Source organism: Butyrivibrio sp. INlla14 (assembly GCF_900102515.1).
Classification (GTDB): Bacteria; Bacillota; Clostridia; order Lachnospirales; family Lachnospiraceae; genus Butyrivibrio.
In genome coordinates, this window is record NZ_FMVS01000011.1 from 1 (window position 1) to 115,343 (window position 115,343).

General features: G+C 40.0%; 89 protein-coding genes, 1 tRNA gene, 1 other RNA gene and 1 pseudogene (1 of these 92 running past the window's edge). 6 read left to right on the forward strand and 86 right to left on the reverse strand.

Translation table 11 applies throughout. The features are described from left to right. Window positions 1–59: 59 nt before the first annotated feature. The 22 genes from topA to BLO53_RS08730 form a co-directional block, all read right to left on the reverse strand. On the reverse strand, window positions 60–2,168 hold the full coding sequence (gene topA / locus BLO53_RS08625) for a type I DNA topoisomerase (protein ID WP_092060594.1): 2,109 nt from the start codon (window positions 2,166–2,168) through the stop codon (window positions 60–62). Between the two features lie 137 nt (window positions 2,169–2,305). Beyond that, window positions 2,306–5,059, reverse strand: coding sequence for an FAD-dependent oxidoreductase (locus BLO53_RS08630; protein ID WP_092060789.1), 2,754 nt, complete (start codon window positions 5,057–5,059; stop codon window positions 2,306–2,308). 134 nt (window positions 5,060–5,193) lie between these two features. Beyond that, window positions 5,194–5,538 carry a hydrogenase maturation nickel metallochaperone HypA gene (locus BLO53_RS08635; protein ID WP_026487705.1) on the reverse strand — a complete coding sequence of 115 codons (345 nt, stop codon included), beginning with the start codon at window positions 5,536–5,538 and terminating at the stop codon, window positions 5,194–5,196. A gap of 80 nt (window positions 5,539–5,618) precedes the next feature. Next, window positions 5,619–6,287: a hydrogenase nickel incorporation protein HypB gene (gene hypB, locus BLO53_RS08640; protein WP_026487704.1), complete on the reverse strand. Its 669-nt coding sequence runs from the start codon at window positions 6,285–6,287 to the stop codon at window positions 5,619–5,621. Between the two features lie 2 nt (window positions 6,288–6,289). Further along, a complete protein-coding gene (locus tag BLO53_RS08645) occupies window positions 6,290–7,408 on the reverse strand; it encodes a DUF5692 family protein (RefSeq protein WP_092060596.1) in 1,119 nt (372 codons plus the stop codon). A 256-nt stretch (window positions 7,409–7,664) separates the two neighbouring features. Next, entirely contained in the window at window positions 7,665–9,227 is a 1,563-nt protein-coding gene (gene hemZ / locus BLO53_RS08650; protein WP_092060598.1) for a coproporphyrinogen dehydrogenase HemZ, read from the reverse strand. Between the two features lie 139 nt (window positions 9,228–9,366). After that, complete coding sequence (locus tag BLO53_RS08655) at window positions 9,367–10,029, reverse strand: MBL fold metallo-hydrolase (protein ID WP_092060600.1); 663 nt, start codon at window positions 10,027–10,029, stop codon at window positions 9,367–9,369. A gap of 16 nt (window positions 10,030–10,045) precedes the next feature. Then, a complete protein-coding gene (locus tag BLO53_RS08660; RefSeq protein ID WP_092060602.1) occupies window positions 10,046–12,328 on the reverse strand; it encodes a RelA/SpoT family protein in 2,283 nt (760 codons plus the stop codon). 4 nt (window positions 12,329–12,332) lie between these two features. Further along, a complete protein-coding gene (locus BLO53_RS08665) occupies window positions 12,333–12,857 on the reverse strand; it encodes an adenine phosphoribosyltransferase (protein ID WP_026487699.1) in 525 nt (174 codons plus the stop codon). A 100-nt stretch (window positions 12,858–12,957) separates the two neighbouring features. Further along, window positions 12,958–13,030, reverse strand: a tRNA-Thr gene (locus BLO53_RS08670). Window positions 13,031–13,136: 106 nt separating this feature from the next. Next, window positions 13,137–15,659, reverse strand: a complete 2,523-nt coding sequence (glgB, locus tag BLO53_RS08675; RefSeq protein WP_092060604.1) for a 1,4-alpha-glucan branching protein GlgB — start codon at window positions 15,657–15,659, stop codon at window positions 13,137–13,139. A 37-nt stretch (window positions 15,660–15,696) separates the two neighbouring features. Next, complete coding sequence (locus tag BLO53_RS08680) at window positions 15,697–16,947, reverse strand: DUF1015 domain-containing protein (protein WP_092060606.1); 1,251 nt, start codon at window positions 16,945–16,947, stop codon at window positions 15,697–15,699. A 101-nt stretch (window positions 16,948–17,048) separates the two neighbouring features. Next, the gene (locus tag BLO53_RS08685) at window positions 17,049–18,218 is read right to left on the reverse strand and encodes a phosphoglycerate dehydrogenase (RefSeq protein ID WP_092060608.1); all 1,170 of its coding nucleotides are present in this window, start codon (window positions 18,216–18,218) and stop codon (window positions 17,049–17,051) included. A 42-nt stretch (window positions 18,219–18,260) separates the two neighbouring features. Beyond that, window positions 18,261–19,340, reverse strand: a complete 1,080-nt coding sequence (gene serC / locus BLO53_RS08690) for a 3-phosphoserine/phosphohydroxythreonine transaminase (RefSeq protein ID WP_026487696.1) — start codon at window positions 19,338–19,340, stop codon at window positions 18,261–18,263. Window positions 19,341–19,551: 211 nt separating this feature from the next. Beyond that, on the reverse strand, window positions 19,552–21,075 hold the full coding sequence (locus tag BLO53_RS08695; protein WP_176757219.1) for a L,D-transpeptidase: 1,524 nt from the start codon (window positions 21,073–21,075) through the stop codon (window positions 19,552–19,554). A gap of 83 nt (window positions 21,076–21,158) precedes the next feature. After that, a complete protein-coding gene (ilvB, locus tag BLO53_RS08700) occupies window positions 21,159–22,838 on the reverse strand; it encodes a biosynthetic-type acetolactate synthase large subunit (protein ID WP_092060791.1) in 1,680 nt (559 codons plus the stop codon). 48 nt (window positions 22,839–22,886) lie between these two features. Continuing rightward, a complete protein-coding gene (gene ilvD, locus BLO53_RS08705; RefSeq protein ID WP_092060612.1) occupies window positions 22,887–24,566 on the reverse strand; it encodes a dihydroxy-acid dehydratase in 1,680 nt (559 codons plus the stop codon). A gap of 16 nt (window positions 24,567–24,582) precedes the next feature. Further along, complete coding sequence (locus BLO53_RS08710; protein WP_092060614.1) at window positions 24,583–26,286, reverse strand: glycosyltransferase family 39 protein; 1,704 nt, start codon at window positions 26,284–26,286, stop codon at window positions 24,583–24,585. Next, window positions 26,261–27,364: a 3-isopropylmalate dehydrogenase gene (gene leuB, locus BLO53_RS08715; RefSeq protein WP_092060616.1), complete on the reverse strand. Its 1,104-nt coding sequence runs from the start codon at window positions 27,362–27,364 to the stop codon at window positions 26,261–26,263. Before leuB ends, BLO53_RS08710 begins: the two co-directional genes overlap by 26 nt. Before the next feature lie 117 nt (window positions 27,365–27,481). Then, window positions 27,482–27,802: a preprotein translocase subunit YajC gene (gene yajC / locus BLO53_RS08720; RefSeq protein ID WP_442855797.1), complete on the reverse strand. Its 321-nt coding sequence runs from the start codon at window positions 27,800–27,802 to the stop codon at window positions 27,482–27,484. 122 nt (window positions 27,803–27,924) lie between these two features. Further along, window positions 27,925–29,106 (reverse strand): tRNA guanosine(34) transglycosylase Tgt, encoded by a 1,182-nt coding sequence (gene tgt / locus BLO53_RS08725; protein WP_176757220.1) that lies wholly within the window; start codon window positions 29,104–29,106, stop codon window positions 27,925–27,927. Window positions 29,107–29,179: 73 nt separating this feature from the next. Further along, window positions 29,180–30,079, reverse strand: coding sequence for a M15 family metallopeptidase (locus BLO53_RS08730; protein ID WP_176757221.1), 900 nt, complete (start codon window positions 30,077–30,079; stop codon window positions 29,180–29,182). 497 nt (window positions 30,080–30,576) lie between these two features. On the opposite strand from BLO53_RS08730, the gene aroC reads away from it, so the two are divergent. After that, on the forward strand, window positions 30,577–31,680 hold the full coding sequence (aroC, locus tag BLO53_RS08735; RefSeq protein ID WP_092060622.1) for a chorismate synthase: 1,104 nt from the start codon (window positions 30,577–30,579) through the stop codon (window positions 31,678–31,680). Window positions 31,681–31,782: 102 nt separating this feature from the next. Here the strand turns inward: aroC and BLO53_RS08740 are convergent, their stop codons facing one another. Then, a complete protein-coding gene (locus BLO53_RS08740; protein WP_092060624.1) occupies window positions 31,783–32,847 on the reverse strand; it encodes a lactonase family protein in 1,065 nt (354 codons plus the stop codon). A gap of 253 nt (window positions 32,848–33,100) precedes the next feature. Here BLO53_RS08740 and BLO53_RS08745 point away from each other — a divergent pair, with 253 nt between their 5' ends. The 4 genes from BLO53_RS08745 to BLO53_RS08760 are packed head-to-tail and all read left to right on the forward strand — an operon-like array spanning window position 33,101 to window position 36,833. Then, entirely contained in the window at window positions 33,101–34,174 is a 1,074-nt protein-coding gene (locus BLO53_RS08745) for an ABC transporter ATP-binding protein (protein WP_026487686.1), read from the forward strand. A gap of 22 nt (window positions 34,175–34,196) precedes the next feature. After that, window positions 34,197–34,985: an ABC transporter permease gene (locus BLO53_RS08750; RefSeq protein ID WP_092060794.1), complete on the forward strand. Its 789-nt coding sequence runs from the start codon at window positions 34,197–34,199 to the stop codon at window positions 34,983–34,985. After that, on the forward strand, window positions 34,982–35,758 hold the full coding sequence (locus tag BLO53_RS08755; protein WP_026487684.1) for an ABC transporter permease: 777 nt from the start codon (window positions 34,982–34,984) through the stop codon (window positions 35,756–35,758). Before BLO53_RS08750 ends, BLO53_RS08755 begins: the two co-directional genes overlap by 4 nt. 4 nt (window positions 35,759–35,762) lie before the next feature. Continuing rightward, the gene (locus tag BLO53_RS08760) at window positions 35,763–36,833 is read left to right on the forward strand and encodes an ABC transporter substrate-binding protein (protein ID WP_092060625.1); all 1,071 of its coding nucleotides are present in this window, start codon (window positions 35,763–35,765) and stop codon (window positions 36,831–36,833) included. 18 nt (window positions 36,834–36,851) lie between these two features. Here BLO53_RS08760 and BLO53_RS08765 read toward each other — a convergent pair whose 3' ends face one another. The 27 genes from BLO53_RS08765 to BLO53_RS08895 form a co-directional block, all read right to left on the reverse strand. Continuing rightward, the gene (locus BLO53_RS08765; protein WP_092060628.1) at window positions 36,852–38,996 is read right to left on the reverse strand and encodes an alpha-L-rhamnosidase-related protein; all 2,145 of its coding nucleotides are present in this window, start codon (window positions 38,994–38,996) and stop codon (window positions 36,852–36,854) included. A 38-nt stretch (window positions 38,997–39,034) separates the two neighbouring features. Next, window positions 39,035–40,471, reverse strand: a complete 1,437-nt coding sequence (locus tag BLO53_RS08770; RefSeq protein WP_092060630.1) for a glycoside hydrolase family 25 protein — start codon at window positions 40,469–40,471, stop codon at window positions 39,035–39,037. A gap of 5 nt (window positions 40,472–40,476) precedes the next feature. Continuing rightward, complete coding sequence (locus BLO53_RS08775) at window positions 40,477–41,580, reverse strand: class II aldolase/adducin family protein (RefSeq protein WP_092060632.1); 1,104 nt, start codon at window positions 41,578–41,580, stop codon at window positions 40,477–40,479. 56 nt (window positions 41,581–41,636) lie between these two features. Next, a complete protein-coding gene (locus BLO53_RS08780; RefSeq protein WP_092060634.1) occupies window positions 41,637–42,881 on the reverse strand; it encodes a glutamate-5-semialdehyde dehydrogenase in 1,245 nt (414 codons plus the stop codon). 91 nt (window positions 42,882–42,972) lie between these two features. Then, entirely contained in the window at window positions 42,973–43,848 is an 876-nt protein-coding gene (locus BLO53_RS08785; protein WP_092060636.1) for a ParB/RepB/Spo0J family partition protein, read from the reverse strand. A 30-nt stretch (window positions 43,849–43,878) separates the two neighbouring features. Next, window positions 43,879–45,450, reverse strand: a complete 1,572-nt coding sequence (locus tag BLO53_RS08790; protein WP_092060638.1) for a response regulator transcription factor — start codon at window positions 45,448–45,450, stop codon at window positions 43,879–43,881. A 24-nt stretch (window positions 45,451–45,474) separates the two neighbouring features. Further along, on the reverse strand, window positions 45,475–47,349 hold the full coding sequence (locus tag BLO53_RS08795) for a cache domain-containing sensor histidine kinase (protein ID WP_176757222.1): 1,875 nt from the start codon (window positions 47,347–47,349) through the stop codon (window positions 45,475–45,477). A gap of 91 nt (window positions 47,350–47,440) precedes the next feature. After that, window positions 47,441–48,286: a carbohydrate ABC transporter permease gene (locus BLO53_RS08800; protein ID WP_026487679.1), complete on the reverse strand. Its 846-nt coding sequence runs from the start codon at window positions 48,284–48,286 to the stop codon at window positions 47,441–47,443. Further along, entirely contained in the window at window positions 48,279–49,190 is a 912-nt protein-coding gene (locus BLO53_RS08805) for a carbohydrate ABC transporter permease (protein ID WP_092060642.1), read from the reverse strand. Before BLO53_RS08805 ends, BLO53_RS08800 begins: the two co-directional genes overlap by 8 nt. A gap of 126 nt (window positions 49,191–49,316) precedes the next feature. Next, window positions 49,317–50,696 (reverse strand): ABC transporter substrate-binding protein, encoded by a 1,380-nt coding sequence (locus BLO53_RS08810; protein ID WP_092060644.1) that lies wholly within the window; start codon window positions 50,694–50,696, stop codon window positions 49,317–49,319. 144 nt (window positions 50,697–50,840) lie between these two features. Continuing rightward, the gene (locus BLO53_RS08815) at window positions 50,841–51,446 is read right to left on the reverse strand and encodes a 5-formyltetrahydrofolate cyclo-ligase (protein ID WP_092060646.1); all 606 of its coding nucleotides are present in this window, start codon (window positions 51,444–51,446) and stop codon (window positions 50,841–50,843) included. Continuing rightward, window positions 51,427–52,662, reverse strand: a complete 1,236-nt coding sequence (locus BLO53_RS08820) for a DUF4026 domain-containing protein (protein ID WP_092060648.1) — start codon at window positions 52,660–52,662, stop codon at window positions 51,427–51,429. Before BLO53_RS08820 ends, BLO53_RS08815 begins: the two co-directional genes overlap by 20 nt. Before the next feature lie 15 nt (window positions 52,663–52,677). Continuing rightward, entirely contained in the window at window positions 52,678–53,502 is an 825-nt protein-coding gene (locus tag BLO53_RS08825) for a lipase family alpha/beta hydrolase (RefSeq protein ID WP_092060650.1), read from the reverse strand. A 155-nt stretch (window positions 53,503–53,657) separates the two neighbouring features. Further along, a complete protein-coding gene (locus tag BLO53_RS08830) occupies window positions 53,658–55,448 on the reverse strand; it encodes an NAD(P)/FAD-dependent oxidoreductase (RefSeq protein ID WP_092060652.1) in 1,791 nt (596 codons plus the stop codon). Window positions 55,449–55,481: 33 nt separating this feature from the next. Continuing rightward, on the reverse strand, window positions 55,482–56,708 hold the full coding sequence (locus BLO53_RS08835; RefSeq protein WP_304528432.1) for an aminoacetone oxidase family FAD-binding enzyme: 1,227 nt from the start codon (window positions 56,706–56,708) through the stop codon (window positions 55,482–55,484). Between the two features lie 2 nt (window positions 56,709–56,710). Continuing rightward, a complete protein-coding gene (locus BLO53_RS08840) occupies window positions 56,711–58,351 on the reverse strand; it encodes a polysaccharide biosynthesis C-terminal domain-containing protein (RefSeq protein WP_092060656.1) in 1,641 nt (546 codons plus the stop codon). 22 nt (window positions 58,352–58,373) lie between these two features. Further along, a complete protein-coding gene (gene ybeY / locus BLO53_RS08845; RefSeq protein WP_092060658.1) occupies window positions 58,374–58,877 on the reverse strand; it encodes an rRNA maturation RNase YbeY in 504 nt (167 codons plus the stop codon). Beyond that, entirely contained in the window at window positions 58,861–60,072 is a 1,212-nt protein-coding gene (locus BLO53_RS08850; protein ID WP_092060660.1) for a hypothetical protein, read from the reverse strand. The genes ybeY and BLO53_RS08850 overlap by 17 nt, the downstream gene beginning before the upstream one ends. Next, the gene (locus BLO53_RS08855) at window positions 60,062–61,105 is read right to left on the reverse strand and encodes a PhoH family protein (RefSeq protein ID WP_026489834.1); all 1,044 of its coding nucleotides are present in this window, start codon (window positions 61,103–61,105) and stop codon (window positions 60,062–60,064) included. The genes BLO53_RS08850 and BLO53_RS08855 overlap by 11 nt, the downstream gene beginning before the upstream one ends. A 14-nt stretch (window positions 61,106–61,119) precedes the next feature. Then, window positions 61,120–61,602, reverse strand: coding sequence for a 23S rRNA (pseudouridine(1915)-N(3))-methyltransferase RlmH (gene rlmH, locus BLO53_RS08860; RefSeq protein ID WP_092060662.1), 483 nt, complete (start codon window positions 61,600–61,602; stop codon window positions 61,120–61,122). Next, window positions 61,599–62,621, reverse strand: a complete 1,023-nt coding sequence (locus tag BLO53_RS08865) for a hypothetical protein (protein ID WP_092060664.1) — start codon at window positions 62,619–62,621, stop codon at window positions 61,599–61,601. Before BLO53_RS08865 ends, rlmH begins: the two co-directional genes overlap by 4 nt. A 217-nt stretch (window positions 62,622–62,838) precedes the next feature. Continuing rightward, window positions 62,839–64,224, reverse strand: coding sequence for an NADPH-dependent glutamate synthase (gene gltA / locus BLO53_RS08870; protein WP_092060667.1), 1,386 nt, complete (start codon window positions 64,222–64,224; stop codon window positions 62,839–62,841). Window positions 64,225–64,235: 11 nt separating this feature from the next. Then, window positions 64,236–65,111 (reverse strand): sulfide/dihydroorotate dehydrogenase-like FAD/NAD-binding protein, encoded by an 876-nt coding sequence (locus BLO53_RS08875; protein ID WP_026489830.1) that lies wholly within the window; start codon window positions 65,109–65,111, stop codon window positions 64,236–64,238. A gap of 119 nt (window positions 65,112–65,230) precedes the next feature. Beyond that, on the reverse strand, window positions 65,231–66,682 hold the full coding sequence (locus BLO53_RS08880) for a chitobiase/beta-hexosaminidase C-terminal domain-containing protein (protein ID WP_092060669.1): 1,452 nt from the start codon (window positions 66,680–66,682) through the stop codon (window positions 65,231–65,233). Between the two features lie 6 nt (window positions 66,683–66,688). Beyond that, window positions 66,689–67,555 carry a bifunctional methylenetetrahydrofolate dehydrogenase/methenyltetrahydrofolate cyclohydrolase FolD gene (gene folD, locus BLO53_RS08885; protein ID WP_092060671.1) on the reverse strand — a complete coding sequence of 289 codons (867 nt, stop codon included), beginning with the start codon at window positions 67,553–67,555 and terminating at the stop codon, window positions 66,689–66,691. 79 nt (window positions 67,556–67,634) lie between these two features. Then, window positions 67,635–69,311, reverse strand: a complete 1,677-nt coding sequence (locus BLO53_RS08890; protein WP_092060673.1) for a formate--tetrahydrofolate ligase — start codon at window positions 69,309–69,311, stop codon at window positions 67,635–67,637. Window positions 69,312–69,417: 106 nt separating this feature from the next. Then, window positions 69,418–72,297: a DNA translocase FtsK gene (locus tag BLO53_RS08895; RefSeq protein WP_092060675.1), complete on the reverse strand. Its 2,880-nt coding sequence runs from the start codon at window positions 72,295–72,297 to the stop codon at window positions 69,418–69,420. A 124-nt stretch (window positions 72,298–72,421) separates the two neighbouring features. Here BLO53_RS08895 and BLO53_RS08900 point away from each other — a divergent pair, with 124 nt between their 5' ends. Beyond that, window positions 72,422–72,991, forward strand: coding sequence for a hypothetical protein (locus tag BLO53_RS08900; protein ID WP_092060677.1), 570 nt, complete (start codon window positions 72,422–72,424; stop codon window positions 72,989–72,991). Between the two features lie 95 nt (window positions 72,992–73,086). Here BLO53_RS08900 and proB read toward each other — a convergent pair whose 3' ends face one another. The 36 genes and pseudogenes from proB to fabK form a co-directional block, all read right to left on the reverse strand. After that, window positions 73,087–73,884: a glutamate 5-kinase gene (gene proB, locus BLO53_RS08905; RefSeq protein ID WP_092060679.1), complete on the reverse strand. Its 798-nt coding sequence runs from the start codon at window positions 73,882–73,884 to the stop codon at window positions 73,087–73,089. 313 nt (window positions 73,885–74,197) lie between these two features. Then, window positions 74,198–74,553, reverse strand: a transfer-messenger RNA (tmRNA) gene (gene ssrA / locus BLO53_RS08910). A gap of 157 nt (window positions 74,554–74,710) precedes the next feature. After that, window positions 74,711–76,732 carry a methyl-accepting chemotaxis protein gene (locus BLO53_RS08915; protein ID WP_092060681.1) on the reverse strand — a complete coding sequence of 674 codons (2,022 nt, stop codon included), beginning with the start codon at window positions 76,730–76,732 and terminating at the stop codon, window positions 74,711–74,713. Between the two features lie 113 nt (window positions 76,733–76,845). Continuing rightward, on the reverse strand, window positions 76,846–77,313 hold the full coding sequence (gene smpB, locus BLO53_RS08920) for an SsrA-binding protein SmpB (protein ID WP_026489822.1): 468 nt from the start codon (window positions 77,311–77,313) through the stop codon (window positions 76,846–76,848). A 564-nt stretch (window positions 77,314–77,877) separates the two neighbouring features. After that, window positions 77,878–79,881 (reverse strand): annotated as a pseudogene (gene rnr, locus BLO53_RS08925) (ribonuclease R); the annotation flags it as partial. A gap of 81 nt (window positions 79,882–79,962) precedes the next feature. Continuing rightward, window positions 79,963–80,205, reverse strand: a complete 243-nt coding sequence (gene secG, locus BLO53_RS08930; protein WP_026489821.1) for a preprotein translocase subunit SecG — start codon at window positions 80,203–80,205, stop codon at window positions 79,963–79,965. 146 nt (window positions 80,206–80,351) lie between these two features. Next, window positions 80,352–81,899: a 2,3-bisphosphoglycerate-independent phosphoglycerate mutase gene (gpmI, locus tag BLO53_RS08935; protein ID WP_092060685.1), complete on the reverse strand. Its 1,548-nt coding sequence runs from the start codon at window positions 81,897–81,899 to the stop codon at window positions 80,352–80,354. A 133-nt stretch (window positions 81,900–82,032) separates the two neighbouring features. Continuing rightward, window positions 82,033–83,763 (reverse strand): DUF4153 domain-containing protein, encoded by a 1,731-nt coding sequence (locus tag BLO53_RS08940; protein ID WP_176757224.1) that lies wholly within the window; start codon window positions 83,761–83,763, stop codon window positions 82,033–82,035. A 25-nt stretch (window positions 83,764–83,788) separates the two neighbouring features. After that, window positions 83,789–84,700, reverse strand: a complete 912-nt coding sequence (locus tag BLO53_RS08945) for a cation diffusion facilitator family transporter (protein ID WP_092060690.1) — start codon at window positions 84,698–84,700, stop codon at window positions 83,789–83,791. 52 nt (window positions 84,701–84,752) lie between these two features. Then, the gene (locus BLO53_RS08950) at window positions 84,753–85,415 is read right to left on the reverse strand and encodes a thiamine diphosphokinase (RefSeq protein ID WP_092060692.1); all 663 of its coding nucleotides are present in this window, start codon (window positions 85,413–85,415) and stop codon (window positions 84,753–84,755) included. Between the two features lie 67 nt (window positions 85,416–85,482). Further along, window positions 85,483–86,850 carry a tetratricopeptide repeat protein gene (locus BLO53_RS08955; RefSeq protein ID WP_092060694.1) on the reverse strand — a complete coding sequence of 456 codons (1,368 nt, stop codon included), beginning with the start codon at window positions 86,848–86,850 and terminating at the stop codon, window positions 85,483–85,485. Between the two features lie 199 nt (window positions 86,851–87,049). Further along, window positions 87,050–87,691 (reverse strand): RpiB/LacA/LacB family sugar-phosphate isomerase, encoded by a 642-nt coding sequence (locus BLO53_RS08960; protein WP_092060696.1) that lies wholly within the window; start codon window positions 87,689–87,691, stop codon window positions 87,050–87,052. Between the two features lie 165 nt (window positions 87,692–87,856). Next, on the reverse strand, window positions 87,857–88,711 hold the full coding sequence (locus BLO53_RS08965) for an HAD-IIA family hydrolase (protein ID WP_092060698.1): 855 nt from the start codon (window positions 88,709–88,711) through the stop codon (window positions 87,857–87,859). A 9-nt stretch (window positions 88,712–88,720) separates the two neighbouring features. Then, window positions 88,721–89,923: an ion transporter gene (locus BLO53_RS19950; protein WP_092060700.1), complete on the reverse strand. Its 1,203-nt coding sequence runs from the start codon at window positions 89,921–89,923 to the stop codon at window positions 88,721–88,723. Then, window positions 89,924–92,008, reverse strand: coding sequence for a DEAD/DEAH box helicase (locus tag BLO53_RS08975; protein ID WP_092060702.1), 2,085 nt, complete (start codon window positions 92,006–92,008; stop codon window positions 89,924–89,926). Between the two features lie 112 nt (window positions 92,009–92,120). Then, entirely contained in the window at window positions 92,121–92,669 is a 549-nt protein-coding gene (pgsA, locus tag BLO53_RS08980; protein ID WP_026489814.1) for a CDP-diacylglycerol--glycerol-3-phosphate 3-phosphatidyltransferase, read from the reverse strand. Continuing rightward, a complete protein-coding gene (gene rimO / locus BLO53_RS08985) occupies window positions 92,666–94,021 on the reverse strand; it encodes a 30S ribosomal protein S12 methylthiotransferase RimO (protein WP_092060704.1) in 1,356 nt (451 codons plus the stop codon). The genes pgsA and rimO overlap by 4 nt, the downstream gene beginning before the upstream one ends. Window positions 94,022–94,024: 3 nt before the next feature. Continuing rightward, on the reverse strand, window positions 94,025–94,315 hold the full coding sequence (gene rpoZ, locus BLO53_RS08990; protein WP_035789815.1) for a DNA-directed RNA polymerase subunit omega: 291 nt from the start codon (window positions 94,313–94,315) through the stop codon (window positions 94,025–94,027). A gap of 129 nt (window positions 94,316–94,444) precedes the next feature. Next, window positions 94,445–95,065, reverse strand: a complete 621-nt coding sequence (gmk, locus tag BLO53_RS08995) for a guanylate kinase (protein WP_092060706.1) — start codon at window positions 95,063–95,065, stop codon at window positions 94,445–94,447. A gap of 61 nt (window positions 95,066–95,126) precedes the next feature. After that, entirely contained in the window at window positions 95,127–96,014 is an 888-nt protein-coding gene (locus BLO53_RS09000) for a YicC/YloC family endoribonuclease (RefSeq protein WP_092060708.1), read from the reverse strand. A 166-nt stretch (window positions 96,015–96,180) separates the two neighbouring features. Next, window positions 96,181–97,473, reverse strand: a complete 1,293-nt coding sequence (locus BLO53_RS09005; RefSeq protein WP_092060711.1) for an ATP-binding cassette domain-containing protein — start codon at window positions 97,471–97,473, stop codon at window positions 96,181–96,183. Then, window positions 97,466–99,232, reverse strand: a complete 1,767-nt coding sequence (locus tag BLO53_RS09010; protein ID WP_092060714.1) for an oligopeptide/dipeptide ABC transporter ATP-binding protein — start codon at window positions 99,230–99,232, stop codon at window positions 97,466–97,468. The genes BLO53_RS09005 and BLO53_RS09010 overlap by 8 nt, the downstream gene beginning before the upstream one ends. Window positions 99,233–99,245: 13 nt before the next feature. Then, entirely contained in the window at window positions 99,246–100,223 is a 978-nt protein-coding gene (locus BLO53_RS09015; protein ID WP_176757225.1) for an ABC transporter permease, read from the reverse strand. Between the two features lie 28 nt (window positions 100,224–100,251). Next, entirely contained in the window at window positions 100,252–101,829 is a 1,578-nt protein-coding gene (locus BLO53_RS09020; RefSeq protein ID WP_092060716.1) for an ABC transporter permease, read from the reverse strand. A gap of 182 nt (window positions 101,830–102,011) precedes the next feature. Continuing rightward, entirely contained in the window at window positions 102,012–104,288 is a 2,277-nt protein-coding gene (locus BLO53_RS09025) for an ABC transporter substrate-binding protein (protein WP_092060718.1), read from the reverse strand. A gap of 563 nt (window positions 104,289–104,851) precedes the next feature. Then, the gene (locus tag BLO53_RS09030; RefSeq protein ID WP_092060798.1) at window positions 104,852–106,351 is read right to left on the reverse strand and encodes a tagaturonate reductase; all 1,500 of its coding nucleotides are present in this window, start codon (window positions 106,349–106,351) and stop codon (window positions 104,852–104,854) included. Window positions 106,352–106,462: 111 nt separating this feature from the next. Further along, a complete protein-coding gene (locus BLO53_RS09035; RefSeq protein ID WP_092060720.1) occupies window positions 106,463–108,139 on the reverse strand; it encodes an AMP-binding protein in 1,677 nt (558 codons plus the stop codon). Between the two features lie 46 nt (window positions 108,140–108,185). Beyond that, window positions 108,186–108,941 carry a carboxyltransferase subunit alpha gene (gene accA / locus BLO53_RS19630; protein ID WP_092060722.1) on the reverse strand — a complete coding sequence of 252 codons (756 nt, stop codon included), beginning with the start codon at window positions 108,939–108,941 and terminating at the stop codon, window positions 108,186–108,188. 39 nt (window positions 108,942–108,980) lie between these two features. After that, window positions 108,981–109,817 (reverse strand): acetyl-CoA carboxylase carboxyltransferase subunit beta, encoded by an 837-nt coding sequence (locus tag BLO53_RS19635; RefSeq protein WP_092060724.1) that lies wholly within the window; start codon window positions 109,815–109,817, stop codon window positions 108,981–108,983. Window position 109,818: 1 nt separating this feature from the next. Next, entirely contained in the window at window positions 109,819–111,147 is a 1,329-nt protein-coding gene (locus tag BLO53_RS09050; RefSeq protein WP_092060726.1) for an acetyl-CoA carboxylase biotin carboxylase subunit, read from the reverse strand. A gap of 1 nt (window position 111,148) precedes the next feature. After that, the gene (fabZ, locus tag BLO53_RS09055; RefSeq protein ID WP_092060728.1) at window positions 111,149–111,574 is read right to left on the reverse strand and encodes a 3-hydroxyacyl-ACP dehydratase FabZ; all 426 of its coding nucleotides are present in this window, start codon (window positions 111,572–111,574) and stop codon (window positions 111,149–111,151) included. Further along, window positions 111,571–112,005 (reverse strand): acetyl-CoA carboxylase biotin carboxyl carrier protein, encoded by a 435-nt coding sequence (locus BLO53_RS09060; RefSeq protein WP_092060730.1) that lies wholly within the window; start codon window positions 112,003–112,005, stop codon window positions 111,571–111,573. Before BLO53_RS09060 ends, fabZ begins: the two co-directional genes overlap by 4 nt. Before the next feature lie 17 nt (window positions 112,006–112,022). After that, the gene (gene fabF, locus BLO53_RS09065) at window positions 112,023–113,261 is read right to left on the reverse strand and encodes a beta-ketoacyl-ACP synthase II (protein WP_092060732.1); all 1,239 of its coding nucleotides are present in this window, start codon (window positions 113,259–113,261) and stop codon (window positions 112,023–112,025) included. Continuing rightward, window positions 113,254–113,994: a 3-oxoacyl-[acyl-carrier-protein] reductase gene (fabG, locus tag BLO53_RS09070; RefSeq protein ID WP_092060734.1), complete on the reverse strand. Its 741-nt coding sequence runs from the start codon at window positions 113,992–113,994 to the stop codon at window positions 113,254–113,256. Before fabG ends, fabF begins: the two co-directional genes overlap by 8 nt. Beyond that, on the reverse strand, window positions 113,987–114,919 hold the full coding sequence (locus BLO53_RS09075; RefSeq protein WP_092060736.1) for an ACP S-malonyltransferase: 933 nt from the start codon (window positions 114,917–114,919) through the stop codon (window positions 113,987–113,989). Before BLO53_RS09075 ends, fabG begins: the two co-directional genes overlap by 8 nt. A gap of 38 nt (window positions 114,920–114,957) precedes the next feature. Next, on the reverse strand, window positions 114,958–115,343 hold the 3' portion of the coding sequence (fabK, locus tag BLO53_RS09080; RefSeq protein WP_092060738.1) for an enoyl-[acyl-carrier-protein] reductase FabK. The gene runs 550 nt beyond the window's last position; the window shows 386 of its 936 coding nt (coding positions 551–936); the start codon falls outside the window, past its right edge; its stop codon occupies window positions 114,958–114,960.

Consider the following 115,343-nt stretch of genomic DNA (forward strand, 5'->3'; position numbering starts at 1 on the left):
CCTACAATTATGAAAATTAGGTTAAATTTTCAGAAATCTCTATTTTATGAAAATTACATTTACTTTTCTTCTTTTTGTGGTTTATCCATTACAAAGCCGCATTCCTGATTGCTGCAAGCGAGTTTATTACTCTTAGCTACCATAAAGTTACCACATTTAGGACATTTCTCTTTAACTGGTCGAGCCCAGGACATAAAGTCGCATTCTGGAGCATCAATGCAACCATAGTAAATTCTGCCTTTTCTAGTACGTTTAAGTACCAGATCCTTGCCACATTTAGGACACTCAACACCAATCTTTTCAAAATAAGGCATAGTGTTCTTGCACTCAGGGAATCCAGGGCAAGCAAGGAATTTACCATGAGGGCCATATTTGATAACCATATTTCTGCCGCAATTAGGGCATATCTCGTCAGTTACTTCATCCTGTACCTGAATCTTCTCCATCTCTTTTTCTGCAGCAGCTACTGCCTCATTAAGATCAGGATAGAAGTTCTCAATAACTGTCTTCCACTTAACGCTTCCCTCTGCTATTCCATCAAGAAGTGCCTCCATATTGGAAGTAAAGTTAACATCAACGATCTGTGGGAAGGCATCGTTCATCATCTTGTTAACTGCCTGACCAAGCTCTGTTATAAAGATAGCTTTATTTTCCTTGGTAATATAGTGTCTAGCAAGTATTGTAGAGATAGTTGGCGCATATGTACTAGGTCTTCCAATTCCAAGAGCCTCAAGGTCATGAACAAGTGAAGCTTCTGTATAATGTGGCGCAGGCTGAGTAAAGTGCTGTGCACTATCAAAACTGCCAAAAGAAATCTTGGTATTAGTGTCAAGATTCTTCATAAGGACATTCTTCTCAATCTGATCCTCATCATCTGTATAAACATTTAAGAAGCCATCAAATACAGTCTTAGAAGCTGCAACAGTAAATCTGTGCTCTCCCGCGTCAATCTTGACCGATGTTGTCTCATATTTAGCTGGAGCCATGCGACTTGCCATAAATCTTCTCCAGATCAACTGATAAAGTCTGAACTGATCTCTTGAAAGAAAATCCTTGACCGCAACTGGAGTATTCTCGATATATGTTGGTCTTATGGCCTCGTGCGCATCCTGGATCTTTGCATCGCTCTTTTTGGCTGTTGCACCCTCAGAAAGGTACTTGTCGCCAAAATTATTCTTGATATATTCATTAGCAGCAGCTACAGCCTCATCTGATACACGTGTCGAATCTGTACGAAGATATGTGATAAGACCTACTGTTCCCTGCTTGCCAAGTTCTATTCCTTCATAAAGCTGCTGAGCAACTCTCATGGTCTTCTGGGTTGAGAAGTTAAGTGCCTTGGAAGCCTCCTGCTGAAGTGTTGATGTAGTAAATGGAAGTGGTGCCTTCTTGGTTCTCTCACCTTTTTTAACATCACTTACAACATACTTTTTACCCTTAAGCTCAGCGCAGATCTTATCAAGCTCTTCCTTGGACTTGATTTCTTTCTTCTCATTGCCAATACCATAGTAGTGAGCTACAAGGGGCTTCTTTTCCCCTTCTGCATTAAGATTAACATCTAATGTCCAGTACTCACTAGGGATAAATGAATCAATTTCTTCTTCTCTATCAGCAATAATTCTAAGAGCTACAGACTGAACACGGCCTGCTGAAAGGCCTCTTTTAATCTTGGACCAGAGAAGTGGAGAAATACTATATCCAACCATTCTGTCCAATACTCGACGAGCCTGCTGAGCATCTACAAGATTCATATCTATATCCCTTGGATGCTTCATAGCCTCTTTAACAGCGTTCTTGGTGATCTCATTAAAGGTAACTCTCTGTACCTTAGCCTCTGCTTCATCAAGCTTAAGTGCCGCGATAAGATGCCAGGAAATAGCCTCACCCTCGCGGTCCGGGTCAGTTGCAAGATAAACGTGATCTGCCTTCTTGACTTTCTTGCGAAGATCAGCAAGAACATCACCCTTACCTCTTATTGTTATATATTTAGGCTCAAAATCATGCTCAACATCAACGCCCATCTGTGACTTTGGAAGATCTCTTACATGACCATTACTGGCTGCTACATCGTAGCCAGTGCCCAAAAACTTCTTGATAGCCTTCACCTTGGTAGGTGACTCAACTATAAGAAGTGAGTTTTTCTTGTTGCTAGTTGTCTTTGTTGCCATACTAATCGGAAAGTCCCCTTCATAATAATTTGCGTAAACATCAATTCTTATTAATATACAACTTTAAAGATTAAGTCAAGTGTCCAATTATGAACGCTTGACTTAAGTCTATCTTATAAACAAAATTTTATCGAATATTAGTTGTTTTTAGGAAGCCAAGCAGTTTCCTTAGGTGTCTTCTTGACAAATGGTCTTGCAACAGCCTGTTTTAAGCCATTTGGAAGAATGTATTTAAGCTTATCTTCGGCTTTTCTCATTGTTGTGCAATCTGGGTTATCTCTTGTAAGCTTGATAGCATCAAATTCGCAACGTGTTGTGCAAAGTCCACATCCTACGCACTTGTTAGGATCAACTATTGATGCACCACATGAAAGACAACGTGATGTTTCTTTCTTGACCTGCTCTTCTGTAAAGACAAGCTTATTGTCGCGGAATGAAAGCTTACCATCAGTATTCTTGACACCAGGCTGCTGGCGTCCAACGTGATCATAATCCTTAACCAAAATATCATCCTTATTAAGTTCGATAAAGAAGTTAGGATCACGGCCAATTGTAAGTGAAGAATGAGGCTGAACAAATCTATGGATGGATTCAGCACCCTCTCTACCACATGCTATAGCATCAATAGCAAATCTTGGTCCATAGAACATATCTCCACCTACGAAGATATCTGGAACTGTAGTCTGGAATGTTACGCTGTCTGCAACTGGAGCAGGGCCTCTAAATTCAACCTTCTCATCCTTAAGAAGATCTCCCCATACAGTTGCCTGACCAACTGAAAGGATAACATTAGAGCATGCAATCTCCATAGTCTCGTTCTCATCATACTTAGGATCAAAACGACCTTCTGCATTCTTGACCTGAGTACACTTCTTAAATACGATGCCCTTTACCTTGCCGTTCTCTGTAAGGATTTCCTTAGGACCCCATCCGCCTCTAAGCTCGATGCCTTCAGATTCAGCAACTTCGATTTCTTCTGGAAGAGCTGGCATAATATCACGAGTCTCAAGAGAAACCTGTGTTACCTTAGGTGATCCGCAGCGGATTGCTGTACGGCTAACGTCGATAGCAACGTTACCACCACCGATAACAACTGTGTCTCCATTTAACTTGTAGCTCTCATCATCAATTACAGCATGAAGAATATCTACACCCTTGATAACGCCCTCAGCGTCCTCTCCAGGAACATTTACACCACGACCGCCCTGACAGCCGATTGCAATGTAAAATGCCTTATATCCATCTGCACGAAGCTGAGAAAGAGTAATATCCTTACCAACCTCTACACCAAGACGAATATCAACACCAAGCTCTCTAAGTACATCAACCTCAGCCTCGATAACATCTTTTTCCATAACGAAGGAAGGAATACCATAGGTAACCATTCCGCCTGGCTTTTTGTTCTTATCAAACAATGTAGGCTTATATCCCTTAAGTGCAAGATAGTAAGCACAGGAAATACCTGCAGGACCTGCACCAATAATAGCTACCTTCTCATCAAAGCCACCGCCAATCTTAGGAATTACCTTTTCTGGAATATAACGTGTAGCGGACTGAAGATCACGCATAGCTACAAATTTCTTAACTTCATCGATAGCAATTGCCTTATCGATAGTACCTCTTGTACATGCATCCTCGCAGCGTCTGTTACATACATGTCCGCAGACAGCAGGAAGTGGGTTGTACTTCTTGATAAGAGCAAGAGCTTCTTCATATCTGCCCTGTGCTGCCATCTTGAGGTATCCCTGTACAGGAATATGAGCTGGACAAGCTGTCTTACATGGAGCTGTACCAGTCTTGTGAGTATTGATACGGTTAATATCACGATAGTCCTCAGTCCACATCTCTGGAGACCACTTCTTCTCTGTAGGAAGAGGCATCTTAGGATAAACAACCTCAGAACCATCCTTCTTGCAGAGCTTCTGACCAAGAGTTGCTGCTCCGGCAGGACAAACCTCAACGCATCGTCCGCAAGCTACGCAGTTCTCTTTGTCAACATGTGCCACATAAGCTGAACGTGACATATTAGGAGTATTAAAGAGCTGTGAAGTACGAAGAGCGTAACAAACATTTACATTACAGTTACAAATAGCAAATATCTTGTGCTCACCATCAATATTTGTAATCTGGTGAACAAATCCGTTATCCTCTGCCTGTTTGAAAATTTCAAGGGCTTCTTCCTTGGTAATATAACGACCATCCTTCTGTGTCTCAACAACATAGTCAGCCATATCACCAACTGCGATGCACCAGCCTTCAGGATCATCAGCGCATCCCTGCTCGAAAGTCTTTCTTGATCTTCTGCAGGAACAAGGAGATGCTGCATACTTGCCTTCGTAATAGTCAAGCCAGTAAGAAATCTTTTCAAGGTTGATAGCTTCTCCCTGCATGTTTATAGCCTTTTCAACTGGGATAACATGCATACCTACACCAGCGCCGCCCATTGGCACCATATGTGTAAGTCCTTCAAGAGGAATACGGCTCATTCTCTCGAAGAAAGCACCTGCTTCCGGGTGAGCCTCAAGAACCTGGTGGTTCATGTTTCCAAACTCCGCAGAACCAGGAACATACATAGGAAGCACATACTGCTTCTCATGCTTGTCGTTCTCATAGTTCCACTCTATAACGCCATTAAAAGACATCTCGTCGAGCTGCTTCTGAAGTTCTTCCCTTGTATATTCAGGGCAAAGAGCAGCAATCTCTTCAAATGTCTTAGGTTTACGCTTTTCAAGCTTCAGTGCGATCTCACACTGAGCATCTGTAATAAGGTTATAAAGGCCCCAATATTCAGGGCTTTCCTTGGTAATCTTTTCAATGCCAAGTTTAATATTCTTTCTGTCCGTAACTACCTTGGAAAATCTTGCAAGTGGTTCACGGAAAGGAGCATTCATATCCACAGAGTCAGGAATAACGCCTGCTCTTGGATCCTTCCTGTTACGATTAGGATCCAGGGAATATGGAGTCATCAGATCATTCATATCAAAATTATTCTTATCCATCTCTCTACCATCTTTCTTAAAAAAGTTTACGTTGCCGCTATCTCTTTAATCATAAATTCATTGCCCCTTAAGAGATAGGTATGTTCACTGCCACAATTGGGGCATATCTTGCCATGTGCCACGGTTTCATATTCAGATTTACAATCCTCACAATAAGTTACAGCAGGAAGTGTCTCAATGATAAGTTCAGCTCCATTCATAAGCTCAGTCTTGGCTGCCGCCCATTTCCAAGCATCTGTCAAAAGAGATGGCACAACTCCTGAAACTTCTCCAAGCTGAAGTGTAACTGAATGTATCTTGGATATCTCATTCTCTTTGCCTACCTCTGTGAGGTCATCTATTATTCGGAAAACAACACCTAATTCATGCATATCAATATCTTTTCCCTTAGTAAGAAAACGCCAAGCGATAGCTTTTTTATGTTTATCGCCTGGCATCTTCTAGTCGCCTGTTATTTTATTATCTCATCAATCTGCTGTGAGAGCCAATCTGTCCACTCAGATATTCCCTCCCCAGTTTTAGCACAAATAGGGATTATCTTAGCGTTTGGATTACGCATAAGGATATATTCCTTACATTTCTCAAGATCAAAATCAAAATAAGGCATAACATCAATTTTATTTATTAGTACAACATCGCAAATAGAAAACATAAGCGGGTACTTAAGAGGTTTATCATGTCCCTCAGGAACTGATAAGATCATCGCATTCTTGATGCTACCTGTATCAAACTCTGCAGGACAAACCAGATTACCAACATTTTCAAGGATAGCGAAATCAACATCCTCTACTCCGAGTTCGTGAATTCCCTGTCTTGTCATATCTGCATCCAAGTGGCACATACCACCTGTGTGAAGCTGTATAGCCTTAACCCCTGTAGAAGCAATTGTCTTGGCATCTACATCTGAGTCAATATCAGCTTCCATAACACCTATTCTGTACTTGTCCTTAAGGGCCTCAATTGTACGTGTAAGTGTTGTTGTCTTGCCTGATCCAGGTGAAGACATAAGGTTCAAAAGAAATGTCTTGGAATCTCTAAGCTCTTGTCTGAGCTTATCAGCATCCTTGTCATTACTTTCAAATATACTTCTTTTTACTTCGATGATCCTAACATTATCCATTTTTATTCAGCACGCTCCATTGCAAGTTTAAAGTCCTTGGTATCAGCAAATACTTCATTAGCATAAGGATTCTTGCCAAGCTTAACTGATCTCTTGATGATCTCAGCTATGCAGATAACATTGATTGCAATTGCAAGAATTGCAACAAATCCCTGCATTCTAGGATCTGCTGTGATACCCATTGCTGCAATTGCCTCATTAGCAGCTGCAGTCTTACCCTGACCATTATTATAAAGCTCGATAGCCTTAGCGTAAAGGTCCATAGTTGTGATTCCATTAGCTGTAGCTCCGCCATAAACTGAAGGAAGAGCTGCTGCAAATCTAGAGCTAAGCTGGAAAACAGGAACAACCTGTGCCCACATGCACCAGATAGCAAGAGTATTTGCACGGTTCTGGATCCATGCACCCTTGTTCCAGAAAGCATTTGCAAATGTAGGAGCAAGCAAAAGTGCAACACCACAGTACCATGAATGTGTAGGAAGGTTGAGGTATGTGTACTCAAAGTTCCATACATCATAAGCAATGATGAACCAAACAGTCATATCAGGCCAAAGCATATCTGCGTGGTTCTTGTCCTTTGAAGTGTAAAGGTGAACACATCCTGTCATACAGAAGATGTTGATCATACCAGCGATAGCATTAACAACATTCCACCATCCACCATAGATGAATACACCCTCGTTAGATGCCCACCAAGCACCTGTAAGATTACCAGTGATTGAATAAGCTGCAAGAGCTGACTCCATATCAGATACATTAGCAATCATGATATTTGCTGCAACGATGAGCCATGGGAACCAAGCAAACCATTTTTCTTTGCCAATGCCCCATTTGTACTTGATCATCATGAAGCCAACGCAACCTATATCAGCAGCGTAGAGTTTGAAGTAGTGGAACCAACCGTCCATAAATGCGACAGTAGGGTTCTGAGCACCACCAAACATACCAAGATGTGCCAGAATGAAATAAACAGTAAGAATACATGGAATTACTACGAATACGAGCATTCCACCAGCCTTTGTTCTACGACCGATCTCGTTCATAAGAATAAGGCCACAGAAAACCAACACCCAGCCAAGTAACTGCATAGCAGCATGATCGCTATAAAGTTGGAATAGCATAAAAACCTCCTTGCGATATTGCATTATTATAGTTTGGAGCAACATCGTCATATTTTTGACATTAGTATAGCATGTTGCACAATCAATTACAACAATTCAAAGCCTCAAATATGCAAAGTGGGGCACTGACTATTTAAGAATTAGTTTCCAGTTTTTTAATTCTTTTTTAAATATTGAACAATTGTCGAGCAATTATCAATCATTTGATAATATTTGAGAATTATCTATTATCAACAGTTCAACATCCTTAGAATATTCACATAAATAGCATTTTCTTTCTGTCAATCATTTCCATAATATTATCCATGTACATTTTTATATCTTTGACATTATCGCATCTTTCGATTCTGCCGTTGCCATAAACCCTCTTGGTTACTGTGCCTGCGCCAAGAGCTACTATGGATTGGACTTCTTCATTGATTAAAATATTATAAATTCCGGCTTTTGCTCGTCTCGCATAGCCAGTATTTTCGAAATTGCCGCTAATGTTCTTTTGTCTATATAGATAATAAGGCTCAAGTCCAAGATCGCTGGCTCCCTTTTGAGCTATCTTCATCATTTCCTCTGTATTGTTGATGGATTCCATTATCGGGACCTTGAGTTCACCCTTTAGCTCTTTTTCATGGATAACTTCTGCAAGTCTTGAGCCTCTCTTTATTGCCAGAGAATGAACTGTAAGGTCATCAGGATCAAGCTTTTTGATTTCATCTATTGTGTATCTGACATCCTCTGCAGTTTCCCCGGGAAGTCCCAGGATGATGTCCATATTGATGTTATCAAAGCCCTCTTCTCTTGCCATGTTAAAAGAGTCAATAAGCTGCGCAACAGTATGCCTTCGGCCAATAAGCTTTAATGTCTCATCTCTCATAGTCTGGGGATTGACTGAAATCCTTGTTACTCCCATCTTTTTCATGGCTTTTAGCTTATCTCTGGTAATAGAATCAGGCCTTCCAGATTCCACGGTAAATTCCTTTACGTGAGAACAATCAAGTTTTTCTCTCACATAACCAATAAGTCTCTCTATCTGATGAGGTTCAAGTGTAGTTGGAGTGCCACCACCAATATAAATTGTATCAAGAGTTTTTTCCTTGAAGTTTTCTGAAACATAGTCAATCTCTTTTTCCAGACAGGAAATATAGTCGTCCACTACCTTGCTATAAGCTCCAATTGGGTACGAAGTAAATGAACAATATAGGCATGTGGTTGGGCAGAAAGGAATTCCAATATAAAGGCTATAGCCATTTTCATAGTCTATCTCCTTCAGAATATCTTTTTCTCTTCTGGCTATGCTGATACTAAGCGCAATCTTCTCATCACTAACAAAATATGTGTTTTTCATGTAGTCATAGATTTCACTGTCAGACTTGCCCTTATCTATCAGATTCATGGCAATCCTAGTGGGTCTAATGCCGGTAAGATTGCCCCAGGGAAGTTCTGTTCCGGTAGCCTTTACCAAAGCCCTATAGATTGCCTTCTTTAGGGCATTTTTGCTGGTATCAAAAGTACTACTATCACCACTTGTAGAAATATTTTCGTTCTTGGAAGTGCTAAGATAGTCAATAAATTCAGCACTCTCTACAGCCTTAGGATCAATCAGGATTTTGACCTGAACTAACCCTTTGATGTACTCAGTTGTCTCTTCCTTTATAACGATATTAACTGTGGCATAAGCGTCTTCAAAACCACTCTCTTTTTCAGAAGTCTCAGTTGTCACATTTTCGCTTATTATGACTTTGACGTCTTCATTACCATGAAAAGCTTTAAAAAGCGAATGGATATCATATTGGTACTTATCAACGTTTAAAAAAATCTTTTTCATAAAATGTTCCTCGTAAATATATGATTGAATCAAAAAGCAGTAAGTCTCTTACACAATAAAAAGTATAGGGACAATGATACACAATCATTGTCCCCTCACTATATATCAGTCATCTCATAAGCTAAAACTAAAAAACTAACTACCAGCCCAGTACAAATGGGTTGAATTCCTTCTCATGCTCGATTGTTGTGATTTCCCCATGTCCGGGATAAACACAAGTAGCATCTGGGAGAGTAAATAACTTGTCATTTATAGAGCGCAAAAGTTCGCTTGTGGAGCTTGTAGGGAAATCTGTTCTGCCAACAGATTCTTCAAAAAGAGTATCTCCCGCAATAACAAAGCCTCCCTCTTCACAATAATAGCAGCACCCCCCAGAGGTATGGCCTGGTGTGAATAATACCTTAAATGAGAGACCTGCAGCCTCCACAATATCTCCATCTCTATAGGTTATATCAGGATCTATCTTAAGATGCATTCCGTAATCGTTGGAAAGGTTAAGATATGGGTCCTTGCACATGGCAATTTCTTTTTCAAGGCAGCCTATCTTGGCTCCTGAAAGCTTTCTGAGTGCTTCTGCTCCGCCAATATGATCAAAGTGGCCATGAGTAAGAAGAATAAGGTCTATAGCAAAACCTTTTTCTGTAAGAGTGTTAAAAATATAATCGCCCTTATCTGCTGGATCAAATAGTACCCCATGCTTCTTGCCGTCATCAAAAGAAGCTCCCTCATCAAAGACAAAGAAGCAATTTGTTGCTACCATGCCCAAAGTCATACAAGCTATCTGAATGTTACGTTTTCCCATTAGTCTATATGTCCTTTTAACCAGTTGTTCTCTCAATGTCGATGACACTATCGATCTGTCTTATCTTATCAACAATCTCACGAAGCTGATTTCTTGAAGATACCTGGAATGATGTTTCCATTGTAGCAAGTCCCTGCTTGCTAGTTCTGGTATTCATCGAAATGATATCAATATCCTTTTCAGAAAGAGTTCTGGAAATATCGGCAAGAAGTCCACTTCTGTTATTAGCAAAAATCTTGATAGTAGCCGCATATTTGCCGCCAGATCCAGGAGTATCTGACTGCCACTTAGCCTCTATAAGTCTTGTTCTGTCTTCTTCCTGCATCTTGATAACGTTGACGCAGTCCTTTCTATGAATAGAGACTCCACGACCTCTTGTGACAAATCCGCAAATATCATCACCTGGTACTGGATTACAGCACTTAGAGAATCTTACAGCCACGTCATGTACGCCCTTAACAATGATTGCATTGTCAGAACTTGAGATCTGCGGTGTCACATTGGACTCAGCAACAGCTGCAAGAACTTCTTCATCAGTGATATTTCGCTTATGTTCCTTATCACCAAGTTCCAGCATCTTATTAATGATCTGTCCCTCGCGAAGTCCTCCATGTCCTACAGCAGCTAAAATAGCGCTCCATTCACGGAAACCGTATTTTCTTGTAATTATATCCTGATACTCAGGCTTGGTTATAGCAAAAAGATCTATTCCCTTACTCTTACAATATTCTATAAGAAGTTCACGTCCTCTTGCTATATTCTCTTCCTTGAGTTCATTTCTAAACCACTGATTGATCTTGTTCTTGGTGGAAGTAGCCTTGGCAATTGCAAGCCAGTCACGGCTAGGTCCCCTCGAATTCTGACTGGTAACAATCTCTATTCTGTCACCATTTTGGATCTTGTAATCAATAGGAACAAGTTTGCCATTGACCTTGGCTCCTATCATCTTATTACCAACAGCAGAATGAACACTATAAGCAAAATCGATAGGTGTTGAACCTGCAGGAAGGTTCTTGACTTCTCCTGTAGGTGTAAAGCAGTAAACATCATCAGAAAACAGGTTCAGATCGCTCTTAAGCAGGTTCATGAATTCCTGGTTATCAGACATGTCTTGCTGCCACTCAAGGATCTGGCGAAGCCATATGAGCTTCTCTTCCTCGCTAGTTTCAGCCTTCTTTCCATCAGATGCTTCTTTGTACTTCCAGTGAGCAGCAATACCGTATTCAGCAGCCTTATGCATGTCATAAGTTCTGATCTGAATCTCAAAAGGCTGCCCGGTCTGACCAATAAGCGTCGTATGCAGAGACTGATACATATTAGGCTTTGGCATCGCTATGTAATCCTTGAATCTTCCTGGGATAGGCTTGTACATTTCATGGATCACGCCAAGAGCAGCATAGCAATCCTTGACAGTTGATACAATTATCCTGATAGCAAAAAGATCATAGATCTGATCCAGAGTCTTATTCTGATTGCGCATCTTCTTGTAAATACTGAAGAAATGCTTGACTCTGCCATTTACTTCGCCATCAATACCAGCGGCAAAAATAGCCTTACGAACATTCTCGCAAATGTCCTCAACATATTTTTCTCTTTCACTTTTTCTGATGGAAACTTTATCAACCAGATCATAGTAAACATCTGGCTTGAGATACTTCAAAGATAGGTCATCAAGTTCAACCTTGATCCTGCTGATACCAAGTCTACCAGCAATTGGAGAATAAATATCCAGAGTTTCCTGGGCAATCCTCTGTTGTTTCTCAGGAGGCATATGTCCAAGAGTTCTCATATTGTGCAATCTATCGGCCAACTTGATCAGGATGACCCTGATATCCTTGGCCATAGCCAGAAACATCTTGCGCAGGTTCTGAGCCTGCATATCTATCTGTTCCTGTGTCTTATTGGTATTATCTGTAGAAAGCTGCAATGCAGTCAGTTTTGTAACACCATCTACCAATAGAGCTACATCAGCACCAAAGTCAGCTTCTATCTCTTCCTTGGTACAGATAGTGTCTTCAACGACATCATGAAGAAGCCCTGCTGCTATGGTCTCTTTATCCATTTCCAGATCAGCAAGAATAATAGCCACGCATAGTGGGTGAATGATGTAAGGCTCACCTGATTTGCGTAGCTGGTCTTTATGGGCCTCAGCAGCCTGATTATAAGCCTTCTCAATAAGGGAAATATCATCAGATGGATGATATTTCCTAACTCTTAAGATCAGGCCCTCATATAGGGAATCAGGTGACTGAAACTCTTCAATGGCTTCAATTTTTCCATCGTCGAAATTCTGAGGCATCTAATTACTTCCCTTCATAGCTGATAGCAGCATCTAGTCTGTAATTCTTAATTCTCTCTCTTCCGTTAAGTCCCTTAAGCTCCATGAGAACTGCAACTCCAGCAACCTCACCGCCAAGTTTCTCAACAAGTTTGATCATAGCTTCAATTGTGCCACCTGTAGCCATAAGGTCATCTACAAGAAGTACCTTCTGTCCTGGCTTGATTGCATCCTTGTGAAGCTCAAGAACTGCCTTGCCGTACTCAAGGTCATACTCAACCTCGATTGTCTCGCAAGGAAGCTTACCCTTCTTACGTACAGGAACGAGTGCCTTTCCTCTGTTATAGGCAATAGGAGCACTGAAGATAAATCCTCTTGATTCAGCTCCTAAAACAACATCAAAGTCAAGGTCCTTGACCATGTTCTCCATTGTTTCAATTGCCAGGTGGAATCCATCTGGGTCCTGAAGAACAGATGTGATGTCTCTGAACATGATGCCTTTCTCTGGGAAATCAGGTATTGTTCTTACGTAATCTTTAAGTTCTTTCATTTTAATATTTCCTCTCTTATATGAAAAAATCATATTAACATTCTAATTATGAAATATAGTGAAATAATGATTCACTCTATAGTATAACACAAAAAGAAAAAGCTGGAAAAGGGACTTGAACCCTCGACCTACTGATTACGAATCAGTTGCGCTACCAACTGCGCCATTCCAGCTTGTGTCAAAACACGAATTTAATTATACATTCGCTGAAAACAATTTACAATGCAAAATTTTAGTGGCCACAAAAAATTATGGCCACTAAATATAGAATTTATAGAATTATTTATCTTTTTTCTTGGTCTGAGCTTTCTTGGTCTGAGCCTTTTTGGTTGCAGCTTTTTTTACAGGAGCCTTGGCTGTAGTAGCTTTTCTTGTAGTAACTGTACTCTTCTTTGATGCCTTTTTGCCATTCTCAAGGCCTTTAACAGCTTCATCAGTAACTATACTAAAGATTCTCTCTTCTTCGATTTTTTCATATTTTTCTTCGATAGCCTTTTCCTGCTGAGCAAGTTCTTTTTCATATTTGAGCTTAAGCTCCTCAAGAAGTCTTTGCTCTTCCTGAGACTGTCTTTCTTTTAATGCTGCAAGCGCCTCTTCTCTTTCCTTTTCTTTCTTTAATTCTTCTTCCTCCTTGATAGCGCGGATTTTCTTCTCCTGCTCTGTGTAAGGAGTATAGCTGAATATTGAAAGAGAAACCGGAGCAATCCTGACCTGTATGCAATAGCTTCTACCATCAATATCTTTTCTTCTGGCCTCTATTCTGCCAGAATTAAGAATGCCACTTCCGCCATAGGATATATCATCGCTATTAAAGATTTCACTATATCTTCCATCCTCAGGCACACCTATCTCAAAATCTCTTTCTACGCCTGCCATATTGGCAACTACCAAAAGAGTTTCCTTGTCATTACTGCTCTTTCTTGCAAAAGAAACCATACACTGGTCAGAAGCCATATCATTTATCCACTCAAAACCGCTATCTGAGCTATCAAGCTGATGAAGCGCATCATGACTATAATATAACTTATTAAGTTTGCTCAATAGATTCTCTACAAATACAGACTGGTCAACAGTCAGAGCATCCGGCTCCATATATAGATGCTTGCGGCCAGGATGAACCATCATATAGGAAAGTGCAAGCCTTAAATTAGCCATCTTTTGTGAGGAATCACCCGGCATCAGATAATACAGGCCTTCCATTCCCTTCTCAACATCTTCATGGGTGATTGCCAGCACAAATCTCTCAGTATAGCTATAGATTATGCTAAAGGTAAGTTCATCATGATGTCCGCCTCTAAAGAGTGGATCATTCTCCATATAAGAAAGAAAATCCCTTGTCCAGCCATTGTTCCATTTAAAATCAAAGCCAAGGCCACCTTCGTCCACGTCCTCAGTAAGCTGAGGCCAGCAGGCTGTCTCTTTGGTAATAGTTATAACGCCAGGATTATTTTTGTGAATTATCTGATTGAGCTGTTTTAAAAACTCGAGAGCCTCTAAGTTCTCATTACCGCCATAAATATTCGGGAGCCACTCTCCAGGTTTTCTGTCATAATCAAGATAAAGGATCCTTGAAATATCAGAAGTCCTGATGCCATCTACATGGAAATTCTCAATCCAGTAAAGGGCATTTGAAATAAGGAAATTGGTAACTTCTTTTCTTCCATAGTCAAATACAAGGTCCCCAGCCTTTGGAGATACACCAATCCTTGGATCTTCATACTCAAACAAAGCTCTTCCATCAAAATCGCTCAGTCCACAGGAAGACTTAGGGAAGAAGGTTGGAACCCAGTCAAGAACAACTCTGATTCCTGCATTATGACAGGCATTAACAAAGTTCATAAAATCATTAACATTGCCACTGTTGTCATCAAGAGCAAAGAAATTCATGACGTGGTAGAAATGTCCCGGAATATGCTTCATTATAGGCATAAGCTCAATTGTATTAAAGCCATGGTTCTGAACATATTCAAGAATATCCGCAGTGACAACCTCCATCGAATTCTTGTCACCATGTCTGCCGACAAAAGCTTCCAGAGATATTTCACAGATTGAAAGAGCGTCCTCATCAAGATCAAACTTCGTCCTCTCAGCAAGCCATTTCTCATCTGTCCAGCTGATCTGCTTAAGGTTCCTTATCACAGAAACCATACCATTTTCGCCCTTTGATTCAAAAGCAAAGGGATCTGGACGCTTATAGACAAGTCCACTTCTAGTCTTTATCTCGAACTGGTAACCATCAAGCTCTTTAGCCCCAGGAACAAATATTTCAAAAATGCCTATAGGATCAAGCCTGTGCATCTGACATACTCTTCCATCCCAGTTGTTAAAATCTCCAATTACACTTACTCTTGCTGCTGATGGTGCCCAAACTGCGAACTCAGTGCCATCTACGCCCCCTCTGGTCATAGGATGTGCTCCAAGCTTTTCATATATATGATAGTGAATGCCGCTGGCAAACTTGATAAAATCTTCTCTATCCATAAGTGGTCCAAAGGCATAAGGATCAACTTTTTCAGTCTCTATGCCTTCAGAATCCTTTATGATAAAGCGATACTTTATTTTTTCTACGTAAGGAATTATCACTGCAAAAAAGCCTGCTTCATCAGCAAGTTCCATCTCATATTCCTTTTTTGTATTTTCTACCCTGACCTTTATAGAATCAGCATCAGGATAAAAAGCCTGAATCAGGTAACTGTTTCCCACCTTATGAGCCCCTAGTATTCTGTGAGGGTTATCACCATCTGAGTAAATAATCTCCTCTATTTCGGGCCAGTTCATCATTTTATACAGTTTGTTGTTCACTGCATTCCCCTCCAAAATGAAAATTTTCAAACTTCTCTTATATGATACCACGTATTGTATGAATAAATAACCCACTAAGTAGCTTAGGTTCAAACCAGGTGGACTTAGGTGGCATCAACATTTTTTCATCTGCAACAGCAAATAATTCGCTTATAGACGTAGGATAAAGAGAAAAGGCAAGCTTCATATCCTCCCTGCACCTGTGCTCAAGCTCTTCTAGTCCTCTTATACCGCCCACAAAATCAATTCTCTTATCAGTTCTGGGATCTCCTATCCCAAGAATCGGAGAAAGGACCTCATTCTGCAAGACAGAAACGTCAAGTCCCTGGACAGGATCATTGTTTTTAATAATGTCTTTTGCATTTAACCTGTACCACTTTTCATCAATAAAAAGTCCAAATTCCCCTTTCTTTTTGGGTTTGACTTTATCCTCAGCCTCCTCAATATCAAACTTTTCTGATAATCTGCCCAAAAATTCATCTATAGAAAGACCGTTTAGATCCTTGATCACACGGTTATAATCCATGATCATAAGCTCATCATCAGGAAAAAGAACTGATAAAAAGTAATCTGACTGAAGCCTTCCCTTGACTTTTCCTTCAAGTTTTTTTCTTTTCATAAGGCCCACCTTAACTGCTGATGCGCAGCGGTGGTGACCATCTGCAATATAGATAGAATCTATATTCGTAAACACTCTACAGATTGTCTCTGTCTCCTCAAGGTCATCAATGATAAATATACGATTTCTGACCCCATCCTCAGATACGAAGTCGTATACTGGCTCATCTACCTCTTTTACCTTCTCTACAAGATCTGAAATAAGGCGATTTTTCCTATAGCACAAAAAGATTGGGCCTGTCTGTGCCTCGCAGGTATAAACATGGTTTATCCTGTCCTTTTCCTTGTCCTGCCTCGTGTTTTCATGCTTTTTTATTACATTATTCATATAATCATCGATAGAAGCGCAGGCAACAATTCCTGTCTGTGTCCTTCCATTCATGGTTTGTTCGTATATATAGTAGCAAGGCTTCTCATCCTGGATAAAAACCCCTTCCTGAATCTTTTCATCAAGCATCTGCCTTGCCTTGTCATATACTTCCTGAGCATACATATCCTGTTCTATTGGTAATTGTGTCTCCGGTCTATCGATAGCAAGAAAAGAATCTGGTTCTCTCTGCACCTTCTCATATGCTTCGCTCCTACTAAATACATCATAGGGAAGCGACGCCACTATTTGTGCCATCTCCTTACTTGGTCTGTATGCTTTAAAAGGTTTTATATCTGCCATATTTCCTCCAACAACTTTTACACTACAAATCTTACGTCTCTTACGAAATAAACGGGCGGGAAAAGTTTCCCACCCGCCTATTATAGCATAAACAGTATGTTTCAGACGTCTTTTCGAACGATTCTGACTCTGATGACGTCATCAATTTTTTCAATCTTACTTACTATTGCATCCTCTATCTCATCCTCAAGGTCTATAAGAGTATATGCATAGTCTCCTCTTGACTTGTTGGACATATCCTTGATGTTATATCCTGCATTTCCAAGGAAAGTAGTAAACTGACTGATCATATTTGCCACGTTTTTGTGGAATATAGCAAGACGAGGTCCCATGCATACTCCCATATCGCAGTTTGGAAGATTCACAGAATTATTGATATTTCCATTTTCAAGATAATCTTTGAGTTCCAATACAGCCTTAACTGCGCAATTATCCTCAGATTCCTCTGTACTTGCTCCAAGATGTGGAATTACAATACAGCCATCATGCCCTGCAGTAACAGGGTTTGGGAAATCCGTTACATATTTACGAATCTTACCTGAATTGATGCCTGCAAGAATATCAACCTCATTGCACAGTATGTCTCTCGCAAGATTTATGATGATAACGCCCTTTTTCATCTTGGCAATTGCATTTGCATCAATCATTCCTTTGGTGGAATCAAGCGCAGGCACGTGGATTGTGATGATATCGCATTTTGAATAGATGTCATCTACATTTGTTACGTGCTTGACATCAGAAGAAAGTCTCCATGCAGCATCGATTGAAAGGTATGGATCATAACCGTAAACTTCCATACCAAGCTGTCTAGCAGCGTTTGCAACTCTAACTCCTATAGCGCCAAGTCCAATGATACCAAGCTTCTTGCCAAAAATTTCTGTTCCGGCAAACTTCTTTTTGCTCTTCTCTGTAAGCTTGGCAATATCTGGGTCTCCGGCATTAGCCTTGACCCACTCAGTTCCACCGATGATGTCACGGCTTGCAATGAGCATTGCTGCAAGCACCATCTCTTTTACCCCGTTTGCATTTGCTCCAGGAGTGTTAAAAACTACAATTCCTCTCTTGGCACAGGCGTCCAGCGGAATATTGTTAACTCCAGCTCCTGCCCTTGCTATTGCAAGAAGCTTATCAGAAAAGTCCATCTCAAGCATATTTGCGCTTCTAACAAGGATTCCTTCAGCATCATCAACGTTGTCAACTGCTTCATACTGATCAGTGAAATTATTAAGACCAATCTTGGCGATTGGATTCATACATTTATATTTGTACATTTCTTTAACCCCCTTCTATCTTATCAATTTATCATTTTATTATTAGTTTTCTCTTTCAAACTTATCCATGAACTGAACAAGCTTCTCTACGCCTTCCTGCGGCATTGCATTGTAGATACTTGCTCTCATTCCGCCAACAGTTCTGTGACCCTTAAGACTAACAAAACCTGCCTTTGTAGCCTCTGCAATAAACTTAGCATTTAGTTCTTCAGAATCTGTAATGAATGGAACATTCATAAGTGATCTGTCCTCTTTTCTTACAGTTCCTTTGAACATCTTGCTCTGATCAAGATAATCATAGAGAATTTTGGCCTTAGCTTCATTTCTCTTCTTCATCTCTGACAGGCCACCTTGCTGTTTAAGCCACTTAAATACAAGTCCGCACATGTAAATACTCCAGCAGTTAGGAGTGTTGTACAAAGATCCGTTGTCAGCCTGAGTCTTCCACTTCAGCATTGTTGGTGTATAAGATGGAACATCATCTGTAATAAGGTCTTCTCTGATAATACTGATAACAAGGCCCGCAGGTCCAACGTTTTTCTGAACTCCGCCATATATAACGCCGTACTTAGTTACATCTACCGGTTCAGACAAAAAACATGATGATACATCAGAAACAAGGATATGTCCCTTTGTGTTTGGAAGGGTCTTGAATTTAGTTCCGTAAATTGTGTTATTCTCGCAGATATAGACATAATCTGCATCTTCTGGGATATCCAAATCAGAACAATCTGGAATATATGAAAAGGTCTTGTCTGCACTGGATGCAACCTCAATTGCCTCGCCGTACTTCTGAGCCTCCTGATATGCCTTCTTGGCCCACTGACCAGTGATTATATAAGCTGCCTTTTTATTCTTCATAAGATTCAGAGGAATAGCTGCAAACTGCTGACTTGCACCGCCTTGTAAAAAGAGAACCTTGTAATTATCAGGAATATTCATAAGTTCTCTAATGTCAGCTTCTGCTGTCTGAATTACGTTATCAAAAGTCTTAGATCTGTGGCTCATCTCGTTAATAGACATGCCGCATCCGTTGTAATCAAGCATTTCTGCTGCGGCCTGTTTCAATACTTCTTCTGGTAAAACTGCTGGTCCTGCTGAAAAATTGTAAACTCTAGACATTTCTAACTCCTCCTGTTATTACGTTTTATCGAATAAATACTTTTCTCGTTTAAATCGATAAATTTTCCTTTGAAACTACTTTAAAGTGCGAAAGTAAAAATGTCAAGAACGTTATTCAATAATTAATGTTATTAAATTTTTTATTCCAAAAAAATACCGAAATGGAAAGATTTTAAATCTTAACATTTCGGTATTTTTAAGCCTCTAAATATTAGTAATGAAGCATAACTGGAGTTCCTACTTCACAGACTTCCCACAGCTTTTCAACGCTTTCCAGCGGGCAATTTATACATCCGTGAGATCCATCTTTTTTGTATATTTCTTCTCCAAATTTTTTGCGCCAGGTTGCATCATGAATGCCAACTCCTTTATTAACTCCCAGCCAATAATTTACATAGGAAACATAATCTACCCCAACAAGATTTGTATGATAGCGTTTATTATAAACTTCAAAAAATCCTGTAGGTGTTCCTCTTCCCCTGTTAATATTTCCTGTAACAACAGGCATATCCATGGAAAGTTCTCCATTTACGTAATAATACAGATGCTGCTGTCCCATGTCTACTTCAATAAAGGTCTTTCCAAGCTTATCAGAAGCAAAGTCCCACTTAAGATTCTCTACTTTTGATAAATCTTTGTGGCTTTCCTTATCGTAAGAAGAGTCTGTAAATAGAGCTTTTAAATTCTCGAACTCTGCTTCGGCATCAATTAAAACGCCACCGCTTTTCTTGTTTTCGTTATATAAGATAACATCAGAGCCGCCATTTAGATAATTTTGTATTAAGAAAGAAGTATCATATTTATCCGAAAGACCCTCCGCATAGGATAAAAGCCTGTCAACAACAATGATAGGATCCCCATTATCATCCACCATAAAACCGTTATATTCAAAGATTCTTCCAGCAAGATAATCTCTACCACATAGCTCTCCATTAACAATATATATATCATCCGTTACATCATCAAATTCCTCTGCATCAAACTCTGCTGCTGTTAAAATAAAGCTACTGATATCCTTTTTTGATAGTTCAACCTTACTACCCTGAAAATCACGAGTATAAGACTTATTCTGAAGTTCTTTGATTTTTTCAAAAAACTGACCAGTCTGCTTCTCTTGTTCTGTTTCTGTGTATTTTACATAACAGCCTCCACCTACATAAGTCTTGGCTGTAGATAAATCTACCACCTTTGAAAGATTTAAAAGGCCATTGTAGGTAACGCCTTTTATTTCATCCATATTGGGCTTAATACAGCCCTTGGGTTCAAATTCATAACCATTTTCCCCAAGTGTAATCTTAGCACCACCATCATCTGTATCTTTTAATACATCCCAGTCATCAATGGCCTTATCTACTTTTGTCTCATCATACTTGCAAAAAGAAAGCTCTTTTACATGGGTTGGTCTAAATAGAAATTTCCCCCAATAGATTCCTCCCCTAGTTTTCTGAAGTCTCACTAAATTCTGCAAATACGAGTGCTCATAATCAATGTCTTCAGCCCTGATATATAGGCTCTCTCCAGATATATCCATCAGGATAATACCAGAATATTCATCCTGAGCTATGAGAATGTCATTGACTTCTTCCGGAGTTTTGCCTGTACAATAGACTCCATTTACCCATAAAAATGCAGGGAACACATCTTTATAGGCATAAGCCAGAAAAATGTACACCGCACAGGCAATTCCAATTATGAAAGGAACTATCAGCGCCCCAATCAGTCTTCTTTTTTTCATATCTCCCTTTTCCCCACTAAATAACTGCAGCATATTCTGGATAACGAATAATTCTGCTGCAGTTATTAGTATACTTCTTATAATTACTTTTTGCCAGTAAGGTCCTTTTCATCAAAAGCTTCGCTGATAGATGCTCCTGCTGGAACCATAGGAAATACCTTGTCATCCTCTTCAATGATGCAGTCAATAAGAACTGGCACTTTTGATTTTAACGCCTTTTTAAGTGCAGGCACAACCTCAGACTTCTTGGTTACACGGATTGCCAAACATCCAAGGCCTTCTGCCACTTTACAGTAGTCAACCTTATCTTTAAACACTGTCTGAGAATAATGCTGCTCGTAAAAAAGTGTCTGCCACTGTCTTACCATACCAAGAACACTGTTGTTGATCACAATCTCTATGATAGGAAGGTTATATCTTGAGGCTGTTGCAAGCTCGTTCATATTCATTCTAAAGCAGCCATCTCCGGCAATATTGATAACCTGTTTGTCCGGGTTACCAACCTTGGCCCCAATACAGGCACCAAGTCCGTATCCCATTGTACCAAGGCCGCCAGAAGTAAGAAATGTTCTAGGGTTCCTAAATTTGTAGTACTGTGCAGCCCACATCTGATGCTGTCCTACATCTGTAGTTATTATCGCATCATCCTCGGTCAGTTTATCAAGTTCCTCCACGATATATGGACATGTAAGCTTACCATCATCGTAGGAGAGAGGGAATTTCTTTTTATAATCAGAAATCTTTTTTAGCCAATCCTCGTGTTCTTGTTTCTCGAGTTTAGCATTTATGGCGCTTAGTACCAGTTTTAAATCTCCAACAATTGCGTAGTTAACACGTATATTTTTGTTAATCTCAGCCGCATCAACATCAATCTGAAGGATCTTGGCCTTAGAAGCAAAGGTCTTGGCGTTTCCTGTAACTCTGTCTGAGAATCTTGCTCCAAGGGTTAGAAGAAGGTCGCACTCGCTAACGCCAAAGTTAGATGCCTTTGTTCCATGCATACCAATCATGCCTGTATAAAGCTTATTAGTACCGTCAAAAGCACCCTTTCCCATAAGTGTGTCACAAACAGGCGCCTCTACTAGTTCAGCAAATTTCCTAAGTTCATCTGAAGCTCCAGATATAACGGCTCCTCCGCCAACATAGATAAATGGCCTCTTAGAGGCTTTGATCATCTTTATAGCAGTATTTATGTCATCGCTCTTAAAGGTCTTTACAGGCTCTTCCTCTGCGATCACAACTGGTCTGAAGTCGCAGCTCTTTGCTGTGACATCCTTGGTTATGTCAACGATAACAGGTCCTGGCCTTCCGGATTTAGCAATCTTAAAGGCCTTGCGAATAGTATCTGCCAGCTCCTTGATATCTTTAACAATATAGCCATGCTTGGTTATAGGCATTGTAATTCCAGCAATATCTACCTCCTGGAAAGAGTCCTTGCCAAGAAGGGGAAGATTAACATTGCAGGTAATTGCAACAATAGGAACTGAATCCATATAAGCTGTGGCTATTCCTGTCACAAGGTTGGTTGAGCCCGGTCCACTTGTAGCAAAGCATACTCCAACCTTGCCTGTAGATCTGGCATAGCCGTCTGCCGCATGAGCAGCTCCCTGTTCATGACTCGTCAGAATATGGAGAAAATCATCTCCCTGCTTATAAAGCTCATCATAAATATTTAAAATAGTTCCTCCAGGGTAACCAAAAATTGTATCTACACCCTGTTCTTTCAAACATTCAAGAACTATCTGAGATCCTGTCAACTGCATTTTCATATACTCCTCTTATAAAAAATTCACATCTAGCTTGCCAGTTTATTACTTCCTTCCAGGTATTTCAAGAATAGCTCCGCGATTACCACTTGTAACAAGTTCGCGGTATCTTGCAAGATAACCATCCTTAACCTTAGGCTCACGTGGCTGCCATTTTTCTTTCCTCTTTAAAAGTTCTTCATCAGAAACCTTAACGTTAAGAGAATTGTTAGGAATATCAATGCTTATGATATCTCCTTCCTCAATAAGAGCAATTGGTCCGCCAACAGCAGCTTCTGGAGATACATGTCCTATAGAAGCGCCTCTGCTTGCTCCCGAGAAACGGCCATCTGTAATAAGGGCAACAGTTGAACCAAGTCCCATACCTGCTATAGCAGATGTAGGATTGAGCATTTCTCTCATTCCAGGGCCACCCTTAGGTCCCTCATATCTGATAACTACAACATCCCCAGCATTTATCTTGCCGCCAAGTATAGCTGCAATAGCATCCTCTTCGCAATCGAATACTCTTGCAGGTCCTTCATGTGTCATCATTTCAGGTGCAACGGCACTCTTTTTAACTATTCCTGTATCTGGAGCAATATTTCCCTTGAGCACGGCAATTCCGCCTGTCTGCATATATGGGTTTTCAATAGGCCTGATAACCTCAGGATTAAGGTTATGTACACCTTCAAGATTTTCCTTGATAGTCTTACCTGTTACAGTTAAAAGATCTGTATTGAGCAGGTTCTTTTTAACAAGCTCAGACATAACAGCCAGTACGCCACCAGCCTCGTTGAGGTCTTCCATGTAGGTTGGACCTGCAGGAGCAAGGTGACAAAGGTTCGGAGTCTTAGCAGATACTTCGTTAGCAATTTCCATATTAAGCTCAACGCCTGCCTCATGTGCAATAGCGGGAAGATGAAGCATAGTATTTGTTGAGCATCCAAGAGCCATATCCATTGCAAGAGCATTCATAAATGCCTCTTTAGTCATGATATCTCTTGGCCTTATATTCTTTTCTACAAGATTCATTACGGCATAACCTGCCTTCTTGGCAAGTCTGATACGGGCTGAATATACAGCAGGGATAGTTCCATTTCCAGGAAGTCCCATGCCTATTGTCTCTGTAAGGCAGTTCATGGAATTTGCTGTATACATACCTGAACATGAACCGCAGGTAGGGCAAGCCTTTTCCTCATATTCACAGAGTTTCTCAGATGTAATCTTGCCGGCAGTAGCACTTCCAACAGCCTCAAATACAGATGAAAGAGATGTCTTATGTCCGTCAACTCTTCCAGCCATCATAGGGCCACCTGATACAAAAACTGTAGGGATGTTAACTCTGGCAGCTGCCATCAAAAGTCCAGGAACGTTCTTGTCACAGTTTGGAATGCAGACCATGCCATCAAAAGCATGCGCCTTGGCAAGACATTCAGTACTATCCGCAATAAGATCTCTGGTAACAAGGGAATACTTCATTCCAACGTGTCCCATAGCAATTCCGTCGCATACTGCTATGGCAGGAACAACCACAGGCATTCCGCCAGTTTCCGCTACTGCAAGCTTAACAGCATCTGTGATCTTATCAAGATTCATATGTCCTGGAATAATCTCATTATATGAACTCACAATACCAATAAGTGGTTTTCTTCTCTCTTCTTCAGTAAATCCAAGAGCGTTAAATAAGCTCCTGTGAGGTGCCTGTTGAATGCCTTCAAAAACTCGTTCACTGTTCCTTCCCATAACTCAAATCTCCTTTTTACTTAGTATATAAAATAATAGAATCATTTTCATATTGAATGTGCATAGTACTAAGATATTCCCAGTCTATAGTCTCATAGGTCTGATAAAATCTTGAAAGGTACTGGCCGCTATAGCCCTCTTCCATCATGTTCCTGTCAAGAATCACAACATCAGCCCCTGTCACATCTCTTTTATCACATTCCAGATCAAAGCCAAATTTAAGAAGATACTCCTGGTCTTCGTCAAGAACGCAAGGCGTCTTTTTAGCTGAAATGTTTGCAATATACATAGTGTTAAAAATATCATTTTCCCTAATGCCAACTTGAGAATTAAAGGTACTTCCAAAAAGTCTCGCAATAAAAAGCAGCATTATGACGACAACAGGAGTATATACTCCAAGCCCATCATACCACTTGCCTGTCCTGGTGACATTTTCTGTCTCATTGTGTTTCTCAGAGTGTTTGACAAATAGGCCTTTTCCACTTACGGCTCTGTTATAAAATCTTATTGTGACATTAATCAGTTTCTCAAAGCAGGATATAACACAAAGCGTCATAAAAAAAGAGCCATATCCAAAGCCACGTAGTGATGGCAAATTGTGAGTCGCTATTAGCACAAGGACCACGAAAAAGATATTGATAATGGCCATAAGATTAACTACAGTCCTGCTATATTCAAAATGCCTTATGCACTCAGCGATCATTATAGCTACGCCACTTACCAAAAATATCAATAAGACTACCCAGAATCCAGGCAACATATAGTTTAAAAGATCAACTATCCAGGATAGAAACTGTTCTTTAAAAAGATCTACCCTGCCGTAGTCCTGTTGTCTTTGCATATACATAAAACTCATACCAGTTCCGAGCGCCTTAATGGGATTTCTAAGAAGCACCAGACCATCTGATGTTTCATAAAAAGCTGACCTGCTGTCCCCTACAAGCCTCTTAGCGCCAACCATAAACCATATGATCGTATATAGGATAAGAGTTCCAAAAAAGCTTACACCAATAGCTGTAATAACACTGTTTAACTTTTTAAAATAAATGTTCTCAGCATCACTTTCAAAAAACTTCCTGCTTCTGAAACCATTAATAAAAAGAAATACTACAGTAGTCAGACAAACAGGAACCGCCCAATAAATGCTGCTTGGGGTCGTGTAAACTCCGTATATGATGCAAATGATAAAAGTAATATACCTGTAATTTCTAGCCTCAACAGCTCTGCACATATCAGTTGCAGCATACACAGCAAGCAAAAAGCAAAACGTAGCAAGGGTATATCCTCTCCCCTGAATGCTATATTCATTTACTACCTGCATAGAGGCATAAAGAACAACTGCCGCAAAGGGAAGGGCATGGGCAAAGAATTTCTTGCATATCCTGTACACCAGTATAAGATTGCTGACAGCGCATATATAGGATATTCCTCTAAGACCTATGTAGTTGTTACCAAAATAATTCATGACAGAGGCAAGAACCGAATAGCCAATATGATTATTGGGTGATGGCCAGTTCAGGGCAGAATATAAAGGCCCATTACTAATGAAATGATAAAAAGTCACAAGTTCCTCATGCTGAGGTGTTATGACAAACATCCTCCACATGTAGTAGGCAGCCATACCAATAACAAATAGTGTTGTGGCCATTGTCTCTGGTTCATGAGGCAAAACATCATATATTTTCTTTTCAGTTTTAGCAATTAGTAATTCTCTCTGCAATTAAATCTCCCATCTCAGTACAGGAAGTTTTTGTAAATCTATCTTCCTGCCCCTTAGGCATGATGTCAACTGTTCTGAAACCATCCTCTAAAACTTTTTTAACAGCTTTTTCAATAGAATCTGCTTCTTTATCAAGATTAAATGTATACCGAAGCATCATAGCTGCAGAAAGGATTGTAGCTATCGGATTAGCAATATTCATTCCTGCAATATCAGGAGCACTTCCATGGCTCGGCTCATAAAGGCCAAAACTCGTGTCGTTCAAAGAAGCGCTGGACAACATACCAATTGACCCTGTTATCATACTAGCTTCATCTGATAAAATATCACCAAACATATTTTCAGTAAGGACCACATCAAACTGGGAAGGATCCTTAACAAGCTGCATAGCGCAGTTATCAACCAGCATATGTTCAAGTCTTACATCAGGATAATCCTGCGCAACTTCCTCTACAACTTTTCTCCAAAGTCTTGAAGAATCAAGAACATTGGCTTTATCAACACTAGTTACGCTTTTTCTGCGCTTTCTGGCAACATCAAAGGCTCTTATAGCAATACGTCTTATCTCAGATTCCCTGTAAACAAGAGTATCAGTCGCAACCAGCTCTCCATCTACTTCTTTTGTATTTCTCTCGCCAAAATATAGACCACCAGTAAGCTCTCTCATGATCAGCATGTCAAAGCCCTTTTCACCTGTAGCCTCTTTTAATGGGCAGGCATCCTTGAGCTCTGGATAAAGATAAGCTGGTCTGAGATTAGCAAAAAGATTAAGGGATTTACGAAGCTTTAAAAGTCCTGCCTCTGGTCTAAGCGAGGGATCAAGCTTATACCAGGGAGAAGTAGATGTATTTCCTCCAATAGAGCCCATAAGTACAGCATCTGCTGCTCTGCAGATCTCAATCGTCTCATCTGTAAGCGGAACGCCCACAGCATCTATGGAGCATCCCCCCATAAGTACATCAGTGAATTCTATTTCATGTTCAAAAACCATTGAAACCTTTTTAAGAACCTTCTTGGCCTCTGTAACGATTTCAGGTCCGATTCCATCCCCCGGAATACAAGTCACTTTCATTTTCATGTCTTACTCCTCCTGATATTTTTACACGTCATTATTTTAACGCGTGACAGTGCTATGTTAAATAAAAACCTGATTGGCCGTAGCGCGTGCCAATCAGGCTAAAATTAAGCATAACAATTATTTCTTCTTGGATTCCTTCTTAGAATCCTTGTCAGAAGACTCTGTTGCTATAGCATCCTCAGGCTTCTCAACCTCAACAATGGCTTCCTTGTACATAGGAATACGGCAGTTCTTGTTGTTGCCAAACTCAACAATTACCATGTCATCAGTGATATCAAGAATAACACCAACGAAACCACCAGTTGTTCTAACACTATCACCTACTGCAAGTGAAGCAAGTGTCTGTGCCTTCTGTTTCTGTTCCTTCCTCTGTGGACGGATCATAACAAAATATAAAAATCCGAATAAAACAGCATAAATTGCAACGATTACAAGCATGTTACCCTGTGCAGCAGAATCTGCAGTCAATAATAATCCCATAAAAATCCTCCAAAAAAACTTTATAAAATAAAATACTAGTCAATATTACTAAAATCTAAATGGAAATTCAAGTATAAGCTTTAACCCTTTCTCCAGTTCTTGTCAATATTGGCATATTCCTTGTTCTGCAAGCTGTCAAACTCCTGCATTCCGGCAAGCTTATTTCTCTTGTACTCCTGGAATCTGCCATTATCTATAGCATCACGGATTTCTTCCATCATGTGATTATAGAAATAGAGATTATGAAGTACGCATAAGCGAAGCCCCAGCATTTCTCCAGATTTAAGAAGATGACGGATATAGGCCTTACTATAGCGCCTGCAGGCAGGACACTGGCATCCCTCTTCGATAGGTGTTTCATCAAGCTCGTACCTGGCATTCAAAAGATTGATGTGCCCTCTGTTAGTATAAAGATGGCCATGTCTTCCGTTTCTGCTAGGATACACGCAATCAAAGAAATCAACGCCTCTTTCAACAGCCTCCAAAATGTTTGCCGGAGTTCCTACACCCATAAGATATGTGGGTTTCTCAATAGGCAGGTAAGGAACTACTGTCTCAAGGACATGATACATTTCTTCATGAGTCTCACCTACAGCAAGACCACCAACAGCATACCCATCAAGATCCATATCACTGATCCTCTTGGCATGTTCTATTCTGATATCATCAAATATAGCCCCCTGATTGATTCCAAAAAGAAGCTGATTCCTGTTAACTGTATATTCCAGGCCATTAAGCCTATCCATTTCTCTCTTACATCTCTCAAGCCATCTTGTTGTTCTGTCTACTGACATCTGAACATACTCATGCTCTGCCTTGGCAGATGGGCACTCATCAAATGCCATTGCAATTGTCGAGCCAAGGTGTGACTGAATACGCATACTCTCTTCAGGTCCCATAAACAGCTTGTGACCATCGATATGTGAATGGAAATAAACGCCTTCCTCTTTTATTCGTCTGGTCTTGGCAAGAGAAAAGACCTGGAATCCGCCGGAATCTGTAAGAATAGGCTTATTGCATGACATGAACTTGTGCAGTCCACCCATTCGATAGACAACGTCGTCTCCTGGTCTTAAATGCAAATGATAAGTATTAGAAAGAACGACCTGAGTTCCGATTCTCTCCAGGTCTTCTGTAGATACACCACCCTTAATTGCTGCAACAGTTGCCACGTTCATAAAAACCGGTGTCTGAATTGTTCCATGAACTGTCTGAAACTCAGCTCTTTTGGCACTGCCATCTCTTTTTAAAACTTTGTACATAAATATATATAACCTCTGGTCAAAAGAATTGCCCCCAAAGACCTTTCATACTCATTTCAAATGATCAAAAAGATCACTCCACATAAGTGTTCCAGAACTCCTCAAGGCACATATCATTTTGAGCCATAATCGTCGCTGCGTCAACACCCACATATCTAAAGTGCCATGGTTCAAACTCAATGCTGGTGATTTCCTCTTTTCCAGCTGGATATCTTAAAATAAAGCCATATTTGTAGCTGTTTTCTTTGAGCCATTTTCCAGCTGCTGTATTTCCAAAGCCCTCATCAAGGCTGGAATATCCATCTGTGATAATATCAATTGCAAGCCCTACCTGATGTTCAGATGAACCTGGAACTGTTACTGCCTGAGAAGCAAGATTATAGGCATCCATATATGACATACCGGCTTCCATATACCTATCAATCTTATTATTAAAGAGCATAGTCTGCCTGTCTCTGTCACGATAAGGTGAGCAGATTATGAGTGAAACACCATCCTGCCTTGCAGCCTTCATCATATCAAGAAGAGGCTGGATGATTCTCTCATCGCATCTCATACTGCCGCTTATTGTGCCCAACGGAAAACTGTAGTCTTCAGGAAATGGATGCTGTTTATTTACAAGCATTATCTTCCAGTCATCTCTTGAAAAGGTGACCTTAGCTTCATCTGCAAGTGGTACATTACTGTTTTCTATCTCCAGAGTTTTTTCATTTTCAGTTGTGTTTTCGTTCTCGGCAACAGCTTCAAGCATATCATCCAGTGATACCTGATTATCAGTGTTTAGATGATCCGCTTCTGAAACATCAGGATTAATAGCATCTAATGCTTCATCCAAAACCTGGGTATCCAGATCGCGCTGCTGTGCAAGTTCAGCGTCAGACTCAGCAATTTCTTCCTGCGAAATCACGCTGCTATCGTAAGAGCTATCTTCCTCAAGAGAAATGTCAGATTCAAAACTGATGTTAAGTGACATGGCCGGATATGAAAAACTACTACTGGAAACAAAGAACAATAGGATGCAAGCTAGACAAGTAAATCTTTTGATATTCCTGTAGAAATAAAATAAGAAGTTGTAAATAAAAATTGCAGCAAAAGCGTAAGTCAAACCAAGAAGCGAAAGATGTTTGTGCTTTCTATTAAACTTCCCTACCCGAGAAATTATTTTTTCTTTATAACTGTATTTCTTCTGTAAATGACTGGCATTCATATCAGAAATCCCCTCTATTTCAGATATTTTGCACATTTATGGAACTACAATATAGATTATATAACTATTTCACAGAAAATTCACTATTTTTTTCAATGATACAACTGCCTCTATTCTAAAAATTGGATAAAAACACATCGTATCCAATCAAGTAACATATATGCTACAATGTTCACATGGTATAGTAAAGGTCAGATACATCTGTCTATTACTGTTAATACAGTTTACGATAATAATATATTTCACAAAAGAAGGTGCTTCATATGTCAGGTTCTATCATAGGAAAAAACATACAGTTCTCAACCTGGGGCGAATCTCATGGAAAGGCTCTGGGCGTAGTTGTTGATGGCTTTCCAGCAGGAATGGAGCTTAATGAAGAAGATATCCAAAAGTTCCTGGACCGGAGAAAGCCTGGAACTTCTGCAGCAACCACTTCCCGCAAGGAAGACGATCTTGTTGAGATCTTATCTGGCGTATTTATGGGAAAAACAACAGGTACTCCTATTTCCCTTATGGTCAGAAATACCTCCCAAAGGTCATCAGATTATAGCGAGATTGCACAATACTACAGGCCAGGTCATGCCGATTACGGTTTCGATCAAAAATATGGATTCAGGGACTATACAGGTGGTGGAAGGTCCTCCGGCCGTGAAACTATAGGACGTGTTGCTGCCGGTGCCATATGCTCCAAACTTCTGTCTCAGATGGGTATTGAAGTCTGTGCCTACACAAAGTCAATTGGAAGCGTCACAGCAGACATGGATAAGTTCGATAAATCAGCCATTTTAATAACTCCAACAGCCATGCCAGATATAGACGCTGATAAAAGAGCTATGGAGCTCATTGCCAAAGCCCGAAACATGCAGGATTCTCTTGGCGGAATAATTGAATGTCAGATAACAGGACTTCCTTCCGGAATTGGAGAACCTGTTTTTGATAAGCTTGATGCACTCCTTGCAAGAGCTGTCATGAGCATCGGCGCAGTAAAGGCTATCGAGATTGGCGATGGCACTAAGGTTTCAACCTACATTGGTTCAGAAAATAATGATGCTTTTGCTGTTTCTGAAGAAGGAAAAGTTGTCAAAAAGACAAATCATTCAGGTGGGATTTTAGGCGGGATATCTGATGGAAGTACTATCATTATCAGAGCTTATGTAAAGCCCACTCCCAGCATAGCCCGCACTCAGCAGACAATAAATAAGCAAGGAGAGAATATAGAAATTAACATAAAGGGCCGTCATGACCCGGTTGTTGTTCCAAGAGCCGTAGTTGTTGTAGAGACCATGTGCGCTCATACAGTCCTTGATCTTATGATTTCAAACATGGCTTCCAAGGCCGACAACCTGATAAACTTCTACAAGAAATAAAAAATAAGCCCAGGCTTTTGCGTGTCAGCAAAAACCCGGGCTTTTTCTTAATAAATTAGCATTTACGTATTACTATGATTTATCAAACCTTGAATTCTCAGCTTACTGATCAAGTTTGTGGAATACAATGCAGTTAGGTCTTGAGATAGCCATCTCAGGTCCGTTCATTACAAGTGTGCCCTTATCCATATCAACAGTAAAGAATGTCATTGTGTCTGACTCATGGTTAAGAGATACAAGATGCTTGTTATCTGGGAAAAGAGCTGCATCCTTGGGATACTCTCCTGCAACAGGAAGACATATCTTCTCAGTTAAAAGACCTGTCTCTTTATCAACCTTATATACAAGAACGTTATTCTCTCCAGCTGTGGAGCTGACAAGATAGTTATAATCCTCAGAAAATGTAAGCGCTGAGCTTGCAACACCAATTGAATCGGATTCCTCAGAGTTACTTACAGACTGGATCTTGTTAAACTCAGGATCTCCATCATTGTCTACATATTCGTAAACTTCAATTCCGCACTTCTGTTCAAGACATACATAAAGGAATCTTCCATCCTTGGAGAACTGCATGTGTCTTGGTGATGACTCCTGATCACAATGGATAACATCAGCATCCTTGATCTTGCCAGTCTCATAATCAAGAGAATATACATTAACCCTGTCCATTCCAAGATCTGCAGCAAGAAGATATTTATTGTCCTTGGAAACCTTGATGCACTGTACATGAGGCACGTGATTACGGCCAGCAGCCGTTCCAAGTCCCTTGTGATATCTCTCATCTGTGATTTCACCAATGCTGCCATCTTCATTAAGTCTAAGGATAGTAACCTTACCATCATGATATCCAGCAGTTACAAGAAATCTGTCCTGCTGGTCCATATTTACATAGCAGCCTCTCATACCATTAATAGAAGCTTCATTTAAAAACTCAAGGCTTCCGTCTGGCAGTATGTGATATGACTCAACACCTGCATCAGTTATAGAATATAAAGTCTTGTTATCATGGGAAATGTTTATATAAGAAGAATTGGTGATCTCAACCTTCTGCTTCTCAGAAAGTCTCCCGTTCTTAAGATCTACATCATAGATTCTGATTCCATATTTGGTTCCAAGCCCTGATGTATAGCTTGAAACATAAGCAACATATTTATCTTTAGCAGCCATTGTAGCCTTCCTCCTAGAACTAACCTATATCACTCACATTTTATCACACCATGTGCAAACTTTAAATATATTAAATTAACACAATGCGAATATTTGCTGTAAAATAGATATTGTAAAGCTTTTTTTCGTCTATTTATATGCGCAATAAAAACATTCACAAAATTGAATAAAAATGCATTGACAGTGTATAATTTCCAATTAAAATTAAATAGATTGTTATAAATATAAATTTTCAAGTAGGGAGTATCGCATAATGAGCAAAGACCTGATAACGCTAGAGCATATCTCTAAATCTTATGACGGACAGATGATCTTAGATGACCTTAGCCTGTCTATATATGAAAATTCCTTTGTTACCCTTTTAGGCCCCAGTGGATGTGGCAAGACTACAACACTTAGGATCATTGGCGGTTTTGAAAAGCCTGATCAGGGACGTGTTATTTTTGATGGAAAAGATATAACTGATCTATCTCCAAATAAAAGGCAGCTCAATACTGTTTTTCAGAAGTATGCTCTTTTTACACATATGACGATTGCCGACAATATCGCCTTTGGTCTTAAGATTAAGAATAAATCTGACAGCTACATAAAAGATAAGATTAAATACGCATTAAAACTTGTAAACCTCGAAGGCTTTGAGAATCGTATGCCTGAATCATTATCTGGTGGCCAGCAGCAGAGAATTGCCATTGCAAGAGCTATAGTTAATGAGCCAAAAGTTCTTTTGCTGGATGAGCCCCTTGGCGCCCTTGACCTTAAAATGCGTCAGGACATGCAGTACGAGCTTAAAAGGCTCAAGGAAGAACTTGGCATTACCTTTATATATGTAACTCACGATCAGGAAGAAGCCCTTACTATGTCTGATCATATCGTTGTCATGAATCAGGGCTATATCCAGCAGGAAGGCTCTCCTGAAAAAATTTACAACGAACCTGAAAACGCCTTTGTTGCTGACTTTATCGGAGACAGCAATATAATCAGGGCTACAATGGTCAGAGATGAGCTAGTAGACATACTTGGGGCTAAATTTGCCTGCGTGGATACGGGCTTTGGTGAGAATAAGCCTGTTGACGTAGTAATAAGGCCAGAGGACGTTGAGCTCGTATCTCCTGAAGAAGGAACTATTTCAGGTGTAGTTACAGACCTTACATTTAAGGGTGTTCACTACGAAATGGATGTACAGGCAGGCGGCTACGAATGGCTAGTCCACTCAACAAAAATGTCAGAAGTTGGCAAAGAAGTCGGAATCAAGGTTGATCCTTACAACATTCAGATAATGAACGTTCCAGCTTCTGAAGACGAGGAGGCAATCAGTGAAACTATTTAAAGATAATAGGAATGCTCATGTTATGGCCTCTCCCTATATGGCCTGGGCATTTATCTTCATAGTAGTTCCCCTGTGCATGGTCATCTACTATGGACTTACAAATGCCGATGGAGCATTTACCTTCGATAATATTACTACAATACTAAAGCCTGGATATTTAAAGGCTTTAAAAAGATCTGTAATACTTGCAATCATCAGTACATTGGTATGTTTTTTACTAGCATACCCTCTTGGCATGATCCTAGCTTCCATGAAGCTTAGAAAAAATGCCTACATTATTACTCTTTTCATTCTTCCAATGTGGATGAACTTCCTCTTAAGGACTCTTACCTGGATGACACTTTTAGAGGGAAAAGGTGTTATAAATACTATTTTAGAGTTTTTGCACCTTCCAACGCTGAATATCATAAATACCTCCGGTGCAATCGTACTTGGTATGGTCTATAACTTCCTGCCATTTATGATCCTGCCTATTTATAATGCCCTTAATAGGATTGACGAAAATGTTATAAACGCCGCAAGAGACCTTGGAGCAGATTCTTTCCAGACCTTCTGCCGTATAACACTGCCTCTCTCAATGCCTGGTATCTTAAGCGGCATTACCATGGTCTTTATTCCAGCACTTACTACCTTTGCTATTTCAACAATGCTGGGTGGATCCAAAATACTGCTTATTGGTAACATTATCGAGCAGGAATTTACACAGCTCTATGACTGGCATCTTGGAAGCGGCCTTTCAATAGTTCTTATGGTATTCATCCTGCTCAACATGATAATTGAGAATTTATCAGATAATGGAGGTAACTCATGAAAAAAGCAATAGAAAAAATCTACCTTACCATTATCCTTATATTCATGTACGCTCCTATCCTTACTCTTATCGTACTTAGCTTTAATTCCAGTAAATCAAGAGCAAAATGGGGTGGCTTCACCTTGGAATGGTATATAAATCTTCTTTCCGACGAGGCCGTAGCAAGTGCACTTTTTAATACCCTTACGATTGCTATACTTGCTACTATTTTTTCAACCATAATTGGAACAATTACTTGTGTAGCAATGATTGGCCTTCCTGGAAAGCTTCGTTCCGTTATTATGGGAATCACCAATATACCTATGATAAACGCAGATATCGTAACAGGTATCTCACTTATGCTATTGTTTAGGTTTCTACATATTGGCGCAGGCTTTACCACTATACTTCTGGCTCATATTACCTTTAATATTCCATTTGTGATGCTAAGCGTTATGCCAAGAGTCAAGAACATCAATTTCTATGTGTACGAAGCAGCTCTAGATTTGGGAGCATCCAGAACCTATGCATTTTTTAAGACCATCCTTCCTGATATTGTTCCAGGAATCATATCAGGAGCTCTTATGGCCTTTACTATGTCCCTTGATGACTTTATCATTACTTATTTCACCAAGGGCTCTGGCTTCGAAACCCTCTCTACTCTCATCTACAACGAAGTAAAAAGAGGAATTCAGCCAGAAATCTACGCTCTGTCAGCCCTTATATTTATTGTGGTACTAACACTCCTTCTTATCGTCTACAGAGCGCCACAGTCTAAAACCAAGGAGAATTAACAAAATGAAAAAGCGTTTTGTTTCTATACTACTTACCTGCGCCCTCTTTTCATCTCTTCTAAGTGGTTGTGGTGAAAATGATTTATCAAAATATCCCAACGGAAAGCTCTATGTCTACAACTGGGGAGAATACATTGATGAAGATGTGATAAGTGAATTTGAGGAAGAATACGGTATCAACGTTATCTACGATATGTTTGAAACCAATGAGATCATGTTTGCCAAACTCGCTCAGGATAACTCAGCCTACGATGTTGTATGTCCTTCAGACTACATGATACAAAAGCTCATAGAAAATGACATGTTAAAAGAGCTGGATTTTTCTAATATACCAAATGCCAAGAATATAGGCGATCAGTACTTTGAGCAGTCAAGGGATTTTGATCCTGAAAATAAATACTCAGTGCCCTACTGCTGGGGAACAGTTGGTATTCTCTATAATAAAACTATGGTTGATGATCCTGTAGATAGCTGGGACATATTGTGGAATGACAAATATAATGGTCAGATCCTCATGCAGGATTCTGTGCGAGATGCCATGATGGTTGCACTTCTTAAAAACGGCTACTCCCTAAACACCACAAATCCTGATGAAATAGCTGTTGCAACTGCTGATCTTGTAGCGCAGAAACCCCTTGTACAGGCCTACGTCGTTGACCAGGTAAGAGACAAGATGATAGGTGGAGAAGCTGCTCTTGGCGTTATCTACTCAGGAGAAGCCATATACACCGCAAGAGAAAACCCAGATCTTGTATATGTAGTTCCTAAGGAAGGTACCAATGTATGGATTGACTCCTGGGTTATCACCAAGGATTCAAAAAACTCAGAAAATGCAGAAAAATGGATTGATTTCATGTGCCGAGGTGACATAGCTCTTAAAAACTTTGAGTACATAACATATTCAACTCCCAACACAGTAGCCCAGGAAAACATCGAAGACGAGGCTATAAAGAATTCCGAAGTTGCTTTTCCTGACCTTAGTAAGATCAGCACCGAGTCCTACAAGTACCTTGGCTACGATGCTGACCGCCTCTACAACGACGCCTGGATGGAAGTAAAATCCGCAGACTATTAAGCTGCCACTACGCAGTGGCTAACGCGCTGGCTTAAGCGTATGCTCCCCCGAACCAAGCTTAAAGAGAGTGTACTTATCTTCACCAAAAACAGGAAGGTACACATCTGCTTCTGTGCCCTTTGGTATCTTCAATTTCATGTGATAGCTGTCCGCAGACTTGTATATTTCTACATATATAAGACCTTTTGCGGACGGAACTGCACATTTTACATTTGTCAGATCACCAAGATATGGTTTTATCTCAAAACGTTTATACCCTGTTTCCAAAGGTCTGACTCCTGCTATAAATTTGGACATAGTAATAAGTGGACCGCCTGACCAGGCATGATTAAGTGTCCCATCATGATTCCAGTACTCCCATAATGTGGAGTAATCATAATCCACCATCTCTTTATATCTTTTCTTCATTCTGATGATGGCCTTGTCTATATAACCTGCAATGCAAAGAGCATCAAGTACATACTTTTCCATGTATGGACTTGAATTTGTGGTTTTTTCCAGAACTTTTACTATATCAGCATACTTCTTTGGCCCTGCGAGTCCTGAGATTACTGCAAGAGCATTAGCTCTGTCATCTGGCTTTTTATTATCAGTTTTGTTGTAATAAAAAGATTCTTTCCAAAAGTGCTTGTCATAGCTATTTTCAATATCTTTTTTCCTTTTGATAAAAAAGCCTGATTCATCTTGCTTTCCAAGTAGTTCGGCCATGTTTATCAGAGAATCTAGTGCCATATAGTACCAGGCATTTTCCATAGGAGCTATATCAGCATTTTCGCCCCAATCCGGCCAGTCCCAGCTGCCAGTTCTGTGAACTACAAGTCCATTCTTCATTTTAAAAAGTTTAAGGTAATCTTTTGATGCTTCATATGCCTGAGGCATAAAAGACGCATCACCTGTATACTTGTAGTAATACCAGAATCCCCAGATGCCTGCCAGGTTTTGCATAGGAAGCTCAAACTGATCTTTACCAGAAGGAACTACAGTCAACATATAACCACTATCTTTTGTCCAGCCAGCCATCATTTCTACGCCTTTTTTATATAGGAGTAGCGCTTTCTCGTCGAGACAGTATAGCATTTGCTGCATTTCAAGATTAACATCTCCCCACCACTGGGCCCTCTCCCTGTCAGGACAATCCATGAAATTATCCCTCATAGTGATGTAAAGTGTTCTAAGTGATTTCTGCCACAATTTATTAAGGAATGTATCATCACACTCAAAGCTGCCTACAAATTCGGTATTATAACCAGTTTCATGATATCCTAGCTCTTCGATGGTAACGTCTTCATCTATTTCATAAAAAATATATTCCCCATTCATCCATCCAAGCGATTCATATTCCTGATATCCATCCTTGGTATAATATACAGCCATTACACTTTTGGTATCATATAGTGAATCGACGTAATTGTCTGCTTTTATCGCTATCCTTTTTCCCTCAGGAGCTGTGACCTTCAGCATAGGGGTTATCTGGGCATTATAGGGAAGTTTCATTTTTATTTGTTCTTTTTTCTTTGTTTTATGCCCCTTTAGCTCATCACTATTTACGTATTTTTTATAGCCAAAGTCCTTTAGTTGAGGAATTACTCTTTTGTTAAAAGAGCCCCAGTATGAAAGCGCATCTTCTATAACTTCTGCATTATCCCAATCTGAGGTATCATGATCAGGCATAAACCAATCAGGAATGTCTTTAGCAGCATCAAAATACAAATTAGACTCAGATAGCCTGAAATTGGATTTTTCATCATTTTCATCTGCAGAGACATATGCCGGATGCCTTTTTATCTTCCATGATTCATCTGAGCAAATGATAGTCCCATTTATATCCATTTCAAACACTAGGCCGCCTCTTTTGCTATCCAAGTGAGAAAATCCTTGCTTGCCAAAATAACAAACAAGGATAGCTATTGTATTTGTCCCTTGATTTAGGAATTCACCAAGGTCAATTTCATCATAATATATGGAGTGTCTATCAGGTCCGCGTTTTATACCGCCTTCAAATATCACGGGTTTGCCGTTGACATAGAGCCAATATTTTGAATCAACTGCTATTTTGGTCAATGCCTTATCTGCGGCACTATTTAAATCAAAATTTTTGACAAAACACATCCAGGTGTTTTCACTATTTTCACCTTTTTTCCAAATGCATTTTCTATTTTCCATAAAAGATAACACCTATTTTGTTGGCTATAAGAGCACTTTTACTTGATCACGTTCATGTCGACGTTACCGGCAATTCCTGGGACTGAGCCCTTTGAGGTGTATTGCCACATGTCGTAGCGTGTTGCTGTGTAGGTAGGAATGTCCACGTACTGGGCAAGCCAAATTTTGTAATCTGTGAAGGATGCAGTATTCATGCGTCCTTCCTCGAACCATTTCTTGTTGGAGTAAATTCCTGCGGTATAGCCTGCGTTCCTGATAGTAGTAAGGAAAGCATGGCACACTGCAGTTCTTTGTTCACCACTTATCTGATCTCCTCTGCCGTGGCTTGCCTCAACGTCAAGGTATACAGGCATCTGGAGATTGTAACCACTTATAAGTTCAAGAACCATGGAGGCTTCTTCTACAGCTTCAGCTTCGTTGACGGCCTGTGAAAAGAAATAGACGCCAACATTTATACCGTTACTCTGCGCTCCTGCAATGTTCTGATAATATAGAGGATCAATTACAAGTGCACCTGAACTAGAACCTCTGTAGCCACATCTGATAATAGCAAAGTTGATTCCTGAGTTCTTGACTGCCCCCCAGTCTATGTTTCCATTATGCTTGGAAACATCAATCCCCTTAACTCCTGAATGAGCTGCCACATAATTAGGATCCGATGCAATAGTTGGTGCAGCAATTGTCCCAGAGCTTGCCCCCTGGTAAGCTGCCTTGGAAGCCTGATTGGCCGCATCTTCAGCCTCTATCTGAGCCAAAATGTCCTCTGCATCCTCGGAAATATCTTCATCGTAGGATTCCTGGTTTTCGCCCTCAGCTACTCCCTCTGACGCTGCTGAAATATCTGTAGTAAGATCCTCTTCCTGAACCTTGGTATCCTCTGCCGCAACATTTATCTGAGACTCATCTTTAATCTCATCCTTTATATCTACCTTGGCATATTCAATGTGATCAGATACAGTGATTGTCTGAGATTTATCTGAGTGATAATTGGCAGTCTCTGTGGAAATATCAGAAAGAAAAACAGTATAGTCTCCAGGATCAACAAAAGGAATATAGATAATACCATCCTTGTCAGTATCGTTATAGGTCATGGTCTTATCTTTTCCCTTTACAGTTACAGTAAAGTCAACACCAGAAATAAGAGTCTCAGTGCCACTTTTTGAAAGCTTGATCTTAAGATCATCCTGAATGGAACGAAGTGAAATACTTACTGTCACATTTTCTTTTACAGCAGAGTTAAAAGCTCCACTTTCAGAGGTCTCTATCCCATTCTGTTCCCTAAGGTCATCACCGTCCACAAGGCCCAGATCAAGCGCCTCCAGTTCAGAAACCGACTCAAAAAGTGAGCTATTATCCTCATCCGCCTGTGCGCTCTTATTTTCCTTTGCGATATTACTAATTAAAAGCCCTACAGGGATAATAACCAGTAGGGCACAAATTATACCTATTAAAAAAAGTTGTGTCTTCTTTAACATCCAATTTACCTTTTAGAATCTGCAAGCTTGGAATATGGCTTCCTATAGTGCCTGTTCATCTTGATGCATTCCCAAAGAGAAAGATAATGTCCTTCTCCATTTCGAAGAACTGATATGTAAGCAATGCATCCCTTATCAAGAACTATGGCCACTGCCATAGCATCATCAAGAGTACTTCCAACGCAATAAGCACCATCATTAAGAGAAAATACAGCGTTGACGTTTTTCTTGATGTTGTGGTAGTTGTTACCATCCTTGCCATGTTCATTACTTGGGATCTTAACCCCAACACCAATGAGCTGTGCAAAATCATCCAAAAGAGGTTTCATATGGCTGGCTCTTCTGGACACAGTCATTACCGCCTCAGATTTGTTATGAACAATGTATCTTACATCTGGTCTTCTCTTATAGATTTCCTCGTGGATACTCTTAACTCTCTCAGGAGTGTCCGGAAGATCATAAACAATCTTTTCTCCATCAAGATGGCTGTTAAAGCCAGCTTCCACACCATGATTCATATCTGTCTTGCAGACATCAGACAGGAAATTGTGACAGGCAACTTCCATTTTCTCTGCTTCAAAAACTGCTTCCTTGGAATCCCTGCCAAGGCAGAGTGTGCCATGGTTTGCCATGATAAATCCCTTGCTGTCGGGATATTTCTTAACTGTAGCTGCCACGTTGGACGCCAATTTATCTGTTCCTGGAAGTGCGTATGAAGCAACAGGAATCACCATGTCTGTATCATCAAAATAGGTAAGAACCTTCTTAAAGCCCAGGGTTCCTGCGCAGGAAGCATAGACCTGATGAGTGTGGACGATAAACTCCACATCCGGCCTTTCCTTGTAACATACAGCGTGAACCGCCTTCTCACTTGAGGGCAAAACATCTCCTTCATAAGAAAGATCGTCAATATTAACCTTCACGATCATCTCAGGTTTTAAATCCTCATATTTAATTCCACTTGGTGTGATCAAAAAAGAAGTCTCATCAATTCTCTGAGAAATATTCCCCCATGTACGTACCAAAAGACCTACCTCATGAAGTTCTTTGGATACCTCAATAATGTGCTTCTTGGCTTCAAGAAGCTCTTCACTAGTAGTTAATGCCATAACCCTTATAAATCCCCAATCAAAAAATAATAATTCTTAATTATATTAGCACATTTTCATCCTCTTATCTGACCTGTGCCAATTATCTCGTACTTATAGGATGTAAGTTCCTTAAGTCCCATAGGCCCTCTGGCATGAAGCTTCTGAGTACTGATACCAATCTCTGCCCCAAATCCAAACTCAAAGCCATCTGTAAATCTGGTAGAAGCATTGACATAAACACAAGCTGCATCAACTTCATTTAGGAACTTGCGTGCTGTCTCTTCATTCTCTGTAATAATAGACTCAGAATGACCAGTGTTGTATTTATTTATGTGATCGATTGCTTCCGAAACATCACTAACAGTCTTGACTGAGATAATGTAATCAAGATACTCTTTACCAAAATCCTCATCTGTAGCCACAGCAGAGTCAGTAAGAATTTCTCTGGATGCCTTATCAGCCCTAATTTCTACATTATACTCCTTCATAGCCTTATCAAAAAGGGGTAAAAACTCATCTTTTACAGATTCATGGACAACCAAAGACTCTGCGGCATTACAGACGCCTATTCTCTGAGTCTTTGCATTTATTATGATAGGAATTGCCTTTTTAAGATCAGCATCCTTGTCCACATAGATATGACAATTTCCTGTACCAGTCTCTATAACAGGAATTGTAGAATTCTCAACGACAGCTCTGATGAGCCTTTCACTTCCTCTTGGAATCAGGACATCAACGTATTCCTTCATCTGCATGAATTTCTGTGTCACGCTTCTGTCAGTATCTTCAATTAACTGAACTGCATCTGGATTTATACCCTCAGAACTAAGGGCATCACGAATAACCCTGGTGATGGCGATATTACTGTTAATTGCATCGCTTCCACCCTTTAAAATAACAGCATTGCCGGATTTAAAGGTAAGACTAAAGGCATCTGCTGTGACGTTTGGACGAGACTCATAAATTATTCCAATAACTCCAAAAGGTACACTTACCTTGGAGATTTTAAGGCCATTTGGCCTCTCAAAGTTCTCTATAACTGCTCCGATAGGGTCTTCTAAGCCCGCTACCTGCCTGACGCCCTCTGCCATAGCTTCAATTCGCTTTTCGTCAAGCTTTAACCTGTCAAGCATCCCCTGGTGCATGCCATTTTTAAGGCCATTTTCATAGTCTTTACTATTGGCATCAAGAATATATTTAGCCTCAGACTCAAGGCACTCTGCTATTTTAAAAAGAGCCCTGTTCTTATCTTCTGTACCTAATTTCTGTACTTCGTACTTAACACTTTTTGCCCTCTGACAAATCTCAAGAAGTTCCATGCCGTTCCTCCATTTACCCCAAAACAAAACACAAGTCACAAATTTTCTTAATATTATACTTGTTTACGGCTTTCCCTTCAATTGAACTTTTTTATCCTTCGCTACTAAGTATTGTAATTATCTCTCTTGCCCAGCCCTCATCATCCGGATCAAGCTCGAAATCTTTAAATTCTTCGCCCTTTCCATGGGTTATAAGAAGAGAATCATTGGCTATATGAACAGTTTCTTTATATTTGTTAGTGATAAGCTCCTTCATGTTTTTGGCAGCTTCAGTATTATACACTTCTTTCTTGGCAGTGGCAGTGATTATGCCATCTACATGTACTGTATACTTTCTGAAAAATTTCCTTATATCATCAATAGAATAATAATTAGCAGAAAATACCCAGATGTCATATCCATTTTTCTTAAGGAAGCGGAAAAGAGCTGGAATTCCAAGCCTCATGCGCCTTGAAGCCTGACTTCCCAGTGCCAGGGCTGGCTTTTTCTCTATCAGTACGTCACTATTACTTCTAAAAACAACTTCATCAAGATCAAGGGTAACTCTCTTTTCATGAGTAGAGTGCTTAAGGATATCCTTGATTTCCTCTTCCAGCATCATGTTAACTACTTTTATAGGAACTTTTTTTACACCCGCCATCATGGCTGCGCCCCATCTATGATGGCCATTTATGAGCATAAAGCCAGATGGATGTGTACGAATAACGATAAGTGGCTCCATTGCAGGCTTCAAGCCTCTAGCCATTGAGTCAAGATATGCTCTTTGATAATCTGACATAATGCGATAGCTTGGCCCGACATCAGGAAAAGAGAATTCATCATCCGGATTGGGATGAAGATTTGTGCAGGGTGTGTTCAGGTAAAAGAGCCTCTGCAGTCTTGAAGAATTAACTGGAACATACATTCCAACTTCTTTTTCAAGTTCGTTTTTCAAATATTCCTTAAACTCAGAATTAGTCATTGCCATAGTATTAAACCTCTGGTAAAGAAATGCCACTTAAGTTTCTTTTCTCATACTCCTCGGTGAAACCCCATAAAACTTTTTAAATACATTTGAAAAGTAGCTTACGTCATTATAGCCAACCGATTCTGCAATCGCTGTAAGCTTTTGATCTGTTGTAGTCAAAAGAGCTTTTGCTTTCTGCATTCTGACGCCTGTAATATACTCAGTAAGCGTCATATCCATCTCGCTCTTAAACATTTTTCGCAGATAAGTCTGGTTAAGACATAGCTCACCAGAAATATCAGAAATAGAAAGTGCGCTATCAGAATAGTTATTATCTATGTACTCCTTGGCTGCAGTGGCAACATCGTGAGTCTTGGTGTCCTTTTTGCTTTTTTCAAATTCTATTCGTTTTTTGTATAAATAGATAACTCTATCCTTCATCTGACTAGGGGTTGCAGCATCAGACATATATTTTTCAGGTGAAAACCCTTCTCCATAAATCTTATCTATAGAAAAGCCCTTGGAAATAATGTTTGTCATAAGGATGCTTATGGCACTGGTCAAAAGATTCATGTCATAAATTTTTATATCTCCTTCTGAGCCATTATTATCTCTAAGCTTGTCCCATAAAAGATTCAGTGCATTTTCTGCATCCTCCGCCTGCAGGGTTTCAAGATCCTTATTAAGTCTTATTATGGCATCCAGAGAAGAATAGGCTGCGTCATCACCACTGTTTCTTAGGTCATAAAGCTTTCCAAAGCCCGTCCTTGAAAGATGTCCAAGTGCTTTTTCATAGGCCTTTTTTATATCCAAAAGCTGCATGGCCTTTGTAAGAGCTATGGAAGTGTTTATTTCAAGCTGGCTTTTTACAATCTGAATAATGTCTGAAAACTCATATCCCTTATACGTATTAATATCGGCTAATAAATCGAATTTCATAAGTACAACAATATTATTCTCAAAATCATGGAAAATTTTAAACTGCCCCTTTATTTCAAGCTTATCAGAAAGCATCTTGGCAATAAGTTTCTCCCAATTCATAAGCTGCTCTCTGTCTTCATACTCTTTATACGAAGAAGCATCGAATCGTAGCAACGCTAAAAGATATCCTGACTCTTTTTCGCTCCATGTTCCAAATATCTTTTCTTCAAGCTTTTTAGCTGCCTCATCATCAGAAACGCCAGCATATATCAGAGCTCTAAGTTCTTCATAGTGCTCATCACTTTTTATTTCAGTGTTCTCAACTGCCTTACTTATATTATCCTGAAGCTTTAAAAGACTAAGTATCAGTTCCTCTTTTTCAAAGGGCTTTACAATATAATCACAGACTCCAAGCTTGACTGCCTTTCTTGCATACTCAAACTCATTATTACCAGTGATCAGGATTACAGAAATATCAGGGTAATCTCTAGTTACCTTTTCAGCAAGCTCAAGGCCATTAACATATGGCATAGTTATGTCTGTAAGAACCACATCAGGATAGAACTCTTCTATCTTTTCAAGAGCCTCTCTTCCATCAGAGGCTTCACAACATATCTCAAACCCATATGAATTCCAGTCGATGCACCCTCTTAGGTATTCCAGAAAAATAGGCATATCGTCAACAATCATTATTCTAATCATTATTTTGTCATCCCTACTCTAGTTTCAGTTCTTATTGCTCGCATCAGAATATGGTACATAAACCCTGACAGTAGTTCCTTTATCTTTTATGCTCTCAATCTCAGCCCCATATTCATTTCCAAAATAAAGACGTATTCGCTTTGCCACACTATATAAACCGAAGTGACTTCCTCCCTTTATTTTGTCGTGTTCTGTAATTCTTGCCTCTTCTTTTTTCTTATCCTCTTCGCTGTCAAAAACACTTTCATCAGAAAGAAGACTATTTAGCCTTAAAAGCTCATCCTCACCTATTCCAACACCATCGTCAATAACAAGTAGTTCCACTCTTCTATCAGCAGTAGAATCCTGATCATTACAGCCAACTACATGTCCCTTAACCAAAATTTTCCCTGAAGAAGCCTTATTTTTGACTCCATGGTAGATTGCATTTTCTACAAGAGGCTGAAGTGTCATCTTTGGAATAAGCGACATAAAAACATTTTCATCTACATCGATTTCATAGCTGAATTTGTCACCATATCTCATAGTCTGAAGATCCAGATAGTCAGTTATTATCTGAATTTCTCTTTCTATGGTGACTATTTCATCACTTCCGGATAAAGAATTTTTATAATAATTTGCCAATTTGTGTGTGACTCTGGAAGCCTCTTTCGCCCGGTTCATCTCAATCAGCATTATTATGATATCAAGCGTATTATACAGAAAATGTGGTTTTACCTGTTCCTGGATCAGCGCAAGCTCATACTCTCTCTTTTTTCTGGCTTCATCATCTACCTGCTGCAAAAGCTCTAAATTGCGCTGAGTCATATAGTTAAAGATTCTTCCAAGACGTCCAATCTCGTCCTTGGTCCTGAATCTGAACCTCACGCTCATATCCCCTTCAGCAATTTCCTGTGCTCCATCATGAAGTATCTTAAGGGGTTTGGTTACAAAATTAGCAGAAAACCAGACAGAAATTATTAAAAGTACTGCGGTAAAAGAGCTGGTTGTCAAAATGATAAATCTAAGATCCCTGCCCGTTACATTAAATTTATTAAGATTTGTAATCCCCACAAGAGTCCACTTATAATCAGTGATCACCTGCCTTGATAAAAGATAGGACTCATTCTTGTACTTTATGAGCTTATCATTAGTATCAAAAAGGCTTTCAATCAGAGTATCATCTTCATAAATAGGGTCTATCACGCCATTTTGTTTTATGAGTCTTGCGTCAGTATCATACAAAAAATAGTAACTTATCTCGCTTTGAGAAGATTCTATAAGATAATCTTTATCCATATTTATAAAAAGATATCCCAGGTGAGTGCCACTTACAATATTGATAACATGCTTGCCCATGGTGATAACTTCTTTATCATCACGGCTAAAAGGATTAGATTCAAGTGGCATCATAACAGTCTTGCCGCCCTGGTCAGAAAGCCCCAAAACATAATCTGAATATCTTATATTTATGCTGTCTCCAAGGTAATAAGGATCTGATGAATAAAACCTTCCATCTCTGTCTATAAATACTATAGATGATATGCCATTATAGATAAGGAGCGACTGAGACAGCTGGCTTGTTATCTTACTATCTCTTGTAACCTGCCTCATGGATTTATCATTATAGTAATTGCCAAATTCTATAGTCAGGTTGTTAGAACACAGTTCACCATTTTGAAGGACAGATGAAAGCCTGTCAGACATGATGCGTATATTTTCCTCTATCTGCTTGTCAGCCCTTTGCATAATTGCCCTGTTATAAAAGGCAAGCATCAAAATAGTAAGTACCACCATAGGAATAAGTGCTACCAGTAAAGTTATAAAAGCTAGTTTATATTTGATGGACATGTTTCTGGCCTTGTTCTTGCCAGTGCTTAATTTCTCCATGTCCTCAATTGTCATATTTTTTATATCCATCTTTTTCATACCCATAATATTATCATGGTATAGGTGGTAAAAGTCAAAAAAGCGCAAAGGGCCATCATGTGACTCTTCGCGCATATATTTTTTATCCTTTTACAGCTCCGCCTATTGTCATAGCACTCTCAACCTGCTCTGAGAAAATAGAATATACTATTATTGCGGGGAAGGATGCAATTACCATAGTAGCGCCCATTCCTCCCCAATCCGTCGTAAATTCGCCCTGAAAAAACAGTACTCCAAGAGGAAGAGTCTTGAGCTTTGGTATACTACCTACAACTACATTTGCCAATATAAACTCATTCCAGGCATTAAGGAAAATATAGATCACCAGTGTAACTGTAGCTGGCCTTACTAAAGGCTCAATGATCATAAAGAAGGTCTGGTAGATATTGGCTCCATCCATGCAGGCTGCTTCTTCAAGTTCCATAGGAATCCCTTTGAAAAATCCGTAATAAACCATGCAGGCAAATGCCAGGTTTATTGCAATATAAGGAAAGATCAAAGACCATCTTGTTCCCATCAGGCCAAATTTCTGTACGATCTTAACAACAGGAATCATTATTGCCTGAACAGGTATAAACATTCCTAACCCCAAGAACAGCCTTGTAAAGGTCTTTAACTTCCAGACCATCCTGCTGGTTGCATATGAAAAGAGTAACGCACAGAAAATAGTTATGATCACAGTACCTATTGATACTATCAGGCTGTTTATAAAATATAGCGGTACATCATACTTGGTCCAGGCAGTTATATAGTTTTCATAGTGAAGTGGCCATGGTGGTCCAAAAGGATTCGTTACAAAAATCTCGTTATTAGTCTTAAATGAATAAAATAGCATCCAGATCAGCGGATATAGGGAAAAAGCTGCATAAATCCAGCAAAATGCTATAAATACATAATGAAGAGCTTTATTTGATCTATCTTTACGCACGACGCTTCCTCCTTGCTTTTTCTTCTTCTTTCTTTTGATCTCTGTCCCTAAAGATAAAATTGATAACAAGCATTACAAGCATACATTCAACGACCATCACTGAAGCTGCAGCAAGACCATATCCATAATCAGACTTCTTAAAGGCTGCGTTATACATCATGTATGTAAGTGTATAAGTTGACTTGTTAGGACCGCCTCCTGTCAGGATGTTCATCTCAGTGAAGGCTTTGATACCTCCGGTTAGCGAAATAATAAGACAGAATTTGTAGGTTTCAGCAAGAAGCGGGATTGTGATCTTAAGGTGGGCAAGGACATTGGAACAGCCATCAATTCTTGCAGCTTCATAATAGTCTGAAGGAATTGACTTGATACCAGCTACAATAAGTGCAAACTGATATCCCATCCACTGCCATGCATTAACAAAGGCGATAACATATATTGCTTTATATCTATCTCCAAGCCAGTTCTGTTTAAAATCAAAGTTTCCAGCTTCAAAGAGCTTATTTAATAGTCCATCTCCTGCAAGAACGGCACTCCATAGCTGACAAACTACAGTTACAGATAAGATGACAGGAATGAAATATGCTACTCTGAGGAATTTCCTGCCCTTCATCTTCTTATCCGAAATAGTGATGGCAAATACAGTAGCAAAAAGCATCTGATAAATAGTTATGACAACTGCAAAAATCAGCTGATTTCTGTTGGATGTAGCAAATACTCTATCAGTAAACAGGTCAAGATAGTTCTTTATACCTGTAAAATTCGGAATTGTAAGACCATTCCAGTCTGTAAAACTATAGGCAAAAACCTGGATGATCGGAATAAAATCAAATGTAATAAATATAGCAAGTGCCGGTAATACAAAAAGCAGGATTGCCAGCTTATTTCCCATGTATTTTTTCATGGTTCATCTCCCAATAATTGACGTAAATAAAATTATAAAGCTCATATATTTAATGCGGAGCTGGCAGATATAACCCCTTATTCTGCCTATGCCCCGCACTAATTAGTAACCCTTCTCTAAAAAGAATTATTCCATTGTATCAGCAATATCCTGAACAAATTCATCTGCTGTAAATTGTCCGGAAACAAGTCCCTGTGACTCAGACTGAATTGCATCGTTAAAGGTTGAGTTTGTAAGTCCCCATGTAAACTTTGTTGTTGCAGTGATTGAAGGAAGAGTATCTGAAAGCTTCTTCATCATTGCAGGATACTCAGAATCTGGCTCTTTTCCTGTATCAATAGCAACAAGTGGATTATGTCTGTACATAACCTTGGCTTCGCAGTATTTCTCTGTTATAAATTCTGCTACCTCTGCAGCAAGCTCTGCATTCGCTGAATCAGGATTTACAGCAAATCCTGAAGCTGATCCGCCGCCTGAGAATACAGCCTTACCAGCTTCATAAGAAGCAGCATCAGCAGCTGGGTAGAACATCCAGTCTACATTATCGCCAAGTGCCTTTGTAGCATCCTCGATGTACCACTGACCGTTGATAAACATAGCAGCTTCGCCAGAAAGGAATTTTTCTGAAGCCTGGTCATAATTGGTTGTTGTAGCATCTTCCTGGTAAAGACCTGCTGCAACAAGTTCTTCCATCTTCTTGGCAGCATTTACATAGCCTTCATCTGTGATAGAAGCTTTACCCTCATCAAGAGCCTTGATACCGCCTTCTGCATATCTTGTTGCAATAACATCATATGCAGCTGCTGTATTCCAGCCTTCCTGTCCAAAGAGTGCAAGTGGTGTGATTCCTTTGCCCTTGAATACTTCGATGCAGTTTAAAAGATCATCATATGTTTCTGGAATCTCGAGTCCGTTCTCCTCAAAAAGAGCCTTATTGTAGTACCAAAGAACATATTCCTGTCCAGAAAATGGGAACGCATAAATGTTACCATCCTCTGCATAAGCAAGATCCTTGTTGGCATCATAGAGCTTATCAAGGAATCCTGTAGACTGAGCAACCTCGTTTAATACCATGATCTGATTGGACTCACGGAATGTATTAATGATATCTGTTGATGCCTGATAGATATCTGGAAGCTGTCCTGTAGCAGCCAGTGTCTTAAGTGTCTGTCCATCATCCTGAGCCTGAACAATAAGGTTAAGCTCTACATTTGGATAAGCTTCCTTGAGCTGTTCTACAGCATAATCGTAAGGAACCTTTGTGTCATCATCAGCATACTGTGTGTAAATTGAAAGTGTAACCTTATCCCCTGAAGCTTCCGTTGTTTCAGTTGCATTTTCCTCAGCTTTTTCCTCAGCTTTTTCCTCAGTTTTAGCTTCTGTCGTAGTTTCAGCAGCTGCTGTATCTTTTCCAGTTTCTTCTACTGGCGCCTTACTGCCACAACCGATTATTGATGTTGCTGCAACAGTCAGACAAACGAGAGTACTAAGAATTCTCTTTTTCATAATAAAATGTCCTTCCCTTCTCTAAATGAGTTAAGTTAATGACGAGTTGTAACCCTTGGAAACTCGTCAACCTCTTTACAGTACTCATTATAAAAAAGGTAAGGACATTTAAAAATGCAATATTCAAAATTGTTTTTGTAATTTTTAAAAAAAGTACAACTTTTTGGATTCAGTAATTATTTTGTCGGGCTTTATATCATGCTCATCTATGATTTCGTCTGGAAAACTACCATCATATATCTGGCAGTCAAAGGCCAGGGCAATTGTACTTATTCCGGCATTCTGGCTCAAAAAGGTATCATAGAAGCCTCCGCCATAGCCAAGGCGATTTCTATCTCTGTCAAAAGAGACTCCAGGCATGATAACAAGGCTATGGGAAAATGCATCTGCACAAAAGATCACGCTTGTTTCAGATATCTCTGGCTCTCTGATCCCCATATAGCCGCTCTTTAAGTCAGATAGGCTAGTAATTTTTACAAATGCCATCTCACGTTTAGCCCTGTCTGTAACCTTAGGGCAAAAGACATTTTTACCACTTTCCAGGGCATTTTTAATTATTCCATCTGTTATAACTTCGCTTCCCATTGATGCATAGATCAGTATATTTAAAGCCTTTTTGTATTCTTCAGATGAAAACAGTCTTTCCTGGATAAGCTTTGTCTTTTCTGATAATTCCTGAGTAGATAATCTGTCTCTATCTTTGATCATCTTTTTTCTTATGGATTTTTTATCATAACAGATACGCGTCATCTGGTGTTATCCTCTTCTCTCTTGTAAGAACCATCCAGTCAGTAATGTCCTTCAGGTCAAAGCTTCTTGTGTCTCCCTTCTTGATTCCGGACACATAATATGGTTCCTGAGAAAGCCTTGCTACAACCTTGTCATCCTTAAAGTCCACAACATCAAACCAGATATGCTCTTTGTTAGATTCAGGTTCTTCATCGCGCCAATACTTTTTATCTTCCACAAGGCCAATCTTCACAACAGCCTTATTTTCCTTATTCGAAAAGCCTTTTTTAAGATAATCCACACGCTCGAGAGCAAGATCGCTCATTCTCCGAGTTTCTGCTCCAGATATATAGAACATAGGATTTTCCCTTAAAAGCTCGTCAAAGTACTGAACTTTAGTAAATACTTTATTATCCATATCATTAGGATTAAGATAGCACATTACAGGGCATGTGTCCTTACTGTGATATTCATCTCTATCTTCCGTAGTGCCAAGTTCAATTCCATCATAGTATTTAAGAGCATCTTCCCAGTTAATTGCAGTTGTGACCATAAAGCCCTGTCCAACCCTGCCAAGAAAAACAGGGTCTTCAACGCTGTAAGGCTCATCTGCCTCTATCATCCTATATGCCATATTTTCCAAGACGTTATAATGAGTATTGTACATTTCTCTGTCAGAGCCCAAAATTTCCAGTTCATGCATTCCACAGCGTTTAAGTCCATGAGTATGGAGCCACACTTCATCATTTTCACCACTGATTGCCTGCACAGTAAAAAGATATCTAGGAGCCGGCAGAACTGCTGAACTTGCAGCAAGTCTTACCCAGTTACCTGAAAGTATTTTCTCTGATGGACAATCTAAAACAGCAATCATATCAGGAACAAGTGCATCAATGATCCTAAGCTGATCATAAAAGCAAACTCTCGGATCATTGTTATAACTCATTGAAACGCTAAGTCCAACGGACTTTTCATCAATTTTTTTAAGCTCTTCTTCTGTAAAATAGTGACCACGTCTTATAAAAGGCGGAAAATCAATATCAGCTGCACCAAGCCATACCTGATATTCTCTTCCATCAATAGAAAGGCTGAGCTTGGCAGCTTCTCTGTTGTCATCATATTCGATATCATTTACATTTATGTTTTCTTTTTTTCCAAGGTTTTCCATGAGAGCATGCGGATTGGCTACAATTCCCTCATCCTCCGCAATAACTATCATGTAAGATTCTTCTTTCATACTTTTTTCTCCTTTTTAATATCCCATACTAGAGAGCTCTTTTGCCACATTGCAGTAAAAGTCAGGAATATTTGAGACTCCCTCTCCCTTTTTTCTGGTAAAGGGCAATCGTCTCATATCCACTTCGTCGCAGTGCGAGATTCCTCTTCTGGAATTACTCAATATCTCTCCCCTAAAGTTACCCCATTTTACTGAGTCCGGTGTAAGAAGACCATCGTTAGGGCCATCCAATATCCAGACAACAAGTGATGGAAACCACATGAACATATCCCCAAATGGTGATTTCATCCTAAATGCAAAGCTTTGATAATAGGTATCAGGTGAATCCTTGTATTTCTCATTAAATTCCCTGGCGCCTTTGGTTGAAAGCAGTTTAAAAATGCTGTAAGAATCTGGCTTTTTGTCTCCCAAAACCCGGAACACAATATCAGTAAGTGATCCAGCAATACGAACAACAAAGTCAGGAAATTTAAGAAGCTTATCTACAGTGAGTGACCCATTATGGGGCGTATTTATTGTGGTCACAGATGCTACCTTGGCTCCCAGATCATATTTGGCTATAGCGCATCTAATATCAAGACCGCCCTTAGAATGGGCAATGACATTTACTCTAGCTGCCCCTGTCTCTGACAAAACCTCATTAATTCGCATAGCCAGATGGTAAGCATTTGTCTCTACTGAAGCGTTACTATCCTGATTTCCGTAAAAGATTTTACATCCAATCTGCTGGAGAGCACCAGGAATTCTTCCCCAGTAATTAAGATGCTTTCTATCCCTAAAGCCCATTCCATGCACCATAAGGATTGGGTATTTTAAATCAATTGTCTGCTTGCTATCCATAGAATTCATTCCTCCAACAAAAGTGCTTTGCACAGTAACTCTAATTATAATACATGTAAACCATTTCCGATGATGCAAAATGGCTATCTGGAATTTTTCCAGATAGCCAAAAAAATCAGGTAAAAAAATGATATTTGCCACTTGCATCATATTTATCATTTATTAGCAGCAATAAACTCCGCTATCTTAATGCCGTCCATGGCAGCAGACATGATTCCTCCAGCGTAGCCAGCGCCCTCTCCGCATGGATAGAGGCCTCTTACATTTACTGACTGACAGGATTCATCTCTGTTAATCCTGACTGGTGAGGAAGTTCTTGATTCAACGCCTGAAACAAGAGCTCCATCACTATTGTAGCCCTTGATGATTCTTCCAAACTTCTCCATTCCTTCTACAAAGGCTTGATTTAAGTCATCTGGAAGGATTGTATGAACATCAGCAAAAACGTAATCGCCGCACATGTTTGGGGTGTTTTTCTTTTGATCTACAGCGCTGATAATACCAGTATTTTTCTGCATTTCTGCAGATATATCACCAGATGAAACAGCTTCACTTAAATCATTGACCAGAGCCTTTTTAAAGTCCCCATAATACTCAACAGGGATTTTGCCCTGTCCAAGTTCAAAGGCCTTTCTCTCAAGCTTTCTCTGGAACTCAACTCCTGACAGAACATCATCAGAGCCAAAGTCCTTGGGATCAACAGTAATGATAATGGCAGAATTGGCGTTCTTGCCATCACGCCTACTATAGCTCATGCCATTAACTGCAAGCATGCCTTCCTCAGAGGATGCGTTAACAACAAATCCGCCAGGGCACATACAAAAAGAGTAAACTCCGCGGCCAGAATCTGTTGTAGCCGTTAGCTTATATGGAGCTGGTGGAAGACCTGCAGGTCTTTCTGCCCCGTACTGTGATAGATTTATAAGTTCCTGAGGATGTTCTACTCTAAAGCCAACAGCAAAGGGCTTGGGAGACATGTCTATCTTTTTATCCCTGAGCATATAGAAGGTATCCCTTGCGCTGTGTCCAATAGCCAGAACTACATCGTCGCAGTCAATTCTATGTTCAAACTCCCTGTCTGATCCAGGCTCATTAGTAGCCTTGTCTGCTTCATCTTTATAAAGAACAGCTCTAACCTGGCCATTCTCAGTAATAATATCTGTAACCTGTGAGTTAAACTTAACATCACCGCCCCAGGCAATTATCTGCTGTCTCATATTCCTTACTACGTTTCTTAGAATATCAGTGCCTATATGGGGCTTTGCTTCATACAGGATGTCTTCATTGGCGCCATTTTCAACGAAAATGTTAAGAGCTGCCCTCCCGCGGCCATCCTTATCTTTTACCATAGTGTTGAGTTTACCGTCTGAAAAAGTACCAGCTCCGCCTTCTCCAAACTGAACGTTGGTTCTGGTATCAAGCCTTCCGTTCTTCCAGAAATCTTCTACGCTTCTTGTTCTCTCATCAACATCAGCACCACGCTCAAGAATTATAGGCTTATAGCCATTCTGCGCCAGCATATAGCCGCAAAACAGCCCCGCTGGGCCTGCGCCAACAATCACAATCCGGCTGTCTTTCTTATCATCTGCATTATTATCCGCAGGAATACTTGAATTTATGCTATCATCAAGAGCCTTTCTTCTGGCTAAAACCTGCTCATCAAAGCTATATTTATGAACGTCCACCACAGAAACATTCTTGTCTCTGCACTTTTTGACTACCTTGCCCTCATCTAACCCCTTAAGAGATACATCAACCATGTAGATATGAAATATCTCGGGCTTTTTGCGGGCGTCTATAGAGTGTCTTATTATTTCAAATTCGCTTATGTTACTTACATCAACATGAAGGATCTTGCATACCTTCTTTTGAAGATTAGTCTTAATTTCCTGACTGGTATGCTCTTTCCCATCATGCTGAAACTTAATCTGATTAATTCTTATCATTTAAATCACCAAAATATTATCAACGTACCAGATTTATAATGAAGCCACAGTTCCGGCAATAGATCCTGATGTGAATGCCCACTGAAGGTTATAGCCGCCGCACCTTCCATCAACATCGGCAAGCTCTCCTATTACAAAGACGCCGCTGTGACCATTTACAGTCATATCATCCTTGATATCTCCAAGGCTCACACCTCCAGAAGTAACCTGGGCAGCCTGGTATCCAAAGCTATCAGCTATCCGTATTTTAAGGCCCCTATAGCTGTCGAATATACTCCTGACCATACTCTCAGAGATATTCTTCATCTTCATTGAAGAGCCCATCTTCATACGTCTTATTATCATATCGTTGATATTGCTGTTGCATAGGCCATTTAAAAACTCCTTAAGAGTCCTTTCATCCCTAAGACGCAGCATCTCATCCTCAAGACTTTTATAATCCTCGTCATCGTAATCAGGAAAGAAATTCACGCAGGCATATATAGGCTTTTTCTCATCTACAAACTTGATAACCTTACTGCTGGCCTGCATTACAGGAATTCCAGATATTCCATCCTTGGTAAACTGCACTTCTCCATATTCAGAGCAAAGCACCTCTCCGCCAAGAGTAAAAGAAACCTCGGCTGTGCAGCGCACACCAGCTTCCGGCATAATCTCATTCTCATCAACCCTAAATCCCACAAGCGCTGGATGTGTTTCCTTAATGTTCATTCCAAGCTGCTTGCAGATATAATAACCATCTCCGGTAGACATAGTACTCTTTGCCCCAGAAAGTGCGCCAGTTGCAAGAATTACCCTGTCTCCATCATAACTATTTAAGTTAGTTACAACTGTATAACTATCTTCATTCCCATTAACAATAACAGACTTGACTTGCTCGCCGAAAACTACTCTTACGCCAAGCCTTTTGAGTTCATTTTCAAAGGCTGTGACCACAGTACTGGCCTGACCTGAAATAGGATAAAGATATCCATCCTCACTTTTTACAACAATTCCAAGAGATTTAAAGAAATTTATGACATCTAAAACACCATAAACAGACAACCACTCCTTCATACGCTTTTCAGCAGAGAGGTTATACATTTTCTCATTCATTTCAAGATTAGACAAATTACATCTTCCATTACCTGTCATGGAAAGCTTTTTTCCAAGAGATGAATTTTTCTCTATTAAGGTAACATCAGCGCCGTTTCTTGCGGCATAGATTGCGGCACACATTCCAGCAGGGCCGCCTCCTGCAATAACAATTTTCCTAGCCAAGATCATTCCTCATAATACTTATCGTGCTGAATTCTGGAAGAAAAGCCCATAAGGAACTTACCCATAGGAATTTTCTCAAGTTCAGATGTCCTGATACCTCTAAGCACGATCAGCAAAACAATATATACAATTACATAGACGACAAGCCCCAATATAAGAGTAAGTACCTCGCCGATATAGGCAGCAAGGAGTTTATTCTCCGCAAGGAGCACAAGTCCGGTAAGAGCTGAAGCAGCAAGAGGGATTCCTACATTTCCAAGCAGATTGCTGCGAAGTTTCAGCATTTTAAGGACCATAAAAATACAAATTATATCATATACTGCAAAACCTGCAATTTCAGCCATTACAACGCCCTTAAGTTCCCAGTTAAGTGCAAGGACCAAAAGAAGCATAAGCCCAAGATGAACAGCCCAGGCTATAGATATATTCACAACAAGAAGAAGGCTCTTACCCATGTGGTTTAAAAGCCAGGAAATAAATATCCCAAGTGATAGGAAAAACAGCATTATCGCTCCAAGCTGAAACAGTCCGCTTACCTGCTCATTACTCTTTCCAAAAATAGTTATCTGGATCATATCTGATGAAACAAATAAAGCTGTTGCAACTGGTGCAAGAACTATATATGTAAAGTGAAGAAACCTCTTAAGCCTGTCTCTTGCTCCCTCAAGTTCATCTCTTTCTATTCTGGCCATTACCTTATTCCACATTTTTATAAATGGAAGGCAGCACAGGAAAGACAGCATTATGACAAAAGAAACAACTCTGCCATTGTAGGCTCCATAAATAGCTATCATATCTCTGGAATTTCCGTTCTTCATCTGAATAAGGTTATAAATTATATTATCTACAAGGCACATCAGAACCGGTGAAGCATACAAATAAAGAATTGGTCTAATTCCCTTGTAAACATCATTCTTATTATCAAGATACCTTGAAGCACCATTTTTTACAATTTCAGCTATCTCTTTTTTGCGAAGCTCATAGCTTACAAAAATCTGAACAAAGCCAGCCAAAGAGCCGACTAAAAGCCCTATCATCATACCTGATGCACCATAGATTGCGCTGTACTCATCCCCGTGGAACAGCTCATTGACCTTTTTGCCATAGCTATACATAATTCCAGAGATAATGCCACCAGATATAAAAGAAGACACACTGATCAAAAGATCCGCTATAACTATAGGCCTGGTATAGCCCAGCCCCTGCAGATATCCCCTTATGACGCCCTGAGAGCACATAAAGAAAAGGCTGATTGCTACAATGATGAGCTGAAAATATACCTTACCAGCTCCTAAAAGGTTCCTTGCTATATAATAGCTGCCAAAACCAATACCAAGCGATAAAATCAGGCCAATTGCACAAAAAAGCCTAAGAGATTTGACCATATTGGCCTGAGCATTTAAAAACTGGCTTCTTCTTGCTCTTAATCTGACCATGATATAGACAGATTTCTGAACTGCCAGGATAAATGAAATATACAGTAAATAATACAAAGCTGAAGGCCCGGAACAAAAACCTGCCCCCATATCCCCAAATATCCTTACTGAAATCATGTTATAAAACATCATTATTATGATAGACCAAAAAACTGCAGAAGTCAGAATATCTGGCCTGATGCGCTTTTCCTCAGCATAACTTTTCATACAGTTTCTCCCAAAACAAAACTTAATCTCTTGTAATTCCAAGACTGTTTAATACTTCATTTTGCTTGCTCTCCATAACTGCAGCCTCATCCTCCTCCATGTGGTCATAACCGCATAAATGAAGCATACTGTGAGCAACCAAAAATGCAAATTCTCTTTTCTCTGAGTGTCCGTACTCAAGAGCCTGAGACCTTACTCTATTCTCGTTTATTACAATATCCCCAAAACTGATATTTCCTGTGTCAGGATCCAAAAGATCTACCTTCTGCTCCCCTTCTATCACGGAAAAATCCCCAGGTTCATCGTAACTTATGGTTGGAAAAGATAAAACGTCTGTAGGCTTATCTATATTCCTAAACTCTTTATTTATTTCATGAATGCCATCATCATCTGTGATTGTAAGGCTTATTTCAACATTGTAGGAGCAGTTTTCTGACTTTAAAACAGCCTCTGCAACGCTTCTGGCAAGCTCCTCAATATCAAAATCAAACTTGGCTCCAGTTTCATTTTCAACGTAAAAAGTCATAGTAGAGCTTCTCCTTTTTTAGTATCTTGCGCATCTGATCATATTCTCTGAAGGTAACATCACAGTTCTTTAGTTCACCTTCATCTTCCTTCTTATCAAATATTTTGTCAATCAACTGGTCATAGTCAATCTTCATGTCCTTGTTTTTTGCCAAAAGATACATGATAGAAGCTATAACTGTCTCTGAGAGGTTGATAGTCAGAGCTTCCTTGGACTTAATCTTAGTGCTCTTTGGGTCAATATACTCGTGAAGAAGCTCAATAGCTTCCTTGGGAAATTTGTTGTCCTCATAAAAATGCTTAACATCTTCCCACTGACTCTTGCCTTCAAGAATACCTATCCTGTGGTAATATGAGCAGTTTTTAACTGCTCTGTCGTTAAAGCCAAGGCCCAATGCAATCCTCTCTGAGAGATATGCTGTATGGATAGCCCTGAAATACTCGTCCTTATCCATCTCTTTTAACCTGATCAAAAGAGGAAACTCTGTATCATTAATATCCATATACATGTCGTTAGATTTTCTGATAATATACACTCCAAAAATATTAAGAAAAATAAGAAGAATGATCAGATTAAGCATAAGGTTCAGAATAGGAAGTATCAAAAGATTGATAGAAAGAGTCCTGTTCTGAAAAAGGACACTAAATGCAATGAGAAGAAGTGCCTGCATCATAAGTGAAATAGCTGTCGGATAGCCAATAGAGGTATTTTCCTTGAGGTCTCTAAAAAGTGCCAGTGCTACAGCTCCTGCAATAACATACATAAAGGCAACTCCAAAATTGCCATTTTCCTCAAGCATTACTGAAATGCAAACAAGGCCTGTTCCAGAAACAAGCCCAATTTCGGTGTTTGAAAAAAGACCAAGTATCACAAAAAAGGACATATAGGGCCAAAACTGATCTGGCACAAGTCCAAATAAACAGGCCAGCACAACAAAGGCTGCATAAACAATAATAAATCTGTTTCTATGGTAGAAGTTATCGTAAGAAAAACCTTCACTGCCTCTTCCATAGGCATCAAATAACATGAATATTACAGTTCCTGTGACTATTAGAGAAACAATAGTGTTTCGAAGAATAGCTTCATAGCTCTTTCCTGTAAAAAATGAAAAGGCAAAGACGCTAAGTCCTGTAAAAAGAAAAAGACAACCGTATAATAATTTATGCTTTAAGTCTATTTTCTGCTCACTTTCCATCCCTAGATCTTCTCTCCAATTTCTGAATAGATTTCTTCTTTTCTTTGTTTATACTCTTCTTTTCGTAGTCTTCGTATGCCTTTACAATCTTTTGAACAAGTGGATGTCTTACAACATCACTGCTTGTAAGTGTGCAAAAGGCGATATCATCTATTCCCTTAAGAACATTCTGGGCTATATCAAGACCTGACTTGGCATCAGGCGCAAGGTCTTTTTGAGAAGCATCACCAGTTATGATGACCTTTGAGCCAAAGCCAATTCTTGTTAGAAACATCTTCATCTGGGCAGGTGTTGTATTCTGCGCCTCATCAAGAATTATAAAAGCGTTATCCAGAGTACGCCCTCTCATATAAGCAAGAGGAGCAACTTCAATAAGGCCTTTTTCCATGTTCTTTATAAAGTTCTCCGTACCCATTATCTGATAAAGAGCGTCATATAACGGTCTTAAATAAGGGTCAACCTTACTCTGAAGATCTCCAGGCAAAAATCCTAGCTTCTCGCCAGCTTCTATAGCAGGTCTTGTCAAAATGATCCTGCTGACTTCTTCTCTCTGAAAAGCAGTGATTGCCATAGCCATGGCAAGATAAGTCTTACCTGTTCCTGCAGGTCCCAGACCAAAAACGATCATTTTATTTCTGATGGCATCTATATATTTCTTTTGTCCAAGAGTCTTGGGTTTAATGGGCTTACCAGAAATTGTATGACAAATAACGTCCCTGTCTATATCTACAAGAACGTTATCACTTATCTTTTCCGTTTCTCTGGTATCATCTTCCTTGAGAGATATAGCGTAGTCTACGCTCTGCTCCTCAATACTTGTCCCTCGTCTTGAGAGCTGAACAAGCTCTCTTATGATTCCAGAAGCCTTTCTGGCCCCTTCCTTGTCTCCAATAATGTGAAGTTCCCCATTTCTGTCTATTATCTCCACATGGAGACTTTTCTCTATCTTCCTGATATAGCTATCATTGCCGCCAAAGATATTTCTCTCATCCTCAGCTGTTAAAGATAGAGATAATTCTGTAATCTCACTCATATTCATTCCCCGATTTATTTATGATATGGTTCTCCTCGCATAATACGATAGCCCCTGTATATCTGCTCCAGCAAAATAACTCTCATCATCTGATGAGGAAACGTCATATCTGAAAAGCTTATATGGTCGTTGCATCTTTTTAGGACATCCTCATGAAGTCCCAGCGATCCGCCAATAATAAACTGGATATGACTGATACCCCTTACTCCCTTATCTCCTATATACTCAGAAAAGGCTTCAGAAGTATAGCGCTTTCCTCCAATAGCCAAAGCACAGACATGAGCACTTGGATCAATATTAGAAATGATCCGGTCGCCTTCTTTTTTCTTTATCTGATCTTCTATGGCAGGAGGTGCATTATCAGGAGTCTTCTCATCCGCGACCTCAATGATATTTACTTTACAATATCTTGAAAGTCTCTTGGAATACTCCGAAATAGCATCATTCCAATATTTCTCTTTTATTTTACCAACACAAATAATACTGATATTACTCATTTTACAAGATTTCCACCTGAAATCATACCTGAAACACCGACATTTTTAGTCTTTTCTTCTGGCATCCACATATGATTATCGCTATTTTCCATATTAGTAAATACTGGGATATATCCCTTATTATCCTTGGATGAATTAGGGATCATCTCTAAAGTTCCCTTATAGCAATTTCCCTTCCACTCTTTTATTTCCAGGTTATTGTTAACGGTTATAAGATACATCTCGCCATCATATAAGCCATTTGCAAAGCTTCCAATAGCATTTTGGATATAAATATCCTTGTCGTTCATATACTGCTGGTTATAGTCGTAATGCTCCTGCCCTTGTCCATTTGGAAGATCTCCTGCAAATTCTCCTGAAAACATGTGCTCTTTTACAACATTAGTATTGTAATCCGGGTAAAAAGCAAACCAGGTTCCAGCACCACTTCTTATGCCATTTGCCCATTCACCAAAATAATACTGGTTGTTGGCATAAACAGCAGCTCCATGTCCATTTGGCAGGCCCTCTTCATTAGTTTCACCGTAGTAATAGAAGTTATTTGTCCCCTTTAGTGAATATGACATAGCCTCATATCTTTCAAGATGAGCCAGATCTCTTACTGCATCGCCATTATTAGCATCCCAGTATGCAAGCATCTCAGCAAGAAAGTTTGTAGCGTTAAACGCAACATTTTTGTATTTGTCCTTGAGTACAGGTTCAGTTGTTTCATAAAAACAGTTTCCAGAAATAGAATCCTTGGCGCCTGCCTTAGTAATAGAATTTATACCTGCACTTGAACTAGAACCGGCTGTAGTAGCCAAATCCTGCGAAGTTTCTGCATTACTAGCATCAGAAGAACCATTGTCTATAGAATTCAATAGACTAGCATATTCTGTGATCTTTTCATCCAGGAGAGCTTCATCCTCCTTGTTGTTTCCACTATTACCCGCCAAAGCAAGATACAGCACCAAGATAAGGAGTATCACCCCTGCAATCCCTGCTGTAATCGCTACTTTAATCTTTTCATCTCTATCCATTGCCTAATTCTCCAATCAAAATCCTTATAATTATATCATAGCTATATACTATAATCTTATACTATCGAAAAATTCTTAAGATTTACCATCGAAATTTCTTAAGATTTTATGTATATCGCTTATTCGGATAATATCAGCCAATATAAAGTGTAAAATTGAGTGTAAAAAATAAGGTGCTGTAAAAGCACCTTATTCGTAAAATGGATTATATATTATTTTATTTATTGGATAGATACTCGTCGATACCCTTAGCAGCAGCCTTTCCAGCTCCCATTGCAAGGATAACTGTAGCAGCACCTGTTACTGCATCTCCACCAGCAAATACACCTGGCTTAGATGTCTGTCCGTTTTCTTCCTGAGCTACGATGCACTTTCTGCGGTTAACTTCAAGACCCTGTGTAGTAGAAGAAATAAGCGGATTAGGTGATGTACCAAGAGACATGATAACTGCATCACACTCAATCTCAAACTCTGAACCAGGAACTTCTACAGGACTTCTTCTGCCCGACTCATCAGGTTCACCAAGTTCCATTCTGATACAGGTAATACCAGTTACCCAGCCATTTTCATCAGCATGAATCTCTACAGGGTTTGTAAGTAGGTCAAAGATAATGCCTTCCTCTTTTGCATGTCCAACTTCTTCCTTACGTGCAGGAAGTTCTTCTTCACCACGACGATACACAACATGAACCTCTGCGCCAAGTCTGAGAGCTGTTCTGGCAGCATCCATAGCAACGTTACCACCACCTACAACTACGCACTTCTTAGGTCTCATGATAGGTGTTCTTGAATTCTCATCAAAAGCCTTCATAAGGTTACTTCTTGTAAGGAACTCGTTGGCTGAGAATACACCCATAGCCTGCTCGCCAGGAATATTCATGAATCTTGGAAGTCCGGCACCTGAGCCGATAAATACTGCATCAAAGCCTTCCTTTTCCATAAGTTCATCAATTGTAACCGATTTACCAATAACAACGTCTGTCTCAAGCTTAACACCAAGGGACTTAACGTTTTCAATTTCCTTTTTAACTACATCTGTCTTAGGAAGACGGAACTCAGGAATACCATAAACAAGTACTCCTCCTGCCTCATGAAGGGCCTCAAAGATTGTAACATCATATCCCATCTTGGCAAGATCTCCGGCGCATGTAAGACCTGAAGGGCCTGAGCCAATAATGGCAACCTTCTTGCCTTTCTTCTCTTTAGCGCCCTCTGGCTTAATTCCCATTTCTCTTGCTGTATCAGCAACGTATCTCTCAAGCTTTCCGATAGAAACGGCATCGCCCTTGATTCCTCTTACACACTGTCCTTCGCACTGGCTCTCCTGAGGACAAACACGTCCACAAACTGCAGGAAGTGCGCTAGACTTAGAAATAGTCTGGTATGCACCAGATACATCGCCTTCTTTAACCTGGGCAATAAATGCAGGAATATCAATTGAAACAGGACATCCCTGTACACATTTAGGGTTCTTACAATTAAGGCAACGAAGTGCCTCGCTTTCAGCTTCTTCTTTATTATATCCAAGGCAAACTTCCTTGAAGTTTGTAGCACGAACCTTGGGATCCTGCTCACGAACAGGAACTCTTACAAATCCATCCATAATTTACCTCCTTACTCGCAGTGGCCACATCCACCGTGATGTGTCTTGCCTTCCTGTTCTCTAAGAAGAAGTCTGCCTTCTTCTGTCTTGTAAAGTTTCATTCTGTTCATAGCCTGATCAAAGTCAACCTTGTGTCCATCAAACTCAGGTCCATCAACACATGCAAACTTAACCTGTCCATCAACTGTAAGTCTGCAGGCGCCACACATTCCTGTTCCATCAACCATGATAGGATTCATGCTGACAACAGTAGGAATTCCAAGTTCCTGTGTAAGTTTACATACGAATTTCATCATGATCATAGGGCCAATAGCTACGCAGTGATCATACTTGTTGCCCTCATCCCAGAGATCCTGAAGAGCCTTTGTAACCATACCACTTCTGCCATAAGATCCATCATCAGTAGTAATGTGAAGATTACATACCTTTTTGAATCTATCTTCAAGGATAACAAGGTCCTTGGTCTTGGCACCAATAATAACATCACAGTCAACGCCGTGCTCCTTGAGGTACTTGGCCTGTGGGTAAACAGGTGCTGTTCCAACACCACCTGCGATAAATACGATTTTCTTTTTCTTGAGCTCATCTACTGACAATTCGCATAAGTCTGAAGGCTTTCCAAGAGGGCCAACAACATCAGCAAGATGATCACCAGCCTTTAACTTGCTAAGAGCAAGAGTCTCTGCGCCAATGGCCTGAGCAACAATCTCAACTGTACCCTTTTCTCTATCGTAATCACAAATTGTAAGAGGTATCCTCTCCCCTTCCTCATCAACTCGAATAATCAAAAACTGCCCAGGCAAACATGCCTGTGCCACACGAGGAGCTTCAACGATCATTTGAAAAATGTTCGCAGCGAGCTCGTTAGCTTCTAAAATTTTGAACATAGTCTTCCTCCTATATAATTCTATTGATGCAAAAATAGATTGTTCTCAATGCACCAATAATAAATTATTCTAATAAAAATTTCAATCTTTATTTCTTTAAATCAGTAAAGTGCCTATTTTCATCTATTTGAGATAGTTATCAAAGTATATTTGCCGCTAGAGTCGTATCCAAGCCTGTTCACCGTTCCATCATGTGTGTTAACCGCATAGATAAGGCCTGTTGGAGTAACACTTCCGTCGTTGGAAACATGATTTTCTATGATCACGTAATACTCTCCAGCGCCTTCAATCTCAATTTCTTTATTGTATATGTATTCATTGTGGCCACCAAGACCACGGACTTTACCTGAGCTATCCAGTAGAATATCAAGTCGCACAAGAGTGCTGACAAGGGTATTTACTGCCTGTTCTTTTGAAATAAGTCTCGTAAATACCAGATGATAATCTCTCTCTACAATCTCACTGCTAAGCCCGTCTTTATCAATAGCAACAAACTTGTAATGAGTTGTTCCTACGGGCATTGTTATAGGAGAAATGTATTGTTTGGACTCCATTGTAGGGTCACTACCATCAGTAGTATAAAAAATTGTGCAGCCAGCATCAGCAACAGCCACTATCATAGTATTCTGATTATAATCTCCGCTTGGTTCCATTATTTCAGGAGCAGATGGGGTTCCCTTTATAACTGTGTAGGTATCCTCTGCAACTTCACTTGATATACCGTACCTGTTAATTGTTGATGCCTTAATGATATATTCTCCCTCTTCATCAAGGACAATAGCATTCTCATATATGATACTGGAATTATCTGGATTTCCATCATTGACAGTGTAATAAGTAACATCTCCTTCCTGAGATGACTGAGGAAGTATCGATACTATAACTACGTCATCAAACTCGCCTCCTGCGACTCCCATAAGAGGTGCCTTTGGAATATATTTCTCCCTAAAGCTCATAGCAGTCTCATTACTACTATCATTTAAAAGCTCAGCAATCTTGTCATACATCTTGCTCTGTTCATAAATTGAAATAATACTCTCGTAAGCATTGTAGATTTTATCACTGGCAAAATTTTCAGAATCAGTTATTTTGCGAAGTGCATCAACTGCCGATTCAGGATCACCATTTTCAAGGTAATAATCCGATAATCTGAATATTATATCAGGATTATCAGGTAGATTTTTGTTGCCCTCTATAAGGTACTCTATTGCATCATTCATATTACCTGATTTCTTGGCTGTATCTGCCTTTCTAAGGTAATAATATGCGGACCTGTCACTAAAGAGTAAGAACCCCAAAATAGCTAAAAAAAGAATCAGGATAGTTCCTGCACATACCAAAATAACAGGACGTTTTTCCTTTAACTTAGAGAAAAACTCCCTGCGCCTTTCTATCTTCTCCTTCTTTAGCCTTTCCTCTTTATTGAGTTCATCTGCTACGCCTGAAAGAGTCTCATTTATTTCATTTTCAACTTCTGGTTCAAATTCCGGAACTATCTTTATTTCAAGGCCACATTTATCGCAATACATGTGGCCTTCAGGAATTTCAAACCCACATTCAGGGCATTTCATGTGCTCTTATTTCTCCTGTGTTTTCCTTACAGCTGCCTCATAACAGTTGTTCATGAGCATAGCAATTGTCATAGGACCAACTCCACCTGGAACCGGAGTAATGGCAGAAGCAATCTCTTTAACCTCATCATATGCCACATCTCCGCATAACTTACCATCAGCGTTTCTGTTAATTCCTACATCAATAACAATAGCTCCCTCTTTAACATAGTCAGCAGTTATCATGGAAGGCTTGCCAACAGCTGCTATCAATATATCGGCTCTCTTACATACTTCCTTTAAATTAGCTGTCTTTGAGTGAGCAACTGTTACTGTGGCATTTTCTCTTAGCATCAAAAGAGCCATTGGTTTACCAACAATGTTGGACCTTCCCACTATTACGCACTCTTTCCCAGCTATAGAAATATTGCCCTCACAACCTCTTTTAAGAAGCTGGATAACACCGGCAGGAGTACAGGATACAAAGCCCTCTTCTCCAATGCATAGCGCACCAACATTCATAGGGTGGAAGCCATCTACATCCTTGGCTGGGGAAATAGCATCTAAAACTGCCTTTTCGTTGATATGAGAAGGAAGTGGCATCTGCACCAGAATGCCATCCACATCATCTCTACCATTAAGCTCATCTATAAGCTTTAAAAGCTCTTCCTGACTTGTTTCAGCAGGAAGTTCGTAAGAAAGTGATTTGAAGCCAACATATTCACAAGCTTTTTTCTTGTTTCTGACATATACCTGTGAAGCAGGATCTTCTCCTACTAAAACTACAGCAAGTGTTACTTCTATTCCCTTTGCCTTAAGGACTTCAGTCTTTTCTTTTAACTCATCCTTTATCTGAGCTGATATAAGTTTACCATCTATAATAGTTGCGCTCATTATATTCTCCATAGTTTTACTATTATTTACGTGATATACGGCAAGCAGCCATAAATGAAACTTTTCGTCCCTATATCACTCAGAACAGGCCACTGATCTTGCCTGTAGAATCTACATCTATGTTATATGCTGCAGGCTGCTTGGGAAGTCCTGGCATTGTCACAATTGAACCTGTAAGAGCCACTACAAATCCAGCTCCTGCTGAAACATAAGCCTCTCTAACCGTGATATTATAGCCACTTGGTCTTCCTAAAAGGGTTGGATCATCTGAAAGTGAGTACTGTGTCTTGGCCATACATACAGGAAGCTTACCAAATCCCATTTCTTCTATCTTAGCAAGCTGTCTTGAAGCAGCAGGTGCAAAAGTCACACCATCAGCGCCATAGATCTTGGTTGCAACAGTTTCAATCTTCTCCTTAAGAGAAAGATCATCACTGTAAATTGGAGCATAGTTACTAGGTTTATTTTCAAGAGTATCAATAACCTCTTTGGCAAGGGCCTCTCCGCCTTCGCCGCCCTTTGCCCATACTTCTGAAAGAGCAAATCTGCAGTCTCTATCCTCGCAGAACTTCTTTACAAACTCTGTCTCAGCCTGGGTATCTGTGAGGAATGAATTGAGGGTAACAACAACTGGCACTCCATACTGCTGGATATTCTCAATGTGCTTTTCAAGATTAGCAATACCCTTCTTGAGAGCTTCCAGGTTTTCTTCTCCAAGGTTTTTCTTGTCAACTCCGCCGTTATACTTGAGGGCTCTTATTGTTGCAACAAGTACTACTGCATCAGGCTTAAGTCCTGCCATGCGACACTTGATATCAAGGAACTTCTCTGCACCAAGGTCAGCGCCAAAACCAGCTTCAGTAACAGTAATATCAGAAATGCCAAGAGCTGTCTTGGTTGCTCTAACTGAGTTGCAACCATGGGCAATATTTGCAAATGGGCCACCGTGTATAATAACTGGTGTGTGCTCAAGTGTCTGTACAAGATTAGGCTTAATGGCATCTTTCAAAAGAGCTGCCATAGCGCCTACGGCCTGAAGTTGTCCTGCTGTTACAGGCTCGCCCTCTCTTGTATAGGCAACAATAATTCTTGAAAGTCTCTTCTTGAGATCATCCATGTCATCCGCAAGACACAAAATAGCCATGATCTCAGAAGCAACTGTGATAACAAAGTGATCCTCTCTTGGAACACCGTCTGCCTTGGCGCCAAGGCCAACTACAATATTTCTAAGAGCTCTGTCATTCATGTCTACAGCTCTTTTCCATATGATCTGCCTTGTATCTATGCCAAGTTCATTTCCCTGCTGAATATGATTATCAATAATGGCTGCTAATAAATTGTTGGCAGATGTGATTGCATGAAAATCTCCTGTGAAGTGAAGATTGATATCCTCCATAGGAACAACCTGTGCATATCCACCGCCTGCGGCACCGCCCTTTATTCCAAAACAAGGACCAAGTGAGGGTTCTCTCAGGGCAATAACTGTCTTATGACCAAGCCTTGATAGAGCATCCCCGAGCCCTACGCTGGTTGTAGTCTTACCTTCTCCTGCCGGAGTTGGATTTATTGCAGTTACTAAAACAAGCTTCCCCCTATTACCTGCTACTGCCTTAGCTACAAATTCTTCAGATAATTTAGCTTTGTATCTGCCATAATACTCAAGGTCATCCTCGGTAATACCGACCTTTTCAGCCACCTCTCTGATGTGAAGCATTGTAGCTTCCTGTGCAATTTCGATGTCACTTTTTACAGCCATTTAATCTCTCCTTTTCATATAACCTGATACAACAAAACTTTGTAACTATATATTAGAAATCTCTTATAGAGATTATCTACGATGGGACTAAATTTTGGCTAAATTATCAGCCAGCAGCCTGAGAATTTAAATATTCATCAAATTGTACCCTGTTCATAAGGACTTTACGAGGTTTCGTACCCTCTTCATCGCCTACAACTCCGGCATCGCAAAGCTGATCCATGATCCTGGCAGCTCTGTTAAAGCCAATCTTAAAGGCTCTCTGAAGCATACCTATTGAGGCTTTTTCTTTTTCAATAATAAGATATCCTGCCTGAACAAAGAATTCATCTCTGTCTGAATCAGGCTCTGAACCAAAGCCTCCTGAACCAGAGCCCATGGACTGCATGCTATTTATCTGATTTTCTATATCGTCATTGTACGAAGTGTCTATTTTCTGATTTCTTAAAAAGTCAGTAACTGCCTGAACTTCCTTGTCTGAAACAAAGGCGCCCTGCACTCTTGCAGGCTTAGTGTAGCCCTGAGGATAAAAGAGCATATCTCCCTTTCCAAGAAGCTTTTCTGCTCCGTTAATATCAAGGATAGTTCTGGAGTCTACTCCACTTGAAACTGCAAAGGCAACACGGCTAGGCATATTCGCCTTGATAAGTCCGGTAATGACATCAACAGATGGTCTCTGAGTAGCAATAATAAGATGGATTCCAGCTGCTCTTGCAAGCTGAGTCAGTCTACAGATAGCATCCTCAACTTCATTGGCTGATACCATCATAAGGTCAGCAAGCTCGTCTACAATAACAACAATCTGAGGCATAACCTGCATACTGTCATCATCACTGTCTGCAGCCAGCCTGTTATAGCCCTTAAGGTCTCTTACTCCTGCATCTGCAAACTTCTTATATCTGTTAGTCATCTCTGCAACAGCCCAGTTAAGCGCAGCTGCAGCCTTTTTAGGGTCAGTCACAACAGGTATCATAAGGTGAGGAATACCATTGTAAACGCTAAGCTCAACAATCTTAGGATCGATCATGATCATCTGTACTTCTTCAGGCTTGGCCTTATAAATAAGGCTCATGATGATCGTATTGATGCATACAGACTTACCGGATCCTGTTGCTCCAGCTATGAGAAGGTGCGGCATTTTGGCGATATCAGTGACAACCGTCTTGCCTGCTATATCTTTGCCCACAGCAAAAGCAAGCTTTGATTCAAATTCCTTGTATTCTCTTGATTCAAAGAGATCTCTAAGAGCAACTGCCTGGTTCTCTTTGTTAGGGACCTCAATACCAACAGCCGCCTTACCAGGAATTGGAGCCTCAATTCTAATATCCCTTGCTGCAAGGTTCATCTTGATATCGTCTGCAAGATTAACAATCTTGTTGACTCTCACTCCCGCTTCAGGCTGAAGTTCAAATCTTGTTACAGCTGGTCCCTGACTGATATCAGTTACAGTAACATTAACTCCAAAGGTCTTAAGTATGTCCTGAAGCTTAAGTGCTGTCTCTTTGAGTGTCCTTGCTGAATCTGCATTCTTATTTTTAGTTCCCTTTTCCAAAAGACTAACTGGTGGAAATTTATATTCCTTGGGGATAGCCTTTTTGTGAGCTTCTATCTCTTTTTCCATACCAGGACTCGTTGTATGAGGACCTGGCCCTACAGATGAAACACTAGATGGCCTTGCATTGTTAATAGTAGAATCCGCGTCGGTGCTTCTTGATACATGATCCTGAGCATGGATCACATAATCGCCATTCATGCCATTTCCTAAATGCTCGCTATGAACAGGAACATCCGGAAGTATGTCCTCTTCCTCAAATTCATAACTTCCTGCTCTTGCAACGAGTCTCTCTGGCATAGAAGGAGTCTTAACTTCCTCTACAACATGAGGCTCTGGAAGTGGAACAGGTTTAGAAGCACTAACTTCATGAATGTCGTTAAACTCAGACTCTTCTTCATCTTCATCTTCATCTTCTTCATCTGTATCGTCGTACCCCATACCATGAATAGCAGGGCCTGTGCGAAGTACATGCTGGCCATCAGGCTCCACGTCTGTTTCTATTCCCTTATTAAGCACAATCTCATGAATATCATCGCTTATCTCATCTTCTGGAATAAAGACATTTTTGTTGGTAGAAGGGTCGAAATCAGAGTGCTTATGATGGTCATTTTCTTCCTCATCATCCTTACTAAGCGCTGTATCCATCATGACTCCTGAAACCTTTTTCTCCATACGGAGAATCTTCTCGTCCTCTTTCTGTTCCAGTGCAAGACGCTTTTCTTCCTCTATGCGGGCTCTTCGCTCCTGCATCTTCTCACGTCTCTTCTCTGCGTATTCCCTGTAATTCTCAGTTTCTTCCCTGGTCTTTTCAATGAGCTTTCTTCCGCCCTTTTTAATGCCACCTACAAATGAATGCTGAGTAAACACCACAAGGCTAGAAATAAGAAGGACAAGCAAAAGAAGCATCGTTCCAACTAGTGAAAGATACTTATATGAAAAATATGCCAAAGAGCCTGCAAAAAAGCCTCCGCCATTCCTTCCCAGGCTAGACTGATTATAAATGCTGACAAGGTCGTAACTCTCAGCATTCTGAGGTCTTCCTGCAATAAAATCAGCAAGCATTCCTATTATCAAAAATATAACAAGACCTGAAATAATCTTCCGAATGGAAGCATTGGATCCAAAATTAGCGATACCTATTATAACTGCCAAAAGAGCCACTATCGGCGCAATATATGCTGTAAATCCAAAAAGCCCGAACAAAACGGAACTCACCATCCCGCCAAGGCTTCCACAGATTCCAAAATTGCATAAGAAAAGAAAGATTGCCAGAAAAGCTGTAGCAATCACAATAATCTCACTTCTAAGAGAGTAGTCAAGTTCCTCTTCCTGGATTGGTCTTCTCCTGGTACTGGATGAAGCTGATCTTCCCTTTGAAGTTCTCTTTGTATTTTTCTTGTTGGTATTTCCCCTACTACTTCTTGTTGCCATTTTCTCCCCGCGAAACTTTTATGATCATTGCAAAACTCTAATAAGTATACCATTTTTAGAGTCTATGTGCTATACTTACATCGGATTTTATGAAGTAGACTTTGTCAAGTTAAAGGAGACAATAATGGAATTTAAACAGGAATTAGAGACCGGTACCTTTAAGGTTATTGGTAATACAGAAACATCACTCAAGATTAGAGAAGTTGCTGAAAAATGCAGACTGGTCAAGTCAGACAACGGTGTTAAGGTTGAACTTGCGTATACAGGCCCTAACGCCAGCAAATATATGCAGTACGTTGAGAAACACAAGGAAGAGCTCACAAAGTATCTCATGAACCCTGACGAATCAGATCTTTACGAATGGATGGAGACTTCACATCAGACAGCTCTTACTCTTAAGAAACACGAAAAAGAAAAGCTCATCCTCTACGTTAGCTTTGATCCTGAAACCAGAGGAATGCTCACAGGTATTGCTGATGAGAACGTAACTCTCAAACTCGGTGCTCCACTTATGGAGATCAACATCGATGAGCTTACACGTGATGAGTTTAAGTTAAAGATCTATAACATGCTTCTTTTGGCAGATGAAATTGCTGTACTTATGGGCAATGCAGATCTTCGCAAGATGTCTAATATCCAGATTGTTAAGACATATCTTTCCGAGATTTACGACAAGTTCCATGAGAATCCATGAGTTTGATATTATTTGAATTTTGAAAGGCTATCGCATTATGACTTTATACAAGTCTATCGCGATAGCCTTTTTATTGAATACGGGAAATTGCTTTTTTATTCTTTGGCAACAAATAATGTGCCCACTTTCTTTTTCTCTATAATGTCATACAGCATTTCAGGCTTTTTACCATTGGTTATAAGAACATCTATGCCCTTTCTGGTGGCATATTCTGCAGCCTCAAGCTTAGTTATCATTCCACCTGTACCTCTGTTAGAGCCAGAACCTGAAGCGACTGATTTAAGCTCATCTGTTATATCTTCTACCCGGCTAATAAGCTGGGCGTCAGGATTGGTCTGAGGATTTCCATCATAAAGGCCGTCAATATCTGAAAAGATAACTAGTTTACTAGCCCCGCAAAATGCCGCAACATAAGCAGATAGCATATCATTGTCGGAAAAGAGCTTTTTCTCCGATTCAATCTCTGCGTGGCTAACAGAGTCATTTTCATTGACTATAGGAATAATGTGATTTTCTAAAAGCGCATCAAATGTGTTCTTGAGATTCCGGCTGCGGACAGGATCAGCTATATCTTCATTATCAAGAAGTATCTGTCCCACCATCCTGTTATATTCTCCAAATAGTTTATCATAAAGATGCATGAGTTCAGTTTGTCCCACAGCAGCTGCCGCCTGTTTCATCCTGATTTCTTTGGGCTTTTGGGCAAGTCTCATTTTATTAGCACCTACGGCTATAGCCCCTGATGAAACCAGCACCAGATCATAGCCCTTATTCTCAACACCTGAAATAGCACGGCACAAATGATCGATAGCTCTAATATCTATATTTCCACTTTCATTGGTAATTGTAGATGTACCAACCTTGACTACAATCCTCTTCTTGCTCACATCCATGAGTTCAGTCCTCACTTTTTCACTTTAATTTGATAAATTGAACTATATTAAAGTTTATATCCTATTATCGCAAGATGCAAGTCTTTAAAGCTTTTTAGGATCGAGTAGGCTGACTCCTACTCGATTTCGCACACGAACATTCCGCACTTAGTGCTCCATGTTCTTACGACCGGCAAATGAATTTGTATGCAAGCATCCATTCGCTTGCCGGTCTTGTGCTACAAAAAAGAACCTGTAAGATGCACAATCTGCATCCTACAGGTTTATCAAGTCATAAGGCATTCTCCGCAAAAAGCTCTCTCCTTATGGCATATAGTGGATTAGGCGGGAGTCGAACCCGCGTCCAAAAACTCATCCCCTGTCCTTCTACTATCGTAGTCAATTATTCTGGAATTCTACATTCCTGTTCCCTCATAGCCCCGGAAATTGACAACCAAAACTAGTCGGTAGCTTCATGATACGACCATAGCCGCAAAGCTTAAGCTATGTCGTTTCCTACAAAGTTTGACGCCAGTTACCAGATGTGTAGGTGCACCTGGGCTGACGGGCTGCACTTAGGCAGCGAGTGCTAAATTATCGTTAGCGTTTAATTTTAATTTGAGGTTTGACGCACCGTCCTACGGATAGCTTCTCCAGCTTCAAAATCCCTGTCGAAACCTTTACTAACCCTTATTAAGTTGTACTGCTCTATGATTATATCGACTTCCAAGCAGATAATCAATAGCCTGATGGTTTAGTTTTTATCTTTTTTGTTCAAAAGAATCCCCCCCTCAAGGCACTTTTGATGCCAAGAGGAGGGAAAGCATCATATTCTAAAAAGTCAATTTCAGTTCTTAAAGAACTTCATTTCTTCATTGAGCTTTTCAGCAATATCCTTGAGGGCATTAGCTGATCCAGCAAGAGTTGTAACTGTAGCTGAAAGTTCCTGCATTGAAGCTCCGGTTTCTTCTGAAGAAGCTGCATTTTCTTCTGAAATAGCTGAAAGAGCGCTCATAGTGTCAACAACAGCATTCTTGGAGCTGTCACAGGTCTCAGCCCCTTCAGATATGAGCTGTACGCCGCCAACAGTGCTTCCAATATCTTCAAGCATTCCATTAACCGCATCAAGAGTTTCACCAAGAGCAATCTGCTGATCACTGTTGCCCTGCTTGACATCTTCTGCAGCCTGAACTGCTGCTTCACTCTGTTCAAGAAGTGATTCCATCTCTTTCTTGATATCATCAGCCATGGCCTTTGAATCTTCTGCAAGCTTACCAATTTCTTCAGCAACAACTGCAAATCCCTTGCCGGCTTCACCAGCTCTTGCAGCCTCAATACTTGCATTAAGAGAAAGGAGGTTGGTCTGTGTAGCAATAGATGTAATTCCTTCAACCTTTTCATTGATATTATTAACAGCAGTCTGCGTAGCTCCGATTGTTCTAGAGATATCTTCAATCTTGGCTGTCATCTCAGTAGAGGAATCCTGAAGAGAAGCAAGGGATTTACTTGAAATCTCAGATGCTTCTTTCATCTTCTGAGCAATGCCGGAAAGATCATCGGTTGAATTCTGAACATTTACTACAGCATCGCCAATCCTTCCAACGTTCTCTGATGCGTTCTGAATTTCATCAGCCTGCTGAGTAGCTCCTGATGCAATTTCCTGAACCGCATTAGAAACGTCTTCTGCTGTCTGTGAAATCTGATTTGCCATATCAGAAAGCTCTTCAGATGAGCTTCCTACGCTCTTTGCAGATTCTTTTATATTATTAACAATATTATCAAGAGTATCAATAACTGAATTTGTTGCTTTAGAAATAGCTCCAAGCTCGTCTTTGCGGGCATCAAACTTTTCAACCTTTAAGAATCTACCATCAGCAAGGGCTGTAAAGGTTTCATTAAGAGCTTTGATTGGTTCTGTAAAGCTCTTTGCCATCATGAATGAGATAACAATGGCAATGACTACAAGGATAATACCTACAACTATTACTATCATAGCTGCCTGCCTAGCTGAATCCATAATTGACTCAGCGCTCTGTGCTGTAACAACTACAAAACCTGATTTCGGTTCTTTTACATATGCCATGTAGTTTGTTCCAAACTTGGAAGCATTTTTATAAAATCCTTTTTCCTGGCCTGATGTATAAAACTCTGAAGTTGAAACGTCTACTTCATCATGGACACCTTCTGCAATTTCATACTGGGAATGAGCTGCAACCATACCTGTTCTATCAACTACAAAGGCATTTTCAGCCTGCGCAGCAAGAAGTTCATGCAGATTTCCAAGATCATAGTTTCTGTGTACTACACCAATAATCTGATCATTGAACCTTAAAGGCACTGCAAAGGTAACCATTCTACGTCCAGTAGTTTTACTGATCGTTATATTTGAAATGAAAGTATTGCCTTTAATAGCCTCCTGGAAATATTCTCTCTCTGCGACACTTACAAAGTCGCCTGTTCCCCTTGCTATCTGCATACCAGTTGTATCAGTCACCGCGGTATTCTGACCATCATTCATAACCAGGTCATACTGATACAGAGTTTGCTGAACTGCATCATAAGGAATGCCTGCTTCCCCCAAAGCATACTGAACTACCGTAGGGTTCGTTGCAATGGCATTAATAGTGTTCAGGTTTGTCTCTATGACCTTATCAAACATACTCAAAATATATCTTGCCTGCCATTCCTGAGACGCCTGTGCATCCTTAAGTGCCTTGCTGGTAGATGTGTTATAGCTGACAATTATAGCTACAAGAAGAGGTACTACCGCAACAAGAAGCATTATGCCAATAAGTTTTGTCTTAATGCTGTCCTTAAAAGCTATCTGTGCACTGTTGTTTTTATTACCTTCACTTATTTTTTTAGCCATCGTAAGCCTCCGCATAAAAAATTATCGCATTATCAGTAATTTTTACGCTTTATATTATACCGCTTACGATGGCTAAAAATTCAATTTAGAGCAATCCTTAATAATAATTTAATTTATCTAAGACTTACTTTATAATCTCTAAGTGCTTCTCTCTGCTGATCTTTTTTGGCCATATCAGCGCGCTTGTCATAGAGCTTTTTACCTTTTGCAAGGCCTACTTCAACTTTTACTCTGCCATTTTTAAAATACACTTCAAGCGGAACAAGTGTATAACCCTGAACCATCTTCTGCTGTTCAAGCTTTCTGATCTCAGCCTTGTGCAAAAGAAGCTTCTTTACCCTAAGAGGATCCTTATTAAAAATATTACCTTTTTCATAAGGACTTACATTCATGCCCATAATAAAAGCTTCGCCCTTATCAATGCTGATCCAGGCCTCTTTTATTGAGCATTTACCCTGACGAATAGACTTAACTTCTGTTCCAAAGAGTTCTATACCAGCCTCGTATTTCTCTTCGATAAAGTAATCATGATATGCTTTTTTATTATTCGCTACTAGCTTTCTAGCCTTATCTTCTGCCATTTTATATAGCCCCTAAACTTTTCTGTAGTATTGGTATTTCTATTATTTCCTGCGCTTACCCTTGCCCTGAGCGCTTCTTGCAGCCTTACTGGTAGCAGACTTCTTGTACTTGTGGACCTTGTAGACCTTACGCCCTGATGAAGACTTATCTTTCTTAGACTTATCCCTATCAACCTTGTCCTTGGCTCTTTTCCTGCCGCCAATTGCCTTGCCAGTTGCAGGTAAGTGTTTCTTACCTCTATGTTTGGGCTGAAGATCTCCTGTTATAGGATCTGGCTCATACTGACTTAGATCAATCAGCTCACCATTGTATTCTACAATACGTCCCTCTTGTTCCTTTTTCTTACTCTTCTTGCCCTTCTTATCAGCAGGCTTTTTATCTTTCTTACTCTTGCCCTTTATGCCAAAGCTGGCTTCTTTATGTAGAGAATTGTCAGCGTCATCAGCTTCATCTTTAGACCTCTCGATGACCTTTCTGATCTTGTTTGCTCTATTCTCAGCAACCTTCCTTGCTTCTGAATAGACTACAAAATCGTCAGGATCATAGCCATACTCATCTAGAGAGTCCTCAGATTCATTCTCATCTACAATTCTAAAGTCTATTGTTCTGGTTATCCTGTCTGCTCCTAAGACCTTTATCATAACCTTCTGTCCAAGGCAATATTCCTTGTGGGTACTCTCACCTACAAGCTTCATATGATTCTCATCATAAACGTAGAAATCATCATTCATAGAAGCTGCTCTGATCATGCCTTCGCAGGAATTTTCAAGTTCAACAAATAGTCCCCAGGCTGTAACTCCTGATACTATGCCTTCAAAGCGCTCACCAATATGGTTTTCCATATACTGAGCCTTCTTGAGTTTGTCTGTTTCCCTCTCAGCTTCCTCTGCTCTTCTCTCAGTTTCAGAGGAGTGCTTGGCAACTTCATCAAGGATTTCTACGTAATGAGCTGCCTTCTCAGCATTCATTCTGCCCCTTAAATGATCCTTTATGATTCTGTGAATCTGAAGGTCAGGGTATCTTCTTATAGGAGAAGTAAAATGACAATAGTAGTCAAATGCAAGACCAAAATGCCCCGTGCACTCTGTGCTATACTTGGCCTGCATCATACTGCGAAGTGCCATCCTGCAGATAACAGGCTCTTCCTTGCTTCCCTCTACTTCCTTTAGAAGCTTCTGGATTTCTTTAGGTCTTACACCGTCATCTCTCTTAACTCTAATGTGATGTCCAAGGCCAGATACAAAAGCTGACAAAGTGCCAATCTTCTCTGGATCAGGCTGTTCATGGATACGATATACAAAAGGACTTTGCATGTAATAAAAATGCTCTGCAACAGTCTCATTAGCTGCCAACATAAAGTCCTCAATCAGCTTGGTAGCTACATTTCTCTGGCGAGGCTGTATGTCTATAGGATTTCCAGCCTCATCAAGTATTATCTTGGTCTCAGGGAAATCAAAGTCTATAGCTCCCTTATCTTCTCTTTTCTTTCGTAAAAGAGCTGACAAAGCCGCCATATCTTTAAACATGGGAACGAGCGCTTCGTACTTCTCACACTCTTCCTGGTCTTCATCCTCTAGTATCTTGGCAACAGATGTATAGGACATACGCTCATCTACATTGATCACGGATTCAACAATGTTGTGATCAACAAGCGATCCGCTCTTATCAAAAGTCATAAGGCAGCTAAGAGCAAGCCTGTCCTCTCCGTGATTAAGGGAGCAGATTCCATTTGATAGTCTGTGTGGGAGCATAGGAATAACTCTGTCTACAAGATAAACTGATGTGCCTCTCTTAAGGGCCTCTCTGTCAAGCGCTGAATTCTCCTGTACATAATTGGTAACATCTGCAATATGTACTCCCAAGTGATAAAGTCCCTTTTCATCTATAGAAAGACTTACAGCATCATCAAGATCCTTGGCATCTTCGCCATCTATTGTAACCATCTGAAGCGAGCGAAGATCCTCTCTTCCATACATATCAGCCTCTGAAATCTGGTCAGGGCATCTATTTGCCTGATTCATTACTCTTTCAGGGAACTCGCTTGGTATATCATAACCCTTTACAATCGACATGATATCAACGCCAGGATCATTGATATTTCCAATTACCTCTTTTACCTTGCCTTCAGGTTTCTTCCTCTCAAGAGCATTGCCATAGTCGGTGATCTTAACAACTACCTTATCACCTGTAACAGCCTTGCCATGATGCTCGATTGGGATAAAAATATCACTTCCAAGTCTGCCATTATCTGGAATGACAAAGCCAAAATTCTTCTCGCCCTGATAGGTTCCTACAACTTCATCCATACCTCTTACAAGGATGTTCCTGATGCGGCCTTCTGTTCTCTTGCCTGTAGATTCAGGCAATAGTTCCACCTCTACAGTATCAGAATGAAATGCTCCGTGAACATACTCTTCAGGAATAAAGATATCTTCATCTCTTCCCTCGACTTCTACAAAACCAAAGCCTCTGGCATTAGCAATAAATGTGCCAACTACCATTTCTCTATTATTCTTTTTGCCTAAAAAGCTTTCATTCATCCTTTTAAGGCTCTTACCTTTACTCATAAAACCTCACTTATTACTAAAGAAAAAGAAAGGCACTCACTACGGAGTGCCTTAAAATCTAAACAGATTCAAATAAACAGATTAAAGAATGTTCATATTAAGAACGATAGCAACAACTACAAATAAAACTGAAAGAACGATTGTTACCTTCTTAAGAACGCCTTCTCTTGAACGGCCCTTGTTCTTGCCCCAATATGTATTCTCAACTGTTCCCTGGATAGCTCCAAGTCCCTGATTCTTGCCCTCCTGAGCAAGTACAAGAACTACGAGAGCGGCACAAACCAGCATAAATACTACACCAACAACATAACTTAAAACGCTCACTTAGTATAACCTCCCAAAACACATATAGTATTGTTTCTTAATGCAAATTGCGAATTACAAGCAACTACTACAATACCACATTTACGCATCAAAAGTCAATTCATAAAAGCCGATAATGCGTGAATTTAAAGCTATTTCTAAAAGTCTTATTTCTTGATAAGAAGTGACTTACCAGTCATCTCAGCAGGCTGCTCCTCACCCATGCACTCGATAAGTGTAGGAATGATATCAGCAAGGCATCCACCCTCTTTGAGTGTGTAAGCTGGATCATAGTTAACAAGGATAAATGGAACAGGATTTGTAGTATGAGCTGTCCAAGGCTCCCCTGTCTCATAATCGATCATCATATCAGCGTTGCCGTGGTCAGCGCAGATAAACATTGTTCCGTTCTGAGCCTTAACAGCATCTACTACCTTGCCAACGCACTCATCAACAACCTCGATAGCCTGTACTGCAGCAGGGATAACGCCTGTATGTCCAACCATATCTGGGTTTGCAAAGTTAGCAATGATAACATCATATTTCTGAGAGTTGATTGCATTAACAATCTTCTCGCAAACCTCTGGAGCGCTCATCTGAGGCTTAAGGTCGTATGTAGCAACATCCTTAGGGCTGTTTACAAGTACTCTGTCCTCGCCCTCGTTTGGCTGCTCAACACCACCATTAAAGAAGAATGTAACATGAGCATATTTCTCTGTCTCAGCGATTCTAGCCTGCTTCATACCCTTAGCTGCAAGCCACTCACCAAAGGTGTTGTTAAGAAGAACCTTCTTGAAGGCAACCTCTTTGTTAGGAATAAGTGGATCATAGTCTGTAAAGCAAACATATGTAACGTCTGGTCTTGCGCCTCTGTTAAACTTATCAAACTCATCATCACAGAAGCAATGTGTGATCTCTCTTGCTCTGTCAGGACGGAAGTTATAGAAAATGATTGAATCTCCATCCTTGATTGTTGCTACAGGAGCACCATTCTTCATGATAACTGTAGGAACAACGAACTCATCAGTCTTGCCATTCTTGTAGCTGTCAACCATGCACTGATGTGCTGAATCAGCCTTGTTGCCCTCACCATTTCTAAGTGCATTGTAAGCAATCTCAACACGGTCATAGTTGTTATCTCTATCCATAGCATAGTAACGGCCAGAAATTGAAGCGATGGCTCCAACGCCAAGTTCCTTCATCTTGTCCTCAAGCTGCTGAACAAAATCAATTCCGCTCTCTGGTGGAGTATCTCTACCATCAAGGAAGCAGTGAACAAATACCTTATCAAGGCCATTCTTCTTGGCAAGCTCTAAAAGGCCATAGATATGTGTAATGTGGCTGTGTACACCACCGTCAGATACAAGACCATAAAGGTGAAGAGCTGAATTCTTCTCTTTGCAGTTATTGATTGCAGCAAGAAGTCCCTCGTTTGTAAAGAAGTCTCCATCCTCGATAGACTTTGTAATTCTTGTAAGTTCCTGGTAAACAATACGGCCAGCGCCCATGTTCATATGGCCAACCTCTGAGTTACCCATCTGTCCATCAGGAAGACCAACTGCAAGTCCTGAAGCGTATCCCTTAACAAAAGGATAATCCTTCATAAGTCCATCCATTACAGGAGTCTTAGCCATAGCAATAGCATTTCCCTCTGGGTTATCATTAAGTCCATATCCATCAAGAATCAAAAGAACTGTTGGTTTAGAACCTCTCATTATATATATCCTCCATTTTCTGTTCAGAGCATATCCTGCTCTGGTTAAATAACTATTATTAAAATGAACTTTCGTCCTTGCATAGTATATCTCAATAGCTATGGGTATGACAAGCATTTAACAAAAAGTTAATTTATTCAAGAAGATAGCCTCTGATTTCAAAGCTTCTGATATCCATTTCGCCATTTTCTGTAAAACCGAAAATGTTTACTTTGGTAAGCACCAGTGTCTTCCCATTTTTTGTGGTGATTTTCTTCTGGATAACCTTTTCTTTTTCTGTCTGGCCTACATTTCTCTTTTTATACTCTCTAAGAGTATCTACTATGTCGCAAAAATCAACGTAATCTACGGGCTCTGACTCATCATCCCTAAGATATATAGGAATATTATCAATATAAGTGATTCCAGCCCAGTCAGTAAGATCAGTTTCAACGATGCTAAGCCTTGTAAAGCCCGTAACATCTACACTGTACATATCATTGTATACGTTTATGTAGGTTCTCTCTGCATCATCGTGATAATCATTATTTGTAAGGTCGCTCATCTGATCTTTAGACAGCTTGTTATCAATAAATAGCCTTCCCGAAAAGCCGCCCTCTCTATCAAGTACCTTATAGGCTTCATGGGCATCTTTCTTAATAGCATCTGACGTATTACTGCCTCGTTCAAGATAAGCTATGATTTTCCCCTTTTGAGACATTGTAACAGCGCTGTAAACATTTATCCCTGGCATAAAAAGAACTATAAAAGCCCCTGCGATCACTATAAAAATAAGAGTATAAATGTAGTCTTTTTTCCTGATGAATCTAAGAGTATAAATTACAAAATATATAATTTCAAAAACTATTACAACGATTCCAAAGTATCTGCTGGAAGTAAGGCCATAATCCCTAACTCGCATATGCAGGCACATTATCTGAAGAATAATAAATGGGATAAAAAGAAATGGCAATATGGAAATAGCTCTTTTTATTCCTTCATCGCAGCATCCAAAGGCCATTGTCCAGGCAAAAAGGCCGCAGACAAAAAGCGCTGTAAGTATTGGAAATACTTCATTTGATGGAAATGTCCATGTAACAAAAATCTTTATGATATAAACATAAATGATAACAAAAGCAGCTGCGATTATTCCGGTAAATATGTAGGATAAAACAATTCTTCCAAACTTGGAGATTTCTCCTTCTGTTTTAGAAAGCCCCACAACCGCGCATGGAAACTCGACAAGTCCAAGTAAAAGTATTTCTACTCTAAGTGTCAGGTCCATAAAAAAAGTATCAAAGATAAGGGTATCGAAAGCCCATATTATCAAAAGGGCTCCAAGAGCGATAATGCCATACACAAGCTCTGCTTTCATAAATCCGCAAAAAGCCTTGGCAACGTAAGTTTCAGAGTATTCCCCGCTTCTTTTGTAAAAGAAATATATAGTAAGTCCAATTACTGCAATCCCAACAAAGAACAGAATATTTCTGGACAGATCAAGAATTAAATCTTCATAGCCAACTTTAAAAAAACTTTCAGGTATATATTCATCGAGAATTCTAAACTGAAGGGCTGAAAGAAAAGTTGTTGCAATGATCACAATTCTTAAGCCCAGTACTTTTTTAGATTTGGGATTATAAGAAGAATCAGTATCCTTCTTGTATAGATGAATGGACTCGCATAACAATAGTCCAAAAGAAACAGAAAGAAGAAGCCATTCTATGGTTTTCAAAAAATCGAAGATGGAATAAAGCACGTCACCAGCTGGATTGTCCCCTGCTGTAATTGCCCATAGGATCATTGACAGCATAAATGCCCCAAACGAATATCTGTGCTCATTAACCACTTCTTTAAAAATGCTTTTAATTTTCCCCAAAAACTTCATACACATTTTCCTCCATGTTTTAGGATCAGATCAGGTCATCCCCATTGACCACTTCATTCTTGGGATCATAATCGCTTGGATTAACATGGATCATCACATGTTTAACGTTACTGAAATTCTGCTCAACTCCGTCATGAACCTTTTCTGCTATCTCGTGAGCTTCAATCAGGGAGATATTACGATCAACAGATATTTCAAGATCAACATATATCCTGTTTCCAAACTGTCTGGTATGTAAAAGATCTATGCCTACAACTCCAGGCTGCCTTGCAATAAAATCCCTTACATCGTTCTCAAAGTCAGTGCTGCATGATGTATCAAGCATTTTATCTATAGCTTCCTTGATGATATCAAGAGCAACTTTTAAAATAAGAACGCAGATGATAAGACTGGCAATTGGATCCATGATTGGAAAACCAAGTTTTGCCATGCCGATACCGATAAATGATCCGACAGATGAAATGGCATCAGATCTGTGATGCCATGCATCAGCTTTAAAAGCGGCAGAATCAAGCCTTTTGGCATAGAACATGGTATACCAGAACATAGCCTCTTTTACCACAATAGAAACTACCGCTGCTATTAATGGTAACAATGTAGGAACCACAAGTGTTGCACGTTCAAAGAGTATCTTTCTGACTCCGCTATATCCAATTCCAAAACCAGTTCCGGCAAGAATAAGTCCAAGAGCCAGAGAAGCAACGCATTCAAGCCTCTCATGGCCATATGGATGAAGCTCGTCCTCTTTTCTCTGGGCAAGCTTAACTCCCACATATGCAATTAATGTCGCAAATACATCTGACAAAGAATGAACAGCATCAGACACCATGGCGCCTGATCTTCCAAAGATACCTGCAAATAGCTTAAATGCAGCAAGTAGAACATTTCCTAAGATTCCCACACGGGATAATTTACTTACAATCTTTTGATTATCCATGATATACCCCCAATAATAAGCTTATAGCCCATAATATGGCAATTATCTGTCATCAAAATTCACAGGAAATAAGTAACGTGCCGTCCTTTACAGTAACAACAGCTTCTTCATCTATTATAAACTCATTGCTGACTCCAAGAGGAAAATCGCTTCTAAGTTCCCCATCTTCCAGAGTATACATAAGGCCTTTTAGTGTCACTCCTTTAGATACCTCAGAAAGTGAAAAAACAGATAAATACCCGGTATTCCCACGGTTAAAGTTTATGGTCTCATTTTCAGCTATCATGAGCATTTTCCCTGAGTCAAAAATATAGCCCTTGCCGCCATTATGCTTAACAAATAAAAGAGTCTGTATATTGGCCATAGTATGGTCAAATCTCTTTCCCCCAAGAGCTCCATAAAAATAAAACTTCCTATAGCCCTTTGAAAGCCCTATTTTGACAGCTTTAATCGTATCCGTATCATCTTTTCTTACATCAAGCTTAACAATCCTGTCAGGGTCATTTTCTGCTATTTCCTGAATACTTCTCATGAGTATTGGACCAGCCTCAGAAGCAGAGTCAAAGTCTCCAACAATAAGATCAGGAAGTATTCCCATCTGCTGGGCATACATAAAGCCTGCATCACAGGCAATCACAAAGTCTTCTTCGTTTATAGAAATCTCAAGCGGTGTAAAAGAGCCTGCTGAGATAATTATGCATTTTGGTTCGCTCATAAATCCCTCGTAGTAATAAAAGAACTAGTACATTCGTCTTGCAAATATACTAGTCCTATTATAGCACTTATGCTTTTATTCTTGATTCAATAGTATCAATATCCATCACATACTCATTGTCTCCGCCCCAGTCACCAATGATTGTCTCATCAATTTCACCATTTTCATCAGTAATCTCTGTGCAGAGTCTGTAATTCATCTTGGCAACCTTGGTATTCTTGCCAGAGTTTGTATAGCTCTTAAGGTAAGTTACTGAATATTTAGTATGAGGATAAGGATTACCATTTACGCTTTCTGGTTCATAGGAGATTGAGCATCTCTGAACCCCATCATCCTCAAAGTAATTGGCCCAAAGAGTGATAACGCCCTTAGTCTGCGGGTTCTCTTCAAAGTTTAAAAATCTATAGCTGAACTTACCATCATTTTTATTTAAAATAATGGCTTCCCTACTGATAGCAACATAGGTTGTGTTCTCCTGGGGAGTTTCAATATTGTTAAGGAAAACATCCCTGAGAGATAGATACTTCTCAGAAACTACAAAATCTCTCAACTCATCAACATTTCCAACATCAAGCTGAGTGAAAATATCAGCAAATATCTCCTGTACGCCCTCAGCATTTACAAGGCAGGCAATCGCAGAATCTATTTCATCGCTCGTAGCAACCGCTTCTCTTACTCTTTCTAAAATAGCCTTATACGAAACAGCATCTTCGTAATTTATGGTAAAAGAATCAGCTACAGGAATCGCATATTTAAGTATAAGAGCCTTTAGTTCCTCAGATGGTGTATTTTCATATACAGTTATCATACGACTTAGAAGATCAGAATATTTGGCAAAAGAGCATCCATTCTCATCTCCATTTCTAAACAAGCCATTGGGATCACCTGTATATGCGCTAAAGCATCTGTCATAGGCCGCTGATAAAAGTTCAATAGCATCTGCATTAGTGTTATCCTGCTCAAGAACCTCAAGAACAGAAAGCACTGTATCTATATTGCCTTCTCCCTTATTCATTGAATTAACTGCATCATTCATAATGACAGTCAGATAATTGCCAAGAAGAGCTTCATTTTCAGTATTCTGCCAGCCATCGTACAAAACTTTCTTGGCTGATTCTGTATCATCAATACTAAGGTATGCACTAGCCATATTGTTGTAAGCTGTAACTGAACCCGAATCTATTTCAATAGCCTCAGAATAGGAGTTTATTGCAGCGTCATATTCTGCATTCTCTGAATATCTGTTTCCCGCTGCTATAGCCTTACTGACCTTAACAAATGGAAGGCTGGAATATACTACATAGATTGCTGCAACACCAATTACTACTGCGCCAGAAAGAGCTGCAATCATCCTGATATTAATTTTTCTATTAGAGCGTCTTCTGCTTTTACCAGATGACACATTGATTGTCTTATCTTTACTTCTATAACCCATTTTAAAACAAATATCCCTTATAATCTTGTTTAACTAACTACCTATGCCCCACACAACACAAGAAAAAGTATATCATAAAGCCTTTGATTTATCTAGGCTAGTACAAAGAAAAAATCACCACGCCAGATATTAAAAATCCGCGTGGTGACTATATCTTTACAATAATATATCAGTACTTACATACCTAATAGCATAAGGTTTATGCTAAAATTTCGTGAACTGCAGCCTTGATGTTTTCGTCCTTAGCATTTGCATCAAAGTACTCAAGGAAATGCTCTCCAGAAAGTGCTCCCTTCACAAGATCTCTGTCAAGGTTCTTAAGGATAGCTACAACATCCTGGTTGTATGTAACCTTCTTGACTTCATCAAGGATTTTCTTATTTCTCTGCTCTGGTACTGCTCTCTCTCTTGGATAGCCCTGTCCAGATTCCTCTGAGAAGAGCTTCTCAAAAGTATACTCAAGATTAAGCTCTGCGCCCCATCCTGACTTAAGAGCGAAATTCATAGAAATAGCGTTACCATCGTTGATCTGAGCAAATGTGTAAGCATCAAGCGGATCTGTTACATGTCCGCAGATAACTCCTGGGAAACTGTTGCAGGCAAGCATTGCACCCTCACCTGTTCCGCAACCTGTGATAACGTAATCTACTGCACCTGAGTTAAGAAGAACGCATGCAAGAATACCGTTCTGAACGTATGTAAGCTGAGCCTTGTCATCAGCTGAATACATACCGTAGTTAAATACTTCAAAGCCGTGCTTGTCAGCAACCTTTTTAAGAGCACCATAGATCATCTCGTTCTTGGCAGCCTGGCTATTTTCATTGATCAAAGCAATTTTCATTGTGATTTCCTCCTTGGCATAATGTCGGTAATATATCATTCTACACATTCACAAATCATTATAATTAACTCAGAAATGATAAGTCTAGGGCTTTAACTAGCCTGTACCATTTTTTCAATATTTATGTCAAATTTCGCACATTTTGATATAGATGGCATAAAGTCATTACAAAGTGCAAAGAATCTCTCCCATTTCCTTTATGCCTTCAAATACTGCATCAGGCTTAACATCAGAGGTTTCTATGTCTCTTACTGTAGCTTCTCCTGTAAGGACTAGAACTCCCTTTGCTCCATTTTTTACACCAGTCGCAACATCAGTGTACAGACGGTCTCCCACAAAGGTTATCTTTTCTTTTGCTACTCCAGTAAAAGACGCCACCATATCTACAGTTTCCTTAAAAGGTTTTCCTACATACTTAGGCTCTTTTCCTGTAGAAAGAGTTATAGCTGCGCACATTGCACCACAGTCAGGGATAAAGCCTCCCTTCATAGGGCAGTTAATATCAAGATGGGTTGCCAGGAATAAGGCCCCATTTCTGATATACGTGCAGGCATTTGTAAGTTTCTCATAGGTCAAGGTCTTATCAAAGCCAACGACCACAATATCCGGAATATTAGCTGTATCGCAGGGAACAAAGCCATCATTTTCTGATACTTCCGGTTTAAAGAGATTTATTCCTGCTTCCTCAAAACTCTCTTCAAGGGCCGGTGTCCCAAGAAGATATACACTTTTGCCCTTGTAATTTGTATCAAGAAACCTTATCATAACATCCCCGGAAGTCATGATCTTATCCCTATTTATGTGGCAGTTCATCCTCTTTAATTTTTCTATGTAAAGCGCAGGCGAAGTGGACGAATTATTAGTAAAAAATATAAAGTCCTTACCTGCATTTTTGACGCTTTCAAGAAAGTCCAAAGCGCCATCTAGTATATCGTTGTCCAGATAAAAAGTTCCATCCATATCAAGGACAAATAATTCTGTTTCGTTTAATATCTTTTTCTTAGTTGTTAGTTCAAACATGTTACTTCCTCAAATATATTTATGCTTGCCATATAAAAGAACTATATCGCCAGCCTTTATAACTATATTTCCCTTAGGAACAAGGGCCTTACCTTTTCTCCGTATCATGAAGATATAGCTCTGCCTTGAAATATCCAGATCTTTAATTGCTACGCCATTCCAGGAATGGCCTTCATTTATAGTTATTTCCTTAAGATCAATAGGAGAAATATCCTTGATTTTCTCCGCGCACATTACCAGAATGTCGCCATTTTCAAGCACCGTCTGACCTCTTGGAATAATAGTCTCATTTCCCCTCTGAATTGCAACAATCATAACATCCTTGGGTATACCGATATCAACTATCTTTTTTCCTGTCCAGGAATCTTTTTGAGACAATCTGATCCTGATAAAATGAATGTTTTCTTCCTCAGCAAAGTCACCCACAGTCTTAAGCTTCTGGTACTGTTCAACAAAGCCTGCACTGATGATACCAGTAGGAATAGCAACCATGCCAACACCCAAAAAGCTTATGATAATTCCCAGAATCTTACCCATTATAGTAACTGGATAGATATCACCATATCCTACAGTCAAAAGAGTTGACGCAGACCACCATATTCCAGAAAAAGCGTTCTGGAAAACATCTGGCTGTGCGTCGTGCTCAACACTGTACATGCAAAGGCTAGATGCCAGCATCAAAATAAAAATGATAAATACAGAGGCAAGAAGCTGCTGACTCTTACTGACAATGATCTCTGTTATTACATTTAGTTGATCGTAATAGGAATTGATCCTGAATAGCCTTAGTATCCTTGCAATTCTAAAGAGCCTGAATACTGTAGCTCCTCCTGGGAAAAACACTGGAAGATAATAAGGCAAAAATGATAAAAGATCGATAATTCCGGCCAAAGACAATGCATATCTGATTGAAGATTTGCCCGGTGATAGTTTAGGATACAGTTCATTAGCACTAAATACTCGTAGCACATAGTCAACTGCAAAGAAAAATGTTGTAACAGCTTCAATAGCAAGGAGGAGCCCTTTATAGTGCTCCTCCATGTAATCAAATGTTATTGCAAAAACTGCTGCAAGATTTAAAAGAAGGGCTATTATGCTGATCCAATCATAAAAACGGTTTATAGGCTCATCAATCACGCCGGTACTAACCATGTTAAATACCTTAGCTCTAAAACGATTGATTTTCGCTCTTAAACTGTTTCTATCAGCCATTTATTCCCCCTTTTTGCCACGCTTGCCAAAGCTCTCCATAACAAAATTGCTAACGTCTGAAAGGTAATCAAGGCTTCGCTTTTTGTTTTCAGCTTTCATGGCCTTTTTCTCAGATTTTGAAACATTCATGGTATCTGTATCTTTATTCTCTTTCTTGCCCTTTTTAGAGGTATCTTCCATATACCATGACTTTGTAGAACCTTCCCCTTTGATGTTAATGCGTCCTACATTTTCAAATCCGTCACTCTTTTTTTCTGACTTTCTCTCATATCTCTTGGACTCAGTACCGGCTGTGCCTGACTTGCCTGTAGTAGATGTAGTCTTATCTCTGTCAGCCTTTATGCTGGCAATAAGACTCTCATCAAGTCCTGTGCTCCTTGTAAATCCGTCAGAGTCATTTAAAGGCTTTTGCTTCTTGCGTGGCTTTGGAAATTCCTCGCTACGCTCCTTCTTGTCAAAAGATTTGTTGTCTCTGCCACGACTATCCTTGTCATAGCGCTTTCCATCACGGCTGCGGCCTTCCTTGTCAGAGCGTCTTCCATCACGGCTACGTCCATCTTTATCAGAACGTCTTCCATCGCGCTTTCTCTCACCGCGGCCATCTCTGTCAGAACGTCTTCCGTCGCGGCTTCTCTCACCACGGCCTCTGCCGCCCCTGCCATCTCTATCTCTCTCGCCGCGAGTTTTAAAGTCTCTGCGGCTTCTGTCACTCTTTTCAAAAAGAACAAGATCCTCTAGATCTGCGCCCATCTTAAGTTTCATAAATCCGGCTGCAAGCTGCTCTGCAGTATACTCGCCCTCTTCAATCTTCTGATTTACAAACTCAAGTGCCTGCGCTATATCACTATTCTCGATAATATCTATAACTTCTGCAAAAACCTTCTGAGACTTAACTCTTGTTATCTCTTTGGCCTTTGGAACATGACGCTCCTCAATCTTGGTATGGCAAACCTTCTCGATCTCACGAAGCTTGTACATCTCTCTTCCGCCTACAAGAGTAAAGCTCATGCCGCTTCTGCCGGCTCTTCCTGTACGCCCGATCCTGTGTACATAGTATTCAATATCTTCTGGGATATCGTAGTTAAATACAGCTTCTACGCCGCTTACATCAATTCCTCTTGCTGCCACATCTGTAGCAATAAGGATATTGATCCTTCCGTTTCTAAAGAGATTCATTACAGTATCTCTCTGGTTCTGGGAAAGGTCTCCGTGAAGTCCATCCGCAAGGTATCCCTTCCCCTTAAGGTTCTCAGCAAGCTGATCTACCATTTTCTTGGTATTGCAGAAAATAAGTGATCTTGAAGGATTGTAGAAATCCATAAGTCTGATGAGGACCTCTTCCTTCATCTTCTGTGGAACTCTGTAATATGCCTGCTCGATAGCTGCTACAGTAATCTCCTTGGGAGTCATCTTGATATATTCAGCATCGCTCTTCTGATAAGTCTTGGTGATCTTAAGGATTGGTTCTGGCATTGTAGCAGAAAACAGAGCTGTCTGTCTCTCCTGCGGCATTCCCTGAAGGATTGTCTCAATATCCTCTCTAAAGCCCATATCAAGCATTTCATCTGCTTCATCAAGAACAAGGACCTTAACATCCTTCATCTTCATGGTATGTCTGCGCATATGGTCCATAACTCTTCCTGGAGTTCCAACCACAATCTGAACACCATTAGAAAGAGCCCTGATCTGTCTTGAAATATCCTGGCCTCCATAAACAGGAAGAACCTTGATTCCAAACATATACTTGGCAAAATCTCTAATATCATCTGCAGCCTGCATTGCAAGCTCTCTTGTAGGACAAAGAACTACTGCCTGAAGGTGCTTGTTATTTGGATCCACCTGATGAAGAAGTGGAATACCAAAAGCAGCTGTCTTACCAGTTCCTGTCTGCGCCTGTCCTATAATATCCTTACCCTGTATCATTACAGGAATAGCTGCCTTCTGGATAGGAGACATATATTCAAATCCCATCTCTGAAACAGCTCTTATAATTCTCTCATCTAGTCCTGACTCGTCGTAACGAATCTTTCTCTCGTCGTTAACCTCGTTTTCTTTGATTATTTCTTTTTCTAAATCTTTACTCATATAACTCTCTAATTTCTACTACTACAATTGTTTCTTATACGCGATATACATCCTTTCATAAATGCAATTATTCGTGCAAGCACGAAATTGCATTTACTCAGTCCTAATATCGTTACATGTCTCCGCTCATTACGTCCTTGTTTTTTACGATGTAATCAACAAGTGAGATTATTGTCAGAGCAAGAGCGATCCACATGATGATCTGTGTAAGAAGATCATAATAAGGAATAATATCTCCAAGACCTGCGATCATGAGAATAACCATGATCATCTGGAATGTGGTCTTAAACTTGCCCCAGTAACTTGCTGCAATGACTCTTCCATTATCAGCAGCAACAAGCCTGAAGCCGCTTATAATGAACTCTCTTGCAATAATGATAACTACTATCCATGAAGGAATCTTACCTAGGTCTATAAGGCAGATCATGGCACTGCATACAAGCAGTTTATCTGCCAAAGGATCCATAAACTTACCAAAATCAGTAATAAGGTTGTATTTTCTGGCAATCTTGCCATCAGCCATATCTGTAAGGCTGGCAATTACGAAAATCGCTAGAGCAACCCACTTAAAGGTATCGTTTCCTGGAGATAACAATAAAAATGCCACGAAAAATGGAATCAAAATAACTCTAAGTACTGTCAGCTTGTTTGGTAAATTCATGTCTCTTCCTCCCCAATCAGATCATATTCATTTGAGCCTGTAATTCTAACCTTGATATAGTCCCCTGTTATCAGTTCTCTCTTTACACCAGTCACAAAGACATATCCATCGATATCAGGTGCATCCTTGTAGGTTCTGGCAACGTAAGAAAAGCCTTCATCATCATCTGCATCAGTGATTCTGCCTTCAATTACAGCATCTACAACCTTGCCTACCATAGCCTTTGCATTGTCAAAAGCTATCTCCTGCTGAAGACGCATCAGTTTGTTGCGTCTGGTATTCTTGACCCTTTCTGATACCTGATCTGGCATTACAGCAGCCGGAGTATCCTCCTCCTGTGAATAAGTAAATACTCCAAGCCTGTCAAATCTAAGGTCCCTTACAAGAGCCATTGTCTCGTTGTGATCTTCTGCAGTTTCTCCTGGGAATCCGCTTATAAGAGTAGTTCTAAGACAAATGTCTGGAATTTCCTCTCTAAGATGCTTTACAAGAGCTCTGATCTCAGCATTATTAGTGCGTCTTCCCATCTTCTTAAGGATTCTGTCAGAACCAGACTGAATAGGAATATCAAGGTAATGACATACCTTAGGTTCAGACTTGATAGCCTGAATTATCTCTTCTGTAATTTCCTCAGGGTAACAATATAAAATCCTGATCCATCTAAAGCCTTCTATCTCACAGAGCTTGTGCAATAGCTCAGGAAGCTTCTTCTCTCCATAAAGATCAGTTCCATAAAGGGTAGTCTCCTGGGCAACAAGGAGCAGTTCTGTTACTCCTGCAGCTGCAAGATTCTTTGCGTCAGCAATAAGCTGTTCCATAGGAACACTTCTGTATGAGCCTCTTACCTTTGGGATAATACAATAAGAGCAGTGTTTATCACAGCCCTCAGCGATTTTCAGATAATTATATAGACCACCTGTTGTGATCACTCTCTTAAGGCCACCAACAGGCTTTTTATTAAGATCATCAAAATAATTCTTGTGAGAAAAGAGCTTATTTCTCTCTATTGTCTCATCTAACGCAGTTATTATCTTGTCAGTAGATGATATGCCAAGGATTTCGTCTACCTCAGGTATCTCCTTCTGGATTTCCTCCTGATAGCGCTGTCCAAGACAACCTGTAACAATAAGAGCCTTTAACTGGCCAGATTTCCTGCGCTCAGAAAGCTCTAAAATAGTGTTGATGCTCTCTTCCTTGGCATCATTGATAAAGCAGCAAGTGTTGACCACTGCTGCTTCTGCTTCTTCTTCATCATCAGTAAAGCTGTAACCGCGGCCGGATAACATACCCAGCATTACCTCGGTGTCAACTCTGTTCTTGTCACATCCAAGTGACACAAATAAAATTTTCATATATTACTCGTTCTCTGTAGCCTCAGCCTCATTGTTCTCAGAAGCATTCATCTCTTCCTTCTCTTCATCTGTAAGAATACGAAGAGTATCCTGGTTCATCTCATCAACAGCAATTGAAAGAGGCTTCTGCTTGTCCTTAACCTTAACCATAGGCTCGTCACCAGCAATGATCTGTCTAGCTCTCTTAGCAGTAGCCATAACTACTGAATATCTGGAGCTAACAACAGGCTCTTCGCCTTCCTCTACGCCTTTGTTCATAACCTTCATAAGATCAACATAAGATGGGTGTATCATATAAAATCCTTTCCTGCGTCTTACGCACATAACATACCGTATAAAATATAGTAAAGCACAATAATATCCATGCTAAAACTAACACATTATAACACAATACAAAAATATTAAAACATATAATTAATATTATTAGAGATTTCCAAGTTCCTCTCGCATCTTAGCAATGAACTCTTTATTCCTGTCAGGAGTATTGTGTGCTGATGATATTATACCATGAACTTCCTCAACAGCGTCCTCTAGTTTATCATTAATTACTATATAATCATAGTTTTCAATTCCTACAGACTCTTCAACTGCTCTGTTAAGTCTCTGTCTGATGACTTCCTCTGACTCTGTTCCTCTTCCGCGAAGTCTCTTCTCAAGTTCCTTGGCAGAAGGTGGCATAACAAATAAAAGAACCGCATCAGGATACTGCTCTTTGATCTGAAGAGCTCCCTGAATCTCTATTTCAAGTATAACATCAATTCCAGCATTAAGCTTATCTTCTACAAACTTTCTAGGAGTACCATAATAGTGGTTCACATATCCCGCATGCTCGATAAGTCCGTTCTCTTTTATAAGCTTCTCGAACTCTTCATTACTTACAAAGAAATACTCTCTGCCATTCTCCTCGCCTGGTCTTGGATTTCTGGTTGTTGCTGATATTGAAAGCGCATATTGATCATACTTGGCAATAAGTGCCTTCATGATAGTACCTTTTCCAGCTCCAGAAAATCCGGAAACAACTATAATAATACCTTTTCGTTTCATTTTTATTACTCTCACTCTATTTATTTGTGATATACGTGTGTCTCCACTTTGGTACTCAATATCACTCTATATTTTGTATCTGTTCTCTTACCTTCTCGATATCAGTCTTAAGTGCAATGCCCCTATCTGAAATCTTAAGGTCAGTAGACTTGGACAAAATAGTATTGGCCTCTCTGTTCATCTCCTGTGCAAGGAAATCAAGCTTTCTTCCTATACCGTCCTTGTCATCACCCTTTATAAGTGCTTCCTTCGTAGCCTTAATATGGCTACGAAGCCTTGTAAGTTCCTCATCTACGCAAACCTTATCTGCGTAAATAGTAACTTCCATAGCAAGACGATTTTCATCAACTTGCTTGTCCTCTAAAAGATCTGCTATCTTCTCTCGAAGTTTAGCCTTGTACTCAGTAATGATCTCTGGTGAACGCTCTGTAATATATTCAACATTATCAAGCATTCCATCCAGTTTCTCAGTAAGGTCTCTTGAAAGGAACTCACCCTCTTTGACTCTGGATTCAAGGAACTGCTGACCAGCGCCATTTATAGCCTTCTTAAGTCCATTCCAAACCTCGTCTTCATCAAGTTCTTCCTCTTCCATTGTGAAAACCTCTGGAAATCTTGAAAGAACTGAAATCCTGACGTCATTATCAAGGCCAAAATCTGAAGCCATCTCATCAAGATATTTATAATACTCCTGAGCAATTGCCTTGTTATATTTTACCTTGGAATCTGATTCGGAAAAATCCTCATAGATGATGAAAACGTCAACCTTACCACGTTTCATGTATGCCTTAAGTTCTGAGCGGATAGCCGCCTCAAAGGCATTGAATTTCTTTGGCATCTTAATGCCAAGATCAAGATATCTGTTATTAACAGACTTAAGTTCTACTGTATACTTGCGCTGTCCTTCTGTGACTTCGCATCTGCCGAAGCCAGTCATACTACAAACCATAATGCGCCCCCGCGAAAAATTAGTAAATTGTCATTTATTATCGCTAAAAATGAGCAATTCCAATATTCATCATAACGCAAATTCAAGGTCAATGTCAATAAAGCCCCATTTGATGCGACTTTTCGACATCGACCTTGCATAATCTATGACTGTATGTAGTATGAAATTATAATGTTGCCATTACAAGAAGTATGCAGAACAGTACAACCACAGCTGCACGAACTAAGAGGCCAACAATAGCGCCCTTCTTGCACTTCTTATAATTTCTAATGTAGTTCTTCTTTCTAAATACAAATGCAGCAAGAAGACCAAGTATAGGAAGGAAGAATGAAAGAATTGTAAGCCATACACTTCCTGTATCATGAACAGGTGCGCTGAGGATCTCGCTGGACTCAACTTCCTCGTCGCCCATGAACTCTGTGTTCTTGGCTCTCTGCTTCTTAGCTTCCTCTGGATCAATAGTAACAGCCTGAATAGGCTTGTTCTCATCACGAAGCTTCTTGTATTCCTCAATTTCCTTCTTGTTACCATATACGAAATGGTTATGTCCGATATTTACAAGTTCAGGCTTATCCTCAGAATAATCATGAACTGAAGGATCATAAGTAAACAGAACCTTGTTCTTCTCAAGTCTTGGATCTGGGATAGGAACCGCAGATATAAGAGACTTGGTATATGGATGAAGAGGATACTGGAAGAGTTCCTCTGTCTCAGCAACCTCAACGATATTACCCTTGTAGATAACACCGATACGATCAGAAATAAATCTTACGATTGAAAGGTCATGCGCAATGAAGAGATATGAAACTCCTCTCTCCTTCTGGAACTTCTTAAGGAGGTTCAGAACCTGAGCTCTGATTGATACATCAAGAGCTGAAATAGGCTCATCCGCAACTACAAGTTCTGGTTCCATAACCATTGCTCTTGCAAGACCGATACGCTGTCTCTGTCCACCAGAGAACTCGTGAGGGTAACGAGTAAGATGCTCAGGAAGAAGTCCAACCTCTTCGATCATCTTCTCTACCTTCTGTACTCTGTCTGCCTCGTTCTCGTACAGATGGAAGTTATATAGACCTTCTGAAATAATATAATCTACAGTAGCTCTCTCATTAAGAGAAGCAGCAGGATCCTGGAATACCATCTGGATATTTCTAATAACTTCTCTATCAAGAGACTTGGAAATATTACCAGAAATTCTCTCGCCCTTATACTGAATCTCACCAGCAGAAACAGGGTTAACTCTGATAACAGCACGACCAATAGTAGTCTTACCGGAACCAGACTCACCTACAAGTGAGAATGTCTCGCCCTTATAAATATCAAAGCTTGCATCCTTAACAGCTTTGAATGCACTGTCTCCCTTTCCGAATGTGATGTCGATATTCTTCACAGAAAGGAGTATTTCTTTGCCTGTTTCTGGATCTATTGGACCATGTTCAGGAAATGAATTATTAGGCATTTTCAGAAACCTCCGTTACATTGTAAATCTTTAAAAACTTCTCATGAATATTCCGGATAATTTCCGGCTTTTCAATCTTAGGTGCCCTTGGATCAAGAAGCCATGTCTTAGCATAATGTGTATCACTTACCTTGAACATAGGTGGCTGTTCAATTGTATCAATCTTAAGGCAATATGGATTACGTGGAGCAAAAGCATCTCCAATAATCTTGTTGTAAAGTGATGGTGGTGTACCAGTAATTGAGTAAAGCTCTGTATCTCTCTGAGCAAGCTGTGGAAGTGATGACAAAAGCGCCCATGTATATGGATGTCTTGAATCATAGAATACATCTTCTACAGTACCAAGCTCTACTATCTGTCCGCCATAGAGTACTGCAACTCTGTCAGCGATATTAGCAACAACACCAAGGTCATGTGTAATGAATACGATTGTGTAACCATATTCCTTCTGAAGATCCTTAAGAAGCTGAAGTATCTGAGCCTGAATAGTAACATCAAGAGCTGTTGTAGGCTCATCACAGATAAGGATCTTAGGCTGACATGAAAGAGCGATAGCTATAACGATACGCTGTCTCATACCACCTGAATACTGGAATGGGTAATCATCAAAACGCTTCTCAGCATTAGGAATACCAACCTTCTTCATGATCTCTATAGCACGAACTCTAGCCTCTACCTCAGAGCAGTTCTGGTGCTTCATGATGATTGAAGTGATCTGCTTACCAATAGTGATGATAGGGTTAAGTGATGTCATAGGATCCTGGAATACAGTGGCAATCTTCTTACCACGAGTCTGTCCCCAATCCTCTGGATCAGTAACTCTTGCAAGGTTGATGTGGATTCTGCCTGTAAGCTTTGTCTCTGCTTCATCAACAAGCTGACAATACATAACATTGTCAAAGAGCTTGATCTTAACTTCCTCATCTGCAATATTCTCGCCCATCTTAAGAGCTTTCTTGAAATCTGCAAGAAGTCTTGCAACATACTTTCTTCTCTTAGTATAGCCAAATCTACCAACTGAAAGATAGATTTCCTTGGCAATAACTGAATTACGGGCTACCTGCTCCTTGGTAACTGCCTTGGCAATCTCATTCTTGTACTGATCCTTGAGAGCCTGAAGCTTTCTGTTATAGTCAGCAAGGTAAGCTGCATTAGCTGCTACATCGGCCTTGTGCTGAGCGATAAGATTCTCTCTTTCCCTTAAGATAGCCTTGATCTCATCCTCATAACCCTTTATCTTCTTCTCAGACTCTTTGATCTTATCCTTTTCTTTCTTAGGATCAAAGGTCTGCTTTAAGTTAAATTCCTCTGTCTTCTTGAACTTAACGTCTGCGATTCTCTTGTTGAACTCCTGATCCTTCTCATCTGAAAGAGTCTCTTTAGCTCTCTTTTCTGATTCAAGATCAAGGATTTTCTTGTAAGTGTCTGCGCCAAATTCAAGTGGTGAATAAGCATTAAGCTTGTCTGTGATAGAGTTAAGCTCTCTCTTACCAGCTGCGTTAAGAGTAACGATAGTATTGGAAAGCTCCTCATCGTTGAAAATGATATCACCATTGCTGATAAATCCGTTAGAATCAAGCATTCCGGCGAAAGTCTTAGTAAATACTGACTTACCAGATCCTGACTCACCTACGATGGCAATGGATTCATTCTCGTAAATATCAAGTGAAATACCGCGAATAGCTGTAAGAATACGGCCTCTTACACGGAATTTAACTTCCAAATCTTTAACTGATAATAATACTTTCTTATCTTCCATTTTCCCGTTTTCCTTACATATGTGTTCTAGGGTCTGATGCATCGCCCAAATTCTGTCCTGTTACATAAAGAGCAACCGTGATGATTGAAGCAATTACTACAGGGCTCCAGAACTCAAACTGCCAGCCAGGAGTTACCATAGCACTCTCCGCTTCATAGATAAGTCTACCAAGAGACATATCTGACATACCCATACCAATATAAGCAAGGAATACCTCATATGAAATATATGAAGGAATCTCAACTGCAAGAAGTGTAACAATTACTGATGTCATGAATGGCAAGATATTCTTGGTTGCGATTCTTGTAATAGGTGTTCCAAGGCATTTGCTGGCAAGGTTATATTCTCTATCTCTGATAATGATAACCTGTGTTCTGATGAAATAAGCAATAAACAGCCAACCAGTAATTGTAAGAGCAAATACCATTGACCAGAAGCTTGGTGAAAGGATAAGTACAAGTACTGAAATAAGAAGGATCTGAGGAACGTTACCTACGATGTTGTAAACCTCCATCATAAACATATCGATCTTCTTACTAAATCCCCAAATAGCACCAACCAAAACACCAACCGTCATATTGATGGCAGCGCAGATAAATGCCAGGGAAATTGATATTCTTGAACCTGTCCAGATAGCATCAAATGTTGACTGTCCTGAAGCTCCAGAACCAAGTATCCAGTGAATATTGTATCCAAACTTCTTCATAGCCGCACCAGGCATAAGATGCTTGGCTGTAGAATCCAGAAGATTTCCGAATCTATCGTAGCTTATAAGTGATGGATAAATATATGCAAATAAAATAATAAATGCAAGTAGTGAAAGAATAACTATATTTATTTTCTTCTTGAAGAACACTCTAAATACTGATCTCCAGTATGAATATCTTGGAGCTGTGATCTTCTCTGACTCAAGACTGTTGTGGTCTACGCGAGCAAAAAGCTCTTCATCTGTCATTCCCTCTACTGTAAAAAGAGAATCTTTATTTTCCATTGTCATTGTCTCCGTTCTACTTAATATATTACCTAGCTTTTCCTGTGTAGCTGATTCGTGGATCAACTATAGAAATAAGTACGTCACCAGCAATGATGCTCACTACTGAAAGAATTGCGTAGAAAAGTGTTACACCAACGATAACACCATTATCATACTGGTTAATAGCAACTGTAAGCAGGTTACCTGCACCAGGTACTACATAAACACGCTCTGTAATAATAGCTCCAACAATAGATCCCAGGATACCAGCAGGTACGCCGTGGATGATCGGAATAGCTGCATTCTTGAGAATGTGCTTTCTAAATATCTCGCTCTCTGTAAGACCACCAGATCTTGCAAACTTGACATAATCTGAATTCATCTGGTCGATCATATATCTACGGAGCCATTTCATTGTATCAGCTATAGGCTTAAGTGCCAGAGATACAATAGGAAGTACATATACCATCTTGCTGGTAGCTTGAATATCAAACGTAGTAGGGAAGCCAAGCTTACCACCGATAGCCTTAAACAGGAAGATATAAGCAAGTGAAGGAACAGCTACAATAAATACTATGTAAAGTGTTCCAATCTTATCAACGAGCTTATCCTTGTGTCTGGCCATTGCAATTCCAAGCGGAATACCAATAAGGTACATAAGAAGAACTGCAATAATACCAATCGAGAAAGAATATCCAATCTTGGACTTACCATTCTTGAAAGTATTAACACTTGTGTAGTCATCTGTGAATCTGTCTGAGTTAACCTTGTTGGTCTCTCTAGAGCCATAAGAGAATACAGCAGTATGAAGATCATCAGCTGATTCCTCTGTAAGTCCTGTAGGGAATGTAGTTGTCTGCATTACATATGAACCCTGTTTCTTGGTCATTGTATCAAATACATCAATACCCTGATTGACTGCATAAGACTTACCAAGATTAAGTGTAAAGAGGTTCTGATGTACAAATGGGAACTGCTTGTCTACATATAACAAGTATTTGTGATATGTACCGTTACCCATAATAGCTGGTGCAAATGTGCTGCCACCATAAACAGGATCATGGAGAGTAAATGTGATCTTCCTCTCTCCTATATCTATATCTTCATCAACATAGTGAATATTATCAACATTAAAAAGGCTTGTAATATATGTGATCAGTCTATGCGTGATAGGATAATCCTTGGACGCAAAGAGCTGTTGTGCTCCACCGTTAGCATATTTCTTGGGTGATACCATAATGGCGTTACATCTTACTACAGTGTAACCGTTGGCATCGCAATATTCCTGGAACTTCTGAACATACTCAGCTGTAAGTTCGCTGTCGTTCTCAGGCTTCTTACCAATTGAGGCAGCCTTAACTCTGGTCTCCTCATCAAGTTCTCCCTGTTCCTGGAGCATGATCAAATAATCCTGATATGTAAGGAGGTCAAGATATCCATACTCCTCCCACTTTCTGTACATGTAGGCAGTCTTCTCGTTATTGCCATAGTTCTTAAAGACATTATCCTGAGCAAAGATCAGGTTTCTGTCCAGCATGGTATAGATCATTATCATTACGATAGTAACAACAACGAATGATGAAATAAGTCCATGCAATAGTCTTTTCAATACATACTTAGTCATAGCTTTTTCCCTTTGCGGTAGATAATTATTGTATAGCTGTAATATGTGGTTTATGAAAATTTAATAAATACACAGCCACAACATTATACAACATAATGGAGAAAGTGGGAAGATGAAATTCCCACTTTCTCCAATTTTATTTGCAATATCCTATTACAAATCAAATCAGAATTGAGTACTAATTAGAATACTCCAAGGCTCTTAACCATGTATCCTGCATAATCAGGAAGCATTGTGTCAAGATATGTCTGAGGATCACCATAGTCAGGACCCCATCCGGAAACATCCATCATATCAGCGTTCATCTCATAACCATACTCTGGATAGTATCCAGCGTATAACCAGTCATCCTGAGATTCACACTTAACAAGATTGATAACAACCTGTCCGTCAAGTGATGTCTCTACAGACTGCTTAAGAGCATTAGCTCTGTTTGTGTAAACCTCTGATCCTGAGAAATAAGGAAGGTCGATCTGGATTGGGTTCTCTTTAGAGATCTCAACGCCCTGAGTTGCAAGCTGCTCAACAGCCTTTGTAAGCTCTGCCTTAGCATATGTAGGATTGTACCATCCATCATATCCGTCTGATGAACCAACGCCATCAGCTGCTGTAGGATCCCAAGCCTTAACTTCTACGCCGTCAGCATCAAGCTGAGCCTGTACGATCTCACCATAATTTGTTCCAGCAGCAAATGTTGTAGCTGTTCCATTGATATCAACTGTAACTTCCTCAGGAAGTGTTACAAATGTACCAGGTGTGTAAGAGTTTCTAAGGTTGTTAAGCTTAAGGTCTTCGCCTTCTCTCTGAGCATTGTAAGATGCTCTGTCAAGAGATGTTACAAGTGCAAGTCTGAAGTCCTTGTTCTGCATAGCAACAAATGTTCTCTGTGCATCCCATACAGTCTTAGAAGACTTTGTAACTGTAGCGTCATTAAAGTTTGCGAATCCCTTACGGTTTGTATTGATAAATCCGCAGTATGTTGTAGCTTCTGTATCAGTAACAATTACATTCTTGTCAAAGTTACCATCAGCCTTAGCTGTCTCAATTGTTGATGTATTAAGAGCAACAGATGTAAGTGTTCCAGCAAGACAGTCATTGTATGCCTTTGTTACATCTGTACCATCCTCAAATACCCAGTTAAGAGTCTTGATGTTCTGGTTGTCCTTGTTCCAGTATGAAGGATTAGCCTTCATAACGATTGAGTTGCCTTCTGTGTAACTTGTTACAAGGAATGGTCCGCAGTAAGCAATGTGGTCTGGATCTGTACCATAGTTACCTGATCCTGTTCCCTGACCAAACTGTCCGCCCTGTCCTTCATAGTATGATCTTGAAAGAGGAGCAAATACACCGTAGCTAAGCATTGTAAGGAAGTAAGGAGTATCCTGAGTAAGTGTATACTCAAGTGTGTAATCATCAACTGCCTTAACACCTACTGTAGAGAAGTCTGTTGACTCGCCATTGATATACTCGTTAGCACCTACGATAACGCCCTGTACAAGGTACTCAAGACCGCCCATAGCGTCCATCATGTGCTGCATACCAGCTACGAAATCGTCAGCTGTAAGATCTGCAACTTCTCTTCCCTGTGAATCAACCCACTTAACACCTTCACGGATGTGGAATGTGTATGTAAGTCCATCATCAGAAACCTCATAGCTCTCTGCAAGAGCAGGCTGCTGAACATTCTCAGCATCATACTCCATAAGGCCATCATAGAGGTTTACAAGCTTCTCAGAATCAGCTGATCTTGATGTTGCAAGAACATCCCATGTCTTAGCATCAGATGTGTTTGGATAGTTGAAAGTATCTGTTAATGTGTAGCCCTTCTCTTCAAGATACTTCTTAGCCTCTTCCTGGTATGTGCCAGTTCCCTTAAGCTCTTCAAGTTTTTCCTTAAGTGCTACATAATCCTCTTTAGCGATGAAATCTGTAACAGCGATTACGTTGTGCAAACGATATTCATCATTTCCCCAAAGAGTAGTTGTAACAGAACCAGGAGCATGTCTTCTAACAGCATAGTTACCACCACGAGTTGAAAGTGGAATAAATACACCAGATCCAAGGAGCTTACCTTCAGCTAAAGCCATAAGAGCATAACGCTCAGAGATATTATCTGTCTCAAGTGACTTCTGATACTCTTCGTTGAACTCTCCAAGGATTCTGTTGTAAACAGTTGTTGACTCTTCCTGATAACCATCTACATCCCAAAGCTCTGAGTATGCATCACATGCAAGACGTGTATCCTCTTCTACTCCTACAAGTGTTGGTAAATCTGAATCTGCCTCAGCTGTCTCTGCAGGAGCCTCTGTAGCTTCTGTTGCAGCTGTATCTGTAGATTCGCTTGTCTGCGCAGCAGGTGTGTCTGTCGCAGGAGCCTGTCCCTGAGTACATCCAGCTAAAAGAGAAGCTGACATAGATGTAGCAGCAAGTAAGGCGATTACTCTGTTGTACTTCTTCATAATTTTCCTCCATTCGTAATAAGAAAATATATAAAAATAGCTACTTGTATCGTGAAGATCCAAATAGCACTTTTTATCAAAAGATTATGTTCCCCACCTAGAAATATTCGTAAAAACGTCTTTGTTTTTACCCATTTTCAAACTTGTATACAATTATACTACCTAGCTTAAAATAAATCAATATAAGATTCGGTATTAAACTATAACGATTACTTATAGCTTCTGATCGCTTTTCGTTAAGTTAAAGTTTAACAGTTTAAAGTGATGTGTTGTTACAATAATAAACCATATTGATTAATTTTGCTACACTTTTTTTACAAAATTTTTATTTTTGTAATTTCGTTATTGATTCTGGTCAAGTTTAGCCCCTAAATCACATTAATTTCACTTTGAATTTTTTGCGAAGATAAGCTTATTTAAGGGCAAAAAATAACAGCCTCCGGATTAAGCTCCAGGGGCTGTCATATATGTGAATATCAAACTAAAAATTTAGCCAATACCTACTATATTAATTGTATTGCAATTTCCAATTGCTATCTACCATCATCAGATAATCAGAAAACTTATAGGCAACTAGCGTATGCAGCTTCTGCTCCTTCTGTATGGATCTTCTTGAGATCTGCAATTACAGCATCTGTAAGACCGGAAATCTTGTTAAGATCCTGATCCCACATTTTCTCATTAGAAAGAACTGCCTTAACAAGGTCCTCTTCTGAATCATTTCTGTGATCATAGAAGAACTCAAGAGCCCATCTGTCATCACTTACAGTATAAGTATTGCCTGCAGGTCTCTTACATACAAGGCCAGCATCTGTAAGCTCCTGAACATCGCTTGAATAGAATGCGATGTAAGCAGCAAGTGACATTGTAAGGCATACAGGAAGTTTGCCGTTCTTGTCAATGTACTGAAGGAAAGATGGCATATTTCTAGCCTTCCACTTACTTGTTGAGTTAAGTGAAATAGACATAAGCTCGTGATTTACAAAAGGATTGTTGAAACGGTCCTTAACTGCTGCAGCAAACTCATTGAGGTCATTCTCATCAAGGTGATCTACAAGAGTAGGAATAACTTCCTCACTCAGCATCTTATTCATAAAACCAGCAACATTGTCATTGTGCATACAATCACGGACAATATCAAATCCAGCGAGATATGCACCAAGAACAAAACCTGTGTGCGCACCATTAAGAATACGAACCTTGCGGTGTTTGTATGGCATAACATCCGGAACAACATGAACATTAACTCCAGCCTTCTTGAATGGAAGTCTGTCCTCAAGTCCCTCTGGTCCCTCTATGATCCATACACCAAAGATTTCGCCAACATCAATAAGCTCATCGTGATAGCCATTGATCTTCTCAAGCTCTTCAACTTCCTTAGGATCACGAATTCTACCAGGAACAATTCTGTCTACAAGAGTTGAGCAGAAAATATTCTCCTCGTTAACCCAAGTCTTGAAGCCTTCCTCAAGCTTCCACTGATCAATATACTGGTTGACGCACTTAAGAAGCTCTTTACCATTGTTGTCAATAAGCTCGCAGGAAAGAACTACTATGCCCTTCTTGCCTGCCTTGTATCTTGCAAAAAGAACCTGTGTAAGCTTGCCAGGGAAGCTTGCAGCTGGAACATCTTCAAAGTTACAAGCTGGATCATAGTTAATACCAGCTTCTGTTGTATTAGAAGCAATGATGTCAAGCTCATCAGAAACAGCTATCTCCATCATCTTGTCATAATCTGCCTTGTTGTAAGGATTAAGACAGCAGTCTACAGCAGAGATAACACGCTTTGCATCAACCTTCTGTCCATTCTCGCTTCCACGAAGATACAGAGTATAGAGACCTTCCTGCTTGTTAATAAGCTCTGTAAGTCCCATCTCAATAGGCTGTACAAGTGCTACCTTGCCGTTAAAGCCAGCCTTTTCATTACTAATATCAAAAAAGTAGTCAACAAACGCACGCATAAAGTTGCCTTCACCAAACTGAAGTACTCTTACAGGTGCCTCTTTGCATACATAACCCTCATAGCCAGACTTAGCTAATACATCATAGTTTAATAAATCCATCATCAAAATCCTCCTAAATTGTAAGCGCTTTCAAATCGCTTCAAAACGAATTTTTACTAATAATGTTATATCATATTTATGTAAGCGTTTACAATAGCAAATTTTGTTTTTTTATTTTTGATGATAGTCCATTTTTCTTATCTGTGCCCTACTTATCTTGCCATTTGTTGTCCTTGGAAGTTCCTTCACAAAACATATTTTTCTGGGATATTTGTAAAGTGCAACCCTCTCTCTTACAAAATCCTGGATTTCATTTGATAGCTGCTGACTAGGTTCATATTCTTTATTCAGGATAATACTGGCCTTTACCAGAGTCCCTCTGTTTTTGGAAGGAAATCCAGTGACTGCGCATTCAAAAACTGCTGGATGCAGCATTATCACATCTTCTACTTCCGAGGGGCCTATGCGGTAGCCACTGGATTTTATAACATCATCATTTCTTCCAAGGAAAAAGATATTTCCATCTTTATCTTTTATAGCTCTGTCCCTGGTGTGATATATTCCTCCATCCCATATTTCCTGATAAAGTGTCTCATCACCAAGGTAGCCCTTAAAGATTCCAAGCGGCTTTTTGGACTTATCTTTAGGAAAAATCACTATTTCTCCTTCACTTCCATCAGGGACCTCTTTTCCAGCCTCATCCACAAGCCTTATGTCATATAGAGGGCTGGCAAGGCCAATAGATCCGGAAATCTGCTCTTTACCTACTGGTGTACATATCAAAAGAGCTGTCTCTGTCTGACCAAAGCCTTCCCTTATTATAAGTCCAGTCTTTTCAGTAAATTTCTGAGACACTTCTATTGGCATTGGCTCTCCTGCAGTTGTAACCTGCTTAAGAGAAGACAGATCGTATTTACTAAAGTCCTCAAGAACCAGATATTTGTAGATTGTAGGAGGCGCACAAAAGGAAGTTACCTTCTCTTCCTGCAATAGCTGTAAAATATCCCAGGCATAGAACTGTTCATAGTCGTAAACTAGAACCGCAGTTCCAACAAGCCACTGCCCGTATAGCTTACCCCAGGCAGACTTAGCCCACCCTGAATCTGCTACAGTAAGGTGAACTCCATCACAAGAAGCTCCATGCCAGTTTTTAGCTGTATAAATATGTGAAAGTGGGTAAGAATAGTCGTGGATCACGGCCTTTGGAGCACCATTGGTGCCAGAAGTAAAGTAATAGAGCATATCGTTATCTACTGAAGTTTCTACCCTTAAAAGTTTGTCAGAAGCCTTTTCCAAAAGCTTATCAAACATAAGAGCTGAGTTAAACTTTTCTCCAACTACAATCTGCTCTATCTTTTCTTTATCTTTTGCCTTGTCTTCTGCATCTTTGATTGCATCACTTACCTTGTGGCAGATATCATCTGAATTAACACATATAACAGCCTTAGCCCCGGACAAAACAAGTCTCTCAGCTATATCAGTAGCTGAAACCATGTGCGACGTAGGAATAGCAACAGCCCCAAGCTTGTGAAGAGCAAGTATGCAGATCCAGAACTCGAATCGTCTTTTTAATAGAAGCATCACGCTATCTTTTTTACCGATTCCAAGATCAATTAGCATGTTTGCTGCCTTATCTGATAATCTCTTTAGTTCGGCAAAAGAAAATTTTCTTACCTTTCCATCTGTACTCTTATGTATAAGGGCTATTTTTTCAGGTTCTTCCAAGGCATATCTGTCAACTATGTCGTAAGCAAAGTTGAAATTCCTGCCATAGGAAAAGCTTATGTCCTTAATGTCGCCGTTACTGTCCAATATTTCTTTATAAAACTCGGTATATAATCCCGTCATTTTTTGTTTACCCAATCCCTGCAAGAAGGCTATTGAGGATTCCTTTCTAATATCCTATTGTTCTAAATTTTTCATATCGTAGATCAAGAAGTTCCTTGGATGACTTTTTAGAAAGCCCTACTATTTCCTTATAAATTTCATCCAATAGATACTCAGGATCCGAATTTTTTATGATCTTATCAATTATCCCAAGACTATAAAGCTTTTGAGCAGTAAGTCCCAGGGCTCTGGCAGCCACATCTGCCTTATCAGTAGTCTTCCACAGAATATTTGAGCAGCTCTCTGGAGAAACCACGCTAAAATAGGCGTCATCTATCATCCATATTTTGTCTCCATGCGAAAGAGCAAGAGCTCCTCCGCTTCCGCCTTCACCTATAACTATTGATAAAATCGGAGTCTTAAGATCAGACATTTCATATAAGTTTTCAGCAATTGCCCGCCCCTGGCCATGTTCCTCAGATTCCACATCGCAGTAGGCCCCCGCAGTATCAACAAAGCAAATTACTGGCCTTTTAAATTTCTCTGCCTGTTTCATAAGACGCAAAGCTTTTCTGTAGCCTTCAGGCCTAGCGCTTCCAAAATTGTGTTTGATCCTGCCACCTGTATCTTTTCCTTTCTCAATGCCGATCACGGTTACAGGGATATCCTTTAAAAAGGCTATTCCTCCGATTACAGCCTTGTCATCGCCAAATAATCTGTCACCGGAAAGTTCCATAAAATCAGTAAATATTCCCTCTATATAATCTATAGAAGTCCTGCGGCCTATGCCTCTAGCGTTTCTAACTATCTCTATATCAGTCATGTTTTTTCTTTATTCCTTGTGATAATAAAATTCCAAACTCTAGTTGTATCCGTGGAGTTTTAGAAGTCTTTCCAGTATTTCTTTTTGCTCATGTCTTTCAACAATAAGGTCTATAAAGCCGCACTCTTTAACTCTTTCTGCCTTTTGAAAGCCCTCTGGAAGAGATGTTTTTAAAGTTTTCTCAACAACTCTTGGCCCTGCAAAACCAACCCTGGCGCCAGGCTCTGAAAGAGTGATGTCCCCAAGCATTGCAAAGCTTGCGTCAACACCGCCCGTAGTGGGATTTGTCAAAAGAACTATGTATAGGAGTCCGCTGTTACTATGCCTCTTAACTGCAGCTGAAACCTTGGACATCTGCATAAGGGATATCATTCCCTCCTGCATCCTGGCTCCTCCTGATACGGTCACTCCAATAACAGGAAGGTTATTCTTGGTTGCATATTCAAAGAGCCTTGTTATCTTTTCGCCAACAACCGCTCCCATAGATCCCATCATAAAATTGCCATCCATAGCAAAAATGCAGGTCTTAATGCCTCCAATCAGAGCTTCGCCGCAGATAACGCCCTCTTTTTCTCTGCTCTTTTCCCTGGCAGCTTTAAGCTTTTCATCATATTCAGGAAAATCAAGAATATTCCTTGATTCCATGTCGCCATCAAATTCCAGAAAACTCCTTTTATCTGTAAGCATAAGTATTCTGCGTCTTGCTCTTACTGGAAAATAGTATCCGCACGAAGGGCAGACAAAATTATTTTTCCTGATCTTAGAAACGCTTGATAGCGTCTGACATTTCTTGCAGGTGATCCTTCTACTTCTAGTTCTTATATTTTCACTTTCAAGCTCATTGTTTGCTTTTAAAAAAAGCTTTTTTAAATCCATTTCACAAAACCTTCTGACATATGGATGTGTCGTAATTTCCAATGATAAATCTGTTATTATCCATAAATTTCATATGCATTTCTCTGTTGTTATCAACTCCCACAAGTACAAACTCAGACAGGGCGCTCTTCATCTTCCGGATGGCGCCATCCCTTGTAGATGCGCAGACTATGAGCTTGCCAAGCATTGAATCATAAAAGGGTGGAACCTTGTAATCTGTATAAAGAGCTGAATCAAACCTGACTCCTACTCCCCCCGGAACATGGAGCATCTTAACTGTCCCTGTTGATGGCTTAAAGTCCTTGGAATTCTCAGCACAGATCCTGCATTCTATGGCATGATTTCCTGTGTAAACATCACTTTGTTCAAAGCTAATATCCATGCCAGCAGCTGTTCTTATCTGCCATTCCACAATATCAATTCCTGAAACCATCTCTGTTACAGAATGCTCAACCTGAAGCCTTGTGTTCATCTCCATGAAGTAAAAAGAATCTCCTTTTACAAGAAATTCGATTGTTCCCACTGTGACATAGCCAACCTTTTTTGTGAGTCTTGTTGAAGCCTCATACATTTCTTTTCTGAGTTTATCCGATAAAACAGGGGCAGGGCACTCTTCTATTAGCTTTTGGTTCTTTCTCTGTACTGAGCAGTCGCGGTCTCCTAAAATAACAACCTTGCCCTTTTTATCAGCAAGAATCTGCACTTCAACGTGCTTCACATTTTCCAGGTATTTTTCCATGAATATGGCATCATCAGCAAAAGAGCTGGCTGCTTCTTTTTTTACAAGTTCAAAGGCATTATCAAGTTCCTCAGGGGTTCTTACTATGCGGATTCCCTTTCCTCCGCCGCCAGATCTTGCCTTAAGAATAACAGGGTAGCCAATTCTATCAGCTTCTTCATGGGCCATCTTGGCATTATCAAGGATATCGCTTCCCGGAGTAACAGGAACTCCTGCGCTTATAGCGATTGCTCTTGCCATCTCTTTTTGTCCCATCTGCTCCATAACTTCGGCAGAAGGTCCAATAAGTGTAAGACCATTTTCAGCGCATTTTTTTGCAAATTCGGGATTTTCAGAGAGCATTCCGTATCCTGGATGTATTGCCTTTGAATGTGTCTCCAAAGCCACCGTAAGAATAGCATCCATATTAAGATAGCTGTCCTTTAGGCGGACTCCTCCGATGCAGTAGCTCTCATCTGCCATATTCACATGGAGGGCATCTCTGTCTGCCTCAGAAAACACAGCAACAGTCTTTATGCCCATCTCCTTGCAGGCTCTTATTACTCTGACTGCAACTTCACCACGATTTGCAATTAGGATTTTGTCAAACACCTTAGTTTTCCTCCGATATTATCGCAAAAGAAAAATCGCCGCTCATACATTTTTTGCCATCTACTGACACTACGCCCTTTAAGGCATACAAGGGATGGCTTTTCCTTACAAGACTTACATCAATCTTTATCTGATCTCCAGGATGTATCATGCCTCTGAATCTGACCTTATCAAGGCCCGTGTAGACAGGAAGCGTGCCTGCCTTCATCTCTTCTTGAAACAAAGCACAGGCTGACTGAGCCATCATCTCACACTGTATGACGCCTGGAACTATTGGATTATTGGGAAAATGTCCCTGCAAAAAGAATTCATCTCCCCTTACCTTGTAGTAGCCAGTTGCACTTCCATCCTCATTAAGGACCACCTCATCCAAAAGAAGCATTGGCTCTCTGTGAGGCAGGATCTTTTTTATCTCTTCTCTATTCATGCTATTTCAAAAAGAACCTGATCATACTCAACCAGGTCTCCCTCCTTGGCTCCAATCTTTGATATAACGCCATCTACAGGCGCCTTAACTTCATTCATCATCTTCATAGCCTCGATACTACACAGAACATCGCCCTTCTTGACAGCATCGCCTTCTATAAATGTTCTGCCATTTACCTCTCCGTAAAAGACTCCAAGAAGTGGGGATTTTACTTTTGCTGCCAAGTCACTTTCTTCCTGATTCCCAGCTTCGTCCTCACTTTGGGCTGCACTTTTTTCTGCACAGAAAATTGCATTTTCCTTGGCAGATGCTCCACAGAAAGCTTCAGGCTTATTTCTTGACATGCTTATCTTAAGGCCCTCTGCCTCAACGCACAGTTCAGTTAAATCCAGCTCTTTAAAGACTTCAACATACTCCTTTAAAAAACTCATAATGAATGCACCATCCTTTACTCATCGAACTTTTTAAATGCAAGACAGGCGTTATGACCTCCAAAACCAAGTGATGTGCTGATGGCATATTTAAGGTCAGCGCTAAGTGCCTTGTTTGGAGTGTAATCAAGGTCACACTCTTCATCTTTTTCCTTGTAATTGATAGTTGGTGGTACGATACCATTTTCCAGAGCAAGGACAGAAACCAAGGCTTCAACTGCGCCAGTTGCTCCCATCATGTGTCCTGTCATGGATTTTGTGGAACTAACGTGGATGTCATAGGCATCCTTGCCAAATACTGCCTTGATTGCCTTGGTCTCCATTGCATCATTTAAATGAGTTCCTGTTCCATGGGCATTTATGTAAAGGCTCTTGCAGTCCTTTATCCCGGATTCTTCTGTAGCACTTTTTATAGCTCTGATAGCACCGCTTCCCTCAGGATCTGGAGCTGTGATATGATACGCATCCGCTGTGTTTCCGTATCCTGTCACCTCCGCCAGGATCCTTGCTCCGCGCTTTTTGGCATGCTCATATTCCTCAAGAACAAGGATCCCGGCACCCTCACCCATAACAAAACCGCCTCTTCTCTTATCAAAGGGGAGACTTCCTTCCTCAGGGTTCTCAGAAAGATTAAGTGCCTGGCAATTTACAAAGCCAGCCATTGAAAGTTCATTTATAGAAGCTTCTGCTCCGCCTGCAATTATTGCATCAGCATAACCATGCTTTATTGCTCTGTATGCCTCTCCAATAGTGTGGGTCGATGTTGCACAGGCTGTAACTACAGGAAGTGTAGGACCTTTTGCTCCAAACTTTATAGAAATCGCTCCAGCTGCCATATTACTGATCATCATAGGTACAAAAAAGGGTGACACAAAATCAGGTCCCTTATCATTTAACTTATTGTTTTCTCTGATTGTTGAATTGATTCCTCCAATTCCAGAGCCCACATATACTCCAAATCTTTCCTTATCAAGCTCGCTATCAAGGATCCCGCTCTGCTCAACTGCCTGTTTGGCAGCTCCCATGGCATACTGCATAAAAAGATCTGACTTTCTGATTTCCTGCATGGACTCATAATACTTTTTGGGTTCAAAATCCTTGACCTCCGCATCGAGACTTACCTTTAGCCTTGATGCATCAAATCTCTCAATTTTCCCAATTCCGCATTTGCCCTTTTTTATATTGTTCCAAAAGGTCTCTATGTCATTCCCTATAGGTGAAATAACTCCAAGCCCTGTAACTACGACTCTACACATACATTCCTCCATCAACCTTTATTACTTCTCCTGTGATATAAGATGATCTGTCAGAAGCAAGGAAAAGAACCAGTTCTGCCACATCTAAAGGACTACCAAGTCTTCCCAAAGTTATCTGCTTATTTATTTCCTGAACCTGCTCAGGACTTAATTTATCTGTCATATCTGTAGCTATAAAGCCCGGGGCAACTGCATTACATCTTATATTCTTTCTTCCGTACTCTTTTGCTACAGACTTGGTAAAGCCAATTATTCCAGCCTTGGAAGCAGCGTAATTGGTCTGGCCTTTATTGCCCATAAGCCCTACTACGGAACTTATATTTATAATGTTTCCATTCTTTTTTCTTACAAACTGTCTTATAAAAGATCTGGTAACAAACATGGTTCCTTTTAGATTTACGTCAATTACATCCCCGATATCCATTATTGAAAGAGAAGGCAGGATATTGTCTCTTGTTATTCCGGCATTATTTACAAGAATATCTACGCCTCCAAAGTCTGCTGTTATTTCCTCTGCCACACTCTCAACTTCTTCAGGGTTCTTAATATCACAGGTATAGAGCCTTGCATCAACGCCTTTTTCCTTAAGCTCTTCAATAAACTTTTTGGTTTCCTCTGTGGCTCTTGTTGCGATGATCGCAAGATTCGCCCCATTTTCAGCAAACTTTTCTGCAATAGCTCTTCCGATTCCTCTACTGCCGCCTGTAACAACGGCCACTTTTCCTTTAAGCATAATTTAGTTCCTTCTTTATCTTTTCAAGAGATTCAAGATCGCAGATATTGAAGATTCTGGCGCCTTTGACAGTTCTTTTTACAAAGGAAGAAAGGGTCTTTCCTGGCCCACACTCTATAAAGGTGTCAACGCCGTCCTCTGCCATATTAAGAAGGGTTTCCTCCCACTTTACGCTATTTGATATCTGCTCAGTCAAAAGATCTAAGATCTGGCCTTTATTTTCAGGATATAACCTTGCAGTTTTATTGGCGTAAACAGGTCTGTGTTTCTCATTTACCTTGTATACATTGTTATCAAGAAGCTCATTTTTAAGCTGTTCTGAAGCCTCCTGCATATATGGTGTATGGAATGATCCGCTGACATTTAACTGCACAAACCTGATCTTCTCACCAGTAAGTTTTTCTTTAAAAGCTTCCATATTAGAACTGGAGCCTGAGACAACAATCTGACCAGGGCAGTTATAGTTGACAGGATAAACTTTAAATTCATCGCAAAGAGCTTCCAGAGCTTTTTTATCCATTCCCATAACAGCAACCATGGTGCCCTTGTGTTTTTTAGAGGCTTCCTGCATGAGCTGGGCTCTTTTGCAGACAAGCTTAAAGGCGCTTTCCTTGGAAAGTGTGTCAGAAACTGCCATTCCTACTACTTCTCCCAGTGAAAAGCCCGCCACCACGTCAGGATGGATTCCGGCACTTTCAAGGGCCAGAGCTCCTGCAATATCAGCAAGAAAAAGACAAGGCTGTGTGTTTTTAGTTTCCTTTAGCTCCTCTTCTGTGCCCTTTAGCATCTGTATAATCGTTCCTGGCCTTATGGCCTCAGCTACTCCAAAAAAATTATGGACTGCCGGAATATTCTCATATAGATCTCTGGCCATTCCTGGGAACTGACTTCCCTGACCAGAAAATATAAATGCAATTTTTCCCATACTTCCTCCGCAAATATGACATGACTCTTGTCAAAGACTCATATAGCTATCTTTAAAAGTTTCTCTGCCTCGCCTGTAATGGATGTGATTATTTCCTTGCAGGTTCCTTCTTCTTTAACAAGGCCTGCAATCTGCCCACACATACAAGATCCTGTCTTTACATCCCCATCAACAGCAGCTCTTCTAAGTGCTCCTGCTCCCATCTTTTCAAGCTCATCAGCTGTAGTTACTCCATCGTTTTCCTTGGACGAAAACTCTCTTGTCATGGAATTTTTTAGGGCTCTTACAGGGTGTCCCAGGCTCTTTCCAGTAACTATTGTGTCTCGGTCTTTAGCCTTTAGAACTTTTTCCTTGTAATTTGGATGGACATTACACTCCTTGGCTGTAAGGAATCTTGTTCCCATCTGAATTGCCTTTGCTCCCA

What these genes read in the sequence shown, in the direction of transcription:
- topA (WP_092060594.1), bottom strand. Translation starts at nt 2,168, where the DNA reads ATGGCAACAAAGACAACTAGCAACAAGAAAAACTCACTTCTTATAGTT.
- BLO53_RS08630 (WP_092060789.1), bottom strand. Translation starts at nt 5,059, where the DNA reads ATGAATGCTCCTTTCCGTGAACCACTTGCAAGATTTTCCAAGGTAGTT.
- BLO53_RS08635 (WP_026487705.1), bottom strand. Translation starts at nt 5,538, where the DNA reads ATGCATGAATTAGGTGTTGTTTTCCGAATAATAGATGACCTCACAGAG.
- hypB (WP_026487704.1), bottom strand. Translation starts at nt 6,287, where the DNA reads ATGGATAATGTTAGGATCATCGAAGTAAAAAGAAGTATATTTGAAAGT.
- BLO53_RS08645 (WP_092060596.1), bottom strand. Translation starts at nt 7,408, where the DNA reads ATGCTATTCCAACTTTATAGCGATCATGCTGCTATGCAGTTACTTGGC.
- hemZ (WP_092060598.1), bottom strand. Translation starts at nt 9,227, where the DNA reads ATGAAAAAGATTTTTTTAAACGTTGATAAGTACCAATATGATATCCAT.
- BLO53_RS08655 (WP_092060600.1), bottom strand. Translation starts at nt 10,029, where the DNA reads ATGGGAAAACGTAACATTCAGATAGCTTGTATGACTTTGGGCATGGTA.
- BLO53_RS08660 (WP_092060602.1), bottom strand. Translation starts at nt 12,328, where the DNA reads ATGCCTCAGAATTTCGACGATGGAAAAATTGAAGCCATTGAAGAGTTT.
- BLO53_RS08665 (WP_026487699.1), bottom strand. Translation starts at nt 12,857, where the DNA reads ATGAAAGAACTTAAAGATTACGTAAGAACAATACCTGATTTCCCAGAG.
- BLO53_RS08680 (WP_092060606.1), bottom strand. Translation starts at nt 16,947, where the DNA reads ATGGCAGATATAAAACCTTTTAAAGCATACAGACCAAGTAAGGAGATG.
- BLO53_RS08685 (WP_092060608.1), bottom strand. Translation starts at nt 18,218, where the DNA reads ATGTACAAATATAAATGTATGAATCCAATCGCCAAGATTGGTCTTAAT.
- serC (WP_026487696.1), bottom strand. Translation starts at nt 19,340, where the DNA reads ATGTCTAGAGTTTACAATTTTTCAGCAGGACCAGCAGTTTTACCAGAA.
- BLO53_RS08695 (WP_176757219.1), bottom strand. Translation starts at nt 21,075, where the DNA reads ATGAAAAAAAGAAGACTGATTGGGGCGCTGATAGTTCCTTTCATAATT.
- ilvB (WP_092060791.1), bottom strand. Translation starts at nt 22,838, where the DNA reads ATGCAGTTGACAGGATCTCAGATAGTTCTTGAATGTTTGAAAGAACAG.
- ilvD (WP_092060612.1), bottom strand. Translation starts at nt 24,566, where the DNA reads ATGGGAAGGAACAGTGAACGAGTTTTTGAAGGCATTCAACAGGCACCT.
- leuB (WP_092060616.1), bottom strand. Translation starts at nt 27,364, where the DNA reads ATGAAAATGAAAGTGACTTGTATTCCGGGGGATGGAATCGGACCTGAA.
- yajC (WP_442855797.1), bottom strand. Translation starts at nt 27,802, where the DNA reads ATGCTTGTAATCGTTGCAATTTATGCTGTTTTATTCGGATTTTTATAT.
- tgt (WP_176757220.1), bottom strand. Translation starts at nt 29,106, where the DNA reads ATGTACAAAGTTTTAAAAAGAGATGGCAGTGCCAAAAGAGCTGAGTTT.
- BLO53_RS08730 (WP_176757221.1), bottom strand. Translation starts at nt 30,079, where the DNA reads ATGTCACTTAACATCAGTTTTGAATCTGACATTTCTCTTGAGGAAGAT.
- aroC (WP_092060622.1), top strand. Translation starts at nt 30,577, where the DNA reads ATGTCAGGTTCTATCATAGGAAAAAACATACAGTTCTCAACCTGGGGC.
- BLO53_RS08740 (WP_092060624.1), bottom strand. Translation starts at nt 32,847, where the DNA reads ATGGCTGCTAAAGATAAATATGTTGCTTATGTTTCAAGCTATACATCA.
- BLO53_RS08745 (WP_026487686.1), top strand. Translation starts at nt 33,101, where the DNA reads ATGAGCAAAGACCTGATAACGCTAGAGCATATCTCTAAATCTTATGAC.
- BLO53_RS08750 (WP_092060794.1), top strand. Translation starts at nt 34,197, where the DNA reads ATGGCCTCTCCCTATATGGCCTGGGCATTTATCTTCATAGTAGTTCCC.
- BLO53_RS08755 (WP_026487684.1), top strand. Translation starts at nt 34,982, where the DNA reads ATGAAAAAAGCAATAGAAAAAATCTACCTTACCATTATCCTTATATTC.
- BLO53_RS08760 (WP_092060625.1), top strand. Translation starts at nt 35,763, where the DNA reads ATGAAAAAGCGTTTTGTTTCTATACTACTTACCTGCGCCCTCTTTTCA.
- BLO53_RS08765 (WP_092060628.1), bottom strand. Translation starts at nt 38,996, where the DNA reads ATGGAAAATAGAAAATGCATTTGGAAAAAAGGTGAAAATAGTGAAAAC.
- BLO53_RS08770 (WP_092060630.1), bottom strand. Translation starts at nt 40,471, where the DNA reads ATGTTAAAGAAGACACAACTTTTTTTAATAGGTATAATTTGTGCCCTA.
- BLO53_RS08775 (WP_092060632.1), bottom strand. Translation starts at nt 41,580, where the DNA reads ATGGCATTAACTACTAGTGAAGAGCTTCTTGAAGCCAAGAAGCACATT.
- BLO53_RS08780 (WP_092060634.1), bottom strand. Translation starts at nt 42,881, where the DNA reads ATGGAACTTCTTGAGATTTGTCAGAGGGCAAAAAGTGTTAAGTACGAA.
- BLO53_RS08785 (WP_092060636.1), bottom strand. Translation starts at nt 43,848, where the DNA reads ATGGCAATGACTAATTCTGAGTTTAAGGAATATTTGAAAAACGAACTT.
- BLO53_RS08790 (WP_092060638.1), bottom strand. Translation starts at nt 45,450, where the DNA reads ATGATTAGAATAATGATTGTTGACGATATGCCTATTTTTCTGGAATAC.
- BLO53_RS08795 (WP_176757222.1), bottom strand. Translation starts at nt 47,349, where the DNA reads ATGGATATAAAAAATATGACAATTGAGGACATGGAGAAATTAAGCACT.
- BLO53_RS08805 (WP_092060642.1), bottom strand. Translation starts at nt 49,190, where the DNA reads ATGAAAAAATACATGGGAAATAAGCTGGCAATCCTGCTTTTTGTATTA.
- BLO53_RS08810 (WP_092060644.1), bottom strand. Translation starts at nt 50,696, where the DNA reads ATGAAAAAGAGAATTCTTAGTACTCTCGTTTGTCTGACTGTTGCAGCA.
- BLO53_RS08815 (WP_092060646.1), bottom strand. Translation starts at nt 51,446, where the DNA reads ATGACGCGTATCTGTTATGATAAAAAATCCATAAGAAAAAAGATGATC.
- BLO53_RS08820 (WP_092060648.1), bottom strand. Translation starts at nt 52,662, where the DNA reads ATGAAAGAAGAATCTTACATGATAGTTATTGCGGAGGATGAGGGAATT.
- BLO53_RS08825 (WP_092060650.1), bottom strand. Translation starts at nt 53,502, where the DNA reads ATGGATAGCAAGCAGACAATTGATTTAAAATACCCAATCCTTATGGTG.
- BLO53_RS08830 (WP_092060652.1), bottom strand. Translation starts at nt 55,448, where the DNA reads ATGATAAGAATTAATCAGATTAAGTTTCAGCATGATGGGAAAGAGCAT.
- BLO53_RS08840 (WP_092060656.1), bottom strand. Translation starts at nt 58,351, where the DNA reads ATGAAAAGTTATGCTGAGGAAAAGCGCATCAGGCCAGATATTCTGACT.
- ybeY (WP_092060658.1), bottom strand. Translation starts at nt 58,877, where the DNA reads ATGACTTTTTACGTTGAAAATGAAACTGGAGCCAAGTTTGATTTTGAT.
- BLO53_RS08850 (WP_092060660.1), bottom strand. Translation starts at nt 60,072, where the DNA reads ATGGAAAGTGAGCAGAAAATAGACTTAAAGCATAAATTATTATACGGT.
- BLO53_RS08855 (WP_026489834.1), bottom strand. Translation starts at nt 61,105, where the DNA reads ATGAGTGAGATTACAGAATTATCTCTATCTTTAACAGCTGAGGATGAG.
- rlmH (WP_092060662.1), bottom strand. Translation starts at nt 61,602, where the DNA reads ATGAGTAATATCAGTATTATTTGTGTTGGTAAAATAAAAGAGAAATAT.
- BLO53_RS08865 (WP_092060664.1), bottom strand. Translation starts at nt 62,621, where the DNA reads ATGGATAGAGATGAAAAGATTAAAGTAGCGATTACAGCAGGGATTGCA.
- gltA (WP_092060667.1), bottom strand. Translation starts at nt 64,224, where the DNA reads ATGGATGGATTTGTAAGAGTTCCTGTTCGTGAGCAGGATCCCAAGGTT.
- BLO53_RS08875 (WP_026489830.1), bottom strand. Translation starts at nt 65,111, where the DNA reads ATGTTCAAAATTTTAGAAGCTAACGAGCTCGCTGCGAACATTTTTCAA.
- BLO53_RS08880 (WP_092060669.1), bottom strand. Translation starts at nt 66,682, where the DNA reads ATGAAATGCCCTGAATGTGGGTTTGAAATTCCTGAAGGCCACATGTAT.
- folD (WP_092060671.1), bottom strand. Translation starts at nt 67,555, where the DNA reads ATGAGCGCAACTATTATAGATGGTAAACTTATATCAGCTCAGATAAAG.
- BLO53_RS08890 (WP_092060673.1), bottom strand. Translation starts at nt 69,311, where the DNA reads ATGGCTGTAAAAAGTGACATCGAAATTGCACAGGAAGCTACAATGCTT.
- BLO53_RS08895 (WP_092060675.1), bottom strand. Translation starts at nt 72,297, where the DNA reads ATGGCAACAAGAAGTAGTAGGGGAAATACCAACAAGAAAAATACAAAG.
- BLO53_RS08900 (WP_092060677.1), top strand. Translation starts at nt 72,422, where the DNA reads ATGGAATTTAAACAGGAATTAGAGACCGGTACCTTTAAGGTTATTGGT.
- proB (WP_092060679.1), bottom strand. Translation starts at nt 73,884, where the DNA reads ATGGATGTGAGCAAGAAGAGGATTGTAGTCAAGGTTGGTACATCTACA.
- BLO53_RS08915 (WP_092060681.1), bottom strand. Translation starts at nt 76,732, where the DNA reads ATGGCTAAAAAAATAAGTGAAGGTAATAAAAACAACAGTGCACAGATA.
- smpB (WP_026489822.1), bottom strand. Translation starts at nt 77,313, where the DNA reads ATGGCAGAAGATAAGGCTAGAAAGCTAGTAGCGAATAATAAAAAAGCA.
- gpmI (WP_092060685.1), bottom strand. Translation starts at nt 81,899, where the DNA reads ATGAGAGGTTCTAAACCAACAGTTCTTTTGATTCTTGATGGATATGGA.
- BLO53_RS08940 (WP_176757224.1), bottom strand. Translation starts at nt 83,763, where the DNA reads ATGAAGTTTTTGGGGAAAATTAAAAGCATTTTTAAAGAAGTGGTTAAT.
- BLO53_RS08945 (WP_092060690.1), bottom strand. Translation starts at nt 84,700, where the DNA reads ATGGATAATCAAAAGATTGTAAGTAAATTATCCCGTGTGGGAATCTTA.
- BLO53_RS08950 (WP_092060692.1), bottom strand. Translation starts at nt 85,415, where the DNA reads ATGAGCGAACCAAAATGCATAATTATCTCAGCAGGCTCTTTTACACCG.
- BLO53_RS08955 (WP_092060694.1), bottom strand. Translation starts at nt 86,850, where the DNA reads ATGGGTTATAGAAGTAAAGATAAGACAATCAATGTGTCATCTGGTAAA.
- BLO53_RS08960 (WP_092060696.1), bottom strand. Translation starts at nt 87,691, where the DNA reads ATGAAAATTGCTTTGATCAATGAAAATAGCCAGGCTGCCAAGAACGAG.
- BLO53_RS08965 (WP_092060698.1), bottom strand. Translation starts at nt 88,711, where the DNA reads ATGTTTGAACTAACAACTAAGAAAAAGATATTAAACGAAACAGAATTA.
- BLO53_RS19950 (WP_092060700.1), bottom strand. Translation starts at nt 89,923, where the DNA reads ATGGCTGATAGAAACAGTTTAAGAGCGAAAATCAATCGTTTTAGAGCT.
- BLO53_RS08975 (WP_092060702.1), bottom strand. Translation starts at nt 92,008, where the DNA reads ATGAGTAAAGATTTAGAAAAAGAAATAATCAAAGAAAACGAGGTTAAC.
- pgsA (WP_026489814.1), bottom strand. Translation starts at nt 92,669, where the DNA reads ATGAATTTACCAAACAAGCTGACAGTACTTAGAGTTATTTTGATTCCA.
- rimO (WP_092060704.1), bottom strand. Translation starts at nt 94,021, where the DNA reads ATGAAAATTTTATTTGTGTCACTTGGATGTGACAAGAACAGAGTTGAC.
- rpoZ (WP_035789815.1), bottom strand. Translation starts at nt 94,315, where the DNA reads ATGATACACCCATCTTATGTTGATCTTATGAAGGTTATGAACAAAGGC.
- gmk (WP_092060706.1), bottom strand. Translation starts at nt 95,065, where the DNA reads ATGAAACGAAAAGGTATTATTATAGTTGTTTCCGGATTTTCTGGAGCT.
- BLO53_RS09000 (WP_092060708.1), bottom strand. Translation starts at nt 96,014, where the DNA reads ATGGTTTGTAGTATGACTGGCTTCGGCAGATGCGAAGTCACAGAAGGA.
- BLO53_RS09005 (WP_092060711.1), bottom strand. Translation starts at nt 97,473, where the DNA reads ATGCCTAATAATTCATTTCCTGAACATGGTCCAATAGATCCAGAAACA.
- BLO53_RS09010 (WP_092060714.1), bottom strand. Translation starts at nt 99,232, where the DNA reads ATGGAAGATAAGAAAGTATTATTATCAGTTAAAGATTTGGAAGTTAAA.
- BLO53_RS09015 (WP_176757225.1), bottom strand. Translation starts at nt 100,223, where the DNA reads ATGGAAAATAAAGATTCTCTTTTTACAGTAGAGGGAATGACAGATGAA.
- BLO53_RS09020 (WP_092060716.1), bottom strand. Translation starts at nt 101,829, where the DNA reads ATGACTAAGTATGTATTGAAAAGACTATTGCATGGACTTATTTCATCA.
- BLO53_RS09025 (WP_092060718.1), bottom strand. Translation starts at nt 104,288, where the DNA reads ATGAAGAAGTACAACAGAGTAATCGCCTTACTTGCTGCTACATCTATG.
- BLO53_RS09030 (WP_092060798.1), bottom strand. Translation starts at nt 106,351, where the DNA reads ATGGATTTATTAAACTATGATGTATTAGCTAAGTCTGGCTATGAGGGT.
- BLO53_RS09035 (WP_092060720.1), bottom strand. Translation starts at nt 108,139, where the DNA reads ATGACGGGATTATATACCGAGTTTTATAAAGAAATATTGGACAGTAAC.
- accA (WP_092060722.1), bottom strand. Translation starts at nt 108,941, where the DNA reads ATGACTGATATAGAGATAGTTAGAAACGCTAGAGGCATAGGCCGCAGG.
- BLO53_RS19635 (WP_092060724.1), bottom strand. Translation starts at nt 109,817, where the DNA reads ATGGATTTAAAAAAGCTTTTTTTAAAAGCAAACAATGAGCTTGAAAGT.
- fabZ (WP_092060728.1), bottom strand. Translation starts at nt 111,574, where the DNA reads ATGAATAGAGAAGAGATAAAAAAGATCCTGCCTCACAGAGAGCCAATG.
- BLO53_RS09060 (WP_092060730.1), bottom strand. Translation starts at nt 112,005, where the DNA reads ATGAGTTTTTTAAAGGAGTATGTTGAAGTCTTTAAAGAGCTGGATTTA.
- fabF (WP_092060732.1), bottom strand. Translation starts at nt 113,261, where the DNA reads ATGTGTAGAGTCGTAGTTACAGGGCTTGGAGTTATTTCACCTATAGGG.
- fabG (WP_092060734.1), bottom strand. Translation starts at nt 113,994, where the DNA reads ATGCTTAAAGGAAAAGTGGCCGTTGTTACAGGCGGCAGTAGAGGAATC.
- BLO53_RS09075 (WP_092060736.1), bottom strand. Translation starts at nt 114,919, where the DNA reads ATGGGAAAAATTGCATTTATATTTTCTGGTCAGGGAAGTCAGTTCCCA.